The sequence below is a fragment of the Streptomyces sp. NPDC053048 genome (assembly GCF_044547045.1).
In the GTDB taxonomy this organism is placed as follows: domain Bacteria; phylum Actinomycetota; class Actinomycetes; order Streptomycetales; family Streptomycetaceae; genus Streptomyces.
On record NZ_JBITZS010000009.1, the window covers coordinates 340012 to 438425 of the forward strand.

Annotated in this window: 98 protein-coding genes and 1 riboswitch; of the genes, 54 read left to right on the top strand and 44 right to left on the bottom strand. The window is 71.5% G+C overall.

Annotation, left to right across the window (positions count from 1 at the left end; all coding sequences use genetic code 11):
* Positions 1 to 161 precede the first annotated feature (161 nt).
* Positions 162 to 644, bottom strand: a complete 483-nt coding sequence (locus ACIG36_RS25320; protein ID WP_003953493.1) for a CarD family transcriptional regulator — start codon at positions 642 to 644, stop codon at positions 162 to 164.
* A 642-nt stretch (positions 645 to 1286) separates the two neighbouring features.
* Here ACIG36_RS25320 and ACIG36_RS25325 point away from each other — a divergent pair.
* Positions 1287 to 2003 carry a DUF461 domain-containing protein gene (locus tag ACIG36_RS25325; protein ID WP_399932029.1) on the top strand — a complete coding sequence of 239 codons (717 nt, stop codon included), beginning with the start codon at positions 1287 to 1289 and terminating at the stop codon, positions 2001 to 2003.
* 76 nt (positions 2004 to 2079) lie between these two features.
* Here ACIG36_RS25325 and ACIG36_RS25330 read toward each other — a convergent pair whose 3' ends face one another.
* Both ACIG36_RS25330 and ACIG36_RS25335 read right to left on the bottom strand, forming a co-directional pair.
* Complete coding sequence (locus ACIG36_RS25330; RefSeq protein WP_071965810.1) at positions 2080 to 2760, bottom strand: response regulator transcription factor; 681 nt, start codon at positions 2758 to 2760, stop codon at positions 2080 to 2082.
* Between the two features lie 85 nt (positions 2761 to 2845).
* Complete coding sequence (locus ACIG36_RS25335; RefSeq protein ID WP_399932031.1) at positions 2846 to 4159, bottom strand: sensor histidine kinase; 1314 nt, start codon at positions 4157 to 4159, stop codon at positions 2846 to 2848.
* Between the two features lie 216 nt (positions 4160 to 4375).
* Here ACIG36_RS25335 and phoU point away from each other — a divergent pair, with 216 nt between their 5' ends.
* Positions 4376 to 5071 carry a phosphate signaling complex protein PhoU gene (gene phoU / locus ACIG36_RS25340; protein ID WP_399932034.1) on the top strand — a complete coding sequence of 232 codons (696 nt, stop codon included), beginning with the start codon at positions 4376 to 4378 and terminating at the stop codon, positions 5069 to 5071.
* Between the two features lie 329 nt (positions 5072 to 5400).
* Here phoU and ACIG36_RS25345 read toward each other — a convergent pair whose 3' ends face one another.
* On the bottom strand, positions 5401 to 6162 hold the full coding sequence (locus tag ACIG36_RS25345) for a phosphoglyceromutase (RefSeq protein ID WP_099199152.1): 762 nt from the start codon (positions 6160 to 6162) through the stop codon (positions 5401 to 5403).
* 138 nt (positions 6163 to 6300) lie between these two features.
* Here ACIG36_RS25345 and ACIG36_RS25350 point away from each other — a divergent pair, with 138 nt between their 5' ends.
* Positions 6301 to 7584 carry an MDR family MFS transporter gene (locus ACIG36_RS25350; RefSeq protein WP_399932037.1) on the top strand — a complete coding sequence of 428 codons (1284 nt, stop codon included), beginning with the start codon at positions 6301 to 6303 and terminating at the stop codon, positions 7582 to 7584.
* 42 nt (positions 7585 to 7626) lie between these two features.
* On the opposite strand, the gene ACIG36_RS25355 is transcribed toward ACIG36_RS25350, so the two are convergent.
* The gene (locus tag ACIG36_RS25355; protein ID WP_399932040.1) at positions 7627 to 8121 is read right to left on the bottom strand and encodes a YbjN domain-containing protein; all 495 of its coding nucleotides are present in this window, start codon (positions 8119 to 8121) and stop codon (positions 7627 to 7629) included.
* A complete protein-coding gene (gene mshA / locus ACIG36_RS25360; protein ID WP_399932043.1) occupies positions 8114 to 9475 on the bottom strand; it encodes a D-inositol-3-phosphate glycosyltransferase in 1362 nt (453 codons plus the stop codon). Before mshA ends, ACIG36_RS25355 begins: the two co-directional genes overlap by 8 nt.
* Before the next feature lie 271 nt (positions 9476 to 9746).
* Between mshA and ACIG36_RS25365 the strand changes: the two genes are divergently transcribed.
* Positions 9747 to 10565, top strand: coding sequence for a class I SAM-dependent methyltransferase (locus ACIG36_RS25365; RefSeq protein ID WP_399932045.1), 819 nt, complete (start codon positions 9747 to 9749; stop codon positions 10563 to 10565).
* 57 nt (positions 10566 to 10622) lie between these two features.
* Here ACIG36_RS25365 and ACIG36_RS25370 read toward each other — a convergent pair whose 3' ends face one another.
* The 7 genes from ACIG36_RS25370 to mshD form a co-directional block, all read right to left on the bottom strand.
* A complete protein-coding gene (locus ACIG36_RS25370; RefSeq protein WP_399932047.1) occupies positions 10623 to 11024 on the bottom strand; it encodes an NUDIX hydrolase in 402 nt (133 codons plus the stop codon).
* Positions 11021 to 12073: a CHAD domain-containing protein gene (locus ACIG36_RS25375; RefSeq protein WP_399932050.1), complete on the bottom strand. Its 1053-nt coding sequence runs from the start codon at positions 12071 to 12073 to the stop codon at positions 11021 to 11023. The genes ACIG36_RS25370 and ACIG36_RS25375 overlap by 4 nt, the downstream gene beginning before the upstream one ends.
* Positions 12074 to 12128: 55 nt before the next feature.
* The gene (locus tag ACIG36_RS25380) at positions 12129 to 14375 is read right to left on the bottom strand and encodes an RNA degradosome polyphosphate kinase (protein WP_399932052.1); all 2247 of its coding nucleotides are present in this window, start codon (positions 14373 to 14375) and stop codon (positions 12129 to 12131) included.
* A gap of 427 nt (positions 14376 to 14802) precedes the next feature.
* Positions 14803 to 15837, bottom strand: a complete 1035-nt coding sequence (locus tag ACIG36_RS25385) for a hypothetical protein (RefSeq protein ID WP_399932055.1) — start codon at positions 15835 to 15837, stop codon at positions 14803 to 14805.
* Complete coding sequence (locus ACIG36_RS25390) at positions 15834 to 16778, bottom strand: ABC transporter ATP-binding protein (protein ID WP_399932058.1); 945 nt, start codon at positions 16776 to 16778, stop codon at positions 15834 to 15836. The genes ACIG36_RS25385 and ACIG36_RS25390 overlap by 4 nt, the downstream gene beginning before the upstream one ends.
* Complete coding sequence (locus ACIG36_RS25395; RefSeq protein ID WP_399932060.1) at positions 16775 to 17197, bottom strand: GntR family transcriptional regulator; 423 nt, start codon at positions 17195 to 17197, stop codon at positions 16775 to 16777. The genes ACIG36_RS25390 and ACIG36_RS25395 overlap by 4 nt, the downstream gene beginning before the upstream one ends.
* Before the next feature lie 91 nt (positions 17198 to 17288).
* The gene (gene mshD, locus ACIG36_RS25400) at positions 17289 to 18248 is read right to left on the bottom strand and encodes a mycothiol synthase (protein ID WP_399932063.1); all 960 of its coding nucleotides are present in this window, start codon (positions 18246 to 18248) and stop codon (positions 17289 to 17291) included.
* Between the two features lie 167 nt (positions 18249 to 18415).
* Here mshD and ACIG36_RS25405 point away from each other — a divergent pair, with 167 nt between their 5' ends.
* Entirely contained in the window at positions 18416 to 20242 is a 1827-nt protein-coding gene (locus ACIG36_RS25405) for a bifunctional metallophosphatase/5'-nucleotidase (RefSeq protein WP_399932065.1), read from the top strand.
* Between the two features lie 39 nt (positions 20243 to 20281).
* On the opposite strand, the gene ACIG36_RS25410 is transcribed toward ACIG36_RS25405, so the two are convergent.
* On the bottom strand, positions 20282 to 22891 hold the full coding sequence (locus ACIG36_RS25410) for a hypothetical protein (RefSeq protein ID WP_399932068.1): 2610 nt from the start codon (positions 22889 to 22891) through the stop codon (positions 20282 to 20284).
* A 157-nt stretch (positions 22892 to 23048) separates the two neighbouring features.
* On the opposite strand from ACIG36_RS25410, the gene ACIG36_RS25415 reads away from it, so the two are divergent.
* Together ACIG36_RS25415 and ACIG36_RS25420 are read left to right on the top strand one after the other, a co-directional pair.
* A complete protein-coding gene (locus tag ACIG36_RS25415) occupies positions 23049 to 23945 on the top strand; it encodes a class I SAM-dependent methyltransferase (RefSeq protein ID WP_399932071.1) in 897 nt (298 codons plus the stop codon).
* A 101-nt stretch (positions 23946 to 24046) separates the two neighbouring features.
* Positions 24047 to 24592: a GNAT family N-acetyltransferase gene (locus tag ACIG36_RS25420; protein ID WP_399932075.1), complete on the top strand. Its 546-nt coding sequence runs from the start codon at positions 24047 to 24049 to the stop codon at positions 24590 to 24592.
* Positions 24593 to 24633: 41 nt separating this feature from the next.
* Here the strand turns inward: ACIG36_RS25420 and ACIG36_RS25425 are convergent, their stop codons facing one another.
* From ACIG36_RS25425 to ACIG36_RS25435, 3 genes are all read right to left on the bottom strand, one after another.
* The gene (locus ACIG36_RS25425) at positions 24634 to 25275 is read right to left on the bottom strand and encodes a hypothetical protein (RefSeq protein WP_399932079.1); all 642 of its coding nucleotides are present in this window, start codon (positions 25273 to 25275) and stop codon (positions 24634 to 24636) included.
* 318 nt (positions 25276 to 25593) lie between these two features.
* Positions 25594 to 26097 (bottom strand): RICIN domain-containing protein, encoded by a 504-nt coding sequence (locus ACIG36_RS25430; RefSeq protein ID WP_399932082.1) that lies wholly within the window; start codon positions 26095 to 26097, stop codon positions 25594 to 25596.
* 106 nt (positions 26098 to 26203) lie between these two features.
* A complete protein-coding gene (locus tag ACIG36_RS25435) occupies positions 26204 to 26461 on the bottom strand; it encodes a hypothetical protein (RefSeq protein WP_399932085.1) in 258 nt (85 codons plus the stop codon).
* 320 nt (positions 26462 to 26781) lie between these two features.
* Between ACIG36_RS25435 and ACIG36_RS25440 the strand changes: the two genes are divergently transcribed.
* Both ACIG36_RS25440 and ACIG36_RS25445 read left to right on the top strand, forming a co-directional pair.
* Positions 26782 to 27003: a hypothetical protein gene (locus ACIG36_RS25440; protein ID WP_399932088.1), complete on the top strand. Its 222-nt coding sequence runs from the start codon at positions 26782 to 26784 to the stop codon at positions 27001 to 27003.
* 133 nt (positions 27004 to 27136) lie between these two features.
* Entirely contained in the window at positions 27137 to 27535 is a 399-nt protein-coding gene (locus ACIG36_RS25445) for a hypothetical protein (protein WP_399932090.1), read from the top strand.
* A gap of 23 nt (positions 27536 to 27558) precedes the next feature.
* On the opposite strand, the gene ACIG36_RS25450 is transcribed toward ACIG36_RS25445, so the two are convergent.
* Together ACIG36_RS25450 and ACIG36_RS25455 are read right to left on the bottom strand one after the other, a co-directional pair.
* The gene (locus ACIG36_RS25450; RefSeq protein ID WP_399932320.1) at positions 27559 to 27738 is read right to left on the bottom strand and encodes a DUF397 domain-containing protein; all 180 of its coding nucleotides are present in this window, start codon (positions 27736 to 27738) and stop codon (positions 27559 to 27561) included.
* A gap of 11 nt (positions 27739 to 27749) precedes the next feature.
* Positions 27750 to 28607 (bottom strand): helix-turn-helix domain-containing protein, encoded by an 858-nt coding sequence (locus ACIG36_RS25455; RefSeq protein ID WP_399932093.1) that lies wholly within the window; start codon positions 28605 to 28607, stop codon positions 27750 to 27752.
* 143 nt (positions 28608 to 28750) lie between these two features.
* Here ACIG36_RS25455 and ACIG36_RS25460 point away from each other — a divergent pair, with 143 nt between their 5' ends.
* Positions 28751 to 29227: an ATP-binding protein gene (locus tag ACIG36_RS25460; RefSeq protein ID WP_399932095.1), complete on the top strand. Its 477-nt coding sequence runs from the start codon at positions 28751 to 28753 to the stop codon at positions 29225 to 29227.
* 135 nt (positions 29228 to 29362) lie between these two features.
* Positions 29363 to 30253: an MBL fold metallo-hydrolase gene (locus tag ACIG36_RS25465; RefSeq protein ID WP_399932098.1), complete on the top strand. Its 891-nt coding sequence runs from the start codon at positions 29363 to 29365 to the stop codon at positions 30251 to 30253.
* 33 nt (positions 30254 to 30286) lie between these two features.
* Here ACIG36_RS25465 and ACIG36_RS25470 read toward each other — a convergent pair whose 3' ends face one another.
* Positions 30287 to 30715, bottom strand: coding sequence for a hypothetical protein (locus ACIG36_RS25470; RefSeq protein WP_399932101.1), 429 nt, complete (start codon positions 30713 to 30715; stop codon positions 30287 to 30289).
* 409 nt (positions 30716 to 31124) lie between these two features.
* On the opposite strand from ACIG36_RS25470, the gene ACIG36_RS25475 reads away from it, so the two are divergent.
* The gene (locus tag ACIG36_RS25475; protein ID WP_399932104.1) at positions 31125 to 32492 is read left to right on the top strand and encodes a DUF2993 domain-containing protein; all 1368 of its coding nucleotides are present in this window, start codon (positions 31125 to 31127) and stop codon (positions 32490 to 32492) included.
* 100 nt (positions 32493 to 32592) lie between these two features.
* The gene (locus tag ACIG36_RS25480) at positions 32593 to 33171 is read left to right on the top strand and encodes a hypothetical protein (protein ID WP_399932107.1); all 579 of its coding nucleotides are present in this window, start codon (positions 32593 to 32595) and stop codon (positions 33169 to 33171) included.
* Here the strand turns inward: ACIG36_RS25480 and ACIG36_RS25485 are convergent, their stop codons facing one another.
* The 7 genes from ACIG36_RS25485 to ACIG36_RS25515 all read right to left on the bottom strand — a co-directional run bounded on the left by ACIG36_RS25485 (position 33172) and on the right by ACIG36_RS25515 (position 42589).
* Positions 33172 to 34575: a sensor histidine kinase gene (locus tag ACIG36_RS25485; protein ID WP_399932110.1), complete on the bottom strand. Its 1404-nt coding sequence runs from the start codon at positions 34573 to 34575 to the stop codon at positions 33172 to 33174.
* Positions 34576 to 34612: 37 nt separating this feature from the next.
* A complete protein-coding gene (locus ACIG36_RS25490) occupies positions 34613 to 35347 on the bottom strand; it encodes a response regulator transcription factor (RefSeq protein WP_399932112.1) in 735 nt (244 codons plus the stop codon).
* A 97-nt stretch (positions 35348 to 35444) separates the two neighbouring features.
* Positions 35445 to 36425 (bottom strand): S1C family serine protease, encoded by a 981-nt coding sequence (locus ACIG36_RS25495; protein WP_399932115.1) that lies wholly within the window; start codon positions 36423 to 36425, stop codon positions 35445 to 35447.
* A gap of 106 nt (positions 36426 to 36531) precedes the next feature.
* Complete coding sequence (locus tag ACIG36_RS25500) at positions 36532 to 37557, bottom strand: LacI family DNA-binding transcriptional regulator (protein ID WP_399932118.1); 1026 nt, start codon at positions 37555 to 37557, stop codon at positions 36532 to 36534.
* Positions 37558 to 37581: 24 nt separating this feature from the next.
* Positions 37582 to 38376 carry a response regulator transcription factor gene (locus ACIG36_RS25505; protein ID WP_399932121.1) on the bottom strand — a complete coding sequence of 265 codons (795 nt, stop codon included), beginning with the start codon at positions 38374 to 38376 and terminating at the stop codon, positions 37582 to 37584.
* Positions 38377 to 38843: 467 nt separating this feature from the next.
* Positions 38844 to 40754, bottom strand: coding sequence for an ABC transporter ATP-binding protein (locus tag ACIG36_RS25510; RefSeq protein WP_399932324.1), 1911 nt, complete (start codon positions 40752 to 40754; stop codon positions 38844 to 38846).
* 101 nt (positions 40755 to 40855) lie between these two features.
* Complete coding sequence (locus ACIG36_RS25515) at positions 40856 to 42589, bottom strand: ABC transporter ATP-binding protein (RefSeq protein WP_399932124.1); 1734 nt, start codon at positions 42587 to 42589, stop codon at positions 40856 to 40858.
* Between the two features lie 156 nt (positions 42590 to 42745).
* On the opposite strand from ACIG36_RS25515, the gene ACIG36_RS25520 reads away from it, so the two are divergent.
* The 7 genes from ACIG36_RS25520 (at position 42746) to ACIG36_RS25550 (ending at position 47187) form a co-directional block, all read left to right on the top strand.
* A complete protein-coding gene (locus ACIG36_RS25520; RefSeq protein ID WP_399932327.1) occupies positions 42746 to 43033 on the top strand; it encodes a MoaD/ThiS family protein in 288 nt (95 codons plus the stop codon).
* A gap of 10 nt (positions 43034 to 43043) precedes the next feature.
* A complete protein-coding gene (locus ACIG36_RS25525) occupies positions 43044 to 44321 on the top strand; it encodes a hypothetical protein (RefSeq protein ID WP_399932127.1) in 1278 nt (425 codons plus the stop codon).
* Positions 44322 to 44504: 183 nt separating this feature from the next.
* Positions 44505 to 45215: a DUF2993 domain-containing protein gene (locus tag ACIG36_RS25530; protein ID WP_399932129.1), complete on the top strand. Its 711-nt coding sequence runs from the start codon at positions 44505 to 44507 to the stop codon at positions 45213 to 45215.
* Positions 45216 to 45425: 210 nt separating this feature from the next.
* Positions 45426 to 45506 (top strand): putative leader peptide, encoded by an 81-nt coding sequence (locus ACIG36_RS25535; RefSeq protein WP_399932330.1) that lies wholly within the window; start codon positions 45426 to 45428, stop codon positions 45504 to 45506.
* Between the two features lie 147 nt (positions 45507 to 45653).
* Positions 45654 to 46496 carry a sulfurtransferase gene (locus ACIG36_RS25540; RefSeq protein ID WP_399932132.1) on the top strand — a complete coding sequence of 281 codons (843 nt, stop codon included), beginning with the start codon at positions 45654 to 45656 and terminating at the stop codon, positions 46494 to 46496.
* A gap of 30 nt (positions 46497 to 46526) precedes the next feature.
* A complete protein-coding gene (locus ACIG36_RS25545; protein WP_399932133.1) occupies positions 46527 to 46817 on the top strand; it encodes a DUF1416 domain-containing protein in 291 nt (96 codons plus the stop codon).
* Positions 46818 to 46929: 112 nt separating this feature from the next.
* Positions 46930 to 47187 (top strand): DUF3099 domain-containing protein, encoded by a 258-nt coding sequence (locus ACIG36_RS25550; protein ID WP_399932136.1) that lies wholly within the window; start codon positions 46930 to 46932, stop codon positions 47185 to 47187.
* 36 nt (positions 47188 to 47223) lie between these two features.
* On the opposite strand, the gene ACIG36_RS25555 is transcribed toward ACIG36_RS25550, so the two are convergent.
* On the bottom strand, positions 47224 to 47589 hold the full coding sequence (locus ACIG36_RS25555; protein WP_399932139.1) for a DsrE family protein: 366 nt from the start codon (positions 47587 to 47589) through the stop codon (positions 47224 to 47226).
* A gap of 282 nt (positions 47590 to 47871) precedes the next feature.
* Here ACIG36_RS25555 and ACIG36_RS25560 point away from each other — a divergent pair, with 282 nt between their 5' ends.
* The 6 genes from ACIG36_RS25560 to ACIG36_RS25585 all read left to right on the top strand — a co-directional run bounded on the left by ACIG36_RS25560 (position 47872) and on the right by ACIG36_RS25585 (position 53020).
* Complete coding sequence (locus ACIG36_RS25560) at positions 47872 to 48468, top strand: FABP family protein (protein WP_399932141.1); 597 nt, start codon at positions 47872 to 47874, stop codon at positions 48466 to 48468.
* A 21-nt stretch (positions 48469 to 48489) separates the two neighbouring features.
* A riboswitch (cobalamin riboswitch) is annotated at positions 48490 to 48575 on the top strand.
* 151 nt (positions 48576 to 48726) lie between these two features.
* Positions 48727 to 49737, top strand: a complete 1011-nt coding sequence (locus ACIG36_RS25565; RefSeq protein ID WP_399932334.1) for a FecCD family ABC transporter permease — start codon at positions 48727 to 48729, stop codon at positions 49735 to 49737.
* Positions 49737 to 50504: an ABC transporter ATP-binding protein gene (locus tag ACIG36_RS25570; protein ID WP_399932144.1), complete on the top strand. Its 768-nt coding sequence runs from the start codon at positions 49737 to 49739 to the stop codon at positions 50502 to 50504. The genes ACIG36_RS25565 and ACIG36_RS25570 overlap by 1 nt, the downstream gene beginning before the upstream one ends.
* A gap of 15 nt (positions 50505 to 50519) precedes the next feature.
* Positions 50520 to 51548, top strand: a complete 1029-nt coding sequence (locus ACIG36_RS25575) for an ABC transporter substrate-binding protein (RefSeq protein ID WP_399932147.1) — start codon at positions 50520 to 50522, stop codon at positions 51546 to 51548.
* 19 nt (positions 51549 to 51567) lie between these two features.
* Positions 51568 to 52029, top strand: coding sequence for a Fur family transcriptional regulator (locus tag ACIG36_RS25580; RefSeq protein ID WP_399932149.1), 462 nt, complete (start codon positions 51568 to 51570; stop codon positions 52027 to 52029).
* A gap of 10 nt (positions 52030 to 52039) precedes the next feature.
* Positions 52040 to 53020: a YgfZ/GcvT domain-containing protein gene (locus ACIG36_RS25585; RefSeq protein ID WP_399932152.1), complete on the top strand. Its 981-nt coding sequence runs from the start codon at positions 52040 to 52042 to the stop codon at positions 53018 to 53020.
* 191 nt (positions 53021 to 53211) lie between these two features.
* On the opposite strand, the gene dtd is transcribed toward ACIG36_RS25585, so the two are convergent.
* Positions 53212 to 53637 carry a D-aminoacyl-tRNA deacylase gene (dtd, locus tag ACIG36_RS25590; RefSeq protein ID WP_399932155.1) on the bottom strand — a complete coding sequence of 142 codons (426 nt, stop codon included), beginning with the start codon at positions 53635 to 53637 and terminating at the stop codon, positions 53212 to 53214.
* A gap of 153 nt (positions 53638 to 53790) precedes the next feature.
* On the opposite strand from dtd, the gene ACIG36_RS25595 reads away from it, so the two are divergent.
* The 4 genes from ACIG36_RS25595 (at position 53791) to ACIG36_RS25610 (ending at position 57687) form a co-directional block, all read left to right on the top strand.
* On the top strand, positions 53791 to 54417 hold the full coding sequence (locus ACIG36_RS25595) for an AmfC protein (RefSeq protein ID WP_399932158.1): 627 nt from the start codon (positions 53791 to 53793) through the stop codon (positions 54415 to 54417).
* A 54-nt stretch (positions 54418 to 54471) separates the two neighbouring features.
* Positions 54472 to 55470: an asparaginase gene (locus ACIG36_RS25600; RefSeq protein WP_399932161.1), complete on the top strand. Its 999-nt coding sequence runs from the start codon at positions 54472 to 54474 to the stop codon at positions 55468 to 55470.
* 133 nt (positions 55471 to 55603) lie between these two features.
* Positions 55604 to 56854 carry a GNAT family N-acetyltransferase gene (locus ACIG36_RS25605; protein ID WP_399932164.1) on the top strand — a complete coding sequence of 417 codons (1251 nt, stop codon included), beginning with the start codon at positions 55604 to 55606 and terminating at the stop codon, positions 56852 to 56854.
* A 239-nt stretch (positions 56855 to 57093) separates the two neighbouring features.
* Positions 57094 to 57687, top strand: a complete 594-nt coding sequence (locus tag ACIG36_RS25610) for an NADPH-dependent FMN reductase (RefSeq protein WP_399932166.1) — start codon at positions 57094 to 57096, stop codon at positions 57685 to 57687.
* Positions 57688 to 57827: 140 nt separating this feature from the next.
* Here the strand turns inward: ACIG36_RS25610 and ACIG36_RS25615 are convergent, their stop codons facing one another.
* On the bottom strand, positions 57828 to 58592 hold the full coding sequence (locus tag ACIG36_RS25615) for an SDR family oxidoreductase (protein ID WP_399932168.1): 765 nt from the start codon (positions 58590 to 58592) through the stop codon (positions 57828 to 57830).
* Positions 58593 to 58677: 85 nt separating this feature from the next.
* On the opposite strand from ACIG36_RS25615, the gene ACIG36_RS25620 reads away from it, so the two are divergent.
* From ACIG36_RS25620 to ACIG36_RS25630, 3 genes are all read left to right on the top strand, one after another.
* Positions 58678 to 61986, top strand: a complete 3309-nt coding sequence (locus ACIG36_RS25620) for a BTAD domain-containing putative transcriptional regulator (protein ID WP_399932170.1) — start codon at positions 58678 to 58680, stop codon at positions 61984 to 61986.
* 12 nt (positions 61987 to 61998) lie between these two features.
* The gene (locus ACIG36_RS25625) at positions 61999 to 62952 is read left to right on the top strand and encodes an LAETG motif-containing sortase-dependent surface protein (RefSeq protein ID WP_399932174.1); all 954 of its coding nucleotides are present in this window, start codon (positions 61999 to 62001) and stop codon (positions 62950 to 62952) included.
* 216 nt (positions 62953 to 63168) lie between these two features.
* Positions 63169 to 63975 carry a putative protein N(5)-glutamine methyltransferase gene (locus tag ACIG36_RS25630; protein WP_399932177.1) on the top strand — a complete coding sequence of 269 codons (807 nt, stop codon included), beginning with the start codon at positions 63169 to 63171 and terminating at the stop codon, positions 63973 to 63975.
* Here ACIG36_RS25630 and ACIG36_RS25635 read toward each other — a convergent pair.
* The gene (locus tag ACIG36_RS25635; protein WP_399932180.1) at positions 63950 to 64432 is read right to left on the bottom strand and encodes an SRPBCC family protein; all 483 of its coding nucleotides are present in this window, start codon (positions 64430 to 64432) and stop codon (positions 63950 to 63952) included. The genes ACIG36_RS25630 and ACIG36_RS25635 overlap by 26 nt on opposite strands.
* 176 nt (positions 64433 to 64608) lie before the next feature.
* Between ACIG36_RS25635 and ACIG36_RS25640 the strand changes: the two genes are divergently transcribed.
* The 3 genes from ACIG36_RS25640 (at position 64609) to ACIG36_RS25650 (ending at position 66096) form a co-directional block, all read left to right on the top strand.
* Positions 64609 to 65007, top strand: coding sequence for a helix-turn-helix domain-containing protein (locus tag ACIG36_RS25640; RefSeq protein ID WP_399932183.1), 399 nt, complete (start codon positions 64609 to 64611; stop codon positions 65005 to 65007).
* Positions 65008 to 65023: 16 nt separating this feature from the next.
* A complete protein-coding gene (locus ACIG36_RS25645; protein ID WP_399932186.1) occupies positions 65024 to 65629 on the top strand; it encodes a hypothetical protein in 606 nt (201 codons plus the stop codon).
* Positions 65630 to 65751: 122 nt separating this feature from the next.
* Complete coding sequence (locus ACIG36_RS25650; protein WP_399932189.1) at positions 65752 to 66096, top strand: DUF2516 family protein; 345 nt, start codon at positions 65752 to 65754, stop codon at positions 66094 to 66096.
* A 48-nt stretch (positions 66097 to 66144) separates the two neighbouring features.
* Here the strand turns inward: ACIG36_RS25650 and ACIG36_RS25655 are convergent, their stop codons facing one another.
* Positions 66145 to 67425: a PP2C family protein-serine/threonine phosphatase gene (locus tag ACIG36_RS25655; RefSeq protein WP_399932192.1), complete on the bottom strand. Its 1281-nt coding sequence runs from the start codon at positions 67423 to 67425 to the stop codon at positions 66145 to 66147.
* Between the two features lie 267 nt (positions 67426 to 67692).
* Entirely contained in the window at positions 67693 to 68826 is a 1134-nt protein-coding gene (locus tag ACIG36_RS25660) for an NlpC/P60 family protein (RefSeq protein ID WP_399932195.1), read from the bottom strand.
* 419 nt (positions 68827 to 69245) lie between these two features.
* Here ACIG36_RS25660 and pstS point away from each other — a divergent pair, with 419 nt between their 5' ends.
* From pstS to pstB, 4 genes are all read left to right on the top strand, one after another.
* Positions 69246 to 70373 carry a phosphate ABC transporter substrate-binding protein PstS gene (gene pstS / locus ACIG36_RS25665; RefSeq protein WP_399932198.1) on the top strand — a complete coding sequence of 376 codons (1128 nt, stop codon included), beginning with the start codon at positions 69246 to 69248 and terminating at the stop codon, positions 70371 to 70373.
* Between the two features lie 160 nt (positions 70374 to 70533).
* On the top strand, positions 70534 to 71517 hold the full coding sequence (gene pstC, locus ACIG36_RS25670) for a phosphate ABC transporter permease subunit PstC (protein ID WP_399932201.1): 984 nt from the start codon (positions 70534 to 70536) through the stop codon (positions 71515 to 71517).
* 11 nt (positions 71518 to 71528) lie between these two features.
* Entirely contained in the window at positions 71529 to 72596 is a 1068-nt protein-coding gene (gene pstA / locus ACIG36_RS25675; RefSeq protein ID WP_399932336.1) for a phosphate ABC transporter permease PstA, read from the top strand.
* A 31-nt stretch (positions 72597 to 72627) separates the two neighbouring features.
* Entirely contained in the window at positions 72628 to 73407 is a 780-nt protein-coding gene (gene pstB, locus ACIG36_RS25680) for a phosphate ABC transporter ATP-binding protein PstB (RefSeq protein WP_399932204.1), read from the top strand.
* 155 nt (positions 73408 to 73562) lie between these two features.
* Here pstB and ACIG36_RS25685 read toward each other — a convergent pair whose 3' ends face one another.
* The gene (locus tag ACIG36_RS25685) at positions 73563 to 74561 is read right to left on the bottom strand and encodes an anion permease (protein WP_399932207.1); all 999 of its coding nucleotides are present in this window, start codon (positions 74559 to 74561) and stop codon (positions 73563 to 73565) included.
* Between the two features lie 6 nt (positions 74562 to 74567).
* Entirely contained in the window at positions 74568 to 75188 is a 621-nt protein-coding gene (locus tag ACIG36_RS25690; protein WP_399932210.1) for a DUF47 domain-containing protein, read from the bottom strand.
* A gap of 276 nt (positions 75189 to 75464) precedes the next feature.
* Here ACIG36_RS25690 and ACIG36_RS25695 point away from each other — a divergent pair, with 276 nt between their 5' ends.
* Positions 75465 to 75839, top strand: coding sequence for a metal-sensitive transcriptional regulator (locus ACIG36_RS25695; protein WP_399932213.1), 375 nt, complete (start codon positions 75465 to 75467; stop codon positions 75837 to 75839).
* A gap of 77 nt (positions 75840 to 75916) precedes the next feature.
* On the opposite strand, the gene ACIG36_RS25700 is transcribed toward ACIG36_RS25695, so the two are convergent.
* Positions 75917 to 76105 (bottom strand): hypothetical protein, encoded by a 189-nt coding sequence (locus ACIG36_RS25700; protein ID WP_399932216.1) that lies wholly within the window; start codon positions 76103 to 76105, stop codon positions 75917 to 75919.
* Positions 76106 to 76217: 112 nt separating this feature from the next.
* Entirely contained in the window at positions 76218 to 77261 is a 1044-nt protein-coding gene (locus ACIG36_RS25705; protein WP_399932219.1) for a hypothetical protein, read from the bottom strand.
* A 90-nt stretch (positions 77262 to 77351) separates the two neighbouring features.
* Here ACIG36_RS25705 and ACIG36_RS25710 point away from each other — a divergent pair, with 90 nt between their 5' ends.
* Entirely contained in the window at positions 77352 to 77528 is a 177-nt protein-coding gene (locus tag ACIG36_RS25710; protein WP_399932222.1) for a hypothetical protein, read from the top strand.
* Positions 77529 to 77685: 157 nt separating this feature from the next.
* Positions 77686 to 79287, top strand: coding sequence for an FAD-binding oxidoreductase (locus tag ACIG36_RS25715; protein ID WP_399932225.1), 1602 nt, complete (start codon positions 77686 to 77688; stop codon positions 79285 to 79287).
* A gap of 42 nt (positions 79288 to 79329) precedes the next feature.
* Here ACIG36_RS25715 and ACIG36_RS25720 read toward each other — a convergent pair whose 3' ends face one another.
* From ACIG36_RS25720 to ACIG36_RS25730, 3 genes are all read right to left on the bottom strand, one after another.
* Positions 79330 to 80073 carry a phosphatase PAP2 family protein gene (locus ACIG36_RS25720; RefSeq protein WP_399932228.1) on the bottom strand — a complete coding sequence of 248 codons (744 nt, stop codon included), beginning with the start codon at positions 80071 to 80073 and terminating at the stop codon, positions 79330 to 79332.
* A gap of 224 nt (positions 80074 to 80297) precedes the next feature.
* Positions 80298 to 81308 (bottom strand): NlpC/P60 family protein, encoded by a 1011-nt coding sequence (locus ACIG36_RS25725; RefSeq protein WP_399932231.1) that lies wholly within the window; start codon positions 81306 to 81308, stop codon positions 80298 to 80300.
* 70 nt (positions 81309 to 81378) lie between these two features.
* On the bottom strand, positions 81379 to 81807 hold the full coding sequence (locus ACIG36_RS25730) for an ATP-binding protein (protein ID WP_399932234.1): 429 nt from the start codon (positions 81805 to 81807) through the stop codon (positions 81379 to 81381).
* A gap of 255 nt (positions 81808 to 82062) precedes the next feature.
* Here ACIG36_RS25730 and ACIG36_RS25735 point away from each other — a divergent pair, with 255 nt between their 5' ends.
* From ACIG36_RS25735 to ACIG36_RS25745, 3 genes are read left to right on the top strand one after another with little or no spacing between them, the layout of a single operon-like run.
* The gene (locus ACIG36_RS25735; protein WP_399932237.1) at positions 82063 to 82950 is read left to right on the top strand and encodes a helix-turn-helix domain-containing protein; all 888 of its coding nucleotides are present in this window, start codon (positions 82063 to 82065) and stop codon (positions 82948 to 82950) included.
* An 8-nt stretch (positions 82951 to 82958) separates the two neighbouring features.
* The gene (locus ACIG36_RS25740; RefSeq protein WP_399932239.1) at positions 82959 to 83159 is read left to right on the top strand and encodes a DUF397 domain-containing protein; all 201 of its coding nucleotides are present in this window, start codon (positions 82959 to 82961) and stop codon (positions 83157 to 83159) included.
* 45 nt (positions 83160 to 83204) lie between these two features.
* Entirely contained in the window at positions 83205 to 83426 is a 222-nt protein-coding gene (locus ACIG36_RS25745; protein WP_399932241.1) for a DUF397 domain-containing protein, read from the top strand.
* An 11-nt stretch (positions 83427 to 83437) separates the two neighbouring features.
* On the opposite strand, the gene ACIG36_RS25750 is transcribed toward ACIG36_RS25745, so the two are convergent.
* Positions 83438 to 84811, bottom strand: a complete 1374-nt coding sequence (locus tag ACIG36_RS25750; protein WP_399932243.1) for a serine/threonine-protein kinase — start codon at positions 84809 to 84811, stop codon at positions 83438 to 83440.
* A gap of 327 nt (positions 84812 to 85138) precedes the next feature.
* On the opposite strand from ACIG36_RS25750, the gene ACIG36_RS25755 reads away from it, so the two are divergent.
* From ACIG36_RS25755 to ACIG36_RS25785, 7 genes are all read left to right on the top strand, one after another.
* Positions 85139 to 85450, top strand: coding sequence for a hypothetical protein (locus ACIG36_RS25755; protein ID WP_086568524.1), 312 nt, complete (start codon positions 85139 to 85141; stop codon positions 85448 to 85450).
* A 208-nt stretch (positions 85451 to 85658) separates the two neighbouring features.
* The gene (locus ACIG36_RS25760; RefSeq protein ID WP_399932245.1) at positions 85659 to 86531 is read left to right on the top strand and encodes a hypothetical protein; all 873 of its coding nucleotides are present in this window, start codon (positions 85659 to 85661) and stop codon (positions 86529 to 86531) included.
* Positions 86521 to 87894: a hypothetical protein gene (locus tag ACIG36_RS25765; RefSeq protein ID WP_399932247.1), complete on the top strand. Its 1374-nt coding sequence runs from the start codon at positions 86521 to 86523 to the stop codon at positions 87892 to 87894. The genes ACIG36_RS25760 and ACIG36_RS25765 overlap by 11 nt, the downstream gene beginning before the upstream one ends.
* Positions 87895 to 87896: 2 nt before the next feature.
* Positions 87897 to 89453, top strand: a complete 1557-nt coding sequence (locus ACIG36_RS25770; protein WP_399932339.1) for an SCO6880 family protein — start codon at positions 87897 to 87899, stop codon at positions 89451 to 89453.
* A gap of 11 nt (positions 89454 to 89464) precedes the next feature.
* Positions 89465 to 90910, top strand: coding sequence for an ATP-binding protein (locus ACIG36_RS25775; RefSeq protein ID WP_399932250.1), 1446 nt, complete (start codon positions 89465 to 89467; stop codon positions 90908 to 90910).
* A 19-nt stretch (positions 90911 to 90929) separates the two neighbouring features.
* The gene (locus ACIG36_RS25780; protein WP_399932253.1) at positions 90930 to 92447 is read left to right on the top strand and encodes a type IV secretory system conjugative DNA transfer family protein; all 1518 of its coding nucleotides are present in this window, start codon (positions 90930 to 90932) and stop codon (positions 92445 to 92447) included.
* A 96-nt stretch (positions 92448 to 92543) separates the two neighbouring features.
* Positions 92544 to 94034: an amidohydrolase family protein gene (locus tag ACIG36_RS25785; RefSeq protein WP_399932256.1), complete on the top strand. Its 1491-nt coding sequence runs from the start codon at positions 92544 to 92546 to the stop codon at positions 94032 to 94034.
* A 16-nt stretch (positions 94035 to 94050) separates the two neighbouring features.
* On the opposite strand, the gene ACIG36_RS25790 is transcribed toward ACIG36_RS25785, so the two are convergent.
* The 3 genes from ACIG36_RS25790 to ACIG36_RS25800 all read right to left on the bottom strand — a co-directional run bounded on the left by ACIG36_RS25790 (position 94051) and on the right by ACIG36_RS25800 (position 97255).
* Complete coding sequence (locus tag ACIG36_RS25790; protein WP_399932259.1) at positions 94051 to 95277, bottom strand: serine hydrolase domain-containing protein; 1227 nt, start codon at positions 95275 to 95277, stop codon at positions 94051 to 94053.
* A 134-nt stretch (positions 95278 to 95411) separates the two neighbouring features.
* Positions 95412 to 96062, bottom strand: a complete 651-nt coding sequence (locus ACIG36_RS25795; protein ID WP_399932262.1) for a response regulator — start codon at positions 96060 to 96062, stop codon at positions 95412 to 95414.
* Positions 96059 to 97255 carry a sensor histidine kinase gene (locus ACIG36_RS25800; RefSeq protein ID WP_399932265.1) on the bottom strand — a complete coding sequence of 399 codons (1197 nt, stop codon included), beginning with the start codon at positions 97253 to 97255 and terminating at the stop codon, positions 96059 to 96061. Before ACIG36_RS25800 ends, ACIG36_RS25795 begins: the two co-directional genes overlap by 4 nt.
* An 85-nt stretch (positions 97256 to 97340) precedes the next feature.
* On the opposite strand from ACIG36_RS25800, the gene ACIG36_RS25805 reads away from it, so the two are divergent.
* Positions 97341 to 98279, top strand: a complete 939-nt coding sequence (locus tag ACIG36_RS25805) for a hydroxyacid dehydrogenase (protein ID WP_399932267.1) — start codon at positions 97341 to 97343, stop codon at positions 98277 to 98279.
* Positions 98280 to 98414 lie beyond the last annotated feature (135 nt).

Below are 98414 nucleotides of genomic sequence, written 5' to 3' on the forward strand. Positions count from 1 at the left end.
ACTGGTCGGGTCGGCTGCCCCGGCACGCCAATGAGGCGATACGGACGACGTGCCCGTGCCGGGTGCGGAGCCAGAGATGCCGCAGCGCCCGGCGGATGACCGTTGTCATCACGCGGGCACCGCGGCACTTCTTACGTCCGGTTGCGGCCGGCACCTGTGCGTCAGGACGCGAGAACCTCGTCGAGCAGGGCCTCGGCCTTGTCCTCGTTGGTGTTCTCCGCGAGGGCCAGCTCGCTCACCAGGATCTGCCGCGCCTTGGCGAGCATGCGCTTCTCACCTGCGGAGAGACCGCGCTCCCGCTCGCGACGCCACAGGTCGCGGACGACCTCGGCGACCTTGATCACGTCGCCGGACGCGAGCTTCTCGAGATTTGCCTTGTAGCGACGGGACCAGTTCGTCGGCTCTTCCGCGTAGGGCGCGCGGAGCACCTCGAAGACCCGGTCGAGCCCGTCCTGGCCGACCACATCGCGAACGCCGACGAACTCGGCATTGTCCGCCGGCACCCGAACCGTCAGGTCACCCTGGGCGACCTTCAGCACCAAGTAGGTCTTGTCCACGCCTTTGATCTGGCGAGTTTCGATGGCCTCGATCAGCGCGGCCCCGTGATGGGGATAGACCACGGTGTCGCCAACCTTGAACGTCATGTGACAGGTACCCCTTCCGTGGCTATCCAGTCTAACACGGGGGCAGCCCGTTCTGAATGGCGTTTCCGCAGGTCAGGGCATATCTCGGGGCTTGACAACAGCAACCGGAACGTGCTGCGGGAGGCTTCCGGAAGCAGGTATTCGCAGGTCGGAGCGGTTGTTCGGGTGGGGTGAAACGCGCACGTTACACGTGTCGGACAGGCCCCGCGAGCGGCCGAACGTCCCGTTTTGCCGGGGTCCGGTCGGCGGACTTCCGGTACTCCGTTCGGGGCGGACGGCTCCTGTGCGCTCCCATTCCGGAATTGATCAAGCCGAACTTGATCAATTCCGGAAGGCGATCTCCGCGGCACGCCGCATTCAATGCCGATATTCCCCCGGACCCGGCCCTGGGCGTTCGCCGGACGGTTCGCGATCGGCTCGCGATCCGCTCATGATCGGCCCGTGATCGGCGCGTGAACCACCGGTGGCCGATATTCGGCCGGGCGGCCTCCGGGGGGCCGAGTTGACCATGGGGGCGGGTCGGGTGCGGCGGCCTGACGGCGGCTCGGTAACCTAAGCCCGCTGACACAACCCTTATCCCGTACGTACCCCTGTGATCTCGTACGCTCCGCGTACCACCTCGTCCAAGGAGATGCCGCCGCCGTGAGCAGCAGCCTTCGACGCGGCGCTCTCGCCGCTACCGCCCTCGTGCTCTCGATCGCCTCGCTCTCCGCCTGTGCGGCGGGCAACAGCGCGCAGACGCTCGGCGTCAAGCCGGACAACGCCGCCACCTCGGTCGGCGACATCAAGCTCCAGAACATCAACGTGATCACCCAGCCGGACCAGAAGACCGAGGGTCCGGCCGTCATCACGGGCCGGCTGTTCAACAACGGCCGCGAGGACCAGGAGCTGCGCTCGATCGCGCTGCCCGGCAAGAACGTGACCGTGAAGCTGACGGGCGCCAAGGGCGGCAAGCTCGTCGTGCCGGCCGGCGGGTCCGTGACCCTCGGCGGCAAGGACAACGCCTCCGCCGTGCTGCCCAAGGGCCGCGAGGGCATCAAGGACGGCGAGTCGCAGCCCCTGTCCTTCGACTTCAGCTCCACCGGCGAGGTGAAGATCTCCGCGTTCGTCGTCCCGGCGACGACGTACTTCAAGGAGTGGGGCCCCAGCGCGGCGCCCTCCCCCGCCACGGCCGGCAAGCCGGGCGGCAACGCCAAGCCGGGCGCCGGCGCCACCACCGCCCCCTCGGGCGCCCCGGCGGCCGGTCAGGGCACGCAGAACGGCGGCCAGGCCGGTGCCACGCCGGCCGTCAGCGGCTCCCCGGCGCAGGGCGGCCGCCAGGCCGAGGCCGGCCAGCAGCAGCCGGCCGCGGGCCGCTAGGACCTGAGGACGCGCGAGGGGCCCGGAAGCAACGCTTCCGGGCCCCTTCGCACAGTACGGCTCACGCGGGCCAGGCCTACGGCTCGAACTTGTACCCCAGACCCCGCACCGTCACCAGATAGCGGGGCGCGCCCGGGTCCGGCTCGATCTTGGCGCGCAGGCGCTTGACGTGGACGTCGAGGGTCTTGGTGTCGCCCACGTAGTCGGCGCCCCAGACGCGGTCGATCAGCTGCATGCGGGTCAGCACGCGGCCGGCGTTGCGCAGCAGCATCTCCAGCAGGTCGAACTCCTTCAGCGGCAGGTCGACCTTGCCGCCGGAGACGGTGACCACGTGCCGGTCGACGTCCATGCGGACCGGGCCGGCCTCCAGCGCGGCCGGGGTGACCTCCTCCGGCTCGCCCCGGCGGCGCAGCACCGCCCGGATGCGGGCGACCAGCTCGCGGGAGGAGAACGGCTTGGTGACGTAGTCGTCGGCTCCTATCTCCAGGCCGACCACCTTGTCGATCTCGCTGTCCTTGGCGGTCACCATGATCACGGGCACGTTGGAGCGCCCGCGCAGCTGCCGGCAGACCTCCGTGCCGGGCAGGCCCGGCAGCATCAGGTCGAGCAGGACCAGGTCGGCGCCGTTGCGTTCGAACTCGTCCAGCCCGTCCGGCCCGGTGGTCGCGATGGCGACCTCGAAGCCTTCCTTGCGGAGCATGTAGGACAACGCGTCGCTGAAGGACTCTTCGTCCTCTACGACGAGCACTCGGGTCACGGGATGACCTCCGGTCGGGTCTCTGGGTTGCACAGCGCGGTGAGGGAAGGGGAAGCGGGCGCCGTCCCGGCCGTGGCGGCGGGGGTCACGGGAGGACCTGCCGGGTGGGGCGGGCGGACAGGTGGGCGTCGTCGGGGAACGTCTCGTCGTCCTCGTGGTCCGGGCGGTCGGCGTGGTCCGGGCGGTCGTCGTGCTCGTCGTCCGGCCCGATCAGCGGGCGGCCGCGCTCACGCGGATCCCGCTCGCGGACCGCGCCGGCCTCCGGCAGGCGGAGGGTGAACGTGGAGCCCTGGCCCTCGGCGCTCCAGACGCTGACCTCGCCGCCGTGCGAGGCGACCACGTGCTTGACGATGGACAGGCCCAGGCCCGTGCCGCCGGTGGCGCGCGAGCGGGCGGGGTCGACGCGGTAGAAGCGCTCGAAGACGCGCTCGCGGTCCTTCTCGGAGATGCCGATGCCCTGGTCGGTGACGGCGAGCTCGATGAGGTCGCCGCCGGGGGCGGCGACGCGGCGGGCCGCGATGCCCACGCGCGTGCGCGCGGGGCTGTAGTTGACGGCGTTCTCCACGAGGTTGCCCAGGGCGGCGGCGAGCTGGCCGCGGTTGCCCCAGACGCGCAGGTCGGCGGTGCCGCCCGCGGCGATGGTGATCTGCTTGGTGCCGGCCTGGTGGCGGCAGCGGTCGATGGCCTCGGCGACGAGCTCGTCCACGCGGACCGGCTCGGCGTCCTCCAGCGGGTCGTCGTTCTGCACCCGGGAGAGGTCGATGAGCTCCTGGACGAGATTGGTCAGCCGGGTGGCCTCGACCTGCATCCGCCCCGCGAAGCGGGTGACCGCCTCCGGGTCGTCGGAGGCGTCCATGACGGCCTCGGAGAGCAGGGACAGGGCGCCGACCGGGGTCTTGAGCTCGTGGCTGACGTTGGCGACGAAGTCGCGGCGGACGGCCTCGATGCGGCGGGCCTCGGTGAGGTCCTCCACCAGCAGCAGCACCAGCCGGGAGCCGAGCGGGGCGACCCGGGCCGAGACCGCGAGGGCGTCGCCGCGGCCCGTGCCGCGCCGCGGCAGGTCGAGCTCGACCTGGCGTATCTCGCCGTCCCTGCGGGTGTCGCGGGCCATCTGCAGCATCGGCTCGACGGCGAGCTTGCCGCCGCGCACCAGGCCCAGGGCGTACGCGGCCGAGCTGGCCTTGACCACGGCGTCGGCCTCGTCGAGGACGACGGCCGAGGAGCGCAGGACGGACAGGACGGTGTCCACGCCGGGCGGCAGGACGGCGTCGGTGTGCAGGGAGCTGCGGGTGGGACGGGCCTGGTCGCGTTCGCTCCACCGGAACGCCAGCATCGCGATCACGCCGGTGCACACTCCGGCGATCGCTGCCGCTGCGGCCAGTGCCACGTCCAGGTTCATGTCTCCAGGTTATGCGGGTGGCGGGGCACGACCACAGCCAAATGGGTGCCGCCTCGAACACACGTTGCCGAGAGTTCACCTCGAGGACGGTGCCGGTTCACTCGTGCGGTCTTCGGGCGTCGGCTTCCGGACGGAACGTGGAGACTGCGGAGGGGACCGCCGGACGCCGGCGGCCCGCTCCCACCCGTAGTACTCGAGGCGAGAGAAGGTCAGGCAATGCGGGACGCGTACCACGAGGAGCTGGATTCGATCGGCGAGGGCCTGGTCGAGATGGCCCGGCTCGTCGGCTCCGCGATCGGGCGCGCCACCACGGCGATCCTGGACGCGGACCTCAAACTGGCGGAGTCGGTGATCGCGGCGGACACCAAGGTCGACGATCTGCAGCGGGATCTGGAGGCGCGGGCGATCGCGCTGCTGGCCCGGCAGCAGCCGGTGGCCACCGATCTGCGGATCGTGGTCACCTCGCTGCGCATGAGCGCGGACCTGGAGCGCTCGGGCGACCTGGCCCAGCACGTGGCCAAGCTGGCCCGGCTGCGCTTCCCGGAGACGGCGGTGCCGCGCGATCTGCACGCCACGATCCTGGAGATGGGCCAGCTGGCGCAGCGGCTGATGGCCAAGGCGGCCGAGGTGATCATCACCAAGGACGTCGATCTGGCGCTGCAGCTGGAGCAGGACGACGACGCGATGGACCTGCTGCACCGGGCGCTGTTCCAGCACCTGATGGACGACCGCTGGCAGCACGGCATCGAGACGGCCGTCGACGTGACGCTGCTGGGCCGCTACTACGAGCGCTTCGCCGACCACGCGGTCTCGGTCGCCAAGCGCGTGGTGTACCTGGTGACGGGTGAGCACGCGGACGAGCTCGTCCAGGACGCCGGCCGCCAGGGGGCGGGCGCGGCGGAGTCCGAGTAGGTCCACGCGCCCCAGGACCCGGGGCGCGTGCTCCAACGCGCCCCCCGCACGCCCGTACATATGTACGCGAAGGGCATTGACGACCACAGCGAGCGGTCTTTCACTGTTGGAAGGCAGACATCCCTTCGAGGAGGTACCGAATGAGCGGCTGTCAGTGTGGTCCCGGGTGCTCGTGCGGCTGCCAGAGCGGCGGCTCCTGCCAGTGCGGCGGCAGCTGCCACTGACGTTTCCCGCATGTCACTCACGGGCAGGGCCCCCGGCCGGAGGATCCGGCCGGGGGCCCTGTCGTATGCGCGGCGGCCTACGGGATCCCGTGGTCCGCCGGGGGGCTACTTCTTCTTGCCCTGGTTCTTGACCGCCTCGATGGCGGCCTTGGCGGCCTCCGGGTCGAGGTAGGTGCCGCCGGGGACGACCGGGCGGAAGTCGGCGTCGAGCTCGTAGGCGAGCGGGATGCCGGTGGGGATGTTCAGGCCCGCGATGTCGGCGTCGGAGATGCCGTCGAGGTGCTTGACCAGGGCGCGCAGGGAGTTGCCGTGCGCGGCGACCAGGACCGTGCGGCCGGCCAGCAGGTCCGGGACGATGCCGTCGTACCAGTACGGCAGCATGCGGACGACGACGTCCTTGAGGCACTCGGTGCGCGGGCGCAGCTCGCTGGGGATCGAGGCGTAGCGCGGGTCGTCGCTCTGCGAGAACTCGGTGCCGTCCTCGAGCGCCGGCGGCGGGGTGTCGTAGGAGCGGCGCCAGAGCATGAACTGCTCCTCGCCGAACTCGGCCAGGGTCTGGGCCTTGTCCTTGCCCTGGAGGGCGCCGTAGTGGCGCTCGTTCAGGCGCCAGGAGCGGTGGACCGGGATCCAGTGGCGGTCGGCGGCCTCCAGTGCGAGCTGCGCGGTGCGGATCGCGCGCTTCTGCAGGGAGGTGTGGACCACGTCCGGGAGCAGGCCGGCGTCCTTGAGCAGCTCACCGCCGCGGACCGCCTCCTTCTCGCCCTTCTCGTTGAGGTTGACGTCCACCCAGCCGGTGAACAGGTTCTTCGCGTTCCATTCGCTCTCGCCGTGGCGGAGGAGGATCAGCTTGTACGGTGCGTCGGCCATGCCCTTGAGCGTAATCGACGCCCGGAACTGCTCGCGCCCGGGACGTTTGACGGTAATCGTCAATTCATTGGCGTGCACACGATCAAGTGAGTAAGGTCCGACTCCATAGAGAGGCACTTACACCCGGGGGGTCGCCGAATGTCCGCAGCGAGCGTCAGACAGGCCGTCAGGCGGAGTGTGTCGGGGCTGCCACGGGAGTTCTGGTGGCTGTGGACCTCGACGCTGATCAACCGGCTGGGCGCCTTCGTCGCCACCTTCCTGGCCCTCTACCTCACCCTCGACCGCGGCTACTCGGCCGTCTACGCCGGACTGGTCGCCGCCCTGCACGGGCTGGGCGGAGTGATCTCCTCCATCGCGGCCGGCGTGATGGCCGACCGGCTGGGACGGCGGCCCACCCTGCTGATCGCCCAGCTGTCCACCGCCGTGACCGTGGCCCTGCTGGGCTTCATGGAGCACCCGGTGGCCGTCGCCGCCGTCGCCTTCCTGGTGGGCATGGCCAGCAACGCCTCCCGCCCGGCGGTGCAGGCGATGATGGCCGACATCGTCGCCCCCGAGGACCGGGTGCGCGCCTTCGCCCTGAACTACTGGGCCATCAACCTCGGCTTCGCCTTCTCCTCGCTCGCCGCCGGCCTGGTCGCGGAGCACAGCTATCTGATCGGCTTCCTCGGCGAGGGCGCGCTGACCCTCGCCTGCGCCCTCGTGGTGTTCCGGAAGCTGCCCGAGTCACGGCCCGAGCCGGTGACCGGGGCGGGCACCGGCGCCGCGGAGGCGGAGCCGGCCGTCAGCCTGCTGACGGTGCTGCGCGACCGGCGCTTCATGGGCGTCGTCGTGCTGTCGTTCCTGATGGCCTTCATCTTCCTGCAGCACTCGGTCGCCCTGCCGGTGGCCATGGGCGCCGACGGCTTCTCCCCCGGCGACTACGGCACCGTCATCGCCGTCAACGGCGTGCTGATCGTTGCGCTGCAGATCCCCGTCACCCGCTTCATCGAGCACCGCGACCCGCGCATGCTGCTGACCGTCTCCGCACTGCTGGCCGGCTACGGCTTCGGGCTCACCGCGTTCGCCGGGTCGATCGGCGTCTACATGCTGACCATCGTGGTCTGGACGCTGGCGGAGATCGTCAACTCCCCCACCCAGATGAGCCTCGTGGTCCGGCTCTCGCCGTCCCAGGGCCGCGGCCGCTACCAGGGGATGTACACCATGTCGTGGTCGGTGGCCGCCCTGGTGGCCCCGCTGGTGGGCGGCTGGCTGATCGACAGCTACGGCGCGGACGTGCTGTGGGGCGTGTGCGCGGTGGTGGGCACGGTGGCGGCGGCCGGCTACTGGATGCTGATGCGGAGTCTGCCTGCGGAGGGCCCGGCCGGGGGTGCCGCCACCGCCACCGCGGCGGCGCGGCCGGAATCGGAGCCCGCGGCGGCCTGACCGGCCGTCAGCGAGGGGTGGCGCCGGGGCTTCGCCCTGGCGTCACCCCTCGTCGCGCGTCAGGCGCGTGAACGCGTCGAGGTTGCGGGTGGACTCGCCCCGCGACGTCCGCCACGCGTACTCCTTGCGGATCGCGCTCGCGAAGCCCATCTCCAGCAGCGTGTTGAAGCTGCCGTCCGCGTGCTCCAGGACCTGGCCCAGTATCCGGTCGATCTCCTCCGGCGTCACCGCCGCCAGCGGCAGCCGGCCCACCAGGTAGACGTCGCCGAGCCGGTCGATGGCGTAGGCCAGCCCGTACAGCCTGGTGTTGCGCTCCAGCAGCCACCGGTGCACGGCCTCGTGGTTCTCGTCGGGGCAGCGCACCACGAAGGCGTTCACGGACAGGGAGTGGTTGCCGACGACCAGCGAGACGGTGGTCGACAGCTTGCGCGTGCCGGGGAGCTTCACGACGTACGTGCCGTCGCCGCCGGCCGGGCTCTCCCATTCGAGCCCCGCCTCGCGCAGCGTGTGCTCGATGGTGGTCTTCGCGTCAGACATGAGCCGAGCGTAGGCGACGCCGCCGCTCGCCGATCGCCGCGGTGTACACCTCGGCCGTGCCGGCGGCCGCCGTGTCCCAGCCGAAGGACTGCGCGTGGCGGGCGGCGGCCGCGCCCATCCGCTCGGCCAAGTGGGGGCCGTCGGCGAAGCGGCCCAGCACGGTGGCGTAGTCGGCGGGGTCGTGGCCGTCGACGAGGAAGCCGCTGACGCCGTCCCGCACGGCCACCGGCAGCCCGCCGACCGCCGCCGCCACCACGGGCGTGCCGCAGGCCTGGGCCTCCGCCGCCACCAGCCCGAACGACTCGCTGTGCGAGGGCATGACGAGCACGGACGCGGCCCGGTACCAGTCGGCCAGGCGCTCCTGGCCCACCGGCGGGCGGAAACGGACGACGTCGGCGATACCGAGGCGGGCGGCCAGCTTCTGCAGCCCCTCGGGCTTGGCCAGGCCGCTGCCGCTGGGGCCGCCGACGACGGGCACGACCATGCGCGAGCGCAGCTCGGGGCGGCGGTCCAGCAGCTCGGCCGCGGCGCGCAGCAGCACGTCGGGGGCCTTCAGCGGCTGGATGCGGCCGGCGAACAGGGGGATCAGGGCGTCGGCGGGAAGCCCCAGCCGTTCCCGGGCGGCGGCGCGGCCGTCGGCGGGCCGGAAGCGTTCGAGGTTCACGCCGGGGTGGACCACCGCGACCCTGGCGGGGTCGGCCTCGTAGTGGTGGACGAGCTCGGCGGCCTCGCCCTCGGTGTTGGCGATGAGCCGGTCGGCGGCGCGGACGATCTGGGTCTCGCCGATCACACGGGCGGCCGGCTCGGGGGTGTCGCCCTCGGCGAGCGCGGCGTTCTTGACCTTGGCCATGGTGTGCATGGCGTGCACCAGCGGCACGCCCCAGCGCTCGGCGGCCAGCCAGCCGACGTGACCGGAGAGCCAGTAGTGCGAGTGCACCAGGTCGTAGTAGCCGGGCCGGTGGCCGGCCCAGGCCCGCATCACGCCGTGCGTGAAGGCGCACAGCTGCGCGGGCAGCTCCTCCTTGGCCAGCCCCTCGTACGGGCCCGCGTCGATGTGCCGCACCAGCACGCCGGGGGCGAGCTCCACGGTCGGCGGCAGAGTGCCGGTGGTGGCGCGGGTGAAGACCTCGACCTCGATGCCGATCCCGGCCAGCCGCTTCGCCAGCTCGACGATGTAGACGTTCATGCCGCCCGCGTCGCCCGTGCCGGGCTGGTGCAGGGGGGAGGTGTGCACACTGAGCATCGCCACGCGCCGGGGCCGCCGGGGGCCGCCCAGGCGCAGCCGCTGGGGCTTGGGGAAGGGGCCGAGCGTACGGCCGCGGCGGGCGCCGAGCCGGGATGCGTACTGGCTCACCGTGCGTGTCCTCCGTCCACCGTCGAGGGCTGTCCGCCCCTGGGGACGTGCTCTGTGCTTTCTCCACCCTGCCAACGCGAGGAAGGCGTGCTGTCATTTCCACTTTGCCAAAGCGTGATGAAGCCCGGGTCACCGGCCGCCACCGGGCGGGCGCGGCCGCCGCCGCGAGCCGGGCCCCAGGGCGTGTCCGCACGGTCGCGACCCGGCACGCGACGCCCGGCACGCACGCTCGCCGACGGGGCGTTCGCCGGCCTCGGGTTACCGTAGCCGCATGACTTTGGAGCCGGTCCGCCGCGCGGCGCCGCGGTCCCGCCCCATCGGTTCCGCCACCCGCGGCACCACCAACCCCAACCGGCTGCGCCGCATGGACCGCTGGGTCGCCGCCACGCACGCGTCCGTCCTGCGCCGCTCCGCCGACCCGGTCGCCGTCGACCTCGGCTACGGCGCCGCGCCCTGGACGGCGGTGGAGCTGCTGGACCGGCTGCGGACCGTGCGCCCCGACGCGGAGGTCGTCGGCATCGAGATCGACCCGGCCCGGGTCGCGGCGGCCGGGCCGTACGAGCGGGAGGGGCTGTCCTTCGCGCACGGCGGCTTCGAGGTGCCGCTGCCGGGCGGGCGGCGGCCGGTGCTGATCCGCGCCGCCAACGTGCTGCGGCAGTACGACGAGGGCGAGGTCGCCCGTGTCTGGGACCGGCTGTGCGCGCGGCTGGCGCCGGGCGGGCTGGTCGTCGAGGGCACCTGCGACGAGATCGGCCGCCGTCACGTCTGGGTGGCGCTGGGCCCCGAGGGCCCCCGCACCCTGACCTTCGCCGCCCGCCTCGGCTCCCTGGCCACCCCCTCCGACCTCGCCGAACGCCTGCCGAAGGCACTGATCCACCGCAATGTGCCCGGCGAGCCCGTGCACGCCTTCCTGCGCGACTTCGACCGGGCGTGGGCGGCCCTGGCGCCCTACGGGGCGCTGAGCGCGCGGCAGCGGTGGATACGGACGGCCGCCGCGCTGCGGGCCGACTGGCCGGTCGTCGACGGGCCGGGACGCTGGCGGCAGGGCGAGCTGACCGTGCGCTGGGACGCGCTGGCACCGAGCGGGTGACAGTCCGGGAGCCCCGCGCCGACGGGCGACGCCGACGCCCCGGGCCCGGGTCCCCGCTCAGCCCAGCGCGGCCAGCAGCGCGTCGACCAGCGGCCGGTCCCGGTCGTGCGTCAGCCGCTCGCGGGCGGCGGACGGCACCAGCCACACCAGCCGGTCGACCTCCTTGTTCGGCAGGAACGCCCCGCCCACCGCCTCGGCCGCCCAGTAATGGACCTCCTTGGGCCGCCCGCCCACCACGTACCGCGACGTCCGCAGCGCCGCGCCCGGCACACAGCGCATGCCGGTCTCCTCCAGCACCTCGCGCACCGCGCACCGCAACGGGTCCTCGCCCCGCTTGAGCTTGCCCTTCGGCCACGACCAGTCGTCGTACTTCGGCCGGTGCACGAGCGCGATCTCGATCGGATCCCCCCGCCGCCACAGCACGCACCCCGCGGCCCGCACCAGCGCCACGTCGCTCACGGGCCCACCCCCGTCGTCACCCGCAGCCAGATCCGCCCAAAGGCGTACCGCGCCGACTCCACCTCGTGCCGCTGATCGGCGTGCAGCACCCCCAGCGCGTACGCCGTCGCCGGGGCGATGCGGGGCGTACGGGCCGCCGCCCCGGCCGCCGCGGCTGCCTCCGCCGCGTCACGGTGCCGGTCCAGCGCCTGGCCCGCGCCCAGCAGCCGCACCGACAGCGAGGGCTCCGCCTCGGCCTGCTGGTGCTGCTCGTCCAGCACCTCCTGGGCGTACCGGCGCAGCCGGACCAGGCGCCGCGCGTGGTGCCAGGGCGCGTCCTGACGGCTCTCGGGGGGCGGGGAGTCCGCCGCCGGGGCCGCGGCCAGGCCCAGGGTCAGCGCCTCTGCGTTGTACGGGCGCCCCGCCACCGCCAGGGGCAGCAGCTCCACCGCGTCCGTCAGCCGCCGCTGCGCCTGCTCGGCCAGGCACGGCAGCGCCTCCCCGGCGAGCAGGTCGCGGGCCGCCGGGTCCAGCGGCACCTCCGAGGCCAGCACCGCCACCGCGTCGGCCACCGCGTGGAAACGGGACGAGCCCAGCGCCTGCAGCGCCGCCGTGTGGGCCCGGGTACGGGCCAGGGTCAGCCGGCGGTCCAGCAGCGCCCCGGCCCGCGCGGCGCCCACGGTCAGCGCGCCCGCCGCCTCCGCGTCCGCCCCCGACAGCCGGTGCAGCGCCCCCCGCAGCCGCGCCAGGCGCGCCGCGTAGGCGTGCTCGCGCCCCAGGACGTCGGTCAGCCACCCCAGCTCGCCGCGCAGCGGATCCGTCCACGTGACGTCCGTCAGCGGCCGGAAGACCTGCAGCGTCCCGCCGATCCGGCGGGCGGAGCGGCGCAGCAGCCGGGCGGCCTCGCCGGCGTCCTCCGCGTCCGATCCGCTCTCGGCGTGCAGCCGCAGGCTGCGCAGGAACTCCGTCGCCTGCGCGTGCAGATACCCCGACAGCACCTCGCCGGCGCTCGCCGCCTGCACGACCACGGGTGCCCCGGCGACCCCGGTCGCCACAGGACTGTTCGTCATCATCACTTCCCGCCCCCCAGGAACCGCGCCCGGCGCGGAGCCCGTAACCGGCACATCATGAGGTCGCTGAGCCACGCCGGCGCCTCCGGGCGTCGATGAGCATCTCCTGGACGTTGCGCAGCGGCTGTCCGTCGGCGTCGATGGCCTGCCGCGTCCAGTTGCCGTCCGGGCCCAGGTGCCAGGAGGCGGTGCGGTCGGACACCCCGAGCTCCAGCAGCCTGCTGAGCGAGGCCCGGTGGCCGGGGTCGGTGACGCGCACCAGCGCCTCGATCCGCCGGTCCAGGTTGCGGTGCATCATGTCCGCGCTGCCCAGCCACACTTCGGGCTCCCCGCCGTTGCCGAACGCGAAGACGCGCGAGTGCTCCAGGAACCGTCCCAGCACGCTGCGCACCCGGATGTTCTCCGACAGGCCCAGCACGCCCGGTCGCAGCGCGCAGATCCCGCGCACCCATATGTCCACCGGCACCCCGGCGCGTGCCGCGCGGTACAGGGCGTCGATGACGGCCTCGTCGACCATCGAGTTGACCTTGATGCGGATGGAGGCGGGCCGCCCGGCACGCGCGTGTGCCGCCTCCTTGGCGATCCGCGAGACCAGCCCGTCGCGCAGCGACCTGGGTGCCACCAGCAGCCGCCGGTAGGTCTCGCGCCGCGAGTAGCCGGAGAGCCGGTTGAAGAGGTCGGAGAGGTCGGCGCCGACCTGCGGGTCGGCGGTCAGCAGCCCGAAGTCCTCGTACAGGCGGGCCGTCTTGGGGTGGTAGTTGCCGGTGCCCACGTGCGCGTAGCGGCGCAGCGTCTCGCCCTCCTGGCGCACGACCAGCGACAGCTTGCAGTGCGTCTTGAGGCCCACGAGCCCGTAGACGACGTGACAGCCGGCCTCCTCCAGCTTGCGGGCCCACTTGATGTTGGCCTGCTCGTCGAAGCGCGCCTTGATCTCGACGAGGACGAGCACCTGCTTGCCGGACTCGGCCGCGTCTATCAGGGCGTCGACGATCGGCGAGTCGCCGGACGTGCGGTAGAGCGTCTGCTTGATGGCCAGGACGTCCGGGTCGGCCGCCGCCTGCTCGAGGAACGCCTGGACGGAGGTGGAGAAGGAGTCGTACGGGTGGTGCAGCAGCACGTCGCGCTCGCGCAGCGCCGCGAAGATGTCGGGCGCGGACGCCGACTCGACCTCGGCGAGGTCACGGTGCGTGCCGGCCACGAACTTGGGGTACTTGAGCTCGGGCCGGTCCAGCGCCCCGATGTCGAACAGCGAGGTGAGGTCGAGCGGGCCGGGCAGCGGATAGACCTCGGCGTCGGAGATCTTCAGCTCGCGGACCAGCAGGTCCAGCACGTACGGGTCGATGGTCTCCTCGACCTCCAGCCGCACGGGCGGGCCGAAACGGCGGCGCATGAGCTCCTTCTCCAGCGCCTGCAGCAGGTTCTCGGCGTCGTCCTCCTCGACCTCGAGGTCCTCGTTGCGTGTCACCCGGAACATGTGGTGCGCGAGCACCTCCATGCCGGGGAACAACTCCTCGAGGTGGGCCGCGATGACGTCCTCCAGCGGCACGTACCGCTGCGGGGAGGCCTCCAGGAACCGCGACAGCAGCGGCGGCACCTTCACGCGCGCGAAGTGGTCGTGCCCGCTGACGGGGTTGCGGACGACCACGGCCAGGTTGAGCGAGAGCCCCGAGATGTACGGGAAGGGGTGCGCCGGGTCGACGGCCAGCGGGGTCAGCACCGGGAAGATCTGCTGCCGGAAGAGGGTGAACAGCCGTCCCTGCTCCTTCTCGGTCAGCTCGGGCCAGCGGATCAGGTGGATGCCCTGCTCGGCCAGCTCCGGGGCGACGTCCTGCTGGTAGCAGGCGGCGTGCCGGGCCATGAGCTCGCGCGAGCGGGTCCAGATCAGCTCCAGCACCTCGCGGGGCTGCAGCCCCGAGGCGGAGCGGGTGGCGACGCCGGTGGCGATGCGGCGCTTGAGGCCGGCGACGCGGACCATGAAGAACTCGTCGAGGTTGCTGGCGAAGATCGCCAGGAAGTTCGCCCGCTCGAGCAGCGGGGTGCTCGGGTCCTCGGCCAGCTCCAGCACCCGCTCGTTGAAGGCCAGCCAGCTGCGCTCACGGTCCAGGAAACGCCCCTCGGGCAGCGCCTCGCCGTCCGCGACGGCCTCGCCGTCGCCCCTGACCACGCCCTTGAGCTCGTACGCGTCCAGCTCGTCCCCCAGCTGTGGCACGCCCGCGACGACAGCCGCGTTCGGCCGGTGGGCCGCGATGAACCCTACCGAGTCGGCGTTGTCGTGTGCACGGGCACCGGACGACTGGCTCATGTCTCCATTGTTCCGCGCCGCGGGCAGCACAGGCGCGTCGGACGAGGACGCGGGGGCGGCGCGAAGCCGTCGTTCGGTTGCGCGAGGGGTGACGGGCTGCATTCCGCAAGACTCGCAACCGAGGTTGAATCACGGGTAACGCACACGTGACGCGCAGGCAATCCGGACCGGGCGCCTGCCGCCTGCCGCCTGCGGCGGGGGCCGGGGGGGCGCGGCGCGCCGGGACGGGTAGCCGGAGCCGGGCGCCTGCGGCGGGCGGGTCGGCGCGGCGCGCCGGGAGCGGTCCGCCTCGCACCGGACGGATGCCGGATGCCGCAACGCGGCGGGCACGGCCGCGGCCGACGGCGGGCGCCCGCATCGGGCGCCGTCGCGTCGGCCGGCGGGCGGCCCGGTCGCAGGCCGGGCCCGTGGCCCCGCGCGCGGACGACTACGGATAGGCGCGGCGGATCAGCCGCACAGCGACGGCCGCGACCAGTGCCGCCAGTCCCACCGTCATCGCCGTCTCCGCCCACTGCAGGGGCCACAGGTGCGAGGAGGGGTGGAAGTCCACGTACCAACCGCCGGCCCGGTGGCGGATCAGGCATTCCTCCGGGCTGATTCCCACCGCGCAGTCGGGCTCCGCGATCCGGCCGCCCGTGCGGTCGATCATGCCGCGCTCGACCACCCAGGCGTCGCCCTTGATCAGGCCCGGCATCGCGGCGGACATCTCGGTGGTCATGCCGGTCAGACGCGGCCGCAGCCACTCCATCAACCCGGCCAGCGCGGAGTACAGCGCGAGCGTCCCGCCCATGGCCGCCACCGTCCGCTGCACCAGCAGCCCGATCAGCGTCCCCAGGCTCAGCGCCAGCAGCGCGTGCGCGACGGGGGCGGGCCCCAGCATGTCGTACGACTGGTACCAGGACTGCCCCGGCAGCGCGTCCGCGGGCACGGCCCGCCAGGTCCAGGTGTAGACGGCCGACAGCAGCGACACCCCGGCGGCCACCGCCACGGCCGGCACGGCGAGCTTCACCGCCAGCCACCGCGCCGGCGAGACGGACTGCGTCCAGGCCAGCTGGTACGTACCGCTCTCCAGTTCCCGCGCGATCAGCGGCCCGGCCGCGAACAGTCCGATCAGCCACGGCAGGGCCTGGATCACCATCCCCAGGTAGTGCAGCGGATCGCCGTATTCCTCCCGGAAGGGGCCGACGGCCTCCGCCGAGGGGCCGCAGCCCCACATCGCCGTGCACGCGATCGTCAGGCCGTTGTCGCGGACGTACTCCACGATCCACATGCGCAGCGTCACCAACGCCAGGAGCATCGCGACGAGCCCGCCGAGCGCGATCCACGCCGTGGTGCGGTGCTGCCGCAGCACCAGCCGGACCAGGCCGCGTGTCCCGGCCGCCATCCCGTGCCGAACCGTTTCCTTGCCCTTGCCCATGCCCTCGCCCTCGCCGGCGCGCGCCGGGGCCGTCGCCGCCGTCATGCCGCCGACCACTTCGAGGGCGACAGGCGCGGCTCGGCGCTCGGCGCGATGAGCGCCGGTGCCCCCGGGGCCCGCAGGTGGGCCAGGAGCAGCTCCTCGAGCGAGGGCTCGGCTGTCTCCCAGTGCCCGCTGATGGGCCCCTCGGGCCTGACCAGCGCGGTGAGCTGACGCCCCGTCGTGCGCGCCTCGACGATCGTGTGGGCGGCGAACTCGCGGGGCGTGCCGACGTCCTCGTAACGGCCCATGACGAGCCGGTGCGCGGAGATCAGGTCCTCGACCTCGCCCGCGAGCCGCACCCGCCCGTCGGCGAGCAGCAACAGGTAGTCGCAGGCGCCCTCGAGCTCGGTGAGGATGTGGGAGGCGATGACGACGGTGGTGGCGTTCTCGGCGGCCTCGGTCATCAGGGCGGCCATCATCTCGTGGCGCACGAGCGGGTCGAGGTCGCTCATCGGCTCGTCCAGCAGCAGCAGTTCGGGCCGCTTGCCGAGGGCGAGGGCGAGCGCCACGCGGGTGCGCTGGCCGCCGGAGAGGGAGCCGATGCGGGCGGCGGGCGAGAGGTTGCCCCCGCGTATCAGCCGTTCGGCGACGCGCTCGTCCCAGCGGCCGGGGTTGAGGGCGCGGCCCATGCGCAGCGTGTCGGCGACGGTGAAGTTCGGGTAGAGCGGCTTGCTCTGGCCGAGGTAGGCGACGCGGGGGCGCACGGCCGGATCGCCCGGGTCGCCGCCGAGGACGCGCAGCCGGCCGCCGGAGGGGCGGCGCAGCCCGGCCGCGACGGTGAGCAGGGTGGACTTGCCCGCGCCGTTGGGGCCCACCAGCGCGCACACCCGCCCGGCCGGCACCCGGAAGCCGCAGTCGCGCAGCGCCCGGCCCCGCCGGTACTTCGCCTCCAGCCCGACCGCCTCCAGGGCGGTCCGGTCGGGCAGGAACGTCAGATCGGTCATGCGGTCCCCTCACTCACGCGGTGGTCCGCCCGCGCGTGGTCCCCGAAGCTCTCCTCGGTGACGGAGGCGACCAGCGCGGCCACGTCCTCCCGGTCGAGCCCGGCCGCGCGGGCGCATGCCATCCAGTCGGCCAACTCGGCGCGCAGCGGCGAATCGGCGGCGGCGCCGGGGCGGGCCAGCGACTTCCGCACGAACGTCCCCAGTCCGGGGCGCGCCTCGACCAGGCCCGCGCGGTCGAGCTCGCGGTAGGCCTTCAGGACGGTGTTGGGGTTGATGGCGGTGGCCGCGACGACCTCTTTGGCGGTGGGCAGTTTGTCGCCGGGGGCGAGCAGGCCGAGCCGCAGGGCCTGCTCGACCTGGTGCACGATCTGCAGATAGGTGGCGACCCCACTGCGCCGGTCGATGCGGAACTCGACCACGCGATCACCCTTTCACTACTTGACTAGTGAAAGGGTGATCCAAGCGTTCGCGCAATGTCAAACAACGAGGCGGGTGGAAGGGGGAAAGGATTCAGCTCTCGGTCCGGTACATCAGATCCGTCTCGTGCGTGACGAACCCCAGCCGCTCGTACACGCTGACGGCCGCCGCGTTGTCGGCGTCGACGTACAGCATCGCCGTCGGCAGCCCCTTGTCCGCCAGGTGCCGCAGCCCGATCGTGGTGAGCGCCTTGCCGAGCCCGCCGCCCTGCGCGCCGGGCCGCACGCCCAGCACATAGACCTCGCCCAGCCCCTGCTCGGCGTGCACCTTCGTCCAGTGGAAGCCGACGATCTCCCCGGCGGTCTCCCCGGCCGTGTCCCCGCCGAACTCCCCGGCCCGCTCGGCGAGGAAGAAGCCCTCCGCCTCGAACCAGCCCTCCGCCTTGCGGTCGTCCAGGTCCCGCTGGGTGAGCGAGCCCTGCTCGGGGTGGTGCGCGAACGCGGCCGCGTTCACGGCCAGCCACGCCTCGTCGTCCAGGCCGGGGCGGAACGTGCGGACGGTGACGCCCTCGGGCAGGACGGGCTCGGGCAGGTCCAGGTCCGCCAGCGGCCGCCGCATCTGCCGCAGCTCGCGGAACAGGCTCATCCCCAGCACCTGCGCCAGGTGCCGGGCCGCCGGGTGACCGCCGTGCGCCCACACGCGCAGCCGCTTGCCGGACTCGCCCAACAGGGCGCTGCCCAGCGCCCGCCCGTGCCCGCGCCCCCGGTGCGCGGGGTGCACCACGAACTCGCCGGCCGGCGCCTCCACCGGGTCGCTCTCCTCCAGCTGCCCGTATCCCACGAGCTCCTTGTCCGCGCCGCGCAGCAGTACGTGCCGCACGCCCGCGCGCCGCCCCTTGAGCTGCAGACGCCCCTGCTCCGAGACGGCCGGCTGCCCGTCCACGGCCGCGGCCTCCCCGATCAGCCGCAGTACGTCCGCCACCAGCTCGGGCGTCAGTTCGTCCAGCGCCTCGATGCGCCGCTGTCCGCTCACGTCGTTCACCACGTCACTCATAAGGCGAGCCTACGACTCCGTCCCGGCCGCGGACGCGGCACGCGGATGCGGCACAAGTCACCCATCCGTTACCGGGGGGCACCTGCCGGGCTACGCGCGTCGACCGTATGCTGCGGCCGACCTGATACACCCACAGCGCAGTTCACGAGCATCACAAAGGGGAACACATGCCCGCGAAGCCGCCGCCGCGCAAGCGCAGCACCATCAGACGGCTGACCGCCACCACCGCCGTGCTGGCCGCCACCGCCGGCGTCCTGACCGCCGGCACCGCCCCGGCCGGCGCCTCGGACGCGTACGGCACCGGGAAGGGCAACGGCCGCACGGTGGATGTGCAGCTGCTCTCCTTCAACGACCTGCACGGCAACCTCGAGCCCCCGCAGGGCTCCTCCGGCACCGTCACCGAGACCCAGGCCGACGGCACCACCAAGGCCATACCGGCGGGCGGCGTCGAGTACCTGGCCAACTCGCTGCGCACGGCCCGCAAGGGCCACGAGTACTCGATCACCGCGGCGGCCGGCGACCTGATCGGCGCCAGCCCCCTGATGACCGGCCTCTTCCACGACGAGCCGACCATCGAGGCGCTCAACAGGATCAAGCTGGACGCCACCTCCGTCGGCAACCACGAGTTCGACGAGGGCCGCGCCGAGCTGCTGCGCATGCAGCGCGGCGGCTGCCACCCCAAGGAGGGCTGCTTCGAGAAGGGCAAGACCTTCCGGGGCGCCGACTTCCCCTACCTCGCGGCCAACGTCACGGACGAGAAGACCGGCAAGCCGATCCTCAAGCCGTACACGATCTGGAAGCACAAGGGCGTCAGGATCGGCATCATCGGTCTCACGCTCGAGGGCACCCCGGACGTCGTCACGGCGGAGGGCGTCAAGGGCCTGAAGTTCCGCGACGAGGTCGAGACGATCAACAAGTACGCCAAGGAGCTCGACCGCCAGGGCGTGAAGTCGATCGTCACCCTCATCCACGAGGGCGGCCTGCCGGCGTCCGGCTCGTACAACTACGACTGCGACACCCCGGGCGCGGGCGCGGGCATCTCCGGTGCGATCGTCGACATCGCGAAGAAGACCACCCCGAAGGTCGACGCCTTCGTCACCGGCCACACCCACCAGGCCTACGCCTGCACGATCCCCGACCCGTCGGGCGCCCCGCGCACGGTCACCTCGGCCGCCTCGTTCGGCCGCCTGTACACCGACACCACGCTGACGTACGACCGCCGCACCAAGGACATCGTCCGCACGACGGTCAAGAGCCCGCGCGCGAAGAACCACGTCGTGAACCGTGAGCAGCCCAAGGCCGCGGACATGACCAGGCTCATCGACCGCTGGAAGACCCTGGCGGCCCCGGTGGCCAACAAGCCGGTCGGCTACATCACCGCCGACATCAACGGCCGCGGCTCGGAGGAGTACGAGAAGCCGCTGGGCGACGTCATCACCGACGCCCAGCTCGAGGCCCTGGCCCCCAAGGACAAGGGCGGCGCCCAGATCGCCTTCATGAACCCCGGCGGCATCCGCTCCGACCTGGCCCACAAGGCCTCGGGCGGCGAGGGCGACGGCGTGGTGACGTACGGCGAGGCCTTCACGGTCCAGCCGTTCACCAACCTGATGCAGGTCAAGGACATGACCGGCGCCCAGGTCCTGGCGGCCCTGCGCCAGCAGGTCAGCGGCCCCAACGAGGCCCAGCCGAAGATCCTCCAGGTCAGCAAGGGTCTGACGTACACCCTCGACCTGACGAAGAAGGGTGCGGACCGCATCGTCACCTCGTCGGTGAAGCTGAACGGCGCTCCGCTGGAGGAGAACAAGACCTACCGCGTCACGGCGAACGAGTTCCTGATGGGCGGCGGCGACGGCTTCCCCGCCTTCAAGGAGGGCACCAACAAGCTGGTGGCCGCGTCGGACCTGGACGTGTTCATCGCCTACCTGCAGGCCCACTCGTCCAAGGACGCGCCGCTGGCGCCGCCGAAGGGCGAGCGGATCACGGTGGTGAAGTAGTGGGCCAGGGGTGCCGCCGCGCGGCGGCACCCCTGCCCCTCAGACCGGCTGCGATTGCCGGAACCGGCGCAGCTCCCTCGCGAAGTCCCGCCCGTCCCGGTCGGGATCGAACTGATCACCGAGCGCCCGCCACAGGGCCTCGTAGTCCTGGCACGCCGCCTGCAACGGCAAGGGAACCCGGGTGTCCCTGACGGCATCGAGCAACTGCTCGCTGCGGCGTATGGGAACCATGCCGGCGGGCGAGGCCGCCCGTTCCATCCTCAGGGCACGCGCCGCTCTCTCCAGCCGATCCTCGATCCTGCCGGGGAATATCGCGATCCACTCCGCGGCGTCCTCACGACCGAACCACGCCTCGTCCAAGAGGTCGTCCACCTCGGGCACACCGGGCGGCAGTCCGGTCCCGCCCAGGAGATCCGGTTCCACGGCACGGCGGACGACCCGCAACAGCCGTTCCCTGTCCCGCCATTCTGTTCCCGCGTGACTGACGAAGCGGTAGACGCACTCCCACACCTCACGTTCGTCGGCGAACCACCGAGCGAGCGTGAATGGTTCGGCGAGCGGCCCACTCCCCTGCCTGGCGTGCCAGGTGTGCTCCATGACCCAGGCCGTACGTTGCAGCAGCCGCTGGTGATAGGCCACGATCTCGGCCTGCACCGGCCGTTCGGGCCGGAGGCGATCGGGAGCGGCATGCGGGTAGATCTCACGCTCGAAGCGGAGGAAACGGGGCTCCCGTCGCAGCAGCGTCAGGTCGGGGTCCTCCGTGAGCAGCCATGAACGCATGAGCGGCTGGAACCCACTTCTGTCGGTCCTGGCGGCGTCCTCCAACTGATGCACGGCGGACTGCGTAAGAAGCCCTCGTTTCCAGCGGAAAGGCGGGTAGTTCATGGCAGCCGCGTACACGCATGCCGCGTTGTAACTGTCCTGCCAGGGGCGGCGTGGCCACATTCGCCACGACCTCAGCCAGCGCTTCGGACGATGTCCCAAGGGCCAGTCGAGTTGCCGGTGGAGATGGAAGTCGAGCCACTCAGGGCTTGTCAGCCACCACTCAGGCCGCCTTTGACCATCAGGGACGAGGGAGTCGGCCCAGGCGCGCCGCAGGGGCGCCCACACCTTGCGGTTGATCCGCAGCGTGGTCCAGGTGACGGTGCCGTGGTAACGCCGGGTGACGAACGGCAGCAGGCTCGACCAGGGCATGTCCCGGACGAGTTGCACCATCTCCTCCTCGCAGGCGCGCTGGAAGACAGCCCTGACCATTTCCGGGTGGTGGTAGTCGTCGAGGATCCGCGTGAGCCGATACCTGATCGGGGTCTCTGTCGTGCCGAACGGTGATTGTCCGGGCAGGGCGTAGTCAATGAATGCACGCCAGTACCGGTCGACAAGAGCCGGCTCCAGCGCTCGGCGGATCTCCGTCCGGGCGCTCCCCCGGCGGGGCGTCTCCAGGTCCTCGAAGGGGCTGAGACACCACTGGACGGCGGTCCGCTCGCCGACACCGAGCACGACGGCGAACCGATAGCGGACCTCGAGCAACCCGTCGCGCCACCACCGGTAGCGCCATCTGAGGGCCCTCCGCCAATGGAAGCGTCCCAGGCCCGCGCCCAGGCGCCGGTCCCGCTCCCGCTCGGTGCACCCGTCCAGAAGCATCGCCCCGTAGTACGTCTCCAGGGCGTCGATGTGCAACCACAGCTTTTCCTGGATTCCGCCGATCTGCGTCCGCAGATAGAGGTTCGACGGATCGAACCGCAAGGCTTCGTAATAGCGCTCCAACGCACAGTCGAACTTCCGTTCCTTGCTGAAGCGCCGTCCTTCCTGATACTCGGCGAACAACTCCGGGCTCAGGTCACGGCCGTGCCACGCCTGCCAGGGCGGCCGCTTGCTGGCGCGCGTCACCGGTACGAGGGAGGCCATCACCCAGTTCCCGGCGGCCCGCACCACATCCGGCCAGGTGCTCCGCCACAGCGTCTCCGTGCGGCTGCCCCGCATCGCATACGACGTGACCGTGATCGTCATTCCGCACCGTGGCCCCCGTGCCTGCTCACGCAGCACCCCGCGCACGGTGTAGGCGACCTTGGGCCGAATCCGGCTGAACAGCCGCAGGAGGCTCGTCCCGAGCTTCTTCGGCTCGACTTCGATATCCCCGAGCAGGTCGATGAAGTTCTCCGCCGGCGCTTCGGCAGGCAGCGAGGTCGGCGGATAGAGATTGGTCTCCGACAGATACTTCCGCAACTGCGCGGTCAGCCCTTCGACCTGCGGTTGCACTTCCGGGCCGGAGGCCACGAGCCGCTGAACGTCCACGGGCCCGGGGCGATAGGCATTGCGCGCGAGCATGGCCCTTCGAAGCAGCACGAAAAAGAGGATGAGCAGCGCCAAGGCGCCGAGGCGGGCTCCCAGGGCGGCCCCTTCGGGCCCGCTCATGACCAGTCGCGCGGCACCTTCGAACAACCGCATCACGAACTCGACCACAGCCTCGAGGGGCGCCGGCACCCACTCCCATCCCCGGGCGTCCCATGGCGGCTTCCGTTGGCCTGTCATCCAGACCGCGCACCCCAGCGCCAGAAAGGCCAGCACCGCACCCGCCGCCGTCCGCATCACATGCGGAACCGGCAGCAGCGAAGCCTCCGTCGTGGAATGCCGTTCCGGCCGAGAAGACACGTCGACCCCCAACCGCTCGGGCCGTCACTTCCAGTCTTCTACGGAACCGGGCCGCGGCAAGTCGGCCCGCGCCGAGCCCCCGACCAGGGGCCCGAACGGGTGAGCCCGTGCTTCGCCGCACGGCCCGTGGGCACCCGCGAAGGGAACGGAGGCCGTCATGGACAAGACATCCGTCAGGACGTCCGCAGGGACATCCGCCGGGACATCCGATCCGCGCCTGTCGCGAAACCGCGCACGGCTCGCCCACAAGCTGCGCTACGCGCTCCGGCATCCCCGCCGCATACTGCCCCACCTGCGACGGGCCACCCGGAACGGCCGGCTGAGGCTGCGGCATCGGGGGAACCACATCGCCTACTACCGGGGCGTCATGGCGTCCGACACCGCTCGGAGCCCCGAGGCGGCGGTCGGTGGGGGGCCGTCGCGGGACCGCTGGCTGGCCATCGGGCAGATGCAGTACGACTACCTGCTGCGGCACGGGCTGACGCCGCAGGACCGGCTGCTGGAGATCGGCTGCGGCAACCTGCGCGGCGGGTGGCGGCTCATCGAATACCTCGAGCCCGGCCATTACTACGGAATCGACATATCGCCCGACATCCTCATCGAGGCCAAGAAGACACTGGTCCACTACGGCCTCCAGGACAAGCTGCCGCATCTGACCCCCGTCGACGACCTGACGCTGGGCTTCCTGCCGGACAACTGGTTCACGGTGGTGCACGCGCACAGCGTGTTCTCCCACTCACCGCCGGCCGTGATCGACGAATGCCTGGCGCACATCGGCCGCGTGCTCGCCCCTGCCGGCTTCTTCGACTTCACCTACAACCGCACCGAGGCAGCCGAACACCAGGTGCTGGGCGAGGACTTCTACTACCGCACCGAGACGCTGGTCCGGCTGGCCGGGCGCCACGGTCTCACCGCCCGCTTCATGGACGACTGGGAGCGCTTGCCGCACGGCCAGTCCAAGCTCCGGCTCACCCACGCCACGGGCGACCGGGCGTCGTCGTCCGATCCTGGTGCTCGAGCAGAAGGAAGCCGCCGCCATAGCCGCCACAATTGACGCAAACCAGCCCTTGTCGCCCCCAGTGCCTCGAAATCTGTGCGTAACAGCTCCCCTGTAGCGTGCCGCGCCAGACGACGGCAAGGGAGCAGGGAGCACCGATGCGCGACAGCACTGCGGCAGCGGCTGAGGCAGCGGCTACGGCGGCGACGATACGGATCCGGCCGGGCGCGGACGACGATCTCGGCGAGCTGACCGAGATCTACAACCACTACGTCGTCCACACCCCGATCACCTTCGACATCGAACCCCTCGCCCCCGGCGACCGCCGCGCCTGGCTCGAGTCCCATCCCGCCACCGGCCGCCACCGGCTGCTGGTCGCCGAGGAGGCCGGCCGGGTCCTCGGCTACGCGACGAGCAGTCCCTTCCGCGACAAGCAGGCCTACGAGACCTCGGTCGAGACCAGCGTCTACCTCTCCCCCGAGCACACCGGCCGGGGCCTCGGCGGCCTGCTCTACGCCGCGCTCTTCGAGGCCCTCGCCGGCGAGGACGTCCACCGCGCGTACGCGGGCATCACCCAGCCCAACGTGCCGTCCATGCGCCTGCACGAGCGCTTCGGGTTCCGCAACACCGGCGTGCTCGAGCAGGTGGGCCGCAAGTTCGGCACGTTCTGGGACGTGGCCTGGCTGGAACGGCGCATCGGCTGACCCCCGTCCGGCCGATCACGCCTCATACAGGCCGTCGCTGCTCATCCCTTGGGGACGGGCGGCAGTTCGGCGTGCCGAACGGTGTACCCGCCCTTGGTGACGGGCGCGTACGGAGCCGAGGACATGCAGGTGCCGACGTCGGCCATCTCGGGCTCCTTGTCGGGGTCCTGCGACTTCATGTTGACGGTCGCCCAGGACAGGCCCACCCGGTCCTTGGAGTGCCCCTTGTCCTTGCCCCCGTCGTGGACGCTGAACCCGAGCCGCTTGCCCACCCAGTCCGGGCCACCGGGGGCGACCTTGGTCATGACGGCCGTCAGGGTCGCGGTGTTGGGGCCGGTGACCATGCAGTCCACCTTGCCTTCGGCCGTGAAGGTCTTGTTCAGCTCGGCGAAGTAGTGGGAGATCTTCACCGTGCCCCGCGCGTCGGTCGGCAGCCCCTTGGGCAACCCGGGCACCGGCTTGGTGTACGGGGCGGCCACCGCGTCGAAGGTGAACGAGCGGACGTCCTTGTCGGGGTGGTAGGGGAGCATGAACTCCGCGGACCCGGTGACCCGCGCACGCGCGGGCTCCGCGTGCGAGGAGTCGGCGGAGGCGGCGGAGGCACCGCCCAGGGCGGCGGTCGCGACCAGGGCCAGGACGACGGCGCCGGCTTTGCGGGCGGGAAGAGAAACGGTGATGGCCACGGCTGACTCCTGAGGTTCGGGTCGAGAGCTACGGGTCGAGAGCTACGGGCGGCCGACCGGTGCGACCACCGATCACCGCCTGAACTCATCGTCGCGGCACAGCCCGTACGGGCCCATCAGCCTCAGGATTCAACTCGCCCACCCTCCTTCCCCCGCTCGGCGGAGGGGCATCGACCGGTGGGAGGAGCCGGTCAGCGTGCGGGGGAATCCGGCGACGGGAGTCGTGGCGAAAGCGCGGCGCCTGCGGGGAGAGCAGAGGGCCGCGCAGGCTGACAGCCTGCGCGGCCCTACCGGTCATCGGTGCGATGCGTTACCGGGTCACCAGACCCACTGCTGGCCGTACTCGCCCAGGACGACGCGCGCGCCGTTGTCCTTGATCACCGGCGTGACGTCCACGCCGCCGACCGACAGACTGCCGCTGGCGTTCATGTTGACGATGGGCGCAGAGGGCTTCCCCACCTCACGGTTCAGGTACCAGAGCTGGGTTGCCAGGCCCTTGACGCAGCTCCACTGCTGGACCGGGGCCCCCAGGTCCTTGCGGGAGTCGGCGATCTCCAGGCACTTGCCGCTGTTGAGATTGACGATGTTGTAGTACCCGCCACCCACGAATCGGAGCTGCCACTGCGCCCCGGCCTGGTTCTTGCAGGTCCACTGCTGGGCGCGGGCGCCATTGGCCTTGCTGGAGTTCTCGATCTCCATGCACTTGCCGGTGTCCGAGTGGATGATCAGCTCACCGGTGAGTGCCTGGCTCTGGGCCGGCGCCATCAGGACGAGCGCGGCACCCGACGCCGCCACAGCCGCGACCTTCGCGAGAATCTTCATTCTTACCCTAAACAGCCATTTGTTGCGTCAACATGAATATGTCACTTACGTGAAATAAACATACTGGATGGCCCGCTTTGCCTTGCAATGGGGCGGTCGCCGTAGCTCACGCCGCGAGCGAGGCCCGCATGCGGTCCAGCCCGCGCAGCACCTCGTCGCGGTTCTTCGCCTGCTTGATCCACACGGGGAGGCGGCCGAAGAGCCCCATCTTGCGCCAGGGCTCATACCAGGGGTCGTGTTCGCGCAGAGTCGCCTGCACGTACTGTCGCAACAGGTCGAGGTGTTCGAGGTTGTACGCCCACAGGCGACCGTGCCGCGTGTTCCTCTGGAGCCAGAGCGGCTCGTGGAAGTAGGGATCGAGCATGTCCTGGGCGCCACCCCGGAAGAATGCGATCGGATCGTCCTTCTTCCGTTGCCGCGACAGTCCGCAGTGACGGCACACGAGCCGCCGCGGCACGCCCCAACTCGATGCATTGTCCCGAGCATCGCGGACGGCCGTGACTACCTCCGCCTGCCGCTCGCACTTGGGACAGCGCACGAGTATCGAGTCGGAGACGGCGAAGTGGTGCTTCCCATATCCGGGATCCCGGAAGCGGGCGGGGGAGGACGGGAGCATGGCGCCAGTATGCGTGGGGCGCCCTCACGGACTGTCAGCAGCCCCTCCGGGAGCTCTTCGACGCCGGCATGGCGGCCTTCTCCGGCCCGGTGGACGAACTGGTCACGGCCGGCTACCCGTTCCCCGACCACGGCACGGTCGTCGACGTGGCGATGATGACCGTCGTAACGGGCCACGGACGCGGCCCCTCCGAACTCGACGCCCTCTTCACCCGAGCCGGCCTCCGCCGCACCCGTATCCTCCCCACCCCCTCCTTCGCGTCGATAGTCGAGGCCGAAGCGATGACATAGACATGGCCCGGCCGCCGAGCCGCTGCCATCTGCCGAGACGGCTGAGAAGGCTGAGAAGTCTGAGAAGTCCCGCAAAAACGGCCCTCTGTAAGCTAAGCCGGATTCGCATTTCTCACTACGTCAGGACTTCTCCGTGCACGCCCCGCACCTTCCCTTGGCCGCCTGGTGGGTCATCACCGCCGCCGCCCTCGCCATAGATCTGGCCTTCTGGCTGCCGGTCATGCCGTCCGGCAGGGCCAAGTGGAAGCTGTGCACCGGCACCGCCGCATTCGCGGCGGGCGTCGCGGCGCCCCTCCTGCTCACCGGCGGCACCCTGGAAGCGACCCTGCCCGTCCTCGCCGTCGGCTTCCTCACCCCGTCCCTGATGTTCGCCGGCCACCGGAAGACGATGCGGCAGCTCTGGCGGGACCACGAACGGCCCGGAGCGCTTGGGGACGACCGCAAGGTGCCCGTACGCGTGTGGGTGCAGGCGGCGGTCGTGCTCGTGGTGATGGCCTGCCTTGCCGGGTGGCTCCTCTGGCGCGCCGACTGACCGGGGCGGGCCGGAGGCCCGCCCTACCTGACGTGCGGGTTCGCCTTGACGGCGCGTATCAGGGCGCCGAGCGTGGCTGTCGCCACGGTGAGGACGGTGTCCGGGGCGTCGCTCTCGCGAAGCTTGATGACGTGGGCCAGGGACGCAACGTTGACGCAGTTGCCCGCGTCGGCGCTGAACGAAGACTTCTGCCATACATTCATCGGCACGGTGATCACCTCACGCCGCGTAGGAGGCCGTGGATGAAGTCACTCGACCTCACCGGATCGAGCGAGGTCGCCTCCATCCGTTCCGCGACAGCCCTGTACTTGGCCAACTCGGCATCGGCGTCGACGAACCGGCACCCCGGAGCGACATCGAGTTGAACAGTGTCGAGCTGCGGCACAGGACCAAAAACATAGTCGAACGACTGGCCCGTACCGGGAAACGTACCGCCTCCGGCGAAGGGAACAACCCGGATGGTGACGTGATCCATCTCGCTCATCGAGAGCAGGTGTTGAAGCTGCGCTCGAACGGTAGCCGTACCGCCGAACTCCATCCGCAGCGCGGCCTCGTGAATGATCGCGGTATACGGGGCCGGATTGTCCCGGTAGAGGATGGCCTGCCGCTTCATACGGTGGGAAAGTCGGTGTTCCACCTCGTACGCACGGAGCGGTGGAGCCGCGTCCTGGAATACGGCACGCGCGTGGTCGGGCGTCTGAAGCAGTCCTGGGATGTGAATGACCAGGCATGCGTGAATGCCGCAGGCATGGTGCTCGACCTCGGCCAAATCCGCGAAGCCGACCGGCAAATGCTCCCGGTACTCGTCCCACCAGCCCCGTGTGCGGCCACCGGTCATGGCGGCCAGGGCATCGACCAACCCTTCGTCCGCGCAGGAGTAATTGCGCGCCATCGCACGTACCCGGTCCGCACTCACCGCATGGCGACCCGCCTCGATCATGCTCATTCGGGCCTGCTGGAAGCCGAAGCGTGCGGCGGCCGCGGTCGATGACAAGCCCGCGCGCTCGCGGAGCTTGCGCAATTCGCTACCCAGGCGGCGCTGCCTGAGAGTTGGGGGATTGATCGGTGGCATGGGGGTCACTGTAGGGCCGCGCCGTCCACGGCTCTGTCACCCACACGAGGGGTAAATCGGAGCTCTACGTAGGAAGCGCTGTTAGGCCTATGCGCGACTGCCCTACCGTCGGGTCCAAGCCCCCCCCCCGCAAGGAGCCACACATGGCAACCGTATCGCCGGAGAACCCCTGGTTCTACTCGCTCACCATGGCGCGCGATCCGCGCGCCGCCCGCATTGCGCGGCTGACGCTGCGCGGGGTGATGGCGAGCCACGACATGGACGATCTCTCCGACCTCGTCGAGCTGCTGGCAAGCGAGTTGGTGACCAACTCCTACCTGCACTCCGACGGTCCCGCCGAGCTCCGTGTGCGGCAGGTCGACGGGGACAACGTCCGGATCAGCGTCTGGGACACGAACCCCGAGGTGCCCGCGCCCTTCGACCGGCCGGTGTGGCGCGGCAAGCTCTCGGCGCCCGCGTTCGACCCCGAGGCGACGTGCGGGCGCGGCCTGTTGCTGGTGCGGCTGTGTGCGAACAGCTGGGGCAGCTGGTCGATCGGCGAGTCGTTCCCGGGCGTCACCGGCAAGCTCCTGTGGTGCGAAGTGGGCCGCACCCCCGGCCCGTTCGGCATTGCGGCATAAGCACACAAACCACTCCACAGCGCCGTTCGCGAGATGCGCTCCCTCGCCAAAGCACAAGACCGGACAAGTCTTCCTCTTTCCGTCCGACCCGGGATATCACTGGCTTGCGCCTGAAATGGTGAGAGGAGCCCAGCCATGGAGCCCACCGAAATGAACACCGCCTGGTACGTCGACTCCCGGTGCACCAACTGCGACGTCGCCCGTCAACTCGCCCCCGGTCTCATCGAGGAGATCGACGGACGCGCCGAAGTGGTCCGGCAGCCCCGGGACGAGGCCGAGGTCCGGCAGCTGCACACCGCCGCGTACGCCTGCCACACTCGCTCGATCCGCCGCGACGGGCAACGGCTCGACCCGGGTCTCGACCCGTTCCCGCTCGCACTGGACACCGGCCTCTACCTCTGCGGGCACAATTCGCCGCACACCGCCGCCGCCAACTCCTACCTCCTGCGCCGCCCCTCCGGCACCGCGATGATGATCGACACCCCCCGGTGGAGCGAGGCGCTGGCCGCGCGGTACGAGGCGGCACTGGGCCCGGTGACGGACGTCCTGATCACGCACCGGGACCACGCCGCCCACGGCCGTCAGTACGCGGACCGCTTCGGTGCACAGCTGTGGATACACGAGGGCGACCTCGACGCCGCCCCCGACGCCGACCATGTGCTGCACGGCACGGAACCGGCCGAGATCGCCGAAGGGGTGATCGCGCACCCGCTCCCCGGGCACACGCTCGGCAGCGTCGTCTACGTCGCCGACGAGCGCTACTGTTTCGCCGGCGACAGCTTCTACTGGTCGCGCACGACGGGCGACCTGGAGGTGGCCGACAGCGTCACCTGGTACTCGATCACGGAGCTCGCCGCCTCCCTGGCGCGTACGGCCGGGCGGCTGCGGTTCGAGTGGGTCCTGCCGGGCCACGGCGACCGCAAGCACCTCCCGCCCGAGGAGATGAGCCGTCGTCTGCACGCGCTGGCGGCACGCGCACAGACGCTCGAGCCCCGGCCCGTCGACTTCACCGCCCTGCTCTGGTAGCCCGGCCCAGGGCGGTGCGGTGCAGTCCGCCCCCTACAGCGTCGCGGTGACCTGATCCTCGGCGTAGTCGAAGCCGTTCGGGTCCAGGTAGAAGACCTTGACCTCGGCCTTGTCGCCCTTGGCGAACTGCGCGTGGAGCTCCGGGCGCAGCTTCAGCCGCAGCGTGCGGCTCTCGTAGTCGCAGACGAGGTCCCCGGGCTTGACGAGGGCCGCGGCGCGGGTCGAGATGTGCTCGTCGGTGACCTTGACGGCCTGTGCGACCAGCTGGAATTCCTCGCCCGGGTCGCAGGAGTACGTGACGTCGACGTGCAGGCCGGAATCGGCGAGCGACACCTTGTCGATGGCGAGCAGGTTGGCCTTGGCCGCGGCGGGCGACGCCGAGGCCAGGGCCCCCGCGCCGGCCAGAAGGACAGCGGCTGCGGCACCGGCCGCGCGGCGGCCGAAACGGGACGACGACTGCATGAGGATTCCTTCCCCCCTGTGCCGTCATCCCGGTCCGGGCCGTCGCCGTCTACGAGTACGACTGCGACTTACGACGACCCGCGTGGTGACGGCGACCATGTCCTGTCGATGGTGATCCGGAATCCTACGCCTGGCTCGTCCGTAAGTTCGAGCGCATATGAGTCCACGTCAGAACTCGCCCCTACCGCACATGTCGCGTGATCGTCGCGACTCCCCCGAGCGCGTGCCATGAGGGTCACGCTAGAGGGCCTGTTCGGCCAAGGCGAAAAACCCCGGCGCAACGGCCGAAAACCGACCCGTCTTTTGCGCGTAATAGTGCTAACACTTACGTTCGAATGAGTGCAAATAATCTGTGAGTACCGGCGGTAGCCCTTGCGTTCGGGGGCATCCGGCGTGTTGGGATGGAGCGATGCGGACCCCCACCGGCATATCCGCCCGACCCGCCGACCCCTATGACGACGCCTCGTCACCGACCGCCCAGGAGTACGCGGAACCCGCCGAGCCGCCCCTCTTACCGGAGTTCTCACCGGAACTCCCGCCGCAGCTGTCGCCGGAACTCCCGAGCGGTGACGACGAGACGGCGTCGTGGCCGACGCCCGACGACCACGGCCACCGCCACCGTCGCCGCGGTCGCAGCCGCCACCGTCGCCGCCCCGCCAAGACCCCGGGCCCCCGCGTCACCCGCCGCCGCACCACCCGCCGGAGCCGCCGACGGCCGCCCAGCCCGCTGCGTACGTACCGCCGGGCCACCAAGTTCCTCCTCGCGCTCCTCTTCGGCACCGCCTTCCTCGTCCTGGCCGACCGCTGCGCGGTGATGTACGCGGAGAAGAAGGCCCAGCAGAAGCTGCAGCAGGCGCTGCACCTGGAGGCCGAGCCCCAGGTCGACATCCACGGCTTCCCCTTCCTCACCCAGGTGCTCACCAAGCGGCTGCGGCAGGTGGACGTCACCGTCCCCGACGTGGCCGCCGACCGCGTCTCGCTCGCCAAGGTGCGCGCCAGTGCCGAGGACATCCGGCTCACCGGCAGCCTGCCCGCCGACATCCGGGGCGCGGTCGTCGGCCGCCTCGACGGCAGCGTGCTCCTCGCCTTCGACGACATGAACCGCGAACTCGGCGCCTCACAGGTCAAATTCAGCGACCTCGGCGGCAACGCCATCGGCGCCAAGGGACGGCTGTCGGTCGCCGGACAGGAACTGGTCCTGCGGGCACAGGCGCGGCTGCGCCGCGACGGCGACCGGGCGATCTCCACCGAGATCGGCGACATGAGCCTGGACATCCCGCGCGTCGCCACCTACCGCCCCGGCCCGTCCGCCTCCGGATCCGACAAGGGCGAGGGCGACGGCAGAAGCCTCACCCTCCACCCCGAGGCCGCCGAGCGCATCAGCCGTGACGTCGCCCGGGTCAAGGCGCTGCTGTCCGTACCGGCCATCGCCGAACGGCTCGGGGTGACCGAGGACGAGGTGGCGCTCGCCCTGCGCAGCGAGGAGCGGCTGCACGAGATCACGGGCGCGCCCCGGTTCGTCGAGAAGCTGACGCGGATCAACCTCGTCGACCTCGTCCTCGACAACCCGTGGCTCCTGCGGAAGCTCGGCATCGACCCCCAGCTGATCACCGCCCTCACCCACCTCCAGCCCCCGGCCCTGGCCGACCGCCTCGCCCTCTCCTTCCGTCTCCCCAAGCAGGCCGAGGACCTGCACCTGCGCAAGGTGACGGTCCAGCGCGACGGCATCCGGGTGGAGCTGACGGCCACCGGCCTCCCGGTCGGGAAGAAGCTCTGACGGGGCCCGAATTCCGCCTTGACGCCCGCAAACCCCCGCCCCGACCATCTGAGCATTTCGTATCGCCGCATGTCGTATCGCCGAGGTGAGGACGGGCGTCATGGATGCACCGAGAACACCGGCACCGGGGCCGACGGGCCGAAGAACCTTCCTGGCCACCGCGCTGGGCCTGACGGCGGGCGCCGTCGTCGTCACGGCCGCCGAGGCCCACGCCTCCCCGGCTCCCGGCAGGCCGGCCGGCGCCGGCGCGCTGGGCCAGCAGCAGTGGCGCTTCTGCACCAAGTGCTACGGGATGTTCTACTACGGCTATCCGCAGGACGGCGTCTGCCCGGCCGGAGGCGCCCACACCCAGGCGGGCTACAACTTCGACCTCCCGCACGACGTCCCCGAGCACGCGCACGCGCAGGCCAACTGGCGGTTCTGCGTGCGCTGCTACGGCATGTTCTACTTCGGCTACCCGTCCGGCGGCTGGTGCCCGCTCGGCGGCTCCCACAGTGCGGCCGGGTTCAACTTCGTCCTGCCGCACGACGTCGTCGAGACCCCGTACGCCCAGGCCTACTGGCGCTTCTGCACCAAGTGCTACGGCCTGTTCTTCTGGGGGTATCCGGCGAAGGGCCGCTGCCCGGCCGGGGCCGAGCACAACGCCGCCGGGTTCAACTTCGTCCTTCCCCACACATGACTAGCGCGGCTCCAGCCGTGGCGGCTCCGTCGCCGCCCCCGGCAGCCGGACCGAGGCGATCGTCCCGCCGCCCCCGGCCGGGGCCAGGGACACCTCGCCGCCCGCCTGCCGGACCGTATGGGCGACGATCGACAGGCCCAGCCCGCTGCCGGGCTGGCTGCGGGCCGAGGGCGAACGCCAGAAGCGGTCGAAGACGTGCGGGAGTTCGTCGGCCGGAATGCCCGGCCCGTGGTCGCGGACGGTCAGTTCGCCCTTCACCAGACGCACCTCGATCACACCACCCCGAGGGCTGAACTTCACCGCGTTGTCGAGCAGGTTGACCACCGCCCGCTCCAGGGCGGCCGGCTCGGCCCGTACGTACCAGGGCTCGATCTCCGCGTCGATCGACAGGCCCGCTCCGGCGGCCCGCAGCCGGGCCCGGCCCACCGCCCGTCCGGCCGCCTCGTGGAAGGCGACCACCTGCAGCGGGCCGCCACCGGTGGGCCCGTCCGGGCGGGAGAGCTCCTGCAGGTCCCCGATGAGCGCCGCCAGCTCCGCCATCTGCGCCCTGACGCTCGCCAGCAGCTCCCGGCGGTCCTCCGGCGGGATCGCCCGGCCGGTCTCCTCGCTGCGCACCAGCAGGTCGATGTTCGTCCGCAGCGACGTCAGCGGCGTCCGCAGTTCGTGGCCCGCGTCCGCGATCAGTTGCTGCTGCCGGTCCCGCGAGGAGGCGAGGGCGGCCGTCATGGCGTTGAAGGACGCCGACAGCCGGGCGATCTCGTCCTCCCCCTCCACGGGGATGCGGACGGCCAGGTCCTCGGTGCGGGCGATGTGCTCGACCGCCCCCGTGAGCCGGTCGACGGGCTTGAGCGCCGCCCGTGCCACCCACAGTCCGGCGGTGGCCGCGCCCAGGACCCCGAATCCGGCCACCGCCGCCAGCACGATCGCCAGGGCGTTCAGCGGCCTGTCGATCTCGCTCAGCGGCTGCGCGATGGAGACGGCGGTTCCGGGCACCGGGCCGGGGGACGTCGCCACCCGCATCGGCGTACCGTCCTCCGCCCGCGCGTCGTGCAGCGCCTGCTCCCGCTGCCGCTGGGCGACGAGCAGGTCCTCCGGCCCGACCCCGATCGGCGACTTGCCGACCGTGCTGCAGATGAAGCCCTCACCCGTGATGATCTGCACCGTGTACGGCCGGAACAGCGCGGACGGGCCGGTGGGGGCGGTGCCGCAGTTGCGCAGCAGTCCCTTGACCGTGGCGTCGTCGGCCCGCACGCTCGTCAGCGTCGTGTCCCGCTGGTGCTCGAGCTCCTGCCGGGTCACCAGCCAGCACGCGACGGCCGCGACGGCGACCGCGACGGCGACGGCGGCCGCGGTCAGCAGCGCCAGCCGCGAGCGCAGCGGCAGCCGCCGGAATCTCCTGATCAACGCCGGAATCTCCTGGTCAAAGGCCGGAATCTCCTGATCATTCGGCCGCACCGTCGGCTCGCAGGACGTACCCCACCCCGCGCACCGTGTGCACCAGCCTCGGCTCCCCGCCCGCCTCCGTCTTTCGGCGGAGGTACATCACGTACACGTCCAGGGAATTGGACGAGGGCTCGAACTCGAACCCCCACACCGATTTCAGGATCTGTTCCCTCGTCAGCACCTGCCGGGGATGCGCCATGAACAGCTCCAGCAGCGTGAACTCGGTGCGCGTCAGCTCCACCCGGCGCCCGCCGCGCGTCACCTCGCGCGTCGCCAGGTCCATGCGCAGGTCGGCGTACGAGAGCAGCTGCGCGTCGGCGGCCGTGGCGGCCGGTGCCGCGTAGGAGCTGCGGCGCAGCAGCGCGCGGATGCGGGCCAGCAGCTCGTCCAGCTCGAACGGTTTGACGAGGTAGTCGTCCGCCCCGGCGTCGAGCCCGGTCACCCGGTCCCCCACCGTGTCGCGCGCGGTCAGCATCAGGATCGGCACCCGCACCCCGGAGGCGCGCAGCCGCCGGGCGGCCGTGAGGCCGTCCATGCGGGGCATCAGCACGTCCAGCACGATCAGCTCCGGGTCGCAGGCCGTCACCTTCTCGAGCGCGTCGAGGCCGTCGACGGCCAGCTCGGTGGCGTACCCCTCGAAGGCCAGGCTGCGGCGCAGCGCCTCGCGGACGGCGGGCTCGTCGTCCACGATCAGGATGCGGGCGGGCTGGTCGCCGTGCTCGGCGGGGCTCATCTGCGGTACCTCGTGGGTGTGCGTCGGGGTGGCGGACGCTGCCAGCGTCGCACGTCCATGGCGGTGCGGCGGTGCGGCGGGCAGTGGGGACACCGGCTCAGTCGGCGCTGCCGCCCGCGCGCAGCTTCGCCAGGTCGGCCTTGACGGTGTTGACGGGGATGGCGAAGCCCAGCCCGACGCTGCCGGCCGAGTCGGTCGATCCGCTGCCCGAGCCGGAGGCGTACATGGCCGAGTTGATGCCGACGATCTCGCCGCTCATGTTGATCAGCGCGCCGCCGGAGTTGCCGGGGTTGAGCGAGGCGTCGGTCTGGATGGCCTTGTACGTGGTCTTGGACGAGCCCGTGTCGCCGTTGTACTGGTTGCCGCCGAACTCGAACGGCCACTGCGGGACGCCGCGCTGCTGCCCGCCGCGGCCCTCCTCCTTGGAGACGGTCACGTCGCGGTTGAGGGCAGAGACGATGCCGCTGGTGACGGTGCCGGTCAGGCCCTCGGGCGAGCCGATGGCGACGACCTGCTCGCCGACCTTGAGCTTGCCGGAGTCGCCGAGCTTGGCGGCCTTGAGGTTCTTGGCCCCCTGGATCTTGACGAGGGCCAGGTCCTTGCCCGGGTCGGTGCCGGTGACCTTGGCGGTCTTGGTGGTGCCGTCGCTGAGGGTGATCTGGACGGTGTCGGCCCCGGCGACGACGTGGTTGTTGGTGACGACCTCGCCGTCACCGGTGACGATCACACCGGAGCCGGTGGACTGGCCCGAGCCGGTGGCGGCCTTGATCTCCACGATGCTGGGGCTGACGGCGGCCGCCACAGCCGCGACCCCGCTGCCCTTGGCGGAGACGTTCTGCACGGGGGTGGACCGGCCGCCGTCGTTCGAGCCGCCGGTCAGCTCGCCGACCAGGGCGGCGGAGCCGCCACCGGCCACGGCGGCGACGAGCGCGCAGGCCGCCAGCAGGACCCCCGGGCGGCGCGGCGCCCGGGGGGCGCGGTGCGCCGGGCCGGGCTCCGCGAACTGGGCGTACGGTGCGTACGCCGGAGGTGCCGGGTACTGGTGCTGCTGCGGGTGCGCGTCAGGGGTTTCCGTCATGTCTATGACTGTGCTCCGTGTTCATGAGAACAGTCTGAGTGCGCGCTGAAAACGTGGGCAGAAGCGTGTTCGTCCCGCGTAAACCCATGTAAAACAGGGTCGAACGTCAGCCGCCGCAGCCGCACGACCTGCGGACGACCAGCCTCGACGGGAACTGCTTCAGCCGCTCCCGCCTGGAGCCCGCCACCCGCAGCCCGTCGTCCAGGACCAGGTCCACGGCCGAGCGGGCCATCGCCTTGCGGTCCGAGGCCACCGTCGTCAGCGGCGGGTCGGTCAGCGCGGCTTCCTTCACGTCGTCGAACGCCGCGACCGCCAGCTCGCCCGGCACGTCGATGCGCAGCTCACGGGCGGCGCGCAGGACGCCGATGGCCTGGTCGTCGGTGGCGCACATCAGGGCCGGCGGGCGGTTCGGGCCGGACAGCAGCTCCAGGGCGACCTTGTACGCGTCGTAGCGGTTGTACGGGGCCGGGAAGAGCCGGCCCTCGATGGACCTGCCGGCCTCCCGCATCGCCCGGCGCCAGCCCTCGACGTGGTCGGTGACGGGGTCGCCCACGGTGGGCGTCACCTCGGTGCCGCCGAGGCAGGCGACGTAGGGGTGGCCGTGCTCCAGCAGGTGGCGGGTGGCGAGCTGGGCGCCGCCGACGTCGTCCGTCACCACGGCCACGTCGTCGATGGCGTCGGGCCTGCGGTGCATCAGGACCACGCGCGCGTCCCAGGCGTCGATCTCCATCGCCGCCGTCTCGCTCGGTCCCTGGCTGATCAGGATCAGGCCCGAGACCCGCATGCCCAAGAAGGCGCGCAGGTAGTGCACTTCGCGCTCGTCGAGGTAGTCGGAGTTCCCGACGAGGACCATCTTCCCGCGCTCGGCGGCCGCCTGCTCGACCGCGTGCGCCATCTCCGCGAAGAAGGGCTGGCGCGCGTCCGGGACGATCAGGCCTATGAGGTCCGTCCGTCGGGACGCCATCGCCTGCGCGACCCGGTCGGGCCGGTAGCCCAGCTCCTTGATCGCCGCCAGTACCCGTTCCCGCGTCGCCGGTGCCACCGGGCGCGGTCCATTGTTGATGACGTAGCTGACGACCGCGGTCGACGTCCCCGCAAGCCTCGCCACATCGTCCCGCGTCACCTTGGCCACGCGCGGCAGTCTACGCGGGTCCACCTACCGTTTCACCGGGCGTACGGCCTCGGCTTCGACGGCCTGCGGCTTCCGCGCCGGGCGGTCGGCGCTCTCCGCCGCCTCCGGCTTCTTCCCGTCCTGCTTCTCCGACGCCTTCTCCGGCGTCTTCTCGGGCACGACGAAGCGGTAGCCGACGTTGCGGACGGTGCCGATCAGCGACTCGTGCTCGGGGCCGAGCTTGGCGCGCAGCCGGCGGACGTGGACGTCGACCGTGCGGGTGCCGCCGAAGTAGTCGTAGCCCCAGACCTCCTGCAGCAGCTGGGCGCGGGTGAAGACCCGGCCCGGGTGCTGGGCGAGGTACTTCAGCAGCTCGAACTCCTTGAAGGTCAGGTCCAGGACCCGGCCCTTGAGCTTGGCGCTGTACGTCGCCTCGTCGACCGAGAGATCACCGCTGCGGATCTCCATGGGGCTGTCGTCCATGGTGATCTGCTGGCGGCCCATCGCCAGCCGGAGCCGGGCCTCGACCTCGGCCGGGCCCGCCGTGTCGAGCAGGACGTCGTCGACGCCCCAGTCGGCGGTCACGGCGGCCAGACCGCCCTCGGTGACCACCAGCAGCAGCGGACAGCCGGGGCCGGTGGAGCGCAGGAGCTGGCACAGGCTGCGGACGTGGGGCAGGTCACGGCGGCCGTCGATCAGTATGACGTCGGCGCCGGGGGTCTCCACGAGCGCCGGGCCCTCGGCGGGCGCCACACGCACGCTGTGCAGCAGCAGCCCGAGAGCGGGCAGCACCTCGGTCGACGGCTGCAGGGCGTTGGTCAGGAGCAGCAGGGAACTCATCGGCCGCCACCCGCCTCGGTCATCGTGAGCCGTCCGGTCGTCGTGGGCCGTCGCCGGCCCTCGGTCTCTCGTCGTGCGCTTCGCTCGCCCATTACGTCGGTTCCTCCTCGGTCCCTGCGAGGACGGTTGGGGCACTGCTCGTCGTCCGAATGCACAAAAGGACCCGGGGGCTACTCTGCCCGGATCCTCTCTGCCCAGCAGAATAACCCACCTGACTTTCCGGGGTGCGGACGATTTTGCACGACCTTGTGTTTCGTCGATCACCTTCGAGTGGCCGGCACGGTACCCCCTTGACGCCAGTCTCCCGCGCCAGGGGGCACCGGACCAGGTGCGCGGGCGCCCGGGGGGCCGGTCTGCGGGCAGTCGCCCCGCCACCGGTTTGTGGGCAGTCGTTCCGCAGGGCGGAACGGGTGGGCACAAACCGACCACCGGCCCGCACCCGGCCCCCGGCCCCCGGCCCCCGCCCGCTACGACGCCGGCGCCTCCTCGACAACCGCCTGCGCAAACTGCGCCTCGTACAAACGCGCGTATGCCCCCCGCGACGCCAGGAGCGCCTCGTGCGTGCCCTGCTCCACGATCCGCCCCGCCTCCATCACGAGAATCACATCCGCGTCCCGGATCGTGGACAGCCGGTGCGCGATCACGAAGCTCGTCCGCCCCGCCCGCAGCCGGCCCATCGCCTGCTGGATCAGCACCTCGGTGCGGGTGTCGACCGAGCTGGTCGCCTCGTCCAGCACCAGGATCGCCGGCTCGGCGAGGAACGCGCGGGCGATGGTGATCAGCTGCTTCTCGCCCACGCTGACGTTCGAGCCCTCCTCGTCTATGACCGTGTCGTAGCCGTCGGGCAGGGTGCGCACGAAGCGGTCGACGTGGGTGGCGCGCGCCGCCTCGACGATCCTGTCCATCGGGACGTCCCCGGGCGCCCCGTACGCGATGTTCTCCGCGATCGTGCCGCCGAAGAGCCAGGTGTCCTGCAGCACCATGCCGATGCGGGCGCGCAGCTCCTCGCGCGGCATGGCGGCGATGTCGGCGCCGTCCAGCGTGATGCGGCCGCCGCCCACCTCGTAGAACCGCATGAGCAGGTTGACCAGCGTGGTCTTGCCCGCGCCCGTGGGGCCGACGATGGCGACCGTCTGGCCCGGCCGCACGGTCAGGGACAGGTCCTCGATCAGCGGCCGGTCCGTCTCGTAGCGGAAGGAGACCTTCTCGAAGGCCACCTCGCCGCGCACCCGGCCGGGCACGACCGCGTCGGTGGCGTCCGGCGACTGCTCCTCGGCGTCCAGCAGCTCGAAGACGCGCTCGGCCGAGGCGACGCCGGACTGCACCAGGTTGGCCATGGACGCCACCTGTGTCAGCGGCTGGCTGAACTGGCGCGAGTACTGCACGAACGCCTGCACGTCACCGATCGACAGCGAGCCGCTCGCCACCCGCAGGCCGCCGACCACGGCGACCAGCACGTAGTTGAGGTTGCCGATGAACATCATCGCGGGCTGGATGACGCCGGAGATGAACTGCGCCTTGAAGCCGGCGGCGTACAGCTCCTCGTTCTCCTGGCGGAAGGTCTCGGCGGACTCCTTCTGGCGGCCGAAGACCTTCACCAGCGAGTGGCCGGTGTACATCTCCTCGATGTGGGCGTTGAGCTTGCCCGTGGACTTCCACTGCGCGACGAACTGCGGCTGCGCCCGCTTGCCGATCTTCGTCGCCACCACGACCGACACCGGCACGGTGATCAGCGCGACCAGCGCCAGCAGCCAGGAGATCCAGAACATCATGGCCAGCACGCCGACGATCGTCAGCAGGGAGGACATGATCTGGCTGAGGGTCTGCTGCAGGGTCTGGGCAATGTTGTCGATGTCATTGGTGGCGCGGGAGAGGACCTCGCCGCGCTGCTGCTTGTCGAAGTAGCTCAGCGGCAGCCGGCCCAGCTTCTCCTCGACCTCCTCGCGCATCCGGAAGACGGCGCGCTGGACGACGTTGGTGGCGATGCGGGCCTGGACGAACATGCACAGCGATACGCCCACGTAGAGCAGCAGCACCCACAGCAGCACCATGCCGACCGTGTCGAAGTCGATGCCCTGTCCGGGTGTGAAGTCGACGCCGGAGAGCAGGTCGGCGATCTTTCCGTCGCCCTGCTGCCGCATCCGCTCGAGGACCTCGGCCTTCGTCGGTCCGGAGTCCATGCCCCCGCCGACGACGCCGGAGAAGATCAGGTCGGTGGCATGGCCGAGGATCTTGGGCGCCGCGACGGTGAACGCGATGGCGCCCACGCCCAGGAACAGCGCGACGTAGATCGCGACCCGCTCCGGCCTCAGCTGTGCCAGCAGTCTGCGGGCCGAGCCGGAGAAGTCCATGGACTTCTCGGTGGGCTGGCCGCCCATGAAGCGCGCGATGCCGGTCGCCGGGGCCGGCCCTCTGCGCTGCTGCCCGGCGGTCTCGCCCGGTTTGCCGCCCGGCTTGTCGCCCGGCTTGTCGGGGGACGTCACGCCGCTTCCTCCTCGGTCAGCTGGGAGAGCACGATCTCCCGGTAGGTCTCGTTCGTCCCCATCAGTTCGGTGTGGGTGCCCGTGCCGACCACGCGGCCCGCGTCGAGGACCACGATGCGGTCGGCGTCGCGGATGGTCGATACCCGCTGCGCGACGATCAGGACCGTCGCGTTCCCCGTCTCCCGGGCCAGCGCGGCCCGCAGCCGGGCGTCGGTGGCGTAGTCCAGGGCGGAGAAGGAGTCGTCGAAAAGGTAGATGCCGGGCCTGCGGACCAGGGCCCGCGCGATGGCCAGGCGCTGGCGCTGGCCGCCCGAGACGTTGGAGCCGCCCTGCGCGACGGGCGCGTCCAGACCGCCGTCCATCGCCTCGACGAACTCGCGCGCCTGCGCGGTCTCCAGCGCCTGCCACAGTTCCTCGTCGGTGGCGTCGGGGCGCCCGTAGCGCAGGTTGGAGGCGACGGTCCCGGAGAAGAGGTACGGCTTCTGCGGGACGAGCCCCACGGCCTCGGCCATCAGCGCCTGGTCCAGGTCGCGCACGTCCTCGCCGTCCACCCGGACCGTGCCGGCGGTGGCGTCGAACAGGCGCGGGATCAGGCCCAGGAGCGTCGACTTGCCGCTGCCCGTGGAGCCGATGACGGCCGTGATCTCGCCGGGCCGCGCGACGAGGGAGACGTCCTTGAGGACCGGCTCCTCGGCACCCGGGTAGCGGAACTCCACCCCGCTGAGCTCCAGATGGCCGCGCCGGCGCAGCGCGGTGACGGGCGCGACGGGCGGGACCACGCTGGAGTCGGTGGTCAGGACCTCCTGGATGCGCTCGGCGCACACCTCCGCGCGGGGCACCATCATGAACATGAAGGTGGCCATCATGATGGCCATCAGGATCTGCATCAGATAGGCGAGGAACGCGGTCAGCGCGCCGATCTGCATGCCGCCGTCGTCGATGCGGTGGCCGCCGAACCACACGACGGCGACGGAGGAGACGTTCACCACCAGCATCACGGACGGGAACATCGTCGACATCAGCCGGCCGGCCCGCAGGGACACGTCCATCAGGTCGTCGTTGGCGGCACGGAATCGTTTCCGCTCATGGGTGTCCTTCACGAACGCGCGAATGACGCGAATGCCCGTGATCTGCTCGCGCAGCACCCGGTTGACGACGTCGATGCGCTCCTGGACGCCCCGGAAGACCGGCCGCATCCGCCAGATGATCACGCTCACTATGGCGCCCAGTACGGGCACGATGACCAGCAGCAGCGCCGAGAGCGGCACGTCCTGGCCGAGGGCCAGCACGATGCCGCCGACGCACATGATGGGCGCCGAGACCATCAGCGTGAACGCCATCAGCACCAGCATCTGGACCTGCTGGACGTCATTGGTGGTGCGCGTGATCAGCGAGGGGGCGCCGAAGTGCCCCATCTCCCGCGCGGAGAAGGACTGCACGCGGTCGAAGACCTCGCCGCGCAGGTCACGGCCGACGGCCATGGCGGTGCGGGCGCCGTAGTAGACGGCGCCGACGGCGCAGACGATCTGCGCCAGGGTCACCGCGAGCATCAGCCCGCCGGTGCCCAGGATGTAGCCGGTGTCGCCCTTGACGACGCCTTTGTCGATGATGTCCGCGTTCAGGGTGGGCAGGTAGAGCGTCGCGAGCGTCTGCACGAGCTGCAGCAGGACGATCAACGCGATCGCTCCGGAGTAGGGCCGCATATACGCCCGGAGAAGTCGTACCAACACACAGGCAGCCTATGCGAGCACCCCTCCGCACGGCCCCTCCTTTACCGGCTGGGGACCATGCCCCGTCCGTCACCCGTCATCATGGAGGTCGGCAGGACGCCGGAAAGAACGGAAGGGGTCGCCGTGGCGACGACACACACGGCACGACCGGCGCGGTTGCCGGCGCAGCCGGGGCCGCCGGAACCGCCGGCCGGCACCATCCGGTACTGGGCCGCGGCCAAGGCCGCCGCCGGCACCGCCGAGGAGCCGTACGCGGCGCGGACGCTCGCGGACGCACTGACCGCGGCCCGGCGACGCCACGAGGACGCACCGGAGTTCGCGCGGGTGCTCTCGCGCTGCTCGTTCCTCGTGGACGGCGATCCCGTCGGCACACGCGACCACTCGACCGTCCAACTGGCCGAGGGCGGCACGGTCGAGGTGCTCCCGCCCTTCGCAGGAGGGTGACCCCGCCAGCATGAGCGACCAGCACCACCGCGGTCCGTACGAGCCGTACGAGCCGCACCACCAGTACCCGCCCTACGACTCCTCCGGCTCCTACGGCTCCTACGACCAGCAGGCCGACGGCCGGCAGGCCTCCGGGGCGTACGACTACCCGTACGACGCGCAGGGCCAGGCGCAGTCGCCGGCGTCGGGCACGCCCGCGTGGCCGACGCCTCAGCAGGGCTACCAGCCGCACGAGGACCCGCAGACGCAGACCTGGCAGACCCAGTCCTGGGACGCCCGGTCCTGGCAGGAGCCCGCGCCCGCCGCCGAGCCCTCGTACGGATCGCCGTGGACCGGCGGCACGGACGCGGCCGCCGGCACCGGCGCCGCCTCCTGGGGCCGCCCGGAACAGCAGGCGTACGACGCGGCCTCCGGCCACGCCCCCGTGGCCGAGCCGATGCCGGTGGCGGGGATGCCCGGGTCCGCGGCGCCCCTGTCGCACCCCTCGCACCCGGAGCTGGACGACGGGCCCGCGCCCGTCGCCGAACGGCCGCTGACCGCCGCCGAGAAGGCCAGGGCCGAGGGCCGGCCGCAGATCCTCTCGCCCGGCTTCCGGCCGGCGCTGATCACGTCCGTCCTCGCGGCGCTGCTCGCCGCGACCGCGCCGCTGGCGGAGGCCGCGCTGGCCGTGCCGGTGGTGCTGCTGCAGGCGGTGACGGCGGCCGGCTGGTTCCGGCTGAACGGCATGTGGCCCGCCCGGCAGGGCATCGCCCTGGCGTTCCTGGGCGGTGTGGTGGCGGACATCGCCCTGCTGGCCACGGACGCGGCCAAGGCGCCCACCGTCCTGCTCGGCACGCTCGGCGTATGGATTCTGCTGGTGATCGTCCTCCAGCTGCGCAGCCACGCCTCGCCCGACGAGCGGCTGTACGGGCTGACGGCCGCCACCGCCTCGGCAGCCCTCGCGGTCGTCGCGGCCGGTCACCTCGCGGCGGACTCCGACGCGGTGGTCGTGGGCGCGGCGGGAGTGGCCGCGGCCGTCCTGGCGCGGTCGCTGCCGCTGCCGTCCCTGGCCTCGCCGGTGATCGCCCTGGTGGCGGCCGCGGGCGCCGGCATCGCGGCCGGTCAGGGGACCAGCATGGGCACGACGGGTGCGCTGCTGGGCCTGGCGGCCGGGGCCTGCGCCCTGGTCGGGCTGCGGGTGGCGAGCTACGACTACCCGTCCCGGTTCGTGCACATGACGGCGGGCGTCGCCCTGCCGCTGGCGCTGGCCGCGCCGGCGGTCTATGTGCTGGGCAGGGCGCTCGGCTGACAGATCGCCCCGCGTGATCGATACTGATCGGCGCTCGCCGGAACGGTTACGGATCGGTTACGTGACCGACCCGGCGTTTGTCCGACCGGCCCGGTTAGGCTCGCGGGACAGGCCGGTACGGCCTGTCCCGGAACGGGCCGGACCGGGCCTGCCCGATCTCTTCAAGTGGGGGACCGACAGCCGATGCGCGCGCTACGGATAACTCTGATATTCGCCGTGATCCTGGGCGGCCTGTTCGTGGCCGCGGACCGCGCGGCGGTCTGGTACGCCGAGAACGAGGCGGCCGAGAAGATACGCAGCAGCCAGGGTCTGTCCGGCACCCCCGAGGTCTCCATCAAGGGCTTCCCCTTCCTCACCCAGGTCGCGGGCTCCGAGCTCGAGGAGGTCGACATCAAGCTCGACGGCGGCATCACGGCCAACACGGGCGACCGCTCGATCAAGGTGAGCGGCTTCGACGCCCAGCTGCACGCCGTCCGCATCGACAGCAGCTTCACCTCCGCCGTCGCCGGCCGGGCCACCGGCACGGCCCACATCTCCTACGAGGACCTCACCAAGGCCACCGCCGACCCCGGCGTCAGCGTCGCCTACGGCGGCAAGGACACGTCGGGGCGCAGCCAGGTGAAGGTCACGGGCACGGCCTCGGTGATGGGCCAGCCGGTCACGCGCAGCGTGATCTCCACGGTGACCGTGGTCGACGGCAACACCATCCGGGTGCGGGCCGACGAGATCCCGGCGCAGGGCATCCCGGGGGTGGAGCAGGCGGTCCGCGCCAAGACCGACTTCGACCGGCAGATCACGGGCCTGCCCAAGGGCATCAAGCTCGACAAGGTCGTCACGACCCCCACCGGTGTGGACATCACGCTGACCGGCTCGGACGTCAACCTGGCCGGCTGAGTCCCGGCCCGGTTGCCGGGACGTGGTCCCACGCCTCGAGACGGTCGCGTCCGCACACCAGTCCATACGGTCGGATCCCGGGCCGCGCGGGCCCACGGCGGCCCCTCCAGGCAGCTCCTGACGGACCGTCGTACCAACATACGGAATCTTCCGTCTCATTATTCGGCGCCCTGGTGACAGGGCCCGTCCCCCCTCCCTACGATCCACCTCATGAAGCGACAGGCGGATCTCACCAAGCGGCGGGCAGTAGACCTGTGCCGCGTCTCCGCCATGCTCTGTCGCCGTGTCTGACGGGAAGCCGCTCTTCCGGTTTCCCTCCGGCCGTTCCGGCCGCCTCCCCGCATCACCGCTCCACCCGCTGCGCGGCGCCGCGCATCCGCACGCCGCGCACCCGCACACGCTGGCGCACACCCCGCAACTGCCCCGGAGGAGAACAGCATGAGCCGCAGTGACGTCCTGGTGGACGCCGACTGGGTCCAGGCCCGCATCGACGCAGGCGACCCGAAGACCGTCATCGTCGAGGTCGACGAGGACACGTCCGCGTACGACAAGAACCACATCAAGACCGCCGTCCGCATCGACTGGAAGACCGACCTGCAGGACCCGGTCCGCCGCGACTTCGTCGACCAGGCCGGCTTCGAGAAGCTGCTGTCGGAGAAGGGCATCGCCAACGACGACACGGTCGTCCTCTACGGCGGCAACAACAACTGGTTCGCGTCCTACGCCTACTGGTACTTCAAGCTCTACGGCCACCAGGACGTGCGGCTGCTCGACGGCGGCCGCAAGAAGTGGGAGCTCGACTCCCGCGACCTGGTCGCCGAGGTCCCCCAGCGGCCCCGCACCGAGTACCGGGCCCAGCCGCAGGACGCCTCGATCCGCGCCTTCCGCGACGACGTCGTGGCCGCCATCGGCACCCTCAACCTCGTCGACGTCCGCTCCCCCGACGAGTTCAGCGGCAAGCTGCTCGCCCCGGCCCACCTGCCGCAGGAGCAGTCGCAGCGCCCCGGCCACGTGCCGACCGCCCGCAACATCCCCTGGTCCAAGGCGGCCAACGACGACGGCACGTTCAAGACGGACGACGAGCTCAAGGCGCTCTACGAGGGCGCCGGCGTGGACCTGGCCAAGGACACCATCGCCTACTGCCGCATCGGCGAGCGCTCTGCGCACACCTGGTTCGTCCTGCACGAGCTGCTCGGCCAGTCCAACGTCCGCAACTACGACGGCTCCTGGACCGAGTACGGCTCCCTCGTCGGCGTGCCGATCGAGCTCGGCGCCAACTGACCACCCGAACGCGACAGGTAAGGAACGCTCATGTGTGGAGCAAAGGCAGGCGGCCCCGACGCCTCGTCCGCCAAACCCGGTGAGACCACCATCCAGGGCTCGGTGACCCGCGACGGCGAGCCCGTCACCGGCTACGTCCGGCTGCTGGACTCGACCGGCGAGTTCACCGCCGAGGTGCCCACGTCCGCCACCGGCCAGTTCCGCTTCTACGCCGCCGAGGGCACGTGGACGGTCCGGGCCCTGGTGCCGGGCGCCACGGCCGACCGCACGGTCGTGCTCGCCGAGAAGGGCGCGCTGGCGGAAGTCGCCATCGCCTTCTGACGCCACGCGTCGGACACGCAAGACGGCCGGAGGGCCGTACCCCGGGGTTGGACGCCTTGCAGGAGGGGTACGGCCCTTCGCGCTGCCCGCCGAGGCGACGTACCGTGAAGGTGTGTACGAGCGGCGACGACACCTGTACTTCGCCATGATGGGCACCTGCATCGGCCTGTTCGTCCTGGCCTGGGCCGTGGTGCGCCTGTGGTCCGTCCCGGCGGCCGTCGGCATGTGCCTGTTCGCCATGCTCATCCCGCCCGTCGCCGCCGTCGTCGCCAACCGGCGGGGCCCCGACGACCGCTGGTGGGACGATCCGTCGGGAGACCCGAAGTCGGACGAGTGGTGGGACGAGCTCGACGGCAAACGGCGGTACTAGCGGTGCCAGCGGTGCCCGGCGGTGCTGGTAGCGGCGCTAGTAGACGAGCGCCTGCACGCCGTCGGCCATGGCCTCGCTGACGAAGACCTGCGCACCGGCGATGCGCGCGCCCTCGATCAGGTCCTTCTCCTCGATGCCGCGGCGCGCCGCGCACTGCGTGCACAGCGTGATCATGCCGCCCCCGGCCCTGATCCCGTCGATCAGATCCGGCAGCGGCGCCGCGTGCGGCAGCTCGAACTCCGCCGCCCGTCCCGGCAGCGCGAACCACGACGACTCGCCGGTCAGCCACAGCGACACCTCGACGCCGCTGGCCGCGGCCACCGCCGCCACCGTGAACGCCTGCGAGCAGCGCTCGGGAGCGTCGGCCCCCGCCGTCACCTTGATCACGAGCTTCTTGGTCATACGGTCACTCTAGAAGCACGGTCGCTCCGGAAGCACTGATGGCCGGAAGGACGATCCACCTCACACAGCCGTTCGCGGGACGGCCGACTAGACTCGAGCCGGTCCATAACCACCACTCTCCGACCGAGGAGCGCGCTCGTGCTTGAGGCAGTCTTCACCACCCTGCTGGTCCTGGTCGCCGTCGGCGTCGTCGCCTTCGCGGGCCTGACCTGGAAGAAGCTGTACCAGGGCCAGCGCTGACCCCTCCCTTCCGCACGCACCCTCTAGAGATCGCCTGAGCTCATGATCGAGATTCCGTCCGACCTTCACCCCGACCTCGTGCCCCTGGTCTTCCTCCTCGGCAAGTGGGAGGGCGCGGGCGTCGCGGACTTCCCCGGCGAGGAGAAGTGCAACTTCGGGCAGGAGGTCACCTTCTCCCACGACGGCCGTGACTTCCTCGAGTACACCTCGCACACCTGGGTGCTCGACGGCGAGGGCAAGATGGTCCGCCCGCTGGAGACCGAGTCCGGCTTCTGGCGCATCGACAAGGACCGCAAGGTCGAGGTCGTCATGACGCGCCACTCCGGCGTCGCCGAGGTCTGGTACGGCGAGCTCGCCGACCAGAAGCCGCAGATCGACCTGGCCACCGACGCCGTCGCCCGCACCGAGGCCTCCGGCCCGTACTCCGGCGGCAAGCGCCTGTACGGCTACGTCAAGGGCGACCTGATGTGGGTCGGCGAGAAGGCGACCCCCGAGGTGCCGCTGCGCCCGTACATGTCCGCGCACCTGAAGAAGGTCGCCACCCAGCAGAGCCTGCAGGAGTGGGCCGAGAGCCTGCCCGAGGACCTGCCGGACGGCGTCTCCTTCTTCCGCCAGGACGGCACGCCGTACAACCCGTAAGCACCTCGTTTCCGCCCCGCGGGGGAAGTCCGGTCGAATCCCGGCGCTGACCCGCAACGGTAGGTGGGCCGTGCCCTTAGGGGCCCGGCCCACGAGCCCGATCGCCCGCGGCCGTGGACTGTTCCTGCACAACTCGCCGTGGACTGCGAGAGGACCTCCCACCCCGTGTCGACAGACACCCCGGCCCTGGCCCACCGCAAGCCGGGCCCGCCGCCCGGCGTCACCGCGCCACCCCGCCGGCTGCCGCTGCCGCCGCTCATGGCGGCCCTCCTCGGCGCCCTCCTCGTCTCGCTGCTGTGCTGCACGGCCCTGGGCTCCTCCGGCATCGGCTGGGGCGAGACGCTGCGCTATCTGCGGGCCGGGCTGACCGGCGGATCCATCGCGCCGGACGAGGTCTCCGCGTACACCATCGTGTGGGAGCTGCGCTTCCCGCGCGCCCTGCTGGCCGCCGTCGTCGGCTCGGGGCTGTCCGCCATCGGCGTGGGCGCCCAGGCCATGGTCCGCAACGCCCTCGCCGACCCCTTCACCCTCGGCATCTCCTCCGGCGCCGCCGTCGGCGCCAACGCCGTGCTGCTCTTCGGGGCGCTCGGCTCGCTCGGCGTGTGGGCCCTGTCCAGCGCCGCCTTCGCCTCCGCGCTCGCCGCCATGGCCCTGGTGTACGCGGCGGCCCGCACCCCGCACGGGCTGACGCCGCTGCGGCTGGTGCTGACCGGCAGCGCCATGTACTACGGCTTCTCCGCCATCACCACCCTCATGGTCTTCAGCGCCGACCGGGGCGAGGCGGCCCGCTCGGCGATGATGTGGCTGCTCGGCAGCCTGGGCGGCGCCACCTGGTCGTCCCTGCCCATCGCCGCGGTGGTCGTCCTGGCGGGCCTCGGGCATCTGCTGTGGTCGGCGCGCAGCCTGAACGCGCTGGCCATGGGCGACGAGACGGCCGCCGCGCTGGGCGTGGACGCGGAGCGGCTGCGCCGGGTGCTGTTCGTCGTCACGGCCGCCGTCACCGGGGCCGTGGTCGCCGTCAGCGGCGCGATCGGCTTCGTCGGGCTGATGGTCCCGCACGTCACCCGCATGCTCGTCGGCGCCGACCACCGCCGGGTGCTGGCCGTGGCACCGCTGCTGGGCGCGGTGCTGCTGCTGTGGGTCGACGTCGTCTCCCGGCTGCTGCTGGCGCCGGTGGAGCTGCCGGTCGGTGTGATCACCGCGCTCATCGGCGTGCCCTGTTTCGTGCTGCTGATGCGGCGGCGCGGCTACGTCTTCGGAGGTTCGTGATGCGGGTCGACGTCGAGGACCTGTCGGTCGACATCGCGGGCGCCCGGCTGGTGGAGGACATCGCGCTGCGGGCCGGCAGCGGGCAGTTCGTCGGGCTGGTCGGGCCCAACGGCAGCGGCAAGTCGACGCTGCTGCGCTGCGTCTACCGGGCGCTGCGGCCGGCCGCAGGGCGGGTGCTGCTGGACGGTGACGACCTGCACGCGCTGACCGCCCGCGAGGGGGCGCGGCGGCTGGCGGCGCTGCCGCAGGAGTCGGCCGGCGAGTTCGACTTCACGGTCGACGAGGTCGTGGCCATGGGCCGGCTGCCCCACCAGAGCGCGGCCGGGCGGGTCACGGCGGAGGACCTCGAGGTGTGCGCGGAGGCGCTGCGGCGCGTGGGTGCCGCCCATCTGGCCGGGCGCGGCTTCCTGCGGCTGTCCGGCGGCGAGAAGCAGCGCGTGCTGATCGCCCGCGCCCTGGCGCAGCAGCCGCGGGTGCTCGTGCTGGACGAGCCGACGAACCACCTGGACATCGCCCAGCAGCTCGAGGTGCTGTCGCTGGTGCGCGAGTCGGGGCTGACGGTGCTGGCCGCGCTGCACGACCTCAACCTCGCCGCCACCCACTGCGACGCCCTGTACGTCATCGCCGGCGGCCGCATCGTCGCCTCCGGCCCGCCGCACTCCGTGCTGACCGCCGAGCTGCTGGCCGAGGTCTTCGGCGTACGGGCGCACCGCGTGCCGCACCCGGCCTCCGGCGCACCGCAGCTGCTCTTCGACCGACTGACCTGAGGACACCTCCGCCCCATGCGCACCGCACGCATCACGCTCGCCCTGCTGGCCGCCGTCACTCTCACGAGCTGCGGCGCGAAGGTTTCGGACGCTCCCGACGACAAACAGGGCAAGGCCTCCGGTGGCCACTACCCGGTGACGATCGAGAACTGCGGCGTGAAGACGACGTACGACAAGGCCCCGCGCCGGGTCGTGACCAACGACGTCGGCATCGCCGAGATCATGTTCGCGCTCGGCCTGGAGGACCACATGGCCGGCTATGTGGCGCCCGACTACCGCACCAGCCGGGACGACAAGGGCGCGGCACCCTGGAAGAGCGGCTACGACAAGGTGAAGTGGCTGTCGAAGAAGGAGATCAATAAGGAGCTGGTCCTGGACGCGAAGGCCGACCTGGTCTTCGCGGGCTGGAGCTACGGCTTCGGCGAGGGCAACGGCTTCACCCCCGACGCGCTCAAGAAGCTGGGCGTCGGCTCGTACGTCCTCACCGAGTCCTGCCACAACAGCAGCACCGGCACCTCGCGCGGCGTGATGCCGCCGCTGGAGGCGCTCTACACCGACCTGGAGACGCTGGGGAAGATCTTCGACGTCGAGGACCGGGCGCGGCGGCTGATCGCCGACTTCAAGAAGAAGGTCGCCGACGCCCAGGCGAGCGTTCCCAGGGACGGAAGTGCGCCGCGGGTCTTCCTCTACGACGACGGCAAGGACAAGCCCCTGACGGCGGGCGCGTTCGCCGGGCCGCACGACATCATCACCAAGGCCGGCGGCGACCACGTCATGAAGGACCTCAAGGACTCCTGGGTCACGGTCGGCTGGGAGAGCGTCGTCGAACGCGACCCCGAGGTGATCGTCATCAACAACTACGGCAACGTCGGCGCGGAGGAGAAGAAGAAGTTCCTGATGTCCTACCCGCCGCTGGCCAACGTCTCCGCCGTCAAGAACGACCGCGTCTTCGTGCTGGACTACGTCGACCTCGTCGAGAGCCCGCGCAACCCCGCCGCCGTCGCCGCGCTCGCCGAATACCTGAACGGGGTACGCAAGGGCTGAGGCTGCCTAGACTGGGAGCGTGGTGGACACCGACTGGCAGAGCGATCTCCGTAAGCGCGGCTACCGGCTGACCCCGCAGCGCCAGCTCGTGCTGGAGGCGGTCGACCGCCTCGAGCACGCGACGCCGGACGACATCCTCACCGAGGTCCGCAGGACCGCGGGCGGGGTGAACATCTCGACCGTCTACCGCACGCTGGAGCTGCTGGAGGAGCTGGGGCTGGTCAGCCATGCCCACCTCGGGCACGGTGCGCCGACGTACCACCTCGCCGACCGGCACCACCACATACACCTCGTCTGCCGCGACTGCACCGGCGTCATCGAGGCCGATCTGGGGGTGGCCGCGGACTTCACCGCGAAGCTGCGCGAGGACTTCGGCTTCGAGACGGACATGAAGCACTTCGCGATCTTCGGCCGGTGTGCCGGGTGCTGTGGCAAGGCACCGCGTGAGGCGCCTCGTGAGGTGCCGCCCGCCGCGCCGTAGGCTGGTCGGCATGCTGCGTCAAACGAAGAGCCCTCTGCTGTCGCTGCCCGGCGCCGTCCCCGCCGAGGGCCCGGACGAAGGTGTCGCCGCCCACTACGGCGACCTGTTCCGCGAGCAGCGCGCGCTCGCGTCCGGTTCGGGGTTCGTGGACCTCTCGCACCGCGGTGTCGTCACCGTCACCGGCCCCGACCGGCTGAGCTGGCTGCACCTGCTCCTCACCCAGCACGTCAGCGAGCTGCCGCCGGGGCAGGCCACGCAGGCGCTGATCCTCTCCCCGCACGGCCACATCGAGCACGCGCTGTACCTGGTGGACGACGGGGAGACCACCTGGGCGCACGTGGAGCCCGGCACGCAGGGCGAGCTGATCGCGTACCTGGAGAGCATGAAGTTCTTCTACAGGGTCGAGGTCGCCGACCGCACGGACGACGTGGCGGTGGTGTTCCTGCCGGCCGGCTCGGTCGTGGAGGCGCCTGAGGGTGTCGTGGTGCGGGAGACGGCCTACGGCCGTGACCTGTTCCTGCCGCGTGAGCGGCTGGAGGAGTTCGCGGCGGAGCACGGGCCGGCGGCGGGCGTCCTGGCATACGAGGCGCTGCGCGTCGAGGGCCACCGGCCGCGGGTCGGTCTGGAGACCGATCACCGCACGATCCCGCACGAGCTGGGGCTCATCGGCGAGGCCGTGCACCTGCAGAAGGGCTGCTACCGGGGTCAGGAGACCGTCGCGCGCGTCCACAACCTGGGGAAGCCGCCGCGTCGGCTGGTCTTCCTGCACCTGGACGGCAGCGTGGTGACGCTGCCGGCCCACGGGGACGCCGTGCGGCTGGCTTCCGACGGGCCGGAGGGGCGTCAGCTGGGGTTCGTGACGACGGCTGTGCGGCATCACGAGCTGGGGCCGATTGCGCTGGCGCTGGTGAAGCGGAACGTCCCTACGGACGCCGAGTTGCTGGTCGGGGAGGGTACGGCGGCGGCGCAGGAGACGGTGGTCGAGCCGTAGCGTTTGCCTGCGGCGCTGTGGTGCGGGGCCGGGGTGGGACGGCGGGCCCTTCTGGGGCTGGATTATTTACGGCCCCTGTCCTGCGTCGGGCTGACCCGGAACGTCGCCGCAAATAACCCTTACGCCCCTGCCAGGGCCCGCCGTCCCACCCCGGCCCCTCCCGTCCGTGGGCACGTGTGGTCAGGCCCCCGTCAGACCTCCACCAGCACCGTGAACGGGCCGTCGTTCGTCAAGGTCACCTTCATGTCGGCCCCGAAGCGGCCCGTCTCCACGTGCGCGCCCAGCGCCCGCAGCCGCGCCGCCACCTCGTCGACCAGCGGCTCGGCCACCGGGCCGGGGGCCGCCGCGTTCCACGTGGGGCGGCGGCCCTTGCGGGCGTCACCGTAGAGGGTGAACTGGGAGATCACCAGCAGCGGCGCCCCGATGTCCGAGCAGGACTTCTCGTCCTTCAGCACGCGCAGCGACCACAGCTTCCGGGCCAGCTGCGCGGCCTTCTCCGGGGTGTCCTCGTGCGTCACCCCCACCAGCACGCACAGGCCCTCGCCGATGATCTCGCCGACCACCCGGCCGTCCACGGCGACGCTCGCCCCGTCCACCCTCTGCACCACAGCACGCATACGGACCATGATGCCCTGCGCCCGTACGGGTTCCATCGCGTGAAGAGACCCTGCGCCCGGGGCACACCGAATGGCACGATGCGTGCAGGCGGTGCCTTATGCGGGCAACGGCGAGGCAACCCTGCCGCACACCGCCCGAGGGGACGGAACCGCATGACCACACCCACCGAGGATGGCCGAATGCTCACGGCGGCGGACCGCACGGCCATGGAGCTCCGCGCAGGCGGAGGTGAACCGTTGCACGCCAGACCCCCGACCCAGCGCTCCGGGCGGCTGGCGGACGTCCCCGGGCGCCGGATGAACGAGCTGAGCCTGGCGGAACTGCGCGCGCTGCGCCGCGAGGCCCAGCACGAGGAGGCCGACCTCAGCTATGTGCGCAGGCTCCTGCAGGGCCGCATCGACATCCTGCGGGCCGAGCTCGCCCGCCGTGCGGCGCCCCAGTCGCCGACGGTGGAGCGCCTGCTGGTCGACCGGCTGGCGGAGATCCTCTCCGACGGCCCCTCCCCCCAGCGCTCCTCCGCCCGGCACGTGACGCTGCGCACCCCGCACAGCGAGGAGTCCCGGCGCCTGGTCGAGGACATGCTCGCGGAGGTCGAGCTGTCGGACCTGGCCGCCCGCACCGACGGCGAGCTGCGCGAGGCCATGGCCCGTCTGGCGGGCTACGAGCGCCAGGTGTCCCTGCGGCGTCAGGGGGTGCAGCGCACCGCCGACGATTGCAGTGCCGAGATCGCGCGCAGGTACCGTGAAGGAGAAGCACAAGTAGACGACCTGCTCTCCTGATCACCCCCATCCGGGGTCACCGGGCCGGTCCTCGCACCACCCGGAAGGCCGACGATGACCGCCTCGACCCACGCATCGCCCGCGAACGCCGACGCCTCCGGCATACCCGGCGGCACGTCCCCGGTCCTCGCCGAGGTCGTCCGCTCGGGCTTCGTGGAGGGGCTGCACCGCGGCTCCCTGGTGATGCTGGCGGCCGACGGCAGCGTCGAGTTCGCGCTCGGCGACCCCGCGGCCCCGGTCTACCCGCGCTCGGCCAACAAGCCGATGCAGGCGGCGGCCGTGCTGCGCGCCGGGCTGGAGCTGTCCGGGGAGCGGCTGGCGCTGGCGGCCGCGAGCCACTCCGGGGAAACGTTCCACCTCGATCTCGTCCGCAAGATGCTCGCCGAGTTCGGCCTCCCGGAGGACGGCCTGCAGACCCCGCCGGACCTGCCGCTCGACCCCGTCGAGGCGGAGTCGTACCTGGCCTCCGGCCAGGTACGCGACCGGATCACCATGAACTGCTCCGGCAAGCACGCCGCCATGATCGCCGCCTGCGCGGTCAACGGCTGGGACACCGTGACCTACCTCGCCCCCGAGCACCCGCTGCAGCGGCTGGTCCTGGAGGTCGTGGAGCGGGTCAGCGGCGAGTCCGTCGCCCACGTCGGCACCGACGGCTGCGGCGCGCCCCTGATGGCGCTCTCCCTGACCGGCCTGGCCCGCGCCTTCCGCGGCTTCGTCGTGGCGGAGCCGGGCACGCCGGAGCGCGCCGTCGCTGACGCCATGCGCGCCCACCCCGAGTACGTGGCCGGCACCCGCCGCCCCGACACCTGGCTGATGAGCGAGGTGCCGGGCGTGCTGTCGAAGATGGGTGCCGAGGCCGTCCAGGCCGTGGCCCTGCCGGACGGCCGCGCCCTCGCCTTCAAGATCGACGACGGTGCCGGGCGGGCGCTGGGCCCGGTGCTGGCCCGCGCGCTGGCCATGATGGGCGTCGAGGCCCCCGTCCTGGCCCGCATCGCCGAGCAGCCGCTGCTGGGCGGCGGACAGCGGGTCGGCGAGATCCGCGCGGCCTTCTGACCGGGCCACGGGCCGCGCGCGCCGCGCGGGCGGGCGCGCGCGGCGTGAGGGCAGCCGTGCGCCGCGTACCGGCCTCCTGACGACCGTAAGAAAACGCGTGCGTCCGGCCTTGGGCAGCACCTAGCGTGCCGTCATGAGCCTAGAAGTCCGCACGATCGACGAGTCCGACCTCATCGACTGGCTGCGCGCCATGCGCACCGGCTTCCTGCGGCCCCCCGTGGTCACCAAGGAGGAGGCCGAGATACGCCGGGGCGGCATGGACTTCGAGCGCTCGCTGGGGGCCTTCGACACGGCCGCCGGACGCTGCGTGGGCACGCTGCGCAGCTTCACGCAGCGCATGACCGTGCCCGGCGGCGCGTCCGTGACCACGAACGCCCTCTCCAACATCACCGTCTCGCCGACGCACCGCCGGCGCGGCCTGCTCACCCGCATGATGAACCGCGACCTGCGGGCCGCCAAGGAGCGCGGGGACACCGCCGCCACCCTCATCTCCGCCGAGTACCCCATCTACGGGCGCTACGGCTTCGGCCCGGCCACCTGGGTCACCGAGTGGGAGGTGGAGGTCGCCCGCACCGGGCTCGACCCGCGCTACGCGGGACCGGCCGACGGCGGCAGCGTCGAACTGGTGGACGGCGCTGCCGTCCGCGAGCTCGGCCCCGCCCTGCACGAGCGGCTGCGCGCCACCCTGCACGGCGTGATCGACCGCACCGAACGCTGGTGGCGGATCGCCACGAACGACCTCCCCAATCCGGGCCGCCCGGAGTGGACGGAACCGTTCTACGTCCTCTACCGCTCCCCCGACGGCACCCCGGACGGGCTGCTGGCCTACACCGCCGACGACGTGTGGGAGGCCAAGCGCTCGATGGACACCGCCACCGTGCACGGCCTGATCGCGGTCTCGCCGGAGGCCGAACGCGCCCTGTGGCACTACCTGTTGTCCGTCGACTGGATCACCAAGGTCGTCTCCGGCCTGCGGGCCCCCGACGACCTCCTGCCACTCCTGCTGCCGGACCCGCGCGCCGCCAAGGTCATCACGCACGCCGACTACCTGTGGCTGCGCCCCCTGGACATACCGGCCCTGCTGGAGTCCCGTACGTACACCGCCACCGGCTCGCTGGTCCTGGAGGTCACCGACCCGGACGGCCTGGCCGGCGGACGCTTCCTCCTGGAGGCGACACCGGACGGCGCCACCTGCGTACCCACCAAGCGACCGGCCGAACTAACTCTCGGAGTAGGCGAACTGGGCAGCCTGACCCTGGGCGACGAATCGGCAGTACGCCTGACAGCACTGGGCCGCGTAGCCGAGGAACGCCAGGGCGCGGCCGGACAAGCGGACGTCCTACTACGCACGGCCCGCCGCCCGTGGTGCCCGGACCAGTTCTAGGGGCCGACGACGGGAGGGGGCCGGGGGCGGAGGAGGGTGTTCCGGAATGCTGCCGGATATTTGTGGGCCCAAGTTCCGGGAAGCCAACACGAGAAACGGCAACGGGCCCGTAAATATCCGATTCCGGAACACCCTCCGGAGCCCCCGGCCCCCGGAACCCACGACAACCGGCACCCGAAACCCGGCATCCGAAAACAACCCTTGACCTCAACTGAACTTGAGGTAAGAGGCTGTGCCGCATGTCGCAGACCACGTACCGCCTTGCCGTCATCGTCTCCTCCACCCGCGCCGGCCGCTTCGCCCCCACCGTCGCCAACTGGCTGGCCCAGCAGACCGATCAGCGCACCGACGTCGAGGTCGACGTCATCGACCTCGCCGACCACCCGCTGCCCGTGCACCTCACCGGCGAGCCCGGCCCGGAGGACGCGGCGGCCCTCTCCGCCGTGACCCCGCGACTGGCGGCGGCGGACGCCTTCGTCGTCATCACGCCCGAGTACAACCACAGTTACCCGGCGCTCCTGAAGAACCTCATCGACTGGCACTACACCCAGTGGCAGGCCAAGCCGGTGGCCTTCGTCTCCTACGGCGGCCTCTCCGGCGGCCTGCGTTCCGTCGAGCACCTGCGCCCGGTCTTCGCCGAGCTGCACGCCGTCACGATCCGCGAGACGGTCAGCTTCCACAGCCCGTGGGGCAAGCTGGACGAGACCGGCACGCACCTGGACGAGGAGGCCGGGGACGCAGCCCGCGCAGCCGCGAAGGTGATGCTCGACCAGCTGGCCTGGTGGGCCCTGTCCCTGCGCGAGGCCCGAGAGAAGCGCCCGTACGGGGCCTAAGGGGGAGGGAAGCACCCGCCCAGGAACCCGGCAGGGACGTTCGCACGAACGGGGGTCGAGCGAACGCTGCCGACGGCCGGGCAGCGGGCCGGGCGGACGGCATTCCGCCCGGCCCCGCCAAGGCCACGGCCAGGCCCGCCCTACTCCCCCGGCACCGCCACATGCTGGTTGAGCCCCCCGTCGACCGGCAGCTTCACGCCCGTCGTGAACGTAGCGTCGGCGGCCAGGTACAGCGCGGCGCGCGCCACCTCGTCCGCCGTGCCGTGCCGCTGCATCGGGGTGGCCGCGTCGCCGACGGCACGGAAGTGCGCCTGCTCCTCGGCGGACAGCCCGGCGACGCCCATGGTGGGGGTGTCGATGAAGCCGGGGCTGACGGCGTTGACGCGGATGCCCTGGCCCACGAGCTCGGAGGCCAGCACCTGGGCGAAGGACCACAGCGCGGACTTCGTTCCCGAGTAGACGGCCATCCCCGGGTAGCCGCCCGCGTCCGCGACGGACGTGGTGAAGACGATCGCCCCGCCTTCCCGCAGCAGCGGCAGCATGCGCTGCACGGTGAAGAACGCGCCCTTGGTGTTCACCGCGAACTGGCGGTCGTAGGACTCCTCGGTGACCTCCGCGAACGGGCCCAGCTCCGAGATGCCGGCGTTGATGAAGAGGTAGTCGACGTGCCCGAGGGTCTCCTCGACCGTCGTGCCGAGCGCCGCGATGTCCGTGAGGCTCGCGGTGTCGGAGCGGACGACGTGGGCGGCGGGGCCGAGTTCGTTCCGCGCGTCCTGCAGGTTCTTCTCGTTGCGGCCCGTCAGCAGCACGTCCGCGCCGCCTTCGACGAGGCGCTTGGCGATGGCGAGGCCCATGCCGATCGTTCCGCCGGTGATGACGGCCTTCTTGTTCGCGTATTTCGTCATGCCGAGAACGGTGCCGGTGCGCGCTGATGATCCGCTGAGGAAGGGCTGATGACCGGCCGTCAGTGGGCTGGGTTACGGTCGGGACATGCGGTTCGGGGTGCTCGGTCCACTGACGGTGTGGGACGAGGCGGGGGTTCCGGTCACGGTGCGCGAGGCGAAGGTCCGGGCGCTGCTGGCCGTTCTTCTGGTGCACGAAGGATGTCCGGTCTCCGCCGACCGGCTGCTGGACCATCTGTGGGGCGAGGCCCTGCCGGGCAATCCGACCAACGCCCTGCAGGCGAAGGTGTCCCAGCTGCGCCGGGCGATCGGCCGCGAGCGTGTCGTCCACCAGCCGCCGGGCTACCGGCTTCGTCTGGCGGACGGCGAGAGCGACGCCGGCCGTTTCCAGGCGCTGCTCGCCCGTGCCCGCGCCGTCACGGCCGCGCGCGAACGCGCCGCGCTGCTCACGGAGGCGCTGGGGCTGTGGCGGGGTCCGGCCTACGCCGGGTTCACCGATTCCGCCGATCACGGTGACTTCGCCGACGGGTCGTACGTCCGTCCGGCCGCGCTGCGACTGGAGGAGCTGCGGCTGTCCGCGCTCGAGGACCAGGCGGAGGCCCGGCTGGAGCTGGGCGAGCACGACCGTCTGGCCGGTGAGCTCTCCGAGCTGGTGGCCCGGCACCCGCTGCGCGAGCGGCTGCGCGGCCTGCAGTTGCGGGCGCTGTACCGGGCCGGGCGGCAGAGCGAGGCCCTGGCCTCGTACGGCGAGCTGCGCGAGCGGCTGGCGGAGGAGCTGGGCCTTGATCCGGGCCCGGAGCTGGCGGCCCTGCACCAGGGGATCCTCACCCAGGCGCCCGAGCTGGCCGCCGGGCCGCCCGCGGTGCCGCGTACGAACCTACCGGCGCCGCTCGGCGAGCTCGTCGGCAGGCGGGAGGCGGTGGCGGAGGTGGTCGCGCTGTTCGCGGCGGGCAGCCGGCTGGTGACGCTCACGGGGCCCGGCGGGGTCGGAAAGACCGTCCTGGCGGCCGAAACGGCAACGCGGTTCACCGCCGGCACGGGCACGACGGACGGCCGGACCGGCACGGACGGCGTGTGGCTGGTGGAGCTGGCCGGGCACCACGGCGATCACGACAGCCTCGCGGAGGTGGTCGCCGGCACGCTGGGCATCCGGGACGACGGCGCGCGCACCGGCCCGCCGGGCACCGCCGCCGTCCCCGCGCCGTCGGCCACGGACCGGCTGGCGGCCGCCCTGCGGGACCGTGACGCGCTGCTGATCCTGGACAACTGCGAGCAGGTCGTCGAGCCGATGGCGGAGCTCACCGGACGGCTGCTGCGCGCGGCGCCGGGCCTGCGGGTGCTGGCCACGAGCCAGGAGCCGCTGGGGCTGGCGGCCGAGACGGTGCGCGTGGTCGAGCCGTTGCGGGGCGACGACGCGGTGCGGCTGTTCGCGGCCCGCGCGGCGGCCGCGGCGCCCGGCTTCGTCCTGGACGCCTCCACCCGGGAGGCCGTCGAGGTCATCTGCCGGCGGCTGGACGGGCTGCCGCTCGCCCTGGAGCTGGCGGCCACGCGCGTACGGTCACTGGGCGTGCGCCAGCTGGCGGACCGTCTCGACGACCGCTTCCGCGTCCTGACCGGCCGCCGCGGCGGCCCACGCCGCCAGCAGACGCTGCGGGCGGTCATCGACTGGAGCTGGGAGCTGCTGACCGCCCCCGAGCGCATCGTGCTGCGCCGCCTCGCCGCGCACACCGACGGCTGCACCGCGCGGGCGGCGGAGGCCGTGTGCGCGGGCGAGGGCGTGGCCCCGGAGGACGTGCTGGACCTGCTCGCCCGGCTGGTCGACCGGTCCCTGGTCGTCATGACCGACGGCCCGACCGGCGCCCGCTACCGGCTGCTGGAGTCGGTCGCCGCCTACGCCACCGAGCGCCTGCACGAGATGGAGGACGAGACGGCCGTCCGTGAACGGCACCTGCGGTACTACACGGACCTCGCCGAGGAGGCCCGTCCGTATCTGCACGGCCCGGGGCAGCACGACTGGTTGCGGCGGCTCGACGCGGACAGCGGCAATCTGCGGTCCGCGCTCGACACGGCGGTGCGCCGGCCCGGCGCGGCGGGCGAGGCCCTGCGGCTGGTGTCGGCGCTGTCCTGGTACTGGCTGCTGCGCGGCCGCCCGGGGGAGGCACGCCGCTGGGCGGAGGCGGCGCTGACGGCGGACGCGGCGCTGACGGCGGACGCCACCGGCGCGTCCGTCACAGCCGATACGGAAGGGGGCGTACGAAGCGAAGTACGCGCCCTGCACCACGCCTTCGCCCTGCTCACCGGCCATGCCGCGCCCCCGGCGCGGACGGGTGGGGAGCCGGGGCCGGCGGAGTCCGGGGTGCCGCCCAGGGCCCTGTGGTTCCACGCGTACGCCCTGTTCAACACCGGCAATCTGGCGGCCAGCGAGGAGCTGACCGGCCGCGCGCTGGCGGCGTTCCGCGAGCACGGGGACCGCTGGGGCGTCGCGGCGGCGCTCGGCCTGCGGGCGACGCACGCCCTGGTGCGCGGCGAGCTGGCGGCGATGGAGGCGGACGGCGAGCGCAGCGCCGCGCTCTTCAGGGAACTGGGCGATCGCTGGGGCGAGTTGCAGAGCGTCGCCCCGCTGGCGACCCTCGCCGAGATCGGTGGCGACTACGCGCGTGCCGAGCGGTTGCTGCACGACGCCCTGCGGATCGCGGAGGATCTTCAGCTGGCCACCGAGGTCTGCCAGCTGCTCTCGCGCCTCGGACGGATCGCGCTGCTCACCGGCGACCACGACCGGGCGCGGGAGTTGCACGAGCGGGCGCGGCGCGGCGCCGCCGAACAGGGCTTCAAGTTCGGGGAGATCCACGCCGAGCTGGGCCTGGCCCTGACGGCCCGCCGCGCGGGCGACCTCGCCACGGCCGAGGCGCTGCTGCTGCGCATCCGCGACTGGTACGCCGAGGTCTCCTCCGAGCCCGGCAATTCGCTGGTCCTTGCGGAGCTGGGGTTCGTCGCGGAGCTGCGCGGCGATGCCGGGGCCGCCCGCGCCCGCCACCGGGAGTCCCTCGCCACGGCCCGTGTCCTGGGCGACCTGCGCGCGATGGCCCTGCCACTGGAGGGCCTGGCGGGCGCCGAGTTCCTGTCCGGCCGTCCGGAGCGGGCCGCTGTGCTGCTGGGCGCCGCGAGCGCCGCCCGCGCGGCGGCCGGTGCCCCGCTGCCGCCCGCCGAGCGCGGCGACGTCGACCGTGTCACGGCCTCGGCGCGCGCCGCCCTGGGCCCGGCGGCGTTCACGGCGGCGTTCGAGCGCGGCACCGCACTCGGGCCCAACGAGGCGGCCGAGGCGGCGGCCGATGCGGCGGGCCCGGCCGAAGGGGATTTTCATCCCTCACATACGATTACTGCACATTCTTACGAATAGAGGTTGCCTTACATGAAGTTGTCCCGGATCACGGCGGTGGCCGCCGCGGCCGTCCTCGCCCCGGCCGCTTTCCTGGCCGCCCCTGCCTCCGCCGCCACGGACACCGCCGCCGACAGCAAGAACCCGGCCGTGACGGCCCCGGCCCCTGACGAGCGGACGTCCCCGCAGACCGCGCCGACGACCGACGGCGGCAAGAAGACCGACGAGACGAAGACGAAGACCAAGGCCACCATCGGGCTCAAGAACTACCCCAAGTCCGTCACCACGGGCGGCTGGACGGAGTTCGCGTTCACCGTCGACAACACCGCCGGCAGCGAGACCATCGACCCGCTGCGCGTCACGTTCATGTTCAGCGGCGGCGGCGAGAAGACGGTCAAGAGCACCCAGCGGATCGACTACCGGAGCAAGGACGGTTCCTGGGTCCGGATCGACGACAAGACTCCCGGCGGCACGTTCGTCGGCCAGTTCACGGGGGGCAAGGTGGAGAAGGGCCAGGTGGCCACCGTCGAGCTGCGCGTGAAGCTTGCGTCCGACTACCCCACCGGCACGGCCCGCACCATGATCGACATCTGGGGCACCGAGCGGCACGTCCTCCCGGAGGTCGCTGTCGTCAAGGAAGGCGGCGCCAAGCCCACGCCGGACGGCTCTGCCAAGCCCACCCCGTCCACCGGCGGAAGCTCGGCCAAGCCCTCGCCGTCCACGGACGCGAGCACCAAGCCCACCCCGTCCGGGAAGCCGGAGGCCACGCCCTCCGCCCGCCCGTCGGCGTCGACCGCCCCCTCCGCCTCGGCCTCGTCGTCCCCGGCGACCGCCGTCAACACCTCCGCCCAGGGCGGTGGTGACGCACTGGCCACGACCGGCGCGGGCAACGACACGCCCTGGATCGTCGGTGCCGCCGTCGTCGCCGTCGCCGCGGGCGCGGGCCTGGTCGTCATGACCCGCCGCCGCCTGGCCGGCAACCGCTGACGCCGCGCGGGGCCCGGACACCCGGGCCCCGCCGCGCCGACCGCGCTTGGCCGCGGCGGGAGTTCGGGTACAGTGACGGCCATCAGTTGTGCCCGACCGAGGAGGTGAGACCCATTACCGCAGTAGCAGGCCGGGTGCTCTCCCCTCGTGGTCGTACGGTCCCACTGGTGTAGGTGATCGCGAGAGCACCCTTCGGTACACCCGAAAGGCTCTCCCATGTCGGCTTCACCCTCCGTTCTTCTCCCCCTCTCCGCCATCGTCACCAAGCTTCGCGCCGCCGGCTGCGTCTTCGCCGAGGACGAGGCGGAGTTGCTGCTCTCCGCCGCCCGTACCCCGGACGAACTCGACGCCATGGTGGGCCGGCGCGTCGCCGGCCTGCCCCTCGAGCACGTCGTCGGCTGGGCGGAATTCTGCGGTCTGCGAATAGCCGTGGACGCTGGGGTGTTCGTGCCCCGCCCCCGCACCGAGTTCCTGGTGCGGCACGCCACCACCCTCGCCCGTCCGGACTCCGTCGTCCTCGACCTGTGCTGCGGCTCGGGCGCGGTAGGCGCCGCGCTCGCCGCGACCCTGGGCGCGGCTGCCCGCCCGGAGCTGTACGCCGCCGACATCGACCCGGCCGCCGTGCGGTGTGCCCGCCGCAACCTGGCGGGCACCGGCGGCCTGGTGTTCGAGGGCGACCTCTACGACCCGCTGCCCGCCGCCCTGCGCGGCCGCGTCGACGTCCTGGTGGCCAACGCCCCGTACGTACCCACCGAGGCCATCGCGCTGCTGCCCCCGGAGGCGCGCGAGCACGAGGCGCGGGTCGCCCTCGACGGCGGGGCGGACGGCCTGGACGTGCAGCGCCGGGTGACCGCCGAGGCCCCGCTGTGGCTGGCGCCGGGCGGCAGCCTCCTGGTCGAGACCAGCGAGCGCCAGGCCCCGCTGACGGCCGCGGCGTTCGCCCGCGAGGGCCTGGTCCCGCGCATCGTCGGCTGCGAGGACCTGGACGCCACGGTCGTCATCGGTACCCGGCCGGCGGCCTAGCGCCGCTTCCGCGTCCGCCGGTCAGCGCGGTGTCGGCGGCAGCGAGGATGCTGCCGAAGGCACGGGTGATGACCGGCCGCGCGACGTGCCGGGTGAGGAAGCCACCGAGGAGCGGGACGGGGATCCCGGCGCGGGTGGTCCAGCGCACCAGCGTGCCGCCGTCGGTCTCGGTGAACGTCATGCGGCCGAGTTCGTGCCGGGCCGGCGGCAGGCTGCGCTCGACGACGTACTCGGTGGCGTGCGGCGCGTCGTAGTGGGTGATGCGCTCCCGGAACCAGCCGATCAGCCAGAGGTGGCTGCGCACCGCGCCGACGCCGTAGGGCGCGTCCTGGCCGCGCCGGGTCAGGCGGCAGCGCAGCACCAGGGACGAGCGCGTGTAGTTGGTGGTCGTGGTGAGCCAGGCGAACACGTCACCGACGGGGGCGGCGATGAAGCGTTCGACGGTCATGGTTTCCACGGCGGGGTCCTCCTCTGTCGCGGACTCTCCTCGGACACCCTCCTGACCGGGGACCCCGGCGAACCGTGACAGCCTGCCGCTGTGACGCCGGGCACATCACCCGCGGGCTCCGACAGTGGCTACTTTTGCAAGCAGGATGCTTGCAAAAGTTAGCAAGGTCGGGCAGGATCGGCCGCATGGCATCACTCAACGTCGGCAATCTCGGCGAGTACCTGCGCGAGCAGCGGCGCACCGCGCAGCTGACGCTGCGGCAGCTCGCCGACGCCGCCGGAGTGTCCAACCCGTACCTCAGTCAGATCGAGCGCGGCCTGCGCAAGCCGAGCGCCGAGATCCTGCAGCAGCTGGCCAAGGCGCTGCGGATCTCCGCCGAGACGCTGTACGTGCAGGCCGGGATCCTCGACGAGCGGGACCGGGACGAGGCGGAGGTCCGCAGCGTGATCCTCGCCGACCCCTCGATCAACGAGCGGCAGAAGCAGGTGCTGCTCCAGATCTACGAGTCCTTCCGCAAGGAGAACGGGCTCGCGACGGGCGAGACGGACAAGACGAACGCCGACCCCAGCACACCTTCGAGCTGATCCGGGAGACCATCGCATGGCCATCGCACAGGACATCCGCAAGGCCGCCACCGACACCGCCTACGCCGCGGCCGGCGCAGCCGACCTCACGGCCGAGAAGATCGGCCAGCTGGTCGTCGAGGCCCCCGAGCGCTTCGAGAAGCTGCGCAACACCGACCCGAAGGCCCTGGGCGAGCGGGTCACCCAGCAGGCCAAGCAGGTCCAGAGCCAGGTGAGCGCCAGGTTCACCGAGATCGTCGGCACGCTCGACACCGACGCCAAGAAGCTCGGCCAGGCCGCGCAGGACCTCGCGCTGCAGGGCGTCGGGCAGGCCGTCGCGCTCGCCGCGCAGGCCGGCGAGCAGTTCGAGAAGCTGTCCGAGCGCGGGCGCGAGGCCGTGAAGACCTGGCGCGGCGAGGCCGCCGAGGAGATCTCCGAGATCGCCGTCGCCGTCGAGCCGGACAGCGACGAGCAGGCGGCGCGGGACACCCAGTCCGCCAAGGAGCCGCAGGCCGGCGAGGCGGGCGCCGACACCGAGCCCAAGCCCGCCGCCCGGAAGACGGCGGCCCGCAAGCCCGCCGCCAAGAAGACGGACGACAGCAAGGCCGACGACGGCAAGGCCGGCGCCGAGCCCGGCAAGTGAGCCGGGGCCGCTGAGCGGCGCGCACCGGCCCAGCACGCACAAACGTTCCGGGCATGCACCGCGTGCCCGGAACGTTCTCCCGGTACGGTGGGCGAGAGGCAAACGGACAAGAGGTGGACGGAATGCTGGTAGAAGGCTTCGGCGAGGTCCTGTCCTGGGTGTCGATCGGCCTGCTCGTCTTCACGCTCTTCGCACTGATCGACGCCGCCGTCCGCCGCGAGGACGCCTACCGGGCCGCCGACAAGCAGAGCAAGGGCTTCTGGCTGATCATCCTCGCCATCGCGGTCGCGGTGAACATCTTCTTCGGCATCCTGAGCTTCCTGCCGGTGCTCGGCCTGATCGCCACGATCGTCTACGTGGTCGACGTGCGGCCCGCGCTGCGCCAGGTCTCCGGCCGCGGCGGCCCCCGCCGGCGCGGCGGCTCCAGCTCGGACGGCCCCTACGGCCCGTACAACGGCGGCCGGTAGGACGGACGGACACAGGGCGGACGGACACAGCCGACAGAACGGGCCCGGTCAGCCGCGTTCCAGGAGCAGCACGGCCAGGTCGTCCGTCAACTCCTCGCCGTTCAGGGCCCGCACCTCGGCGACCGCCGCCTCGAGCAGCTCCTCTCCGCGCAGCCCCTCCTTCACCTGACGCGTGATCAGCTCGATCATGCCCTCCTGGCCCAGCCGCCGCGTCCCCGCGCCGACCTTGCCCTCGATCAGGCCGTCGGTGTACATCATCAGGCTCCAGGCGTCGCCGAGTTCGACCTCGCGGTACGGCCAGCGGGCGTCGGCGAGCAGGCCCAGCGCCGGGCCGCCGTCGTCCTGCGGCAGCAGCGCGGGGGCCCGTCCGGGGGCGACCAGCAGGGGCGCCGGGTGCCCGGCCAGGCACAGGGCGGCCGAGCGGCCGTCCGGCGCGATGTCGACCGTGCACAGCGTCGCGAAGATCTCCGCGTCCGCCCGCTCGTGCTCCAGCACCTGCTGGAGGGTGTCGAGCAGCTCGTCGCCGCACAGCCCGGCCAGCGTCAGGGCGCGCCAGGCTATGCGCAGCGAGACGCCCAGGGCCGCCTCGTCGGGGCCGTGTCCGCAGACGTCGCCGATCATGGCGTGGACCGTGCCGTCGGGCGTGCGGACGGTGTCGTAGAAGTCCCCGCCGAGCAGGGCGCGGCTGCGGCCGGGCCGGTAGCGGGCCGCGAAGCGCAGGTCGGAGCCGGCCAGCAGGGGGTGCGGGAGCAGGCCGCGCTCGAGGCGGGCGTTCTCCTGGGCGCGCAGCCGGGTCTCGGTGAGCTGGCGCTGGGCGAAGTCGGCGCGCTTGCGTTCGACGGCGTAGCGGATGGCGCGGCTCAGCACCCGTCCGTCGAGTTCGTCGCGGAAGAGGTAGTCCTGGGCCCCGACCCGGACCGCCTCGGCCGCGCGCTCGGCGTCCGCCTCGGCGGTCAGGGCGAGGACGGCGTGGTGCGGGGCGAGCCGCAGCACCCGGCGCAGGGTGTCCAGCTCGTCGGGCGGGGCGGCGGTCGCGGTGCCGGACGGGGTGAGGGTGCGCTCGCCGGGCGCGGCGCCGGTGGGGCAGTCCGCGGTGGGCAGGGCCAGGTCGAGGAGGATGCACTGCACGTCGTCGGTGAGCAGCCGGGCGGCCTCGGTGAGGTTGCGGGCGGTGCGGATGCGTACGGGCTTGCCCGCCGCCCCGGTCATCGCCGCCATGTCGGGTCCGGAGAGCGACCCGCCGGGGTCGTCCTCGATCACCAGCAGGGTCAGCCCGCCGTCGGGCAGCGCGGCGGGCGGCTCCGCCGGCCTCGGCGCGGGTACGGGCATCACGTCGGTTCCTTCCTCCCCCAGCTACCGCTGGGGGTGCCCCCACCCCTCGAGGGCACGACACCCTCGGACGGGCGAGCACCGAGGGTGACCCTAGCGCCAGAGCCCTGCCCAACGGAATGGTACGGAGCCACCCGCCTCTGTCATATGCCCTAGCCACAAAGGGAATTGAGGACGAAAGCGCCCCGTACGAGTGACCGCGCGATGACAAACATCACGCCGTACGGGCGTACGAACCTATGAACCCGCCGCCCCGGCGGACCCGCGTCAGCCCGGCCGCACGACCCCCAGGATCGGCATCGAACCGGCCCCCGCGCGGGTCACCTGCCGCCCCGGCCGCGGGGCGTGGACGATCATGCCGTCGCCCGCGTAGACGCCCACGTGACTGGCGTCCGCGTAATAGATCACCAGGTCGCCCGGCCGCATGTCCTTGACGTCGACCTTCGGCAGCTGCCGCCACTGCTCCTGCGAGGTGCGCGGGATCGCCCGGCCCGCGGCCGCCCACGCCTTGAGCGTCAGGCCCGAGCAGTCGAAGGTGTCCGGGCCCTCGGCACCCCAGACGTAGTTCTTGCCGATCTGCGCGGACGCGAACGCGACCACCCGCCCGGCGTCGCCCGTGGCGGCGGAGGAGCCGCCGGCGGAGACGTTCATGACGCCCTTGCCGGCGTCCGTGGCCAGCCACTTCTCCTGCGCCTGGCGGGCCCGCTCCTCCTCCAGCTCCCGCAGCCGCTGCCGCTCCTTCTCCGCCAGCCGCGACTCCAGCTTCTTCGCGGCCTCCAGCTGGGCCTCGATCTCCTTCTTGGCCGCTTCCTTCTTCTTCCGGTCCCCCTCGAGCGTCTTGCGGCGGTCCTCGGCGGCCTTGGCGTAGCGCCCCAGGTCCGCGCGCGTCGCCGTGACCTGGGCGAGGAGGCCGCGGGTGGCCTGCTCGCCCTTGCGGGCGAGGGTGACACCGTTGATGAAGGTCTCGGGCGAGTCGCTGAAGAACAGCTGCGTGCGGGGGGTCAGCGCGCCGCCCCGGTACTGGGCGCGGGCCAGCGCGCCGACCTGGCCGCGCAGCCGGTCCAGGCGCTGCTGGGTGGTGGTGATCTGCCGGGCGAGGTCCGCGACCGACTTCTCCTGCAGCCGCTCCTGCTCGCTCGCCGCGTTGTAGGAGTCCGTGGCGGCCTCGGCCTTGCGGTAGAGCCGCTCCACCTCCTTGTGGACGTCCTCGAGGGAGCGCGTCCCGGAAGCGGACGGGGAGGGGGACGGCTCCGGAGGCCTGGGGTCCGCGTGCGCGGCGACCGGGACGGCGAGCACGCCCGTACCCAGCGCGCAGACCAGGGCGGTCGCGAGGGCGATCCGGCGCGCCGCGCCCCGGCGGTACGCAGGTCTGCCGGCCCCGTCGGTCACACCCTTGGTCACGGCAGACTCACCAGCAACAGCAATCACAGCGACACCACCGTCGGCAGCGCCCGTAACCCTGCCGTGCGCATCACCGTTCCGCCCCACAGGACACCTCCGCGACTCCGACCCCGCGCCTGACGTGCCGTCACGCGAACTGGGATGCTGCCACGCCTGCCCGTAAACCGACAGAGACCTGCGTCACACTTGGGGGCGGAATTTGCCCTTCCGGTGGGCCACCACCCTGACGGGTGAGGTTCACCCTCCGTTCACTCTGCCCCTTCGACCGCTTCACCTGATCTGCCTAATTTCGACCGTGGAAGGTGGGGGTCACACCACCCCGGTGAACCACTCCCCACCCCTTCCCGCATCGAGCGGAACAGCTACACCAACCTCTCGCACGCCGCCCCAGCGGCGGCTCCCGGAAGGAACACCCGAAAGTGAAGCTTCAGCGCAAGAACCGGCTTCGCACCGTCGCCCTCGGCGCCATCGCCGTCTCCGGCGCCCTGGTCCTCACGGCGTGCGGCTCGGACGACAACGGCGGCGGCGCGGGCGGCAACGGCTCGACCAAGGCCGCAGGCAACATCAAGTGCGAGGGCAAGGGCCAGCTGCTGGCCTCCGGCTCGTCCGCGCAGAAGAACGCCATGGACCTGTGGGTGAAGAACTTCTCCCAGGCCTGCAAGGACATCCAGATCAACTACAAGGCCACCGGCTCCGGCGCGGGCATCCAGGAGTTCCTGCAGGGCAAGACCGCCTTCGCGGGCTCCGACTCGGCGCTCAAGCCGGAGGAGGTCACCAAGTCGAAGGAGATCGTCAAGGGCGGTCAGGGCATCAACCTGCCCCTGCTCGGCGGTCCGATCGCGATCGGCTACAACGTCCCGGGCGTGGACAGCCTGGTCCTGGACGCGGACACCCTCGCCAAGATCTTCGACGACAAGATCCAGAAGTGGAACGACGAGGCGATCAAGAAGCTCAACCCTGACGCCAAGCTCCCGGACCTCAAGATCCAGGCGTTCCACCGCTCCGACGAGTCGGGCACCACGGACAACTTCACCAAGTACCTCAAGGCCGCCGCGGACAAGTCCTGGCCGTACGAGGCCTCCAAGGCCTGGAAGCCCAAGGGCGGCCAGGGCGCCGACGGCTCCTCCGGTGTGTCCTCGCAGGTCAAGCAGACCCCGGGCGCCATCTCCTACTTCGAGCTGTCCTACGCCACCGCCAACTCGATCAAGACGGTGAAGCTCAACACCGGCGCCAAGGCCCCGGTCGAGGCCACCAGCGACAACGCCTCCAAGGCCATCGCCGAGGCGAAGATCACCGGCACCGGCAAGGACCTCGCCCTCAAGCTCAACTACAACACCAAGGCCGAGGGCGCCTACCCGATCACCCTGGTGACGTACGAGATCGTCGGTGACAAGGGCAACAAGGCCGAGACCCTGCCGGCCACCAAGTCCTTCCTCACCTACATCGCGAGCGAGGACGGCCAGTCGGTCCTGAAGGACCTCGGCTACGCCCCGCTGCCCGCCGAGATCGCCAAGAAGGTCCGCGAGACCATCGCGACCCTCTCCTGACCCGGATGTGGCCGGTCCCCGGCCCCGAGTCCCCGGCCCGAAGGCCCACCGCGGCCCCGCCGCGGGGCCGGGGGCCCGGCCACACCCGCCCGGTGCACCGCCGCGCCTGGAGCCCCGCCGCAGCACGCCGCCCGGCAGGCTCCGCAGACCGGAGAAACCCATGGACATAACCTCAGCCACCACAGCCGGCCCGCCGCCCGGCCAGGTCGCCGCCCGCAAGGCCAGGGCCACCACCCGGCCCGGTGACCGGATCTTCCTCGCGCTCTCCCGCGGATCCGGCATCCTGCTCCTGGTGATCATGGCCGCCATCGCGGTCTTCCTCACCGTGCGGGCCACCAACGCCCTCTCCCGTAACGAGGGCAACTTCTTCACCACCTTCGAGTGGAGCGCCAACTCCACTCCGCCGGTCTTCGGCATCGCCGTCCTGGCCTTCGGCACCGTCGTCAGCTCGCTGATCGCGATGCTCATCGCCGTGCCGGTCGCCATCGGCATCGCGCTGTTCATCTCGCACTACGCGCCGCGCCGGCTGGCCACGCCGCTGTCGTACGTCATCGACCTGCTGGCCGCCGTGCCGTCCATCGTCTACGGCCTGTGGGGCGCCCTCTTCCTGGTGCCGCATCTGGGCGGGCTCTACAGCTGGCTGGACGACCACCTCGGCTGGACCGGCATCTTCGAGTACAACGACGGCGCCGCCCGCTCGCTGTTCACCATCGGCATCCTGCTGGCGATCATGATCCTGCCGATCGTCACCAGCGTCAGCCGCGAGGTCTTCCTGCAGGCCCCGAAGATGCACGAGGAGGCCGCGCTCGCGCTCGGCGCGACCCGCTGGGAAGTCATCCGGATGGCGGTGCTCCCCTTCGGCCGCTCGGGCGTCATCAGCGCCTCCATGCTGGGCCTGGGCCGCGCGCTCGGCGAGACGATGGCCGTCGCCACCGTCCTCTCCCCCAGCTTCGTGATCGGCAAGAGCCTGCTGGACCCCGGCGGCGGAACGTTTGCGCAGAACATCGCGAGCAGCTTCAAGGAGTCCGGTGAGATCGGCAAGGACGCCCTGATCGCCTCCGGCCTCGTCCTGTTCGTCCTGACCCTGCTGGTCAACGGCGCCGCCCGGATGATCATCGCGCGCCGCAAGGAGTACACGGCATGAGCGGAGTGACCATGAACGAGCCGCTGGTCGCCGACAGCACCCCGCAGCCCGCCTACAGCCTGCGCCGGCCGCGCCTGCCGCGCTGGGCGCCGGCGGCGCTCGCGGCCGCCGCGATCGCGGTGGGCACCGGCATCGGCCTGGGCGCCGGGCTGAGCAGCCGCGTCCAGTGGGGCCTGATCGCCGCCATCCTCTACGTCGCCGGCATGTTCGCCCTGGCCACCAGGGTCGAGGGCCGCCGGCAGGCCAAGGACCGGATGGCCACCAGCGCGGTCTGGGTCTGCTTCCTGCTGGCCGTCGTCCCGCTGGTCTCCCTGGTGTGGGAGACGATCTCGCGCGGCGTGAAGGTACTCGACGGCGGCTTCCTCACCCACTCCATGGGCGGCGTCCTGACCATCCAGCCCGGCGGCGGCGTCTACCACGCCATCATCGGCACCCTGGAGCAGGTCGGCATCGCCACCGCCATCGCGGCCCCCATCGGCCTGCTGACGGCGATCTACCTGGTGGAGTACGGGCGCGGGCGGCTCGCCAAGGCCGTGACCTTCTTCGTCGACGTGATGACGGGCGTCCCCTCGATCGTCGCCGGCCTGTTCGTCCTCAGCTTCTGGATCCTGATGATGGACAACGGCTACTCCGGCTTCGCCGGGTCGATGGCCCTGGCGATCCTGATGATGCCGGTCGTCGTCCGGTCCACCGAGGAGATGCTCAAGCTCGTCCCCAACGAGCTGCGCGAGGCCTCGCTGGCGCTCGGCGTGCCCAAGTGGCGCACGATCCTCAAGGTCGTCCTGCCCACCGCCATCGGCGGCATCGCCACCGGCGTGATGCTCGCGGTCGCCCGCATCGCCGGCGAGTCCGCCCCGATCGTCCTGCTGGTCTTCGGCTCCCAGCTGATCAACAACAACCCCTTCGAGGGCGCCCAGTCGTCCCTGCCGTACTACATCTACGAGCAGTGGGCGGCCGGCAACGAGGCCAGCTACGACCGCGCCTGGGCCGCGGCCCTGGTCCTCATCGCCTTCGTCATGATCCTCAACCTGGTGGCCCGCGGCATCGCCCGCTGGAAGGCCCCCAAGACCGGTCGCTGACGCGACAAGCAAGAAAGAAGCAGTGATCCCCATGGCCAAGCGAATCGACGTCAGCGGCCTGACCGCCTTCTACGGCACCCACAAGGCCATCGACGACATCTCGATGACCGTCGAACCCCGCTCCGTGACCGCCTTCATCGGCCCCTCCGGCTGCGGAAAGTCCACCTTCCTGCGCACCCTGAACCGCATGCACGAGGTCACCCCCGGCGGCCGCGTCGAGGGCAAGGTGCTGCTGGACGACGAGAACCTCTACGGCCCCGGCGTCGACCCGGTCTCCGTGCGCCGCACGGTCGGCATGGTCTTCCAGCGCCCGAACCCGTTCCCCACCATGTCCATCTACGAGAACGTCGCCGCCGGCGTCCGCCTCAACGGCGACCGCGTCCGCAAGGCCGAGCTGGACGCGATCGTGGAGAAGTCCCTCAAGGGCGCCAACCTCTGGAACGAGGTCAAGGACCGCCTCAACAAGCCCGGCGCCGGCCTCTCCGGCGGCCAGCAGCAGCGGCTGTGCATCGCCCGCGCGATCGCGGTCGAGCCGCAGGTCCTGCTGATGGACGAGCCCTGCTCGGCCCTGGACCCGATCTCCACCCTCGCCATCGAGGACCTGATCGGCGAGCTGAAGGAACGGTTCACGATCGTCATCGTGACCCACAACATGCAGCAGGCGGCCCGCGTCTCGGACCGCACCGCCTTCTTCAACCTGGCCGGCGTCGGCCAGCCCGGCAAGCTCGTCGAGATCGACGACACGGAGCGCATCTTCTCCAACCCGTCGGTCCAGGCCACGGAGGACTACATCTCGGGGCGCTTCGGATAAGAGCTCCGGACCGGCGCTCCGGACAAGAGCTCCGGACAAGACTCGCCCTGCGGCGCTGCATGGCGGTGCCGCCGCAAGGCGAAGGGCCCGCCCCCTGTTCGTACCAGGGGGCGGGCCCGTCCGTTCGTCACACGTGCCGGCGCAAGCCGAAACGGCTAGCCGAACGCGAGATTCACCATCCAGAAGCTGAACGCGGCCACGACCGCCGCGGCCGGCATCGTGATGAACCAGCCCATGACGATGTTCTTGGCGACGCCCCAGCGGACCGCGCGGGTGCCCTTCGTGGAGCCCACGCCCATGATCGCGGAGGTGATGACATGCGTCGTGGAGATCGGCGCGTGGAACATGAACGACGCCGTGTACATGACGGACGCGGCCGTCGTCTCGGCGGCGAAGCCCTGCGGCGGGTCCAGCTCGATGATCCGGCGGCCGAGGGTGCGCATGATGCGCCAGCCACCCGCGTACGTACCCAGCGACAGCGTGATCGCACAGGCGAGCTTCACCCACAGGGGGATCGCCTCGTCCTTGCCCTGGACATCGCCGATGACCAGGGCCATCACCACGATGCCCATGGTCTTCTGCGCGTCCTGCAGACCGTGGCCGAGCGCCATGCCCGCCGCGGAGACCGTCTGCGCGATGCGGAAGCCCCGCTTCGCCTTGTGCGGGTTGGCCTTCCGGAACATCCACATGATCACGACCATCACCAGATAGCCGATGATCAGGCCGACGAACGGCGAGAGGAACATCGGGATGACGATCTTCTCGACGACGCCCGACCAGATGACGGTCGTGCCACCGGCGAGCGCCGCGCCCACCATGCCGCCGAACAGGGCGTGCGAGGAGGACGAGGGCAGCCCGAAGTACCAGGTGACCATGTTCCAGACGATGGCGCCGATCAGCGCGGCGAAGAGGATGCCCATCCCCTTGTCGCCCACCGGCGTCTCGATCAGGCCCTTGCTGACCGTCTTGGCGACCCCGCTGCCGAGGAAGGCACCGGCGAGGTTCATCACCGCCGCCATCGCGAGGGCCGCGCGCGGGGTCAGCGCCCGCGTCGAGACCGAGGTCGCGATGGCGTTCGCGGAGTCGTGGAAGCCGTTCGTATAAGTGAAGCCGAGCGCGACACCGATGGTCACGACAAGCGCAAACGTATCCACCGGAGGTCAGGACTCCTTGACCGCGATGGTCTCGACCGTGTTCGCGACGTGCTCGAACGCGTCGGCGGCCTCCTCGAGGACGTCCACGATCTGCTTGAGCTTGAGGACCTCGATGGCGTCGTACTTGCCGTTGAAGAGGTGCGCGAGCAGCTTGCGGTGAATCTGGTCGGCCTGGTTCTCGAGGCGGTTGACCTCGATCCAGTACTCCGTCAGGTTGGTCATCGTCCGCAGGTTCGGCATCGCCTCGGCGGTCAGCTCCGCGGCCCGCGCGAGGACCTCGATCTGCTGCTCGACGCCCTTCGGCAATTCCTCGATCTGGTAGAGGACGACCAGGTCGACGGCCTCTTCCATGAAATCCATGATGTCGTCGAGCGAACCGGCGAGGGAGTAGATGTCCTCACGGTCGAACGGCGTGATGAAAGAGGAGTTCAGCTGGTGGAAGATCGCGTGCGTCGCGTCGTCCCCGGCGTGCTCCGCTGCACGCATCCGCTCGGCGATCTCGGCTCGGGCGGAAGTCTCCGCTCCGAGCAGTTCCATCAGGAGCTTGGAGCCCGTGACGATGTTGTCCGCGGATGCGGCGAACATGTCGTAGAAGCTCGTCTCCCTGGGGGTCAGACGAAAGCGCACGTGGGATCCTCGGGGTGCAGCGGATTCGGTCTCGTTGATGCTAGGCGCATCATCCAGCCACAGCTAACTGGCATTCCCTCAGTGTCGCCCATCGGGCAGAGTGCTCATGAAGCCGGTACGGGCCTTCGGCGGCGATTTTCGGTACAATATACCCGCCCGGGGTATGCGAAACGGGCATGGACGGAAGCGGACCACGCCGTCGACCACGCCCCCGCGCCCCGCTGATTGCCGGGCCCCGCGGCACGGGCAGGACGACGCAGGACAACGGAGGACGCCATGACGGCCACGGAAGCCACAGTGACCAGCACCACTGAGCCGGCCACGGCGTCCTGCCACGGCGAGGCGCCCGAAGGGACGGACCACCCGGGCCCGCACGGTTACAGCAAGCAGAAGGACCAGCACCTCAAGCGACTGCGCCGCATCGAGGGCCAGATCCGCGGCCTGCAGCGCATGGTCGACGAGGACGTCTACTGCATCGACATACTCACCCAGGTCTCGGCGAGCACCAAGGCCCTCCAGTCCTTCGCCCTCCAACTCCTCCAGGAACACCTCCGCCACTGCGTAGCGGACGCGGCCCTGAAGGGCGGCACAGAAATCGACGCAAAGGTGGAGGAAGCAAGCGCGGCAATCGCGCGCCTGCTCAGGACCTGAGCCAGGGGGTTTGTGGGCAATCGTTCCGCAGGGCGGAACGGGTGGGCACAAACCCACCACCGGCCCGCACCCGGCCGTCAACCGTCCACGTCCCCCTCGGCCCCCGACGGCGGCCGCCGCCGCACCCGCAGGACCTCGTCGATCCGGTCAAAGCTCAACCGTTCCTCCACGGCGGTGGACGCGGCGATCATCAAATCACCGTAGAGATCGATCTCGATGAGGGCCACGGGATCCGGCCCGCCGGACGAACCGCGTCGCGAAACCACGTGATTCACCTCCTCGGGTCTTCTCGGGTACCGCTTTCCAGCGTAGTGATCGGTACACACGCCGCGCATGGCACAGAAGGACCATTTCCATGGCCAACTACGCCCTGCCGCGCTATTTCTGCGGCGAAGCGACCGTGCCCGCATAGATTTCGCCGGGTGCGGGCAGGGCGATGTCCGGCCGGATTCCGAAGGAGAAGAGCTCGACCGTGGAGACCACGGTCATCGGTGACGGCGGGGCCGAAGGAGTGGCGCTCGCCACCGCCGACCCCGAGCCGTCGGACACCGCCGCCGACGCGGCGGGCGCCCCCGCCGCCTCCCTCGGCGGCCGGTGGCTGACGCCCACGGCCGCCCGTCCGGCCCCCTTCCGCTCCGCCACCCCGAACCGGTAGCGCAGCAGCCGGGGCCTGCCCTGCCGGTCGAGATACGCGTCGAACGCGACTGTGCCACTGGAGAACCCTTTCGCCGCGGCCTCCAGCGCCGCCCGGTCCCGCTCGGGCGCTGCCTGTGCCGCCCGGGACAGGTCGACCGTCCCCCAGTAGTGCGCCACCCGCTCCGCGCCGAGCAGCTCCTCCCCCGCGTACGCCACCCCGCGCGCACCGCCCAGCAGCTCGGCCGCCGCGAGGGGGTCCGTGGCGCCGCTGGTGAGCAGGTCGCCGTCCGCGAGCGCGGCCGTGTCGATGCGCACCCACTTCCCGGCGGGCACGCCCGCGCCGCGGTTCTTCATGTACAGCGCGCCCGGCGCGAAGACCTCGGTGATCGGCCGGTGCCCGGTGCTGCCCGCGCCGCCCTCCGGCAGCAGCACCGTCAACCGCCCGACCGGCCGCTCGAAGTCGTAGACGCCCCGGCCGCGGATGGTCAGCCGCGTGCCGCCGCTGACGGTCTCCATGGACGTACGGACCTTCGCGCCGCCCGCCGCGGCCAGCATCGCCGAGGCGCGCCGCACCGTAGCGAGCGCGCGGGCGGGGTCGGCGGCCCCTGGAGCTGCGGCCTCGTGGGCCTGCCGCACCAGACCGCTGCCGCCGCTGCCGGCTCCCGGGCCGTCCCCGGCCGGTTCCTTCTCGGCACATCCGGCCACCACGAGCAGACCGAGGGCGAGGCCGCCCGCCACCGCACCGGCGACGACCCCGCTTCCGCGTCTGTGCCTCAGCACAGCCATGACCGTAAGCCCCCTGCCGCACGCTGGTGGAACCCGTTCTCTTCAACGACCGCCCCGGGGTGACCGTCACGCCCCGGGTAGCGTGGACCCGTGTCCGATCCCTCCGCCGCGCCCGCCCGCGCGGCCCACACCACCAGCACCGGCGAGCGCGGCTCCTTCTGCACCGCCCGCTGCACCTGCGGCTGGTACGGCCCCGCCCGCCGGGCGCGCTCCCTGGCCCGCGCCGACGCGGACGCCCATCTCGCCGAGACGACGGACGGCCACTGACCCGCCCCCTCACAAAGGCGCTGCTGTCACGGCACACCGCAGCACCGCCCGCCTGACCGGAACCGCCCGCCCCGCCGCGCCATCTGTTTGATCAACGGGGGCACGGACAGGCGCACAGGCGCGAGCAGAGCAGCACAGCACCAAGGGGCGGGTCGGCATGGCCATCAGCAGGCGCGGACTACTGGCAGCGGGAACGGGACTGGCGGCGGCGGGCGCGTGGGGCGCCTCGGCGACGGCCACAGTGGCGGCGACGGCACCGACGGATACGTCCTCGGCAGCGGCCGCCTCGGCGAGGGCCGCCCGAAGGGCGAGCGCGGCGGCCAAGGCCGACTGGACCGCCCTCGGCAAGGGCCTGGCCGGCGGCCTCGTCCGCCCCGGTGACGCCGACTACGCAGCCGCCCGGCAGCTCTACAACACCCGCTTCGACCAGTTGCGCCCCGCCGCGGTCGCGTACGTCGCCGGCGAGGCCGACATCGCCTCGTGCCTCGACTTCGCCCGCCGCCACTCCATACCGGTGTCCATACGCAACGGCGGCCACAGCTATGCCGGCTGGTCCAGCGGCAACGACCGGCTCGTCATCGACGTCTCCCGGCTCAGGAGCGTCCGTACGGCCTCCGCCGGCACGGCCGTCATAGGCGCCGGTGCCAAGCTCATCGACGTCTACACCGGCCTGGCGGCGAGCGGCGTCACCATCCCGGCCGGATCCTGCCCCACCGTCGGCGTCTCCGGCCTCACCCTGGGCGGCGGCCACGGCATCCTCTCCCGCGCCTACGGCCTGACCTGCGACAGCCTCACCGGCGCCACCCTCGTCACCGCCGACGGCAAGACCGTCGAATGCGACGCCACCCGCGACCCCGACCTCTTCTGGGCCCTGCGCGGCGCCGGCAACGGCAACTTCGGCGTCGTCACCGAGCTGCGCTTCCGCACCCGGGCCGTGGGCGAGGGCGTGACCGGCTGGGTGTCCTTCCCCTGGTCCAAGGCGGCGGCCGTCGTGCGCGCCTGGCAGGAGTGGGGGCCCGGCCTGCCGGACGAGATCTGGTCCGCCTGCGACCTGTCGGTCGCGGCGGGCGGCACGCCCCGCATCTCCGTCGCCGCGTTCACGATCGGCTCGTACGAGGGCCTGGCGAACGCCTACGACCGCCTCACCGGAACGGTCGCCAAGGCGACCGGCGGCGCCTCGGGCATCGGCACGGTCCGGCTGCGCCGCCACTCCTACCTCGACACCGTGCGCGCCTACGCGGGCTGCGGCGACAAGTCCGCCGAGCAGTGCCATCTGCCGGGCGGCACGCCCGGCCGCGACGCCGCCGGGAAGCTGGACCGCGAGACGTACACGGCCCGCTCCGACTTCTTCGACCGCTCGCTGGAGGCGGCGGGCGTCCAAACGCTGCTCGACCAGCTGGAGGCCTTCGGGCGCGGGGTCAAGGGCGGCGGCGCCTCGGTCCAGCTGACGGCGCTCGGCGGCGCGGTCAACCGGGTGGACCCGCTGGCGACCGCCTTCGTGCACCGCCGCTCGCGCGTGCTGGCGCAGTACCTGACGTCGTGGGCGGCGGGCGGCGCGGGCACGGCCCAGGCGGCCTGGCTGGACGGCGCCCACGCGGCGATGCGCCGGTACGCCTCGGGCGCGGCGTACCAGAACTACACGGACGCGAGCCTGAAGGACTGGCGCAAGGCCTACTACGGCGACGCCGCGGACCGCCTCGCCCGGCTCAAGCGCCAGTACGACCCGCAGCGCGTCTTCGACTTCCCGCAGGCGCTGTAGAACCGCTCCCGGCCCGGCGCCGCTCCCGTCACACGCCGTCAGTTACGCGGCCAGGTCGCTGTCATGGTGACGCGCCTGGCCGCCGGCGCCGGGCCCGGGAAGCGCGGCACCGTCACCGCCACCGGCAGCCGCCACCACGGGCACGCGCGCGTCCGCCGACCGTACGAGCCACCCCGCCCGCGAACCGGCGATCATCCGGGTCAGCGGCGTCAGCAGCATCATCGCCAGCGGCGCGAGCAGCAGGGCGACGGCGGTGCCCAGGGCGAACCCGCCGATGACGTCCGTCGGGTAGTGCACACCCATGTAGACCCGGCAGAAGCCCTCCAGCAGGGCCAGGCCGATGCCGACGATCCCGTACTTCCGGTTGGCCACGAACAGGCCCACGCCCAGCGCCATGGCCAGCGTGGCGTGATCGCTGACGAACGAGAAGTCGGTCTTGCCCTTGACCAGGACCTCGAGTTCGTGGTCGAGGAAGGGCCGCGGGCGCCGGACGAAGCCGCGGATGGGGATGTTGACCAGCAGGGCGATGCCGGCCGCGAACGGCGCCCACAGCAGAGCCGCCATACCGGCGGGCGCGTCGTCGCTCTTGCGGACGCTCCACCAGGCGCACAGCATCAGGACGGCGAGACCGAGAATGATCCCGTACTCACCGATGAACTCCATCGCCCGGTCCGCCCAGTTCGGCGCGGCCTTGGCGATGCCGTTGATCTCGTAGAGCAGGGCGTCGTCGGGATTCGACCCGCCCCCGGCCATCGGCATGGAGTCTCCCGTCACGAGTCCAGCCATTGCCCCGGCCCCTTGTCTGTCGCCTGTCGCCACGTCCAGCTACTGACCCCCGTGGTCCGTGCGCCGCGGGCGGCGGCGCTGCTCACCCACGTCAATGGAACGCCCGACTCCAGTCCAGCGTTCCACCCTCCACCCAATGATCACTAGGACGTTATCGAAGGGTGACCGATCGCCCCGGCCCAGGGCCACGCGTCGGCACTGCGCTGCCGGATGCTCACCGATGTTCAGGCGGCCTTTGGCTTGGGAAGCGCCCTCGCGCCATCCTCCGTCACACGCGTCGCGCCGATGTAGTCGGGTGAATCAATCTTGTCGAACCTGATGACAGCTCCGGTGTACGGCGCGTTGATCATGTACCCTCCGCCCACGTACAGACCGACGTGGTGGATGCTGCGCGGGTCCTTGAGGTCGTGCGCGAAGAAGACCAGGTCCCCGGGCAGCAACTCGTCCCGCTTGGGGTGCGGTCCCGCGTTCCACTGGTCGTTGGCGACGCGCGGCAGCTCGATGCCGACGGATTCGTACGCGGCCTTCGTCAGGCCCGAGCAGTCGAAGCGCCCGTTGTCCTCCTTCGTGCCGTCACCGCCCCAGAGGTAGGGGGTGCCCAGCTTCTCCTGCGCGAAGTAGATGGCCCCGGCCGCCTGCTGCGAGGGCGCCACCCGCCCCACGGGCCGCGCGAAGCTCTTCTCGAGGCTGCGGATGGACTTCACATAGCCCTGGGTCTCGTTGTACGGGGGGATGCCCCCGGCCTTGATCACCGCGTACGAGCCCGCGTTGTACGAAGCGAGCATATTGTCCGTGATGTCCCCAGGGACATGCTTGATGTACTTCGCGAGGTCGCAGTCGTACATGGCCGCGGACGGGATCGCGTCCTGCGGATCCCAGATGTCCCGCTTCCCGTCGCCGTTGCCGTCGATCCCGTGCCCGGCCCAGGTCTCGGGAATGAACTGCGCTATTCCGCGCGCGTCCGCCGGACTCACGGCCCTGGGGTTCCAGTTGCTCTCGGTGTAGAGCTGGGCGGCGAGGATCGCGGGGTTGAGGGCGGGGCAGAGGTTGCCCCACTGCGCGACGAGCGCCTGGTACTGGTCCGGCACGGCCCCCTTGGCCAGCCCGACCGTCCCCTTGCCCCCGCCGCCGCCCACGATGTTCCCGGCGGCCACGTACACCCCGACGACGAGCAGTCCGACGAAACTCAGGCACAAGCCGATGCCCACACCCACGCCCACCCAGAGCTTCCGCACCCCGCCATCCTCCCCCAAGGGCCCGCCACGTATCCGGACTTCCGTACGGCTTACGACGCTTCAGAGTGCATCAGCCTACGAGCCGGAACCAGACGGCCTTTCCGGGCCCCGGCCCGTGCCGGCAGACACCCCAGTCGGCAGCGCACGCACGGAGCAGGGGGAGCCCGCGCCCGCGCTCGGCGTCGGCGGGGTGCGGACGCTGATGCGGCCCACCGGGCGCATCGTCCCGCACGAGCACGAGCAGACCGCCGCCCGGACCCCACTCCGCGTTGACCCTGACAGGGGTCGAGCAACCACTGCCGATGCAGGCGTTGACGGCATTGGTGACGATTTCTGAGGTGAGGAGCAGCGCCGTATCGGCCAACTCTTCGCGGTGCGCGGCGGCGAGGGCCGTGCGCACGGCTTCCCGGGCGGCACGGACCCAGCCGGGGCCGGGCGGGAAGACGAGCGAGAAGTCGGTGCGGTGCGGGGTGGCCTTGGCCACGGTTGGTGGACACATGGGGGTGACTCCTTAGGTTCACCTGTGCCGATGCCCTTCCGGCGGATGCGGTGGCATTGCCGCGCCGTGCCCTTGTGGGCATGCGGGTGTGCGGGCGCGGTGCACTTCCGGCATATGCAGCCGGGGAGGGCGGTTCGTCTTCGACGGTAGAGAGATGAGTTGCCGATCAGCAACCGAGTCGGCTGAATTACTCCCTACGAGCACCCTCGAGTTCGCGAAGAACGGCAAACTGCTCACGATCACGAGGAGGACGACATGGGACTGCGCACCAACCCGACGCAGCGTCAAAGGCGCTTGGGCATCGAGCTCCGCAGGCTCCGCACCATGTCAGGGCTTTCCGTCGGAGCCGCAGCGGCATTCGCGGACCTCGGCCCGGCACATCTGGGCCACATCGAGGCGGCTCGAACAGCCATTCCCGAGGTGAAATTGCGGGCACTGACTGCCGCATACGGTTGCCGTTCGGAGCCCTTGGTTAATGCCTTGGTCGCCATGGGGCGGTCGACGGGCAAGGGGTGGTGGACCGAGTTCAAGGCGACGCAGGGCGCCCATGCGCTCGATCTCGCGGAACTGGAGTCCACATCAGTGGCCTGCCGCTCCTTCCAGTGGCTGTACATGCCGGGGCTTCTGCAGTGCACGGAGTACATCCGCGCCTTGTACGAGGCAGGCGAGGCCGACATCGATGCGGCACTGCTCGACAAGTACGTCGACTTCCGGCTGCGCCGACAGCAGGCCCTCGCCGAGGGAAAGCTCGAGCTTCACGCCGTGATCCACGAGAGCGCCCTGCGCATGCAGTTCGTGCCTGCCGAGGTCATGCGTCGCCAGATCGAGCATCTGGCGAAGCTGACGCGGCTTCCGCACGTGAAGATTCAGATCCTGCCGTTCAAGGCCAGCCTCAACCCGCCGATGTTCAGCACACCCTTCGTCCTGTTCGAGAGCTCGGTTCCCGAACTGAGCACTGTGTACGTCGAGCAGCCGATTTCTCCGCCCTTCATCAACGAACAGGAACAGCTGGCGAAGTTCACCGACACCTTCAACCGCCTGAGCTCTGCCGCCCTACCACCGATTGACGCCGCAATCGAACCCGAGTTCGCTGTGCGAAGAGACTCGCTCAGTCTCATCCAACACTTGCTGTACACCTTGTAAAGGGCGTCATGTCGGAACTTCAGTGGCAGAAATCGAGCTTCAGCGGACCTGACGGTGCGAACGGCGAATGCATAGAGGTGGCCACCGGGCCCACCGGCCCGGCCCTGCGGGAGAGCGACCGCCCCCAAGCCGTGCTCACCCTCGCCCCCTCCTCGCTGCGCGCCCTCCTCGAACACGCGCGGCAAAGCCGCTCCGCGGCGCTATGGTGAGCGCCGGCGTTTATCCGAACATCCCATCCCATGAGGGGGCGGCACGTGCCCGAGCTTCCGGCAGGTCTGGAGTGGATCCCGGCCACTGACGACGAGACGATGACCGAGTACCTCGAGATCGCCTTCGGGGACGACGACAACGTCTACATCCGGGAGAACATCAACCCCGGGAAGGTCGTGATCACGACCAAGACCAAGTGGGACGCTTTCGTCCTCGGCGTGCAGGCGGGCGAGTTCGACCACTTCGTCGAGGGACTGGACGACTAGCCACGCCGGACTCAGTCGTCGTCCCGGTCGCCCTTGTCGCGTTCGCGCGGCTTGCTCGTCCTGGTGCTCGACGGCGTGGGCCGGGGGGACGAGGACGGGGACGACGAAGGCGACGCGGACGAGGACTTCTTCGGCCGGGGGATCTTCGTCGGCTTCGCGGGCTCCTTCGGCTTCGCGGGGCCGGTCGGCGCGGTACCGATGTCGGCGCCCGGCGTCCCGCTCGGCGCCTGGCTGGTTCCGGCGCCGGGCGACGTCGACGGGCCGGGGTCGCCCGCGCCGCCGCCGGACTCGAACATGCTCACCCCGATGAGGGCGGCCACCACAAAGGCCACAGCCCCGGCGACGGCACCGAACACCCACTTCCGCTTCCGCGCCGGGGGCGGCGGCACGGGGGCATAGGCGGCGGTCGGGTTCGCGCGCTGCGCCGGGGAGGCCACGGGCGGCGGCCCGAAGGGCACGGGCGCGGCCTGGGACGGCGGCCCACCCATGGGCATGGCGTTGCCCATGGGCATGGCGTGGTTCGCCGTCGGCACGGCGTTCGACGGGGGCAGGGGCTGCGGGCGGTCCTGCCAGGACTCGCCGGCGAAGAAGTCGGCCACCTCCTGCGCCGACGGCCGCTCCTCCGGCTGCTTGGCCAGCATCCGCATCAGGTACGCCTCGAAGGCGTACGGGATCTCGCCGCGCTGGAGGCGCGGCGGCTCGGGGGCGTTGTCCACATGCATGTACAGCAGCGTGGTCGGACTCTCCGACCAGAACGGCGGCCGCCCGACGAGCAACTGGTACAGCACGCAGCCCAGCGCGTAGACGTCCGACTCCGGACCGGCCATCCGCCCCAGTGCTCGTTCGGGGGCGAGGTAGGTGCTCGTACCGACGATCTGGCCGGCGCGGGTGAGCTGAGCGGAGGTCTCGTCGACGAAGCGGGCGATACCGAAGTCGCCGATCTTCAGGGCGCCGGTCGCACCGTCGACCATCACATTGCCCGGCTTCACATCGCGGTGGACGACACCCTGCTGGTGGGCTGCCGCGAGGCCGGCCGCCGTCTGGGCGGCGACCTCGGCGACGCGTCGCACGGCGAGTGTCCCCTCCGCCGCGAGCTCGCCCTGCAGGCTCGGCCCCTGGACCAGCTCCATGACGAGGTAGAAGCGGCCCTCCCACTCCCCGAAGTCGTACACCGCGACGACCTGAGGGTGGTTCAGGCGGGCGGCCGTCTGGGCCTCCATCCGGAACCGCATCGCGGAGGACTCGTCGGCGTCGTCGCCCAGGAGCAGCTTGACCGCGACCTGACGGCCCAGCACCTCGTCCTGGCCCCGCCAGACTTCGCCCATTCCACCCCGGCCGAGCGGCTCCCCCAACCGGTAACGACCGGCAACCAGCACTCGAACCACCCTTGATCTCGAATCGTGCGCAGATGCGCGCGCAGATCAGGAAGAGTACCCACCGAACACACTGTCGTTTGAACATCTCCGCGCCCCCCGGTCCCGGCGATCATTGCTCGGCGTCCATACGCGTGATACACAGAGTCACCCTAGGGCTCGCCACTGACAGCGGGCTCAGTCGCAGGTCAGAGCGGTGGCGCCGCTCACCTATACGGGTTCCGACAAAAATTGCCGCCAAATCGACATGCGAGGGGGGCATCGTCGGCGAAGATAGGTCCTGACCTTTGCCATGCGGCTGGGGGGATACAACTACCCATAAAGGGCGGTGAGTTAGAAATGTTTTTGGCTGCCGGTAACAAGGGCGACATCAACACCATCATTGGCGGAATCGCCCCGAAATGGGGCCCGTTCGGTGAACTCGGCCGAGAGGCACGCGTGATGATCGAGGTCATCATGGCGGCAGCGATCCTGCTCTGCCTCGCGATCGCGATCTGGGGTGCGGCGAAGCAACGCATCGGCGCGACGGCGCTCCGGGACACCTTCAGCGCCGAGCAGGGCAAGGGCCTGATCGTCGCCGGACTGACCGGCGTCTTCATCATCGGTTCGCTCGGCACCCTGTTCACGATCGTCTACGGCATGGCCGTCTGACGCCACGGCACGCGCCCCCCTGACCGCCCTGTCCGCCCCACCGCGCATCGATCCCGCGCAGACCCTCTCGTCCCCGAGTCCCCCCGCACCGAGGCTGCCACCTGATGCCCCCTCACACCTCCTCGTCCTCCCCCCGGATTCCCTTCACACCGCTACCGTCATATACGGGCGGCAAGCCAGCCACGACGTATGAGGGAGCAGGCGAGCGATGAGTCTCGGCGACGACGGCTACGGCGGCGGCCAGGGCGGCTACGACGACGACCGCCATGTGACGCGCACGCGGCTCCCCGAGGGCGAGGTGGACCCCTATGCCCCGACCCGCCGCGGAAGCGGCCGTTCCGGCCGCTCGGGGCGCCCGTCCAGCCGGAACCTGATCACTGTGGTGGGTGTCGTGGTGCTGCTCATCGCCGCGATCGCCTTCGCGAACAGAGGTGACGGTTCCGGTTCGTCCGACGACTCGGGCGGCGGCGCGAACCAACGCCCGGCCGGCAGCCAGGCCACCGCCCCGACCGGCACCAAGCCGGTCGACGGCAGGACGGGGGGCATCGCTTCGGGGTTCGCCCATTCGGAGCAGGGGGCGCAGAGCGCTGCGGCGAATTTCGCGGTGGCGTTGGGCGGCGACGGGATGTTCAAGAAGGACAGTCGTCACGCGATCGTGGACGCGATCCACACTCCGGACGCGGCGCCCAAGCTCCAGGGCCAGCTCGACCAGGCCTACTCGACGGACTTCCTCAAGAACGTCGGCCTGCAGGCGGACGGATCGGCCCCCAAGGGCATGACCTTCGTGTCGCGCACCGTTCCGGTGGGTTCGAAGACCACCTCGTACGGCGGTGACGACGCGACCGTCGAGGTCTGGTGCACAGGCCTCGTAGGCCTCGCCGGCCAAGGCTCGACCAAGCCGGTGACCCAGACGTGGTTCACCATCACGCAGAAACTGCGCTGGGAGAACGACGACTGGAAGATCGTGTCCTCCAGCCAGAAGCAGGGACCGGCACCGGTCGGCGGAGACGACCGGGCTTCAGGAGCCGACGAGATCGCGAACGCGGTCAGCGGGTACGGAGGGTTCACATATGCGAGGTAGCCACCGCCCGCGCGTCCGCTCAGTAGCGGCGGCTGTGGTGACCGTTCAGATGGCCGTCATCGCTCTGGCATCGAGGGTCGCAGCAGTCCCCTCTCCTGTCCCGACCCCCACGCCGTCCGGCGCACCCTCGGCCACGCCAAGTCCTTCTTCGACGCCAGGAGCGAGCCCGAGCCCGTCCGCGTCCGGCAGCAAGGACCCCTGCGACCTCATCGCCGGAGTGGCCAGGGACTACTGCAAAGGCGGCACCGGCGCCAACAAGGGCACCACCTCCCCCGCCGACCCCCCCAACGCCCTGGACCCCCTCGCCTCGCTGGCGAAGGGCTGTGCCGAGGCCGGGTCGTGGATCATCAACAAGCTGTCCGAGGCCGTCGAGAACACCGGCAACGTCGACTTCACCAACGCCCCCTTCCTCCGCCAGTACGCCGTGGTGTTCGCGGCCTCCACCATCCTCACGCTCATCCTCTGGCTCCTGGCCGTGGCCAAGCGGGCCGTGCGCGGAGTGCCGTTCTCCGAGGCAGTGACGGAAGCCGTGGGCTTCCTCTGGCTGACCGTCCTGGCGTCCGCATTCACGCCCCTGGTCCTCTACACCGTCGTCTCGGTCACCGACGCCGTCACCGAGGTCATCGCCAGCGGCTCCGGGACCAACAACAAGGCGTTCTTCGGCGGCTTCGCCGACGCCCTCAAGAAGGGCACCGGCATCGGCGGCGGGCCGATCATGCTGATCGTCGTCTCGCTCGTGTCCGTGCTGGCCGCCGGCGTCCTGTGGCTGGAGCTCGTGATCCGGGCCGCGCTGCTGTATGTCGGGGCCATCCTCGGCACGGCCGTCTACGCGGGGCTGGTCGACAAGAACATGTGGGGGCATGTCCGCCGCTGGGCGGGCATCATGATCGCGGTCATCCTGGTCAAGCCGATCATCATGATCGTGCTCGGGCTGGCGGGCGCGCTGTCCAACGGCGACGGGCCCACCGCCTTCTCCGCGGTCGTGTCCGGCCTCGCGATCATCATTCTTGCCATCTTCGCCAGTGCGATGATCTACCGCTTCGTGCCCGGCTTCGGCGACGAGATCGTCAGCAGCCGCAACGCCAGCAAGGACGCGGCGTCCCGGCAGGCCGCCGCCGTGATCTCCTCTCCCGCCGCCCTCGTCAAGCAGGGCATCACCACCCACAGCGCCCGCGGCAACGGCGGAGGCGGCAGTACCCAGCCCCGGCCCGCCAGTGCCGTCTCCGGCGGGGTGGCCGCCCACAGCGCCCGCCCCGCCGCGACCGGCGGCGGCAACGGAAGCGCTCCCTCCGCGTCACCGTCCCCCGCGCCCCGCGCGCAGAACAACAGCAAGCGCAATACATCCGGAGGTGAGCGGAGTTGACGATCCCGGCCCAGTCCCAGCCGATCGCGGCCCGCCGTACGTATCTGATCGGCCGTGCCCGCCCCAACGCGGTGGTCGGCAAGAACCGGGAGACCGGCGAGATCGCCCTGATCATCGCCGGGGCGTTCCTGGGCATGATGTGCGGCCTCCTGGTGCCCTTCCTGGCCCTGCGGATCGTCACGCTCACCGGGTTCCCGGCGCTCGCCCTCGCGGCCGTCTACGTCCCGTACAAGAACCGCACCTTCTACAAGTGGTTCGAGATCAACCGCTCGTACAAGCGCACCCTGCGCCGCGGCGCCACCTACCGGTCCTCCGTCGTCGAGGCCGGCACCGGCCTGGACGGGCGGGAGGTCGAGGTCGGTCCGCCGCCCGGCATCGGGCGGATCAACTGGCTGGCCGCGCCCTTCGGGCCTGACGAGATCGCCGTGCTGCTGCACGCGGACCGCCGTACCGTCACCGCCGCGATCGAGATCGAGGGGCCCGGCGTGGGCCTGCGCGACTCGGAGGACCAGGAGGCCCTGGTCGAGCGGTTCGGGACGCTGCTCAAGCACGTCGCCAACGGCGACGGCTACGTCACCCGCATCCAGATGCTGGCCCGCACCCTGCCCGCCGACCCCGACGCGCACGCCAAGGACGTCGAGCGGCGCGGCGACGACAACGCGCCCGCCTGGCTGAAGGACTCCTACGACCAGTTGCAGTCGATGGTGTCGACCTCCTCGGAGCAGCACCGCGCGTACCTGGTGGCGTGCATGCACTACGGCCGCGAGCTGGCCGCCGAGGCACAGGCCATCGCGCGCGCCTCGCGGCACGAGGCGGGCGGCAGGCACCGCCTGGACCGCGACGCGGGGCTCGCCGTGGTCATGGCGCGCGAGCTGACGGACATCTGCGCCCGCCTGGCCGAGGCGGACATCCGGGTGCGGCAGCCCCTGGGCCAGGCGCGGCTGGCGTCGCTCGTGCACTCGATGTACGACCCCGACCACCCGATCGACCACATCCAGGCGATGACCAAGCGCAATGCCTGGCCGGCCGAGCTGGACGCCATGGAGCCCACCTTCCTGCAGGCGAAGACGCGCGAGTCGTCAACGCGCGCGCCCTGGTGTCACTCCACGGCGTGGGTGAAGGAATGGCCGATGACGCCCGTGGGCGTCAACTTCCTCGCCCCGCTGCTCGTCCACACCCCCGACGTCATCCGGACGGTCGCGGTCTGCATGGACCTCGAGCCGACCGACGTGGCCATCGAGCGGATGCTCACCGAGAAGACGAACGACGACGCCGACGCCTCGCGCGCCGCCAAGATGAACCGGGTCGTCGACCCGCGCGACGTCGCCCACCACTCGCGCGTCGACCAGCGCGGCGAGGACCTCGCCAGCGGAGCGGCGGGCGTCAACCTCGTCGGCTACATCACCGTTTCGTCGCGCTCGCCGGAGGCGCTGGCGCGCGACAAGCGGACCATAAGAGCCTCGGCAGGCAAGAGCTACCTCAAGCTCGAGTGGTGCGACCGCGAGCACCACCGGGCGTTCGTCAACACGCTGCCGTTCGCGACCGGCATCCGACGATAGGGGCAAATGCCGTGCTCGATCCGCTGGCCACCATCACCGACGCCTTCACCAGCTTCCTCTTCGGGAAGGTGGAGACCACCCGGCTGCCCGTACGGACCTCCACCGGGCAGGCGCAGGCCGTCTACCTCCCCACCGCCGCGCCGGGCCTCGGCGACTCGGGCGTGGTCATCGGGCGCGAGGTCTACTCCGGCAAGGGCTACATCTACGACCCCTTCCAGCTCTACGGCCAGCAGCTGCCCGCCCCGCACTGGCTCGTCCTCGGCGAGTCCGGCAACGGCAAGTCCGCGCTGGAGAAGACGTACGTCCTGCGCCAGCTGCGCTTCCGCGACCGGCAGGTGGTCGTGCTGGACGCACAGGGCGAGGACGGCGTCGGCGAGTGGAACCTCATCGCCCAGCAGCTGGGCATAACCCCCATCCGGCTGGACCCCACGGCCGCCCTCAACGGCGGCATCCGGCTCAACCCCCTCGACCCGGCGATCACCACGACCGGCCAGCTCGCCCTCCTCCGCACGATCATCGAGGTCGCGACGGGACGGGGCCTGGACGAGCGGGCCGGTTTCGCACTCAAGGTCGCGCACTCCACCGTCCTCAACGAGTTCGGCTCCGCCGACGGCAACCGGACCGCCGTGGCCCGTCAGCCCGTCCTGACGGACATCGTCGAGCAGCTGCGCCACCCCGAGGCCGAGTCGGCGGAGTCGATGAACGTCGACATAGACGACGTACGGGCCTGGGGCCTGGACGTGGCGCTGGTGCTGGACCGCCTCGTCGACGGTGACCTGCGCGGCATGTTCGACGGCCCGACGACCGCCGGCATCGACCTCGACGCACCACTGATCGTCTTCGACCTCTCGCACATCGACCGCAACTCCATCGCCATGCCCATCCTGATGGCGATCGTGGGCGTCTGGCTCGAGCACACGTGGATCAGGCCCGACCGGAAAAAGCGCATCTTCCTGGTCGAGGAGGCCTGGCACATCATCAACTCGCCGTTCGTGGCCCAGCTCTTCCAGCGGCTGCTGAAGTTCGGACGGCGGCTCGGCCTGTCGTTCGTCGCGGTGGTGCACCACCTGTCCGACGTCGTCGACGGCGCGGCCGCGAAGGAGGCCGCCGCGATCCTGAAGATGGCCTCGACCCGGACGATCTACGCCCAGAAGGCCGACGAGGCACGGGCCACGGGCCAGGTGCTGGGCCTGCCGCGCTGGGCGGTGGAGATCATTCCGACGCTCACCCCCGGCATCGCCGTCTGGGACGTCAACGGCAACGTACAGGTCGTCAAACACCTGATCACCGAAGCCGAACGACCGCTCGTCTACACCGACCGCGCCATGACGGAGGACGGCGGCGACCTGGCGCGCGAGCTCGCGGCGGAGGCCGCGGCGGCGGAACGGGCCGCGGCGGCCATGGACGCGTACGGAGCCGCCGAGCCGGCCGGCGCGTCCGAGTCGACGGTGGCATGACGTGACCCCCGTGCCCCCCGTGAGGGACCGGAACGACCGGGAACCCGCCCCGGAACGCGGCATCCCCGACGGCCTGCTGGTCAGCGCCCTCGCCTTCCTCCTGGGCACGACCCTGCTGGTCTGGACGGCCACCGGCATCGCCGCCTACTTCGCCAACGGCACCTGGCCGCGGGGCGTGACGTTCACCGGTACGCCGCAGGCGATGCGGCACCTGATGACCCAGCCGCGCGACCTGCCGGCCGCCTGGCCGGACGCGGAAGCGGGCGCGCTGTCGGGGTACGGGCTGTTCTGGGGCGTGCTCATCAGCGAGGTGCTGGTGGCGGTGGTGCTGATGTCGTTCGTGATCGGGACGGTGGCCCGGTGGCGCGCGGTACGGGCGCGGGCACGACGGGGGACGGGGACGGGACCGGGGACGGGACCGGGGACGGGACCGGGGACGGGACCGGGGGCGGAACAGGCTGCGGTGCCGGCACCGGCGGCACCCGCAGCAGCGCCGGTCATGGCCGAGGCGGCGCTGCCCGTCCCCACGCCCGTCCCCACGCCCGTCCCCACCCCCGTCGCCGAACAGACCCCCGAACCAGCCCCCGTCCCTTCGCTCCCACCCCAACTCTCCCTCCCCCGCCGCCTCGTCTATGCCACCGATCGCCGGGCCCCCGCCACGCAGGCGGTTCTCGAGGCGGCGGGCCCGGTGCTCGTCGTCACCAGCGACCCCGACCTGTGGACGGCGACGAAGGCCGCGCGCGCCAAGCTCGGCCCGGTCCACGTCTTCGACCCGGGGCATCTCCTCGACACCCCCGACCGCCTCCGCTGGAGCCCCACGGCCGGTTGCGAGTCGCGGGAGACGGCCGCGGCCCGCGCCACCGCCCTGCTCGCGCCCGTCCGGCCCGTCAGCGTCCTCGACTCCGCCACCGCCGACACGGCCGAGACCCTGCTGCGCTGCTGGCTGCACGCGGCGGCCGTGGACGGCCGTCCGTTCCGCCAGGTGCACCGCTGGGCACAGGGGACGTCGGCCCACGAGCCCGTCCGCATCCTGCGGACGAACCCCAAGGCCGTGGGCGGCACGGCGGGCGAACTGGAGTCGGCGCTCACAGGCCACCCCGAACGACGGGACATGGCCCTCGAATTGGCGGCGAACGCGCTCAACGCCCTCACCTCGATCCACATCCGTGACGCCTGCAACCCGAATCGAGCCAATTCGCTGGCACTGGAATCATTCATAGCCGAAGGGGGAACGCTGTACGTGGTGGGTGAGGCGATTGAGGATCCCCGCACCCGCCCGGGTGCGATGCCGCTGCTCACCGCACTCGCCTCAAGCGTGGTCGAGCGCGGCCGCCGCATGGCCGAACGGTCATCCTCCGGCCGGCTCGACCCACCACTCACCCTCGTCCTCGACGACGTGGCGGCCGTGGCCCCGCTCCCGGCCCTGCCGGACCTGCTCACGGCCGGCGAGGCCCAGGGCCTGCCCACCTACGCGCTGATGCGCTCGGCGGAGCAGGCGAAGGCGCGCTGGCCCCGGCACACCTTGTCAACTGGGTAGATCTGCCTACAGCCCGGCGCCCGCCGTTCCGCCACAGTGGTGCGCGAGGACGTTTGCCGGCGCGGGACAGCGGGACACAGCGGACGGGGGCACGGGATGTGCGGACAACAGGGATCGCCCGGCGGAGTCGGCGGAGCGCACGTACCGGAAGGGCGGGGGGCGCACGTACCGGGGGGACGGGCGGGCGGGGAGGAGATCCTGGCCCTCACCCACGCCACGCTCATCGCGGCGCCGGGCTCGCGCGCGGCCGAGCACGACAGGACCGTACTGATCCGCGGCGGCCGCGTCACGGCCGTGGGCCGGACGGCCGACACGCCGGTGCCGGACGGGGCCCGCACGCTGGACCTCACCGGCAAGTACGTCATCCCGGGCCTGATCGACGCGCACACGCACAGCAGCGGCCTGACGGCGTTCGCCTCACCGCTGTACGTGCTCTCCGGGGTGACCACGGTCCGCGAGATGTGGGGCACGCCGGAGATCCACGCGTGGCGCGACCGCGTCGAACGCGGTGAGGTCCTCGGCCCGCGCTGGGTCGTCGCCAGCACCATCGTCGACGGCAAGCCCAGCCTCTCGTCGGGCGACATCGCGCCGACGCCGGTCGCCTCGGTGGGCACGGAGGCGGAGGCCCGCGAAGCGGTCCGCCGCATCACGGCGGACGGCTCGGCGGACTTCATCAAGGTCTATACGCGCCTGACGCGCGAGACGTTCTTCGCCCTGGCCAACGAGGCCCGCCGCCAGGGCATCCGCTTCGCGGGCCACTGCCCCGACGTCGTCCCGGTGACCGAGGCCTCCAACGCCGGCCAGCACTCCATCGAGCATTTGTACCCTCTGACGCTGTCCACGTCGGGCCGCGAGGAGGAGATCCGCCGCGCAGTCGCGTCCGTCCGCGTCGACCCCTCCGAGCCGAGCTCGGCGCGCCGCTACCGCTCATGGTTCCAGCAGACGCACCCGCTGGAATCGGCCGCGGTGCGCTCGTACGAACCCGACCGCGCCCGGCGCGTGTTCGACCATCTCGCCCGCAACGGCACCTACGTCACGCCGACGCTCGGAGTGCACCACTGCCTTGAACGTCAGGACGCCCTGCCGGACCGCGAGGAGGAGTGGAAGTACCTCCCGGCGTGGCTGACGAGCAGCTGGCGGCAGCAGCTGACGGAGATCAGCGGCCCGCGCACGCCCGGGGAGGCCACCCGCGCCCGCGAGATCAACGACCACCGCGCACAGCAGGTCGCCGAACTGCACCGCCACGGCGTCCCCCTCCTCGCGGGCACGGACTGCGGAACCCCCTACCTCGTGGCGGGCTTCTCCCTGCACGACGAACTGGCCCGCCTGACGGCGGCCGGCCTCACCCCGGCCCACGCCCTGCGCGCCGCCACGGTGGACGCGGCCGCGGCCCTCGGCCTGGGCACGACCCTGGGCGCCATCGCCCCGGGCCGCGCCGCGGACCTGGTCATCCTGGGCGCGGACCCCCTGACGGACATCCGCAACACGCGCCGGGTGGAAGCGGTGGTGACGCGCGGGCGACTGATCGACGGTGAGGAGCGTCAACGGCTGCTCGACGGGCTGGAGAAGGCGGCGGCGACGTCCTGATCCGCGTCCGCCGCTGCTAGCTCTTGCGCACGGCCTTCGCCTTCGCCTTCGCGCCGAAGGCCGTGATGATCCTGGCGACGACGGGGTCCAGCTTCTTGTCCGTGGTCTTGGCGTGCGTCGAGGCGACCGAGTAGACGATGGTGCGGGAGAGGTTCCGGGTGGCGGCGAAGCCGTTCACGTAGCCGTGGCGGCTGCCCGTCTTGCCCCAGACGACCGTGCCGTCGGGGAGCTTCTGGGTGCTCAGACCACTGGTGTACTTCGGCTCGGCCGTGGCGTCGCCGTGGACGGGCACCTTCGGCACCGTGAACATCAGCTCCAGCTCGGGCTGCGGGACGATCCGCCCGCTGAACAGGGCGGTGATGAAGCGCTGCAGGTCGGGGGCGGTGGTGATGAGGTCGCCCGACGCCCAGGTGCCCGACTGGTTCCACTCGGTGACGTCGACGAGCCCGCCCTTCTCCTCCTGGTAGCCGCGCACGTGCCGGCCGCGGATGCGCGGGTCGTCGCCGGGGCTGTAGGTGTCCCGCAGTCCCGCACGGTTGATGACCCGGTCCCGGACCTCCTTCTCGTACGAACGGCCCGTGACCTTCTCGATCAGCAGACCCAGCACGTTGTAACCGATGTTGGAGTAGTGCTGCCGGCTGCCCGGCGTGAACTCCATCGGCTTGTGGAAGCCGCGCCTCACCAACTCGCGGTGGTCCCACGTCGTGTACCGGCCCGGGTCCTCGTCGGCGCTCGGCAGACCGCTGGTGTAGTTCAGCAGGTGCTTGACCTTCACGTCCGCGTAGCCCGCGGGCAGCAGGCCGGGCAGGTACTGCTGCACCGTCCCCTCCAGGTCCAGCTTCCGCTCGTGGACGAGCTGCAGGGCGACCGCCGCCGTGAACGCCTTGGTGATGCTGCCGGCGCGGAAGCGCTCGTCCCCCTTCGGGGCGCGGTGGGTGCGGACGTCGGTCACGCCCGAGGTGGCCTGCCACGTGCCGGCCTCGCCGCCGAGCCGGACCTGGGCGGCGGTGGCGGTCTCGGGGTCCGGCAGTCCGGCTATGGCCTGGCGCATCGCCTTGCGTACGGCCTCGGTGTCGGGGTCGGCGGACGCGGGGGCGGCGTTCGCGGGCGTGGTGACGACCGGCGAGGCGGACGCGAGCGCCGGGCTGATCGTCCCGATGCTCATGGCAGCGACGGCGGTCGCGACGACGGCGAGCGTCGTACGACGACGGTGGTGGTGGTGATTGTTGTTGTGGTGGCGCATGACGGCTCCCCCAGGGCTCCCGTGGCTCACTGCTGACGCGTCCCATCCTGGAGACCGGCGAGCCTCGGCGAATCGCCGACGCGAGCGGTCCTGCGGCCGGAAAAATCGCCCGCGTGAGGGATCCCCGCGAGGGATCAGCTCACCCCGGGAGCGATCAGCCCGCTCTCGTACGCGCAGATGACCGCCTGGATCCGGTCCCTCAGCCCCAGCTTCGAGAGCACATTGCTCACATGCGTCTTCACGGTGTGCTCGCTGACCACCAGCGCGGCCGCGATCTCCGCGTTCGACAGGCCCCGCCCCAGCAGGACGAGCGTCTCGCGCTCGCGGGCGGTCAGCCCACCGAGCTCCGGCCCCGCCGCCGCCTGCCCACGGCTCGTGAAGTCGGCGACCAGGCGCCGGGCCACGGACGGGGCCAGGAGGGAATCCCCGGCGACGACCACCCGTACCGCGTGCACGAGGTCGTCCCGGCGCACGTCCTTGAGGAGGAAGCCGCTCGCGCCCGCGTGCAGAGCCTCGTACACATAGTCGTCCTGATCGAAGGTGGTGAGCATGACGACCTTGGTGTCCGACTCCGCGCACACCGCGCGGGCCGCCTCGATGCCGTCCATGCGGGGCATCCGGATGTCGAGGAGCACGACGTCCGGCGCGTGCCGCCGTACGGCCTCCAGGGCCTGGACGCCGTCGCCGGCCTCGGCGACCACCTCGATGTCCGGCTGGGCACCCAGGATCATCGCGAATCCGCCGCGCACCAGCTCCTGGTCGTCGGCCACCACCACACGGATCATCTACTCGGCACCTCCGGGGGTGAGGAGAACACGACGGGCAGGTCGACGGCAACGCGGTAGCCACGGCCTCCCGGCCCGGGACCGGCCGTGGCCGTCCCGCCGTGCGCCGCCGCCCGCTCACGGATGCCGATCAGGCCGCGCCCACTGCCGGTGGAGGGCCGGGGCGAGACCTCGCCGTCGTTCTCCACACCGTCGTTCTCCACCGAGACGACGAGCCGGCCGGACGACCAGCTCAGACGTACCGCCACCGACGCGGAATCGGCATGCTTGAGAACGTTCGTCAGCGCCTCCTGCACCACCCGATACACCGTCACCTGGACGTCGGGCGCGAGCTGCTGGGGTTCGCCGTGCGTGGTGAGGGTGACGGCCAGACCGGTGCGCCGCACCTCGGCGACCAGGTCCTCGAGCCCGGCGAGCGTCGGCTGCGGATCACGCGTCGCGCTGGGCTCCTCCTTCAGCACCCCGAGCATCCGCCGCAGCTGCACCATCGCGTCCCGGCCCGCGCCCGCGATGGCGTCGAACGTCGCCTCCGCACGGTCGGGGTCGGACCGTACGACCAACGGCCCGGCCTCGGCCTGAACGATCATCAGACTGACGGCGTGCGACAGGACATCGTGCATCTCACGTGCGATCCGCGCGCGTTCGCGCTCCGCGGCCCGCTCCAACTCCGTCTGCCGGGCCTTCTCCAGCTCGGCGGCCCGCAGCTCCACGGCCTCCGTGTACGCCTGGCGGGTACGGGCCAGCACGCCCAGCACATAGACCATGGAGAAGAGGAAGAAGGCGAAGAGGTACTCGCGGGCGGTGTTCGTCCGCATGGCCACGGCGAGCGCGACGAGCGGCAGCCCCAACCCGATCGTGGCCCTCCGCTGCCACCGTCCGCCTTGCGCCGCGACGGTGAAGATCGCGACGAGGGGACTGTAGGGCAGCGGCTGCCCCGGCCCGTCCATGGGCAGATACGCGAAGCCGGCGGCCGCAATGGCCATCAGGGAAAGAAACGGCGCCCGCGTCCGCCAGAGCAGCGGCAGTACGGCGAGCGTCGTCATGCCCCATGTGGGCCAGGTGGCGGGCGGTACGTCGGCCGAGCGCGGTACGACGAACGGCATGGTCACGGCCGCCACGAGCACACCGGTGATCACGGCGTCGAGAACCCATGGGTTGGCGTTGCGCAGACGCTGGAGAAGGGGAGGCGGCATATATGACTTCCGGGTCCGTGTCGCCGGTCCATGGGGCGGGGAGACGCTCGGCATGAGCGAGGACATTCGCACGATCGTAGTTGCTATGGGAGAAGACGAGGCAGCCCAGGTCCTCCCGACGGACCTGCGTGCACGACTCGGCGCGATCGGGAAATTAGCGGGAACGGGGGCGCTGGCTCGGGCGGGCATTCTCATCACCAGTTGGGGAAGCCCGCAGCTGACCGAGAAGTTCCTGCGTGCCGCACCCCGGCTGCAGGCGGTCCTCCACGCGGCCGGCTCGGTGAAACACCTTGTCACAGAAGCTGTCTGGGACCGGGGAATCGTCGTATCGTCCGCCGCGGAGGCCAACGCGGGCCCGGTCGCGGAATACACCTACGCCCTGATCGTCCTCGCGGCGAAGAAGACCCTGACGGCGGCGAGCAGATACGCCGGGGACGAGGGGAGATGGCCGGGGTTCCTGGACCGGCGGGGCGGCGACGGGATGACGGTCGGTGTCGTCGGGGCATCACGGATCGGCCGACAGGTGATGAGCCGGCTACGGGCGGCGGATGCCGGATACCGGGTCCTGTTGTACGACCCCTATGTGGACGGCCCGTACGTGGACGGAGCGGAGTCGGTGTCCCTGGAGACGCTGTGCCGGAAGAGCACGGTCGTCACCCTCCACGCCCCCGAACTGCCGGAGACACGGCACCTGCTGAATGCCGACCGTCTGGCGCTCATTCCGGACGGCGGCACGGTCATCAATACGGCCCGGGGCTCGCTCATCGACACCGAGGCCCTGGTGCGGGAATGCGCTTCGGGCCGGCTGGACGCCTTCCTGGACGTCACCGACCCGGAGCCGCTGCCGCAGGGACACCCACTGCTCGAGCTGCCCAACGTGCTGGTCACGCCGCACATCGCGGGGGCACAGGGCAGCGAGGTCCGGCGGCTGGGGGTATGGGTGGTGGAGGAGGCCGAGCGCTGGGTGCGGGGTTTGCCGTTGCGGGGGCGAGTGGAGAAGGACGAGCTGCACCGGCTGGCCTAGAACACAAAAAAGCCGTGGGCTTCGAGGCGAATTTCTTCGACTCGAAGCCCACGGCTTTCTAAAAGGAGTTCGGCGGCGTCCTACTCTCCCACAGGGTCCCCCCTGCAGTACCATCGGCGCTGAAAGGCTTAGCTT

Bases quoted from the DNA above. Each gene is read 5' to 3' on its own strand.
- ACIG36_RS25385 (WP_399932055.1), bottom strand. From the start codon at position 15,837: ATGACGGCGGCGACGGCCCCGGCGCGCGCCGGCGAGGGCGAGGGCATG.
- pstC (WP_399932201.1), top strand. From the start codon at position 70,534: ATGGACATAACCTCAGCCACCACAGCCGGCCCGCCGCCCGGCCAGGTC.
- ACIG36_RS25435 (WP_399932085.1), bottom strand. From the start codon at position 26,461: ATGCTCGATCCCTACTTCCACGAGCCGCTCTGGCTCCAGAGGAACACG.
- ACIG36_RS25390 (WP_399932058.1), bottom strand. From the start codon at position 16,778: ATGACCGATCTGACGTTCCTGCCCGACCGGACCGCCCTGGAGGCGGTC.
- ACIG36_RS25530 (WP_399932129.1), top strand. From the start codon at position 44,505: ATGCGCGCGCTACGGATAACTCTGATATTCGCCGTGATCCTGGGCGGC.
- ACIG36_RS25795 (WP_399932262.1), bottom strand. From the start codon at position 96,062: ATGATCCGTGTGGTGGTGGCCGACGACCAGGAGCTGGTGCGCGGCGGA.
- ACIG36_RS25545 (WP_399932133.1), top strand. From the start codon at position 46,527: ATGTGTGGAGCAAAGGCAGGCGGCCCCGACGCCTCGTCCGCCAAACCC.
- ACIG36_RS25605 (WP_399932164.1), top strand. From the start codon at position 55,604: ATGAGCCTAGAAGTCCGCACGATCGACGAGTCCGACCTCATCGACTGG.
- ACIG36_RS25460 (WP_399932095.1), top strand. From the start codon at position 28,751: ATGGCAACCGTATCGCCGGAGAACCCCTGGTTCTACTCGCTCACCATG.
- ACIG36_RS25785 (WP_399932256.1), top strand. From the start codon at position 92,544: ATGTGCGGACAACAGGGATCGCCCGGCGGAGTCGGCGGAGCGCACGTA.
- ACIG36_RS25595 (WP_399932158.1), top strand. From the start codon at position 53,791: ATGACCACACCCACCGAGGATGGCCGAATGCTCACGGCGGCGGACCGC.
- ACIG36_RS25615 (WP_399932168.1), bottom strand. From the start codon at position 58,592: ATGACGAAATACGCGAACAAGAAGGCCGTCATCACCGGCGGAACGATC.
- ACIG36_RS25475 (WP_399932104.1), top strand. From the start codon at position 31,125: ATGCGGACCCCCACCGGCATATCCGCCCGACCCGCCGACCCCTATGAC.
- ACIG36_RS25655 (WP_399932192.1), bottom strand. From the start codon at position 67,425: ATGCCCGTACCCGCGCCGAGGCCGGCGGAGCCGCCCGCCGCGCTGCCC.
- ACIG36_RS25450 (WP_399932320.1), bottom strand. From the start codon at position 27,738: ATGAATGTATGGCAGAAGTCTTCGTTCAGCGCCGACGCGGGCAACTGC.
- ACIG36_RS25695 (WP_399932213.1), top strand. From the start codon at position 75,465: ATGACGGCCACGGAAGCCACAGTGACCAGCACCACTGAGCCGGCCACG.
- ACIG36_RS25740 (WP_399932239.1), top strand. From the start codon at position 82,959: ATGTCGGAACTTCAGTGGCAGAAATCGAGCTTCAGCGGACCTGACGGT.
- ACIG36_RS25720 (WP_399932228.1), bottom strand. From the start codon at position 80,073: ATGGCTGGACTCGTGACGGGAGACTCCATGCCGATGGCCGGGGGCGGG.
- pstA (WP_399932336.1), top strand. From the start codon at position 71,529: ATGAACGAGCCGCTGGTCGCCGACAGCACCCCGCAGCCCGCCTACAGC.
- ACIG36_RS25610 (WP_399932166.1), top strand. From the start codon at position 57,094: ATGTCGCAGACCACGTACCGCCTTGCCGTCATCGTCTCCTCCACCCGC.
- ACIG36_RS25490 (WP_399932112.1), bottom strand. From the start codon at position 35,347: ATGAGCCCCGCCGAGCACGGCGACCAGCCCGCCCGCATCCTGATCGTG.
- ACIG36_RS25480 (WP_399932107.1), top strand. From the start codon at position 32,593: ATGGATGCACCGAGAACACCGGCACCGGGGCCGACGGGCCGAAGAACC.
- ACIG36_RS25560 (WP_399932141.1), top strand. From the start codon at position 47,872: ATGATCGAGATTCCGTCCGACCTTCACCCCGACCTCGTGCCCCTGGTC.
- ACIG36_RS25405 (WP_399932065.1), top strand. From the start codon at position 18,416: ATGCCCGCGAAGCCGCCGCCGCGCAAGCGCAGCACCATCAGACGGCTG.
- ACIG36_RS25600 (WP_399932161.1), top strand. From the start codon at position 54,472: ATGACCGCCTCGACCCACGCATCGCCCGCGAACGCCGACGCCTCCGGC.
- ACIG36_RS25335 (WP_399932031.1), bottom strand. From the start codon at position 4,159: ATGAACCTGGACGTGGCACTGGCCGCAGCGGCAGCGATCGCCGGAGTG.
- ACIG36_RS25620 (WP_399932170.1), top strand. From the start codon at position 58,678: ATGCGGTTCGGGGTGCTCGGTCCACTGACGGTGTGGGACGAGGCGGGG.
- ACIG36_RS25505 (WP_399932121.1), bottom strand. From the start codon at position 38,376: ATGAGTTCCCTGCTGCTCCTGACCAACGCCCTGCAGCCGTCGACCGAG.
- ACIG36_RS25535 (WP_399932330.1), top strand. From the start codon at position 45,426: ATGAAGCGACAGGCGGATCTCACCAAGCGGCGGGCAGTAGACCTGTGC.
- ACIG36_RS25640 (WP_399932183.1), top strand. From the start codon at position 64,609: ATGGCATCACTCAACGTCGGCAATCTCGGCGAGTACCTGCGCGAGCAG.
- ACIG36_RS25790 (WP_399932259.1), bottom strand. From the start codon at position 95,277: ATGCGCCACCACAACAACAATCACCACCACCACCGTCGTCGTACGACG.
- ACIG36_RS25735 (WP_399932237.1), top strand. From the start codon at position 82,063: ATGGGACTGCGCACCAACCCGACGCAGCGTCAAAGGCGCTTGGGCATC.
- ACIG36_RS25355 (WP_399932040.1), bottom strand. From the start codon at position 8,121: ATGTCTGACGCGAAGACCACCATCGAGCACACGCTGCGCGAGGCGGGG.
- ACIG36_RS25730 (WP_399932234.1), bottom strand. From the start codon at position 81,807: ATGTGTCCACCAACCGTGGCCAAGGCCACCCCGCACCGCACCGACTTC.
- ACIG36_RS25650 (WP_399932189.1), top strand. From the start codon at position 65,752: ATGCTGGTAGAAGGCTTCGGCGAGGTCCTGTCCTGGGTGTCGATCGGC.
- ACIG36_RS25420 (WP_399932075.1), top strand. From the start codon at position 24,047: ATGCGCGACAGCACTGCGGCAGCGGCTGAGGCAGCGGCTACGGCGGCG.
- ACIG36_RS25570 (WP_399932144.1), top strand. From the start codon at position 49,737: ATGCGGGTCGACGTCGAGGACCTGTCGGTCGACATCGCGGGCGCCCGG.
- ACIG36_RS25465 (WP_399932098.1), top strand. From the start codon at position 29,363: ATGGAGCCCACCGAAATGAACACCGCCTGGTACGTCGACTCCCGGTGC.
- ACIG36_RS25470 (WP_399932101.1), bottom strand. From the start codon at position 30,715: ATGCAGTCGTCGTCCCGTTTCGGCCGCCGCGCGGCCGGTGCCGCAGCC.
- ACIG36_RS25715 (WP_399932225.1), top strand. From the start codon at position 77,686: ATGGCCATCAGCAGGCGCGGACTACTGGCAGCGGGAACGGGACTGGCG.
- ACIG36_RS25320 (WP_003953493.1), bottom strand. From the start codon at position 644: ATGACGTTCAAGGTTGGCGACACCGTGGTCTATCCCCATCACGGGGCC.
- ACIG36_RS25380 (WP_399932052.1), bottom strand. From the start codon at position 14,375: ATGAGCCAGTCGTCCGGTGCCCGTGCACACGACAACGCCGACTCGGTA.
- ACIG36_RS25495 (WP_399932115.1), bottom strand. From the start codon at position 36,425: ATGACGGAAACCCCTGACGCGCACCCGCAGCAGCACCAGTACCCGGCA.
- ACIG36_RS25415 (WP_399932071.1), top strand. From the start codon at position 23,049: ATGGACAAGACATCCGTCAGGACGTCCGCAGGGACATCCGCCGGGACA.
- ACIG36_RS25540 (WP_399932132.1), top strand. From the start codon at position 45,654: ATGAGCCGCAGTGACGTCCTGGTGGACGCCGACTGGGTCCAGGCCCGC.
- ACIG36_RS25525 (WP_399932127.1), top strand. From the start codon at position 43,044: ATGAGCGACCAGCACCACCGCGGTCCGTACGAGCCGTACGAGCCGCAC.
- ACIG36_RS25800 (WP_399932265.1), bottom strand. From the start codon at position 97,255: ATGCCGCCTCCCCTTCTCCAGCGTCTGCGCAACGCCAACCCATGGGTT.
- ACIG36_RS25765 (WP_399932247.1), top strand. From the start codon at position 86,521: ATGCGAGGTAGCCACCGCCCGCGCGTCCGCTCAGTAGCGGCGGCTGTG.
- ACIG36_RS25375 (WP_399932050.1), bottom strand. From the start codon at position 12,073: ATGACGAACAGTCCTGTGGCGACCGGGGTCGCCGGGGCACCCGTGGTC.
- ACIG36_RS25430 (WP_399932082.1), bottom strand. From the start codon at position 26,097: ATGAAGATTCTCGCGAAGGTCGCGGCTGTGGCGGCGTCGGGTGCCGCG.
- ACIG36_RS25585 (WP_399932152.1), top strand. From the start codon at position 52,040: ATGCTGCGTCAAACGAAGAGCCCTCTGCTGTCGCTGCCCGGCGCCGTC.
- dtd (WP_399932155.1), bottom strand. From the start codon at position 53,637: ATGCGTGCTGTGGTGCAGAGGGTGGACGGGGCGAGCGTCGCCGTGGAC.
- phoU (WP_399932034.1), top strand. From the start codon at position 4,376: ATGCGGGACGCGTACCACGAGGAGCTGGATTCGATCGGCGAGGGCCTG.
- ACIG36_RS25510 (WP_399932324.1), bottom strand. From the start codon at position 40,754: ATGGGCGGCCAGCCCACCGAGAAGTCCATGGACTTCTCCGGCTCGGCC.
- ACIG36_RS25365 (WP_399932045.1), top strand. From the start codon at position 9,747: ATGACTTTGGAGCCGGTCCGCCGCGCGGCGCCGCGGTCCCGCCCCATC.
- ACIG36_RS25805 (WP_399932267.1), top strand. From the start codon at position 97,341: ATGGGAGAAGACGAGGCAGCCCAGGTCCTCCCGACGGACCTGCGTGCA.
- pstB (WP_399932204.1), top strand. From the start codon at position 72,628: ATGGCCAAGCGAATCGACGTCAGCGGCCTGACCGCCTTCTACGGCACC.
- ACIG36_RS25440 (WP_399932088.1), top strand. From the start codon at position 26,782: ATGGCGGCCTTCTCCGGCCCGGTGGACGAACTGGTCACGGCCGGCTAC.
- ACIG36_RS25760 (WP_399932245.1), top strand. From the start codon at position 85,659: ATGAGTCTCGGCGACGACGGCTACGGCGGCGGCCAGGGCGGCTACGAC.
- ACIG36_RS25575 (WP_399932147.1), top strand. From the start codon at position 50,520: ATGCGCACCGCACGCATCACGCTCGCCCTGCTGGCCGCCGTCACTCTC.
- ACIG36_RS25455 (WP_399932093.1), bottom strand. From the start codon at position 28,607: ATGCCACCGATCAATCCCCCAACTCTCAGGCAGCGCCGCCTGGGTAGC.
- ACIG36_RS25645 (WP_399932186.1), top strand. From the start codon at position 65,024: ATGGCCATCGCACAGGACATCCGCAAGGCCGCCACCGACACCGCCTAC.
- ACIG36_RS25625 (WP_399932174.1), top strand. From the start codon at position 61,999: ATGAAGTTGTCCCGGATCACGGCGGTGGCCGCCGCGGCCGTCCTCGCC.
- ACIG36_RS25565 (WP_399932334.1), top strand. From the start codon at position 48,727: ATGGCGGCCCTCCTCGGCGCCCTCCTCGTCTCGCTGCTGTGCTGCACG.
- ACIG36_RS25345 (WP_099199152.1), bottom strand. From the start codon at position 6,162: ATGGCCGACGCACCGTACAAGCTGATCCTCCTCCGCCACGGCGAGAGC.
- ACIG36_RS25350 (WP_399932037.1), top strand. From the start codon at position 6,301: ATGTCCGCAGCGAGCGTCAGACAGGCCGTCAGGCGGAGTGTGTCGGGG.
- ACIG36_RS25705 (WP_399932219.1), bottom strand. From the start codon at position 77,261: ATGGCTGTGCTGAGGCACAGACGCGGAAGCGGGGTCGTCGCCGGTGCG.
- ACIG36_RS25755 (WP_086568524.1), top strand. From the start codon at position 85,139: ATGTTTTTGGCTGCCGGTAACAAGGGCGACATCAACACCATCATTGGC.
- ACIG36_RS25630 (WP_399932177.1), top strand. From the start codon at position 63,169: ATGTCGGCTTCACCCTCCGTTCTTCTCCCCCTCTCCGCCATCGTCACC.
- mshD (WP_399932063.1), bottom strand. From the start codon at position 18,248: ATGAGTGACGTGGTGAACGACGTGAGCGGACAGCGGCGCATCGAGGCG.
- ACIG36_RS25555 (WP_399932139.1), bottom strand. From the start codon at position 47,589: ATGACCAAGAAGCTCGTGATCAAGGTGACGGCGGGGGCCGACGCTCCC.